General features: G+C 37.6%; 117 protein-coding genes and 1 riboswitch (2 of these 118 cut by a window edge). Of the genes, 98 read left to right on the top strand and 19 right to left on the bottom strand.

Annotation, left to right across the window (positions count from 1 at the left end; genetic code table 11):
- The 10 genes from AMD00_RS15850 to AMD00_RS15805 form a co-directional block, all read left to right on the top strand.
- On the top strand, positions 1-252 hold the end of the coding sequence (locus tag AMD00_RS15850) for an ABC transporter ATP-binding protein (protein ID WP_053417960.1). The gene continues 1,464 nt to the left of window position 1, outside the view; only the last 252 of its 1,716 coding nucleotides appear in the window; its start codon lies beyond the left edge, outside the window; the stop codon is at positions 250-252.
- A 70-nt stretch (positions 253-322) separates the two neighbouring features.
- Positions 323-1,348 (top strand): ABC transporter substrate-binding protein, encoded by a 1,026-nt coding sequence (locus tag AMD00_RS15845; protein ID WP_053417959.1) that lies wholly within the window; start codon positions 323-325, stop codon positions 1,346-1,348.
- Between the two features lie 29 nt (positions 1,349-1,377).
- Positions 1,378-2,352, top strand: coding sequence for an ABC transporter substrate-binding protein (locus AMD00_RS15840; RefSeq protein ID WP_245639539.1), 975 nt, complete (start codon positions 1,378-1,380; stop codon positions 2,350-2,352).
- 217 nt (positions 2,353-2,569) lie between these two features.
- Complete coding sequence (locus AMD00_RS15835) at positions 2,570-3,382, top strand: ABC transporter ATP-binding protein (RefSeq protein WP_053417958.1); 813 nt, start codon at positions 2,570-2,572, stop codon at positions 3,380-3,382.
- Positions 3,383-3,403: 21 nt separating this feature from the next.
- The gene (locus AMD00_RS15830) at positions 3,404-4,450 is read left to right on the top strand and encodes a FecCD family ABC transporter permease (protein WP_053417957.1); all 1,047 of its coding nucleotides are present in this window, start codon (positions 3,404-3,406) and stop codon (positions 4,448-4,450) included.
- Positions 4,451-4,500: 50 nt separating this feature from the next.
- On the top strand, positions 4,501-5,484 hold the full coding sequence (locus AMD00_RS15825; RefSeq protein ID WP_407701127.1) for a FecCD family ABC transporter permease: 984 nt from the start codon (positions 4,501-4,503) through the stop codon (positions 5,482-5,484).
- A gap of 49 nt (positions 5,485-5,533) precedes the next feature.
- The gene (locus tag AMD00_RS15820; protein ID WP_053417956.1) at positions 5,534-6,592 is read left to right on the top strand and encodes an NAD(P)/FAD-dependent oxidoreductase; all 1,059 of its coding nucleotides are present in this window, start codon (positions 5,534-5,536) and stop codon (positions 6,590-6,592) included.
- A 457-nt stretch (positions 6,593-7,049) separates the two neighbouring features.
- The gene (locus tag AMD00_RS15815) at positions 7,050-8,057 is read left to right on the top strand and encodes an ABC transporter substrate-binding protein (RefSeq protein ID WP_053417955.1); all 1,008 of its coding nucleotides are present in this window, start codon (positions 7,050-7,052) and stop codon (positions 8,055-8,057) included.
- A 17-nt stretch (positions 8,058-8,074) separates the two neighbouring features.
- Positions 8,075-9,097: an ABC transporter permease gene (locus tag AMD00_RS15810; RefSeq protein ID WP_053417954.1), complete on the top strand. Its 1,023-nt coding sequence runs from the start codon at positions 8,075-8,077 to the stop codon at positions 9,095-9,097.
- Positions 9,090-9,887: an ABC transporter ATP-binding protein gene (locus AMD00_RS15805; RefSeq protein WP_053417953.1), complete on the top strand. Its 798-nt coding sequence runs from the start codon at positions 9,090-9,092 to the stop codon at positions 9,885-9,887. The genes AMD00_RS15810 and AMD00_RS15805 overlap by 8 nt, the downstream gene beginning before the upstream one ends.
- Before the next feature lie 314 nt (positions 9,888-10,201).
- Here AMD00_RS15805 and ilvA read toward each other — a convergent pair whose 3' ends face one another.
- Positions 10,202-11,464 carry a threonine ammonia-lyase IlvA gene (gene ilvA / locus AMD00_RS15800; protein ID WP_053417952.1) on the bottom strand — a complete coding sequence of 421 codons (1,263 nt, stop codon included), beginning with the start codon at positions 11,462-11,464 and terminating at the stop codon, positions 10,202-10,204.
- Between the two features lie 168 nt (positions 11,465-11,632).
- On the opposite strand from ilvA, the gene AMD00_RS15795 reads away from it, so the two are divergent.
- A complete protein-coding gene (locus AMD00_RS15795; protein WP_245639537.1) occupies positions 11,633-13,828 on the top strand; it encodes an ATP-dependent helicase in 2,196 nt (731 codons plus the stop codon).
- Positions 13,829-14,012: 184 nt separating this feature from the next.
- Here the strand turns inward: AMD00_RS15795 and AMD00_RS15790 are convergent, their stop codons facing one another.
- The 5 genes from AMD00_RS15790 to AMD00_RS15770 all read right to left on the bottom strand — a co-directional run bounded on the left by AMD00_RS15790 (position 14,013) and on the right by AMD00_RS15770 (position 18,215).
- Positions 14,013-15,368 carry a YjiH family protein gene (locus AMD00_RS15790; protein ID WP_053417951.1) on the bottom strand — a complete coding sequence of 452 codons (1,356 nt, stop codon included), beginning with the start codon at positions 15,366-15,368 and terminating at the stop codon, positions 14,013-14,015.
- A 191-nt stretch (positions 15,369-15,559) separates the two neighbouring features.
- Positions 15,560-16,255, bottom strand: coding sequence for a bacillithiol biosynthesis deacetylase BshB2 (bshB2, locus tag AMD00_RS15785; RefSeq protein ID WP_053417950.1), 696 nt, complete (start codon positions 16,253-16,255; stop codon positions 15,560-15,562).
- 16 nt (positions 16,256-16,271) lie between these two features.
- Positions 16,272-16,622, bottom strand: coding sequence for a YojF family protein (locus AMD00_RS15780; protein ID WP_053417949.1), 351 nt, complete (start codon positions 16,620-16,622; stop codon positions 16,272-16,274).
- Between the two features lie 351 nt (positions 16,623-16,973).
- On the bottom strand, positions 16,974-17,807 hold the full coding sequence (thiD, locus tag AMD00_RS15775) for a bifunctional hydroxymethylpyrimidine kinase/phosphomethylpyrimidine kinase (protein ID WP_053417948.1): 834 nt from the start codon (positions 17,805-17,807) through the stop codon (positions 16,974-16,976).
- Positions 17,808-17,951: 144 nt separating this feature from the next.
- Positions 17,952-18,215, bottom strand: a complete 264-nt coding sequence (locus AMD00_RS15770) for a hypothetical protein (protein WP_053417947.1) — start codon at positions 18,213-18,215, stop codon at positions 17,952-17,954.
- Positions 18,216-18,405: 190 nt separating this feature from the next.
- Here AMD00_RS15770 and AMD00_RS15765 point away from each other — a divergent pair, with 190 nt between their 5' ends.
- From AMD00_RS15765 to AMD00_RS15740, 5 genes are all read left to right on the top strand, one after another.
- The gene (locus tag AMD00_RS15765; protein WP_053417946.1) at positions 18,406-19,167 is read left to right on the top strand and encodes a DUF4230 domain-containing protein; all 762 of its coding nucleotides are present in this window, start codon (positions 18,406-18,408) and stop codon (positions 19,165-19,167) included.
- A gap of 5 nt (positions 19,168-19,172) precedes the next feature.
- Positions 19,173-19,850: a uracil-DNA glycosylase gene (locus AMD00_RS15760; protein WP_053417945.1), complete on the top strand. Its 678-nt coding sequence runs from the start codon at positions 19,173-19,175 to the stop codon at positions 19,848-19,850.
- A 1,512-nt stretch (positions 19,851-21,362) separates the two neighbouring features.
- Complete coding sequence (locus AMD00_RS15750; RefSeq protein WP_053417943.1) at positions 21,363-21,677, top strand: YwdI family protein; 315 nt, start codon at positions 21,363-21,365, stop codon at positions 21,675-21,677.
- 21 nt (positions 21,678-21,698) lie between these two features.
- On the top strand, positions 21,699-22,076 hold the full coding sequence (locus AMD00_RS15745) for a DUF423 domain-containing protein (protein WP_038180164.1): 378 nt from the start codon (positions 21,699-21,701) through the stop codon (positions 22,074-22,076).
- Between the two features lie 115 nt (positions 22,077-22,191).
- Positions 22,192-23,250, top strand: coding sequence for a hypothetical protein (locus AMD00_RS15740; RefSeq protein ID WP_053417942.1), 1,059 nt, complete (start codon positions 22,192-22,194; stop codon positions 23,248-23,250).
- A gap of 42 nt (positions 23,251-23,292) precedes the next feature.
- Here the strand turns inward: AMD00_RS15740 and gerQ are convergent, their stop codons facing one another.
- Positions 23,293-23,640 carry a spore coat protein GerQ gene (gene gerQ, locus AMD00_RS15735; RefSeq protein WP_053417941.1) on the bottom strand — a complete coding sequence of 116 codons (348 nt, stop codon included), beginning with the start codon at positions 23,638-23,640 and terminating at the stop codon, positions 23,293-23,295.
- Positions 23,641-23,660: 20 nt separating this feature from the next.
- Positions 23,661-24,080 carry a cell wall hydrolase gene (locus tag AMD00_RS15730; RefSeq protein ID WP_053417940.1) on the bottom strand — a complete coding sequence of 140 codons (420 nt, stop codon included), beginning with the start codon at positions 24,078-24,080 and terminating at the stop codon, positions 23,661-23,663.
- 97 nt (positions 24,081-24,177) lie between these two features.
- Between AMD00_RS15730 and AMD00_RS15725 the strand changes: the two genes are divergently transcribed.
- The gene (locus AMD00_RS15725) at positions 24,178-24,645 is read left to right on the top strand and encodes a YbaK/EbsC family protein (protein WP_245639536.1); all 468 of its coding nucleotides are present in this window, start codon (positions 24,178-24,180) and stop codon (positions 24,643-24,645) included.
- A 46-nt stretch (positions 24,646-24,691) separates the two neighbouring features.
- A complete protein-coding gene (locus AMD00_RS15720) occupies positions 24,692-25,453 on the top strand; it encodes an HAD-IIB family hydrolase (RefSeq protein WP_053417938.1) in 762 nt (253 codons plus the stop codon).
- 209 nt (positions 25,454-25,662) lie between these two features.
- Here AMD00_RS15720 and hemQ read toward each other — a convergent pair whose 3' ends face one another.
- Complete coding sequence (gene hemQ / locus AMD00_RS15715) at positions 25,663-26,415, bottom strand: hydrogen peroxide-dependent heme synthase (protein ID WP_053417937.1); 753 nt, start codon at positions 26,413-26,415, stop codon at positions 25,663-25,665.
- 161 nt (positions 26,416-26,576) lie between these two features.
- Here hemQ and AMD00_RS15710 point away from each other — a divergent pair, with 161 nt between their 5' ends.
- The gene (locus AMD00_RS15710) at positions 26,577-27,407 is read left to right on the top strand and encodes a lipoate--protein ligase family protein (protein ID WP_053417936.1); all 831 of its coding nucleotides are present in this window, start codon (positions 26,577-26,579) and stop codon (positions 27,405-27,407) included.
- Positions 27,408-27,530: 123 nt separating this feature from the next.
- Here the strand turns inward: AMD00_RS15710 and AMD00_RS15705 are convergent, their stop codons facing one another.
- A complete protein-coding gene (locus AMD00_RS15705) occupies positions 27,531-28,184 on the bottom strand; it encodes an RsfA family transcriptional regulator (protein WP_053417935.1) in 654 nt (217 codons plus the stop codon).
- A gap of 226 nt (positions 28,185-28,410) precedes the next feature.
- Here AMD00_RS15705 and AMD00_RS15700 point away from each other — a divergent pair, with 226 nt between their 5' ends.
- From AMD00_RS15700 to AMD00_RS15690, 3 genes are all read left to right on the top strand, one after another.
- The gene (locus AMD00_RS15700) at positions 28,411-28,647 is read left to right on the top strand and encodes a DUF1450 domain-containing protein (protein WP_038180139.1); all 237 of its coding nucleotides are present in this window, start codon (positions 28,411-28,413) and stop codon (positions 28,645-28,647) included.
- A gap of 379 nt (positions 28,648-29,026) precedes the next feature.
- Complete coding sequence (locus AMD00_RS15695; RefSeq protein WP_053417934.1) at positions 29,027-30,325, top strand: HD domain-containing protein; 1,299 nt, start codon at positions 29,027-29,029, stop codon at positions 30,323-30,325.
- A gap of 25 nt (positions 30,326-30,350) precedes the next feature.
- Entirely contained in the window at positions 30,351-30,857 is a 507-nt protein-coding gene (locus tag AMD00_RS15690) for a YwgA family protein (RefSeq protein ID WP_053417933.1), read from the top strand.
- An 83-nt stretch (positions 30,858-30,940) separates the two neighbouring features.
- Here the strand turns inward: AMD00_RS15690 and AMD00_RS15685 are convergent, their stop codons facing one another.
- Positions 30,941-31,126, bottom strand: coding sequence for a 2-hydroxymuconate tautomerase (locus AMD00_RS15685; protein WP_053417932.1), 186 nt, complete (start codon positions 31,124-31,126; stop codon positions 30,941-30,943).
- A 68-nt stretch (positions 31,127-31,194) separates the two neighbouring features.
- On the opposite strand from AMD00_RS15685, the gene AMD00_RS15680 reads away from it, so the two are divergent.
- Complete coding sequence (locus AMD00_RS15680; RefSeq protein ID WP_053417931.1) at positions 31,195-31,710, top strand: YwhD family protein; 516 nt, start codon at positions 31,195-31,197, stop codon at positions 31,708-31,710.
- A 256-nt stretch (positions 31,711-31,966) separates the two neighbouring features.
- On the opposite strand, the gene AMD00_RS15675 is transcribed toward AMD00_RS15680, so the two are convergent.
- Positions 31,967-34,021, bottom strand: coding sequence for a transglycosylase domain-containing protein (locus tag AMD00_RS15675; protein WP_053417930.1), 2,055 nt, complete (start codon positions 34,019-34,021; stop codon positions 31,967-31,969).
- Positions 34,022-34,175: 154 nt separating this feature from the next.
- Entirely contained in the window at positions 34,176-35,261 is a 1,086-nt protein-coding gene (locus tag AMD00_RS15670) for a GGDEF domain-containing protein (RefSeq protein WP_053417929.1), read from the bottom strand.
- A gap of 221 nt (positions 35,262-35,482) precedes the next feature.
- Here AMD00_RS15670 and AMD00_RS15665 point away from each other — a divergent pair, with 221 nt between their 5' ends.
- From AMD00_RS15665 to AMD00_RS15555, 23 genes are all read left to right on the top strand, one after another.
- On the top strand, positions 35,483-35,920 hold the full coding sequence (locus AMD00_RS15665) for a DUF1934 domain-containing protein (protein ID WP_053417928.1): 438 nt from the start codon (positions 35,483-35,485) through the stop codon (positions 35,918-35,920).
- Positions 35,920-37,587 carry an arginine--tRNA ligase gene (gene argS / locus AMD00_RS15660; RefSeq protein WP_053417927.1) on the top strand — a complete coding sequence of 556 codons (1,668 nt, stop codon included), beginning with the start codon at positions 35,920-35,922 and terminating at the stop codon, positions 37,585-37,587. Before AMD00_RS15665 ends, argS begins: the two co-directional genes overlap by 1 nt.
- A gap of 280 nt (positions 37,588-37,867) precedes the next feature.
- Positions 37,868-38,057: riboswitch (cobalamin riboswitch) on the top strand.
- Between the two features lie 128 nt (positions 38,058-38,185).
- Positions 38,186-39,142: an ABC transporter substrate-binding protein gene (locus AMD00_RS15655; protein WP_053417926.1), complete on the top strand. Its 957-nt coding sequence runs from the start codon at positions 38,186-38,188 to the stop codon at positions 39,140-39,142.
- Positions 39,139-40,134 carry a FecCD family ABC transporter permease gene (locus AMD00_RS15650; protein WP_053417925.1) on the top strand — a complete coding sequence of 332 codons (996 nt, stop codon included), beginning with the start codon at positions 39,139-39,141 and terminating at the stop codon, positions 40,132-40,134. The genes AMD00_RS15655 and AMD00_RS15650 overlap by 4 nt, the downstream gene beginning before the upstream one ends.
- Before the next feature lie 2 nt (positions 40,135-40,136).
- Positions 40,137-41,609: an adenosylcobinamide amidohydrolase gene (locus tag AMD00_RS15645; RefSeq protein ID WP_053417924.1), complete on the top strand. Its 1,473-nt coding sequence runs from the start codon at positions 40,137-40,139 to the stop codon at positions 41,607-41,609.
- 1 nt (position 41,610) lies between these two features.
- Complete coding sequence (gene cbiB / locus AMD00_RS15640) at positions 41,611-42,567, top strand: adenosylcobinamide-phosphate synthase CbiB (RefSeq protein WP_053417923.1); 957 nt, start codon at positions 41,611-41,613, stop codon at positions 42,565-42,567.
- Complete coding sequence (cobD, locus tag AMD00_RS15635; protein ID WP_053417922.1) at positions 42,554-43,648, top strand: threonine-phosphate decarboxylase CobD; 1,095 nt, start codon at positions 42,554-42,556, stop codon at positions 43,646-43,648. The genes cbiB and cobD overlap by 14 nt, the downstream gene beginning before the upstream one ends.
- Positions 43,621-44,193, top strand: coding sequence for a bifunctional adenosylcobinamide kinase/adenosylcobinamide-phosphate guanylyltransferase (locus tag AMD00_RS15630; RefSeq protein WP_053417921.1), 573 nt, complete (start codon positions 43,621-43,623; stop codon positions 44,191-44,193). The genes cobD and AMD00_RS15630 overlap by 28 nt, the downstream gene beginning before the upstream one ends.
- Before the next feature lie 26 nt (positions 44,194-44,219).
- Entirely contained in the window at positions 44,220-44,996 is a 777-nt protein-coding gene (cobS, locus tag AMD00_RS15625) for an adenosylcobinamide-GDP ribazoletransferase (RefSeq protein ID WP_053417920.1), read from the top strand.
- Positions 44,969-45,568, top strand: a complete 600-nt coding sequence (locus AMD00_RS15620) for a histidine phosphatase family protein (RefSeq protein ID WP_053417919.1) — start codon at positions 44,969-44,971, stop codon at positions 45,566-45,568. Before cobS ends, AMD00_RS15620 begins: the two co-directional genes overlap by 28 nt.
- Positions 45,520-45,921, top strand: a complete 402-nt coding sequence (locus AMD00_RS15615) for a bifunctional adenosylcobinamide kinase/adenosylcobinamide-phosphate guanylyltransferase (protein WP_053417918.1) — start codon at positions 45,520-45,522, stop codon at positions 45,919-45,921. The genes AMD00_RS15620 and AMD00_RS15615 overlap by 49 nt, the downstream gene beginning before the upstream one ends.
- A gap of 21 nt (positions 45,922-45,942) precedes the next feature.
- Positions 45,943-46,539 (top strand): cob(I)yrinic acid a,c-diamide adenosyltransferase, encoded by a 597-nt coding sequence (locus AMD00_RS15610; protein WP_038180107.1) that lies wholly within the window; start codon positions 45,943-45,945, stop codon positions 46,537-46,539.
- Between the two features lie 10 nt (positions 46,540-46,549).
- A complete protein-coding gene (locus tag AMD00_RS15605) occupies positions 46,550-47,029 on the top strand; it encodes an ECF transporter S component (protein WP_053417917.1) in 480 nt (159 codons plus the stop codon).
- 3 nt (positions 47,030-47,032) lie between these two features.
- Positions 47,033-47,710, top strand: coding sequence for a hypothetical protein (locus tag AMD00_RS15600; protein ID WP_053417916.1), 678 nt, complete (start codon positions 47,033-47,035; stop codon positions 47,708-47,710).
- Positions 47,711-48,105: 395 nt separating this feature from the next.
- The gene (locus AMD00_RS15595) at positions 48,106-50,262 is read left to right on the top strand and encodes a (Fe-S)-binding protein (RefSeq protein WP_053417915.1); all 2,157 of its coding nucleotides are present in this window, start codon (positions 48,106-48,108) and stop codon (positions 50,260-50,262) included.
- Between the two features lie 183 nt (positions 50,263-50,445).
- Positions 50,446-51,651 (top strand): acetyl-CoA C-acetyltransferase, encoded by a 1,206-nt coding sequence (locus AMD00_RS15590; RefSeq protein ID WP_053417914.1) that lies wholly within the window; start codon positions 50,446-50,448, stop codon positions 51,649-51,651.
- Entirely contained in the window at positions 51,651-52,505 is an 855-nt protein-coding gene (locus tag AMD00_RS15585; RefSeq protein ID WP_053417913.1) for a 3-hydroxybutyryl-CoA dehydrogenase, read from the top strand. Before AMD00_RS15590 ends, AMD00_RS15585 begins: the two co-directional genes overlap by 1 nt.
- 15 nt (positions 52,506-52,520) lie before the next feature.
- A complete protein-coding gene (locus AMD00_RS15580; RefSeq protein WP_053417912.1) occupies positions 52,521-53,657 on the top strand; it encodes an acyl-CoA dehydrogenase in 1,137 nt (378 codons plus the stop codon).
- Between the two features lie 34 nt (positions 53,658-53,691).
- Positions 53,692-54,828, top strand: a complete 1,137-nt coding sequence (locus tag AMD00_RS15575; protein WP_053417911.1) for an acyl-CoA dehydrogenase — start codon at positions 53,692-53,694, stop codon at positions 54,826-54,828.
- 3 nt (positions 54,829-54,831) lie between these two features.
- A complete protein-coding gene (locus tag AMD00_RS15570; RefSeq protein WP_053417910.1) occupies positions 54,832-55,464 on the top strand; it encodes a TetR/AcrR family transcriptional regulator in 633 nt (210 codons plus the stop codon).
- A gap of 147 nt (positions 55,465-55,611) precedes the next feature.
- Positions 55,612-58,860, top strand: a complete 3,249-nt coding sequence (icmF, locus tag AMD00_RS15565) for a fused isobutyryl-CoA mutase/GTPase IcmF (protein WP_053417909.1) — start codon at positions 55,612-55,614, stop codon at positions 58,858-58,860.
- An 853-nt stretch (positions 58,861-59,713) separates the two neighbouring features.
- The gene (gene rpoE, locus AMD00_RS15560) at positions 59,714-60,265 is read left to right on the top strand and encodes a DNA-directed RNA polymerase subunit delta (protein ID WP_053417908.1); all 552 of its coding nucleotides are present in this window, start codon (positions 59,714-59,716) and stop codon (positions 60,263-60,265) included.
- Positions 60,266-60,418: 153 nt separating this feature from the next.
- Positions 60,419-62,011: a CTP synthase gene (locus tag AMD00_RS15555; RefSeq protein ID WP_053417907.1), complete on the top strand. Its 1,593-nt coding sequence runs from the start codon at positions 60,419-60,421 to the stop codon at positions 62,009-62,011.
- A 291-nt stretch (positions 62,012-62,302) separates the two neighbouring features.
- Here AMD00_RS15555 and AMD00_RS15550 read toward each other — a convergent pair whose 3' ends face one another.
- The gene (locus AMD00_RS15550; protein WP_053417906.1) at positions 62,303-62,821 is read right to left on the bottom strand and encodes a DUF2529 family protein; all 519 of its coding nucleotides are present in this window, start codon (positions 62,819-62,821) and stop codon (positions 62,303-62,305) included.
- Between the two features lie 139 nt (positions 62,822-62,960).
- Here AMD00_RS15550 and AMD00_RS15545 point away from each other — a divergent pair, with 139 nt between their 5' ends.
- The 42 genes from AMD00_RS15545 to AMD00_RS15345 all read left to right on the top strand — a co-directional run bounded on the left by AMD00_RS15545 (position 62,961) and on the right by AMD00_RS15345 (position 98,046).
- Complete coding sequence (locus tag AMD00_RS15545; RefSeq protein WP_038180081.1) at positions 62,961-63,320, top strand: response regulator; 360 nt, start codon at positions 62,961-62,963, stop codon at positions 63,318-63,320.
- A gap of 96 nt (positions 63,321-63,416) precedes the next feature.
- Positions 63,417-64,271, top strand: coding sequence for a class II fructose-bisphosphate aldolase (locus AMD00_RS15540; protein ID WP_038180079.1), 855 nt, complete (start codon positions 63,417-63,419; stop codon positions 64,269-64,271).
- Positions 64,272-64,353: 82 nt separating this feature from the next.
- A complete protein-coding gene (gene fsa, locus AMD00_RS15535) occupies positions 64,354-65,001 on the top strand; it encodes a fructose-6-phosphate aldolase (protein WP_053417905.1) in 648 nt (215 codons plus the stop codon).
- A 36-nt stretch (positions 65,002-65,037) separates the two neighbouring features.
- On the top strand, positions 65,038-66,324 hold the full coding sequence (locus AMD00_RS15530) for a UDP-N-acetylglucosamine 1-carboxyvinyltransferase (protein ID WP_053417904.1): 1,287 nt from the start codon (positions 65,038-65,040) through the stop codon (positions 66,322-66,324).
- A gap of 103 nt (positions 66,325-66,427) precedes the next feature.
- Positions 66,428-67,396 (top strand): class II fructose-bisphosphatase, encoded by a 969-nt coding sequence (gene glpX / locus AMD00_RS15525; protein ID WP_038180073.1) that lies wholly within the window; start codon positions 66,428-66,430, stop codon positions 67,394-67,396.
- A gap of 137 nt (positions 67,397-67,533) precedes the next feature.
- Positions 67,534-68,817 (top strand): transcription termination factor Rho, encoded by a 1,284-nt coding sequence (gene rho / locus AMD00_RS15520; protein ID WP_053418324.1) that lies wholly within the window; start codon positions 67,534-67,536, stop codon positions 68,815-68,817.
- A 192-nt stretch (positions 68,818-69,009) separates the two neighbouring features.
- Complete coding sequence (gene rpmE, locus AMD00_RS15515; protein ID WP_053417903.1) at positions 69,010-69,210, top strand: 50S ribosomal protein L31; 201 nt, start codon at positions 69,010-69,012, stop codon at positions 69,208-69,210.
- A gap of 220 nt (positions 69,211-69,430) precedes the next feature.
- Entirely contained in the window at positions 69,431-70,024 is a 594-nt protein-coding gene (locus AMD00_RS15510; RefSeq protein WP_053417902.1) for a thymidine kinase, read from the top strand.
- A 144-nt stretch (positions 70,025-70,168) separates the two neighbouring features.
- The gene (locus tag AMD00_RS15505) at positions 70,169-70,903 is read left to right on the top strand and encodes an N-acetylmuramoyl-L-alanine amidase family protein (protein ID WP_053417901.1); all 735 of its coding nucleotides are present in this window, start codon (positions 70,169-70,171) and stop codon (positions 70,901-70,903) included.
- Between the two features lie 129 nt (positions 70,904-71,032).
- Complete coding sequence (gene prfA / locus AMD00_RS15500) at positions 71,033-72,103, top strand: peptide chain release factor 1 (RefSeq protein ID WP_053417900.1); 1,071 nt, start codon at positions 71,033-71,035, stop codon at positions 72,101-72,103.
- Position 72,104: 1 nt separating this feature from the next.
- On the top strand, positions 72,105-72,962 hold the full coding sequence (prmC, locus tag AMD00_RS15495) for a peptide chain release factor N(5)-glutamine methyltransferase (RefSeq protein WP_053417899.1): 858 nt from the start codon (positions 72,105-72,107) through the stop codon (positions 72,960-72,962).
- A 43-nt stretch (positions 72,963-73,005) separates the two neighbouring features.
- Entirely contained in the window at positions 73,006-73,602 is a 597-nt protein-coding gene (locus AMD00_RS15490) for a stage II sporulation protein R (protein WP_053417898.1), read from the top strand.
- A 103-nt stretch (positions 73,603-73,705) separates the two neighbouring features.
- A complete protein-coding gene (locus AMD00_RS15485) occupies positions 73,706-74,752 on the top strand; it encodes an L-threonylcarbamoyladenylate synthase (RefSeq protein ID WP_053417897.1) in 1,047 nt (348 codons plus the stop codon).
- A 238-nt stretch (positions 74,753-74,990) separates the two neighbouring features.
- Positions 74,991-75,485 carry a manganese efflux pump gene (locus AMD00_RS15480; protein WP_053417896.1) on the top strand — a complete coding sequence of 165 codons (495 nt, stop codon included), beginning with the start codon at positions 74,991-74,993 and terminating at the stop codon, positions 75,483-75,485.
- Positions 75,486-75,541: 56 nt separating this feature from the next.
- Positions 75,542-75,982: a low molecular weight protein arginine phosphatase gene (locus tag AMD00_RS15475; RefSeq protein ID WP_053417895.1), complete on the top strand. Its 441-nt coding sequence runs from the start codon at positions 75,542-75,544 to the stop codon at positions 75,980-75,982.
- Between the two features lie 2 nt (positions 75,983-75,984).
- Positions 75,985-77,280 (top strand): methyl-accepting chemotaxis protein, encoded by a 1,296-nt coding sequence (locus AMD00_RS15470; protein ID WP_053417894.1) that lies wholly within the window; start codon positions 75,985-75,987, stop codon positions 77,278-77,280.
- A gap of 377 nt (positions 77,281-77,657) precedes the next feature.
- Positions 77,658-78,098: a ribose 5-phosphate isomerase B gene (gene rpiB, locus AMD00_RS15465; RefSeq protein WP_053417893.1), complete on the top strand. Its 441-nt coding sequence runs from the start codon at positions 77,658-77,660 to the stop codon at positions 78,096-78,098.
- 12 nt (positions 78,099-78,110) lie between these two features.
- Positions 78,111-78,659 carry a TIGR01440 family protein gene (locus tag AMD00_RS15460; protein ID WP_053417892.1) on the top strand — a complete coding sequence of 183 codons (549 nt, stop codon included), beginning with the start codon at positions 78,111-78,113 and terminating at the stop codon, positions 78,657-78,659.
- A 21-nt stretch (positions 78,660-78,680) separates the two neighbouring features.
- A complete protein-coding gene (glyA, locus tag AMD00_RS15455) occupies positions 78,681-79,916 on the top strand; it encodes a serine hydroxymethyltransferase (RefSeq protein ID WP_053417891.1) in 1,236 nt (411 codons plus the stop codon).
- Positions 79,917-80,132: 216 nt separating this feature from the next.
- Positions 80,133-80,300 (top strand): hypothetical protein, encoded by a 168-nt coding sequence (locus AMD00_RS23585; RefSeq protein ID WP_169786367.1) that lies wholly within the window; start codon positions 80,133-80,135, stop codon positions 80,298-80,300.
- Positions 80,301-80,319: 19 nt separating this feature from the next.
- Positions 80,320-80,949, top strand: coding sequence for a uracil phosphoribosyltransferase (gene upp / locus AMD00_RS15450; RefSeq protein WP_053417890.1), 630 nt, complete (start codon positions 80,320-80,322; stop codon positions 80,947-80,949).
- A 21-nt stretch (positions 80,950-80,970) separates the two neighbouring features.
- Positions 80,971-82,086 (top strand): non-hydrolyzing UDP-N-acetylglucosamine 2-epimerase, encoded by a 1,116-nt coding sequence (gene wecB, locus AMD00_RS15445; protein WP_053417889.1) that lies wholly within the window; start codon positions 80,971-80,973, stop codon positions 82,084-82,086.
- A 523-nt stretch (positions 82,087-82,609) separates the two neighbouring features.
- Positions 82,610-82,981: an ATP synthase subunit I gene (locus tag AMD00_RS15440; protein ID WP_053417888.1), complete on the top strand. Its 372-nt coding sequence runs from the start codon at positions 82,610-82,612 to the stop codon at positions 82,979-82,981.
- A 28-nt stretch (positions 82,982-83,009) separates the two neighbouring features.
- Entirely contained in the window at positions 83,010-83,723 is a 714-nt protein-coding gene (gene atpB, locus AMD00_RS15435) for a F0F1 ATP synthase subunit A (protein ID WP_053417887.1), read from the top strand.
- A 76-nt stretch (positions 83,724-83,799) separates the two neighbouring features.
- Entirely contained in the window at positions 83,800-84,024 is a 225-nt protein-coding gene (atpE, locus tag AMD00_RS15430) for a F0F1 ATP synthase subunit C (RefSeq protein WP_053417886.1), read from the top strand.
- A 168-nt stretch (positions 84,025-84,192) separates the two neighbouring features.
- Positions 84,193-84,714 (top strand): F0F1 ATP synthase subunit B, encoded by a 522-nt coding sequence (gene atpF, locus AMD00_RS15425; protein WP_053417885.1) that lies wholly within the window; start codon positions 84,193-84,195, stop codon positions 84,712-84,714.
- Positions 84,711-85,247, top strand: a complete 537-nt coding sequence (locus AMD00_RS15420; RefSeq protein ID WP_053417884.1) for a F0F1 ATP synthase subunit delta — start codon at positions 84,711-84,713, stop codon at positions 85,245-85,247. Before atpF ends, AMD00_RS15420 begins: the two co-directional genes overlap by 4 nt.
- A gap of 27 nt (positions 85,248-85,274) precedes the next feature.
- Positions 85,275-86,792, top strand: coding sequence for a F0F1 ATP synthase subunit alpha (gene atpA, locus AMD00_RS15415; RefSeq protein WP_053417883.1), 1,518 nt, complete (start codon positions 85,275-85,277; stop codon positions 86,790-86,792).
- Between the two features lie 53 nt (positions 86,793-86,845).
- Positions 86,846-87,703, top strand: a complete 858-nt coding sequence (atpG, locus tag AMD00_RS15410) for an ATP synthase F1 subunit gamma (RefSeq protein WP_038180030.1) — start codon at positions 86,846-86,848, stop codon at positions 87,701-87,703.
- A 46-nt stretch (positions 87,704-87,749) separates the two neighbouring features.
- Positions 87,750-89,165 carry a F0F1 ATP synthase subunit beta gene (gene atpD, locus AMD00_RS15405; RefSeq protein WP_053417882.1) on the top strand — a complete coding sequence of 472 codons (1,416 nt, stop codon included), beginning with the start codon at positions 87,750-87,752 and terminating at the stop codon, positions 89,163-89,165.
- Between the two features lie 24 nt (positions 89,166-89,189).
- Complete coding sequence (locus AMD00_RS15400) at positions 89,190-89,594, top strand: F0F1 ATP synthase subunit epsilon (RefSeq protein ID WP_053417881.1); 405 nt, start codon at positions 89,190-89,192, stop codon at positions 89,592-89,594.
- An 81-nt stretch (positions 89,595-89,675) separates the two neighbouring features.
- Complete coding sequence (locus tag AMD00_RS15395) at positions 89,676-89,912, top strand: DUF1146 family protein (protein ID WP_370588367.1); 237 nt, start codon at positions 89,676-89,678, stop codon at positions 89,910-89,912.
- A gap of 465 nt (positions 89,913-90,377) precedes the next feature.
- A complete protein-coding gene (gene murA, locus AMD00_RS15390; RefSeq protein ID WP_053418323.1) occupies positions 90,378-91,676 on the top strand; it encodes a UDP-N-acetylglucosamine 1-carboxyvinyltransferase in 1,299 nt (432 codons plus the stop codon).
- 87 nt (positions 91,677-91,763) lie between these two features.
- Positions 91,764-92,747, top strand: a complete 984-nt coding sequence (spoIID, locus tag AMD00_RS15385; protein WP_083446250.1) for a stage II sporulation protein D — start codon at positions 91,764-91,766, stop codon at positions 92,745-92,747.
- Positions 92,748-92,783: 36 nt separating this feature from the next.
- Positions 92,784-93,440, top strand: a complete 657-nt coding sequence (locus AMD00_RS15380; protein WP_053417879.1) for a M23 family metallopeptidase — start codon at positions 92,784-92,786, stop codon at positions 93,438-93,440.
- 111 nt (positions 93,441-93,551) lie between these two features.
- The gene (locus AMD00_RS15375) at positions 93,552-93,827 is read left to right on the top strand and encodes a sporulation transcriptional regulator SpoIIID (RefSeq protein ID WP_038180010.1); all 276 of its coding nucleotides are present in this window, start codon (positions 93,552-93,554) and stop codon (positions 93,825-93,827) included.
- Positions 93,828-94,033: 206 nt separating this feature from the next.
- The gene (gene mreB / locus AMD00_RS15370) at positions 94,034-95,029 is read left to right on the top strand and encodes a rod shape-determining protein (protein ID WP_053417878.1); all 996 of its coding nucleotides are present in this window, start codon (positions 94,034-94,036) and stop codon (positions 95,027-95,029) included.
- Between the two features lie 69 nt (positions 95,030-95,098).
- Positions 95,099-95,938: a flagellar hook-basal body protein gene (locus AMD00_RS15365; RefSeq protein ID WP_053417877.1), complete on the top strand. Its 840-nt coding sequence runs from the start codon at positions 95,099-95,101 to the stop codon at positions 95,936-95,938.
- Between the two features lie 39 nt (positions 95,939-95,977).
- Complete coding sequence (locus AMD00_RS15360; protein WP_053417876.1) at positions 95,978-96,817, top strand: flagellar hook-basal body protein; 840 nt, start codon at positions 95,978-95,980, stop codon at positions 96,815-96,817.
- A gap of 30 nt (positions 96,818-96,847) precedes the next feature.
- A complete protein-coding gene (locus AMD00_RS15355; RefSeq protein ID WP_053417875.1) occupies positions 96,848-97,147 on the top strand; it encodes a DNA-directed RNA polymerase subunit beta in 300 nt (99 codons plus the stop codon).
- A 40-nt stretch (positions 97,148-97,187) separates the two neighbouring features.
- Complete coding sequence (gene fabZ / locus AMD00_RS15350) at positions 97,188-97,625, top strand: 3-hydroxyacyl-ACP dehydratase FabZ (RefSeq protein WP_053417874.1); 438 nt, start codon at positions 97,188-97,190, stop codon at positions 97,623-97,625.
- 115 nt (positions 97,626-97,740) lie between these two features.
- Positions 97,741-98,046 (top strand): hypothetical protein, encoded by a 306-nt coding sequence (locus AMD00_RS15345; protein ID WP_053417873.1) that lies wholly within the window; start codon positions 97,741-97,743, stop codon positions 98,044-98,046.
- A gap of 55 nt (positions 98,047-98,101) precedes the next feature.
- On the opposite strand, the gene AMD00_RS15340 is transcribed toward AMD00_RS15345, so the two are convergent.
- Positions 98,102-98,524 (bottom strand): YwpF-like family protein, encoded by a 423-nt coding sequence (locus AMD00_RS15340; protein ID WP_053417872.1) that lies wholly within the window; start codon positions 98,522-98,524, stop codon positions 98,102-98,104.
- Positions 98,525-98,785: 261 nt separating this feature from the next.
- Here AMD00_RS15340 and AMD00_RS15335 point away from each other — a divergent pair, with 261 nt between their 5' ends.
- Positions 98,786-99,232 carry a single-stranded DNA-binding protein gene (locus tag AMD00_RS15335; RefSeq protein ID WP_083446249.1) on the top strand — a complete coding sequence of 149 codons (447 nt, stop codon included), beginning with the start codon at positions 98,786-98,788 and terminating at the stop codon, positions 99,230-99,232.
- Positions 99,233-99,530: 298 nt separating this feature from the next.
- Here AMD00_RS15335 and AMD00_RS15330 read toward each other — a convergent pair whose 3' ends face one another.
- Together AMD00_RS15330 and AMD00_RS15325 are read right to left on the bottom strand one after the other, a co-directional pair.
- Positions 99,531-102,308 (bottom strand): DEAD/DEAH box helicase, encoded by a 2,778-nt coding sequence (locus tag AMD00_RS15330; RefSeq protein ID WP_211258652.1) that lies wholly within the window; start codon positions 102,306-102,308, stop codon positions 99,531-99,533.
- Entirely contained in the window at positions 102,305-103,876 is a 1,572-nt protein-coding gene (locus tag AMD00_RS15325) for a hypothetical protein (RefSeq protein WP_053417871.1), read from the bottom strand. The genes AMD00_RS15330 and AMD00_RS15325 overlap by 4 nt, the downstream gene beginning before the upstream one ends.
- A gap of 328 nt (positions 103,877-104,204) precedes the next feature.
- Between AMD00_RS15325 and AMD00_RS15320 the strand changes: the two genes are divergently transcribed.
- The 9 genes from AMD00_RS15320 (at position 104,205) to AMD00_RS15280 (ending at position 114,212) form a co-directional block, all read left to right on the top strand.
- The gene (locus AMD00_RS15320) at positions 104,205-104,543 is read left to right on the top strand and encodes a hypothetical protein (RefSeq protein ID WP_053417870.1); all 339 of its coding nucleotides are present in this window, start codon (positions 104,205-104,207) and stop codon (positions 104,541-104,543) included.
- 109 nt (positions 104,544-104,652) lie between these two features.
- Positions 104,653-105,105, top strand: a complete 453-nt coding sequence (locus AMD00_RS15315) for an IDEAL domain-containing protein (RefSeq protein ID WP_053417869.1) — start codon at positions 104,653-104,655, stop codon at positions 105,103-105,105.
- A gap of 355 nt (positions 105,106-105,460) precedes the next feature.
- On the top strand, positions 105,461-106,300 hold the full coding sequence (locus AMD00_RS15310) for a flagellin N-terminal helical domain-containing protein (protein ID WP_053417868.1): 840 nt from the start codon (positions 105,461-105,463) through the stop codon (positions 106,298-106,300).
- Between the two features lie 1,029 nt (positions 106,301-107,329).
- Complete coding sequence (locus tag AMD00_RS15305; RefSeq protein ID WP_053417867.1) at positions 107,330-108,160, top strand: transporter substrate-binding domain-containing protein; 831 nt, start codon at positions 107,330-107,332, stop codon at positions 108,158-108,160.
- 137 nt (positions 108,161-108,297) lie between these two features.
- The gene (locus AMD00_RS15300) at positions 108,298-108,960 is read left to right on the top strand and encodes an amino acid ABC transporter permease (protein WP_053417866.1); all 663 of its coding nucleotides are present in this window, start codon (positions 108,298-108,300) and stop codon (positions 108,958-108,960) included.
- 17 nt (positions 108,961-108,977) lie between these two features.
- Positions 108,978-109,706: an amino acid ABC transporter ATP-binding protein gene (locus AMD00_RS15295; RefSeq protein ID WP_053417865.1), complete on the top strand. Its 729-nt coding sequence runs from the start codon at positions 108,978-108,980 to the stop codon at positions 109,704-109,706.
- Positions 109,707-109,909: 203 nt separating this feature from the next.
- Positions 109,910-110,800: a nuclease-related domain-containing protein gene (locus AMD00_RS15290; RefSeq protein WP_053417864.1), complete on the top strand. Its 891-nt coding sequence runs from the start codon at positions 109,910-109,912 to the stop codon at positions 110,798-110,800.
- 567 nt (positions 110,801-111,367) lie between these two features.
- A complete protein-coding gene (locus tag AMD00_RS15285) occupies positions 111,368-112,522 on the top strand; it encodes an aminotransferase class I/II-fold pyridoxal phosphate-dependent enzyme (RefSeq protein WP_053417863.1) in 1,155 nt (384 codons plus the stop codon).
- Positions 112,523-112,682: 160 nt separating this feature from the next.
- The gene (locus tag AMD00_RS15280; RefSeq protein WP_053417862.1) at positions 112,683-114,212 is read left to right on the top strand and encodes a glycosyltransferase; all 1,530 of its coding nucleotides are present in this window, start codon (positions 112,683-112,685) and stop codon (positions 114,210-114,212) included.
- Between the two features lie 92 nt (positions 114,213-114,304).
- Here AMD00_RS15280 and tagD read toward each other — a convergent pair whose 3' ends face one another.
- Together tagD and AMD00_RS15270 are read right to left on the bottom strand one after the other, a co-directional pair.
- A complete protein-coding gene (gene tagD / locus AMD00_RS15275; RefSeq protein WP_053417861.1) occupies positions 114,305-114,703 on the bottom strand; it encodes a glycerol-3-phosphate cytidylyltransferase in 399 nt (132 codons plus the stop codon).
- A gap of 157 nt (positions 114,704-114,860) precedes the next feature.
- Positions 114,861-115,343 carry the end of a CDP-glycerol glycerophosphotransferase family protein gene (locus AMD00_RS15270; RefSeq protein ID WP_053417860.1) on the bottom strand. 675 nt of this gene lie beyond the right edge of the window, so the window shows 483 of its 1,158 coding nt (coding positions 676-1,158); its start codon lies off the right edge, out of view; its stop codon occupies positions 114,861-114,863.

The following is a 115,343-nucleotide window of genomic DNA, read 5'->3' as shown; positions in this document are numbered from 1 at the left end:
TCTATTCTTATTTTGGATGAAGCCACTTCTGCACTTGATACAGAAACAGAAATTGCTATTCAGAAAGCTCTAGCCAATCTATCGAAAGGGCGTACAACGCTTGTTATTGCTCATCGTCTAGCAACGATAAAAAATGCTGATCGTATTATTGTTGTAACGGAAGAGGGTATCAAGGAACAAGGGAATCATAGTGAATTATTGGAGATGAAAGGTACATACAGCAGACTCCATGAAGCACAATTTGGATATTAAAATTGAAATAATATGTAAGCGAAATAGTAAATACAAACTTAGAATTACGCGGGTAGAGGGGAATATTATAATGTTCAATAAATTGAACTTGAAGGTAATTTTGCTGATGGTGCTTAGTTTGATGCTTATTTTAACAGGATGTGGAGCGACTAAGAGCAATAAAGCACAAGAAGAACAAAAAAATGAAAACGTACAAGCTGAAACGGGAACTCGTACGATTACTGACGATATCGGTCGTAAAGTTGAAGTGCCAGATAAGCCTGAACGAATAGTGACGGATTGGTATTTAGGACAATTGCTGGCACTTGATGTCACGCCAGTAGGAGCTGTTATGGCAAACCTGGATTATGCAGCATATTTGAAAGACTATTATAAAGAAGATGCAATTGAAAATATTGGTGATGGTGAAGCGTCTTTAGAAAAAGTTATGGAATTAAATCCTGATTTAATTATTACATGGGATAAAGAAGCAGTTGAAAAATACGAAAAAATAGCTCCAACGATTGTTTTTTCTGACACTAATTATAAATCTATTCACGAAGAAATCAAAGCGATGGGGGAATACCTTGGACGTACAGATAAAGCGGAGCAATTCCTTGAAGATTTTGATAAACGTATTGCAGTAGCGAAAAAAAAAATTAATAAAGTAGTCAGCAAAGATTCTACCTTTACTATTTTTGATTTAGGGAAAAAGAACCTTTCAGTTATTGCTCCGAACGGTGTTGTTGGAGGACGAGCATTATATGAAACATTAGGAATGACACCTCCACCAAAAGTAAAAGAGTTGTTTGATACGAAAGAAGCGGATGGTAGCCGTTACGAAATATCATATGAAGTTGTAAATGACTATGTAGGAGATTATGTAATAGAGATGAACTACTTTAATAAGGGCGGTTCATTACCAGCGACATGGACAAATCTTGATGCAGTTAAAAAGGGAGAAGTAATTAAATTAGCACCCGAATATTACTTTGCTTCTGATCCAGTTTCAGTACTGCACCAAGCAGAAGATTTAGCAACTAAAATTGAGGAACTAACTAAGGAAAAAAATAGTGTAGTAGTAAATAATCTAAATTATAAAAAGAAAATTAACTAACAGGATGTAATAGACAAGGGGATATTAATTTGTATATACAACAATATCGAAATTGGAAATTAGGAATAGTAGTAACGCTACTTGTATTCATGGTTTTAGCTCTATCTGCTTGTAGCAGTACAAATAATGATAAAACAGTAGAGGATACAACTAAGAGTTCAGATGTTAAAGAGAGTAAAAAAACAAAAACAATAAGTACAATAAATGGAGAAATAGAGATTCCTACACAACCCAAACGCATTGTAGCAGAAGAATATTTAGGTAGTCTAATCGCTCTAAATGTAATTCCAGTTGGAGCACCCGAATTGACACTTAAAAACTATTATTTCAAAGATAAATTAAAAGGTGTTTCTGATACAGGAGTTTATGGGAAACCGTCTGCAGAAAATATACTAGCAATGAATCCTGATCTAATTATTACGGGGAACAATGAAAGCTACAAGATTTTAAGCAAAATTGCCCCTACAATTGTTATTCCTTATGGTGATTTAAAAAATGCTCACGAGGAGTTAACTTATTTTGGGGAGCTATTAAATAAGGAAGATGAAGCAAAAGTTTGGTTAGAAAAATACGACCAACAGATTGCAGATGCTAAAGCCAAGGTAGACGCAGCTATTAAAGAAGAAAGCAGTTTCTCAATTATGGAAGACGCTGGAAAGGTGACATATGTATACGGTGACAATTTTGGTCGTGGCGGCCAGGCAGTCTATCAAGCTTTCGGAAGGAAACCTCCAAAGAGTATTGCTGAAGAAATTATGAAGAAGCAATGGGCAGAGCTTTCAGAGGAAATGATACCAGAATACGCTGGAGACTATATTATCATGACTTCCAACGGTCGAACAGTTGAAGATTTTAAGAAAGATCCAATTTGGGGCAGTTTGGAAGCGGTTAAGAACGACCGTCTATATATTTGGCCAGAAGAACGCTCTTGGTATTATGATCCCATTGCAACACTTGCACAAGTTGAAGAACTGACTACTTGGCTTACTAATCTTAAACAATAGAAAAGGGTGGTCCCTGCCTACTTAATGGTGAGGGAACATCTTTCTTTTTATAGAAAACTTTTAAAATGATCATTATTCAGTAGTAGTTCGACAGGAATGTTTAAGCTATCGGAAAAACGTTGTAAATATTTCCAATATACTTTATACTGAAATAAATGACAATGATAATCATTATCAATTGAATTGTCATAAGGCAAAGGAAGGATGATAAAAAAATATGTCAGTTCTTACTGTTGATCATGTGGCAGTTGGGTATACAAACACTGTAATTATAGAAGAGTTAAGTGCCGCAATTCCTGAAAAAAAAATTACGACCATTATTGGTCCAAATGGATGTGGTAAATCAACACTCTTAAAAGCAATTGCAAGGATTTTAAAGACACAAAATGGAGCAATTTTTCTTGACGGGCGTGCAATTCAACAAGTTTCCACAAAAGAAATTGCAAAGAAAATGGCAATCTTGCCACAAAGCGCTGAAGCACCATCAGGACTTACAATATTTGAATTAGTCTCATACGGCCGATTTCCACACCAAAGAGGCTTTGGTACATTGAAAAAAGAAGATTTACAACATATACATTGGGCAATTGAAGTCACTGGATTAGGTGAGCTAAGAGATCGCCCCGTAGAAGCGTTATCAGGTGGACAACGACAGCGCGTATGGATTGCAATGGCCCTTGCACAAGATACGGAAATTTTAATATTGGATGAACCAACAACGTATTTGGACTTAGCTCATCAACTTGATATTCTCTTATTGCTTAAAAAGTTAAACGAAGAGGAAGGGAAAACGATTGTAATGGTACTGCATGATTTGAATCATGCATCACGTTTCTCGCATTATATGATTGCGATGAAGGACGGTAAGATTATTACAGAAGGAAAACCAGAAAAAGTAATGAAAAGTGAAAATTTAAAAGCAGTTTTTGATATTAATGCAATATTAATGACATGTCCTTTTAGCCAGAATCCAATTTGCTTATCTTATCAATTGAATAAAGAAACGGAATGCTTATTGCAAACTTGTTGAATAAAAGTAAGGAGAAATAAGATGTCAGATTCAGTAGAAGAATCAATAGATTTAAAGAAAGTATATAAGGGCTCACGTCCAATTATTGCAACTGTCATATTACTGGGAGGAACGATAGGACTTTTATTCGCTATAGGATTATCAGTATCATTTGGTGCAGCAGATATTGATTTTGGAACTGTTTGGTCTGCTGTTTTTCAATTTAACCCCAATTTGACTACACACCAAATTATTCAAGATATAAGACTACCAAGAGTTCTTGGAGCAGGTTTAGTAGGAGCGTGTTTTGCTGTAGCAGGTTCTATTATGCAAGGAATGACACGAAACCCGTTAGCTGACTCAGGTCTATTGGGATTAAATGCAGGTGCTGCTTTCATGCTTGCTATCTGCTTTGCTTTCTTTCCTGGCTTACCTTATATGTATATAATTTTATTTTCATTTTTTGGAGCAGCTTTAGGTGCTGGCATTGTTTATGGAGTGGGTTCTTTAGCAAAGGGTGGTTTAACACCTATGCGTCTTGTATTAGCAGGAGCAGCAGTCAGTGCTTTACTCGGAGCGCTTAGTGAAGGAGTTGCAATTTATTTTCGCATTGGTCAAGATTTGGCGTTTTGGAATGCAGGTGGTGTTTCGGGTACAAAGTGGGAGCATCTTAAAGTTATGTCTCCTTGGATAATAGCAGCAATTATCGGTGCAATCATGCTATCAAAATCAATCACTTTGCTTAGTCTAGGAGACGAAGTGGCGATTGGACTGGGACAACGAACTGGGAGGATAAAATTCTTTGGATCAGTTGTCGTATTAGTGTTGGCGGGAGCAGCCGTTTCAGTTGTAGGTGCCGTTGGATTTGTTGGATTAATTGTTCCTCACTTAACGCGTTTTCTTGTAGGAAGCGATTATCGTTGGATTGTACCTTGTTCAGCAATTTTAGGGAGTCTATTAGTTATACTAGCTGATTTTGCTGCGAGAATGATAAATCCACCTTATGAAACACCTATAGGAGCATTGATTGCTTTGATTGGCGTTCCATTCTTTCTTTACCTTGCTCGTAAAGGAGGAAAAGAGTTGTGACTGAGGAAAATTACATATCTGCTTATCAACAAAAAAAACATCGGAAGAATATCTTTCTTATTCTCACTATTTGTCTACTCATCATTATTATGTTCATGATAAGTATGGGTACAGGTTTTATAAGGCTCACTCCAATTGAATTAGTTCGAACATTATTTGGAATGGGGACGGATAAACAGAATATAATCTTGTTTGATTTCAGATTACCACGAATTGTTATCTCCATTTTAGTAGGGATGGCATTAGCTGTATCGGGGAGCATATTACAAGGAGTTTCAAGGAACGCATTAGCTGATCCAGGAATTTTAGGTATAAATTCAGGAGCAGGTTTAGCAGTCATGTTATTTATTTCGTTCTTTCCAACTACAACAGCAGCGCCAGTTTTTTTTCTTCCTATATTAGCGTTTGTAGGTGCAGGAGCTACAGCTATTCTGATCTATGTACTTGCATATAAACGTGGTGAAGGAATTTCGCCTACAAGGCTATTGTTAACAGGTGTTGCAGTAGCGGCGGGTATTAGTGCGGCAATGATTGTATTGACATTAAGATTATCACCTGAAAACTACCAATTTGTTGCTATTTGGATGGCAGGTAGTATTTGGGGTTCTAACTGGAGCTTTGTATTGGCATTATTGCCTTGGATTCTAATTTTGTTACCAATCGCTTATTCGAAAGCACGTGTCTTAAATACATTTAATCTTGGAGAGATACCTGCTACGGGCCTTGGACTAGCTATAGAAAAAGAGCGATTAATTTTACTAGCAATTGCAGTTGGCTTAGCTGGTGCAAGCGTATCTGTTAGTGGAGGAATTGGCTTTATTGGTTTAATTGCACCACATTTAGCACGACAACTAGTGGGTGCAAAACATCAGTATCTCTTACCGACAGCTGCTTTAATAGGTAGCCTTTTGTTAATAACTGCGGACACGATAGGTAGATGGATATTACAACCATCTGAAATTCCAGCTGGTATTGTCGTTGCAGTTATTGGAGCGCCTTATTTCTTATATCTACTTGCAAGGTCAAAAACATAGAGTGTGAATTTTGAATATTAAAACAATAATTTAAATAGGAGGATACAAGATGAATTCAGAAGAATTATATGATGTAACAATTATTGGTGGTGGCCCAGCAGGACTTTTTTCAGCTTTCTATAGTGGTCTAAGAGAAATGAAAACAAAAATTATCGAATTCCAACCTTTTTTAGGAGGAAAAGTGCATGTGTATCCAGAGAAAATGATTTGGGATATTGGTGGACTGACACCTGTTACAGGTGAACGATTGATAGAACAATTGATTCAGCAGGGAATGACTTTCAATCCTAAGTTAGCATTAGGAGAAAAAGTTACGTCAATTAATAAAGGCGGAGATGGGAACTTTATTATTTCAACATCAGCGAACAATAAACACTTTTCAAAAACAGTTATTTTAGCTGTTGGGGGCGGTATTATAAATCCAACAAAACTGGATATCGAAGGCGCTGAACGATTTGAAATTTCAAATTTACATTATACTGTCAAATCTCTAGAACGCTTTAAAAACAAAACTGTATTGATTTCAGGTGGCGGAAATGCTGCAATAGACTGGGCAAATGAATTGGAGCCCATTGCCAAAAAAGTTTACTTAACCTACCGAAAAGATATGTTAAAAGGGCATGAGGCAGAGGTATCACGTCTATTCAATAGTTCTATTGAGTGTTTACTAAATACATCAATTGAAAAACTAATTGCCTCAAACGATCACGAACGTATTGAAAAAGTCGAGTTGTTGAGTATTGAAGATGGCAATATTATTCAACTACCTGTTGATGAAGTTATTATTAATCACGGTTATGATAGAGATAAAGAGCTGACAAGAAATAGTGGATTAAATATTGAAATGGCAAATGAATATAGTATTGCAGGAAGTCCTTTAAGTGAAACGTCTGTAGAAGGTCTATATGCTGCAGGTGATATTTTGAATCATGAAGGAAAATTACATTTAATTGCAGGTGCATTTCAAGATGCAGCAAATGCAGTAAATAAAGCAAAGCAATACGTAATACCAGATGCATATGAGTATGGAATGGTATCATCTCATAATGATATTTTCAAAGAAAAGAATAAGGAATTAGTAAAACATTTATACGTAGCGAAAAATTAGCTATAAATATAAGCGTTTATTACCAATGTATTTAAGTAACACTAGACTTTGAAACAATTTTTTGTTTTGGAGCCTAGTGCTTTTTTATTTTAATGTCGATTTTAAGATGAAATCCATCCCTATTTAAAGTTTTTTCTAGCCCTTTGAAAGTATATAAGGATATTTTTTTCTATTCTAATCTAATCCATTAATGAGCGGTTTAATTTTGAAATAGGATAAAATTAATTCTATTTCCTTTATTAATAAAAGTTCACAAAATGTTCACAATTTAGCGATTTACACTAAAACGTTGATGTTCAGCCGTTCAACGCGTTAAAGCGACAAAGGTACTATATTCATAATTGTCGAAAGATTCATAATGTTGTTGACGATTGACTTTTAGCCCTGTAATATAACACTAATTATAATCACACTAGTTCAATAGAAGTGATTACGATTCAAATAGGGGGGAATTCAAATGATGAAAGGTTACAAGAAGTTAGCATTTTTGTTATTTGCAGCAATGCTAGTATTAGCGGCGTGTGGAAGCAAAGATAAATCTGGCTCTGCGGGATCGAGTGATTCAGGATCTGAAAAATCAGATGAGAAAACATATAAAATTGGGATTTCTCAATATGTTGAACATCCATCTTTAAATGAAGCTACTGAAGGATTCAAAAAGGCAATTGAAGATAGCGGTCTTAAAGTAGATTTCAAAATTGAAAACGCACAAGGGGATCCAAGTATTAATACAACGGCAGCAAATAATTTAGTTGGTGAAGGTGTTGATTTAATATTCGCTAACGCAACGCCAAGTGCTCAAGCAGTTGCAGCTGCAACATCGGATATTCCGGTTCTCTTCACATCTGTAACAGATGCAGTAGGAGCAGAGCTTGTAAAATCAATGGAAGCTCCAGATGGAAATGTAACAGGTACTCTGGATACACATCCAGAAGCCATTCCAAGTACAGTGAAGTTTTTAGCTGAAGAACTAAAAGCTAAAAAAATAGGTATGGTTTTCAACTCAGGAGAGCAAAATTCGCGTGTACAAGTGGATATGGTAAAAGCAGAAGCTAAAAAATTAGGTGTGACAATTGTAGAAGCATCTGTTTCAACATCAGCAGAAGTAAAACAGGCAACTGAATCATTAGTAGGTAAAGTAGATTCAATCTATATCATTACGGATAACACAGTCGTAACAGCACTTGAATCAGTGTTGGATGTGGCAACTGATAAGAAAATTCCTGTGATGGTTGGAGAATTAGACTCTGTTAAACGAGGCGGTCTAGGTGCTTTCGGATTTGCATATTCAGATATAGGTTATGAAGCTGGAGAAATGGCAGTGAAAATTTTAAAAGATGGTGTAAAACCAGCAGATATTCCAGTGGCTTATCCTAAAAACTTAAAATTCGAGATTAACAAGAAAGCAGCTGAACAACTTGGTTTAGACATCAAAGACGAATGGAAAGCAGAAGTAGTCGAATAGATAGGAGATGATTCTACATGTTTACAGCAATCTTTGGCTCTGTTGAGCAAGGAATCATCTATGCAATTATGGCGCTCGGAGTGTATCTTACATTCCGAGTTTTAGATTTTCCTGATTTAACAGTGGATGGTAGTTTTGTGACAGGTGCTGCAACAGCAGCGACTTTAATTGTGCTTGGTTACCACCCAGCATTGGCAACAGCAGCGGCGACTGTCGCGGGGTTTTTAGCGGGATGTATGACAGGAATACTTCATACGAAGGCGAAAATCAATCCTTTGTTATCTGGGATATTAATGATGATTGCTCTTTATTCCATCAATTTACGTATTATGGGAGCAACGACAGAAACAGCAATTGGTCGTCCAAACGTACCGCTTTCGAACGTCGATTCGCTGTTCACCATCTTCTTTGGTTGGTGGGGTAATCTAGGTATTGATACAGCAATAAATAATGTTTTAATTAGCATAGGTATTGAAAATGTGCCAAAAACATGGGGTACATTCTTCATCATGATCATCGTAACTTTTGCGATTAAAATTATTTTCGATAGATTCTTAAAAACAGAAGTAGGTTTAGCTATTCGTGCAACGGGTGATAATGACAAAATGATTCGTAGTTTTTCTGCGAATACAGATACATTAATCATTTTAGGGCTGGGAATTTCAAATGCTTTAGTTGCACTATCAGGTGCCCTTATTGCACAGTATACGAAATTTGCAGATGTGAGTATGGGGATAGGGATGATTGTTATCGGCTTAGCTTCTGTTATTATCGGGGAAGCGATTTTAGGAACTAAAACAATTGTCCGTACAACTTTAGCTGTAATTGTCGGAGCGATTATCTACCGAATCGTCATTGCTATCGCACTTCGAGTTGAATTTTTAGATACAGGTGATATGAAGCTTATCACAGCATTAATTGTGGTCGTGGCGTTGATATTACCTAAATTCTTTGAAAAACGTAAAGAGCGTGCACGAAAAGCGAAACGTCGTGCAGAACGTACGCTTACTAGTGAACAGGAGGCGAAACAACTTGCTTAAACTAGAGGGAATTAACAGAATCTTCAACGAAACAACGCCTGATGAGAAAATTGCCTTAGATAATATTAATCTAGATTTAAAAACAGGTGATTTTGTCACTGTAATTGGTAGTAACGGTGCTGGAAAATCTACAATGATGAATATGATTTCGGGAGCTTTATCACCGGATTTTGGTACTGTTGAAATAGACAGAAAAAATGTAACCAAATATCCCGAATATAAACGCTCTCACTTAATTGGCCGTGTCTTCCAAGATCCAATGGCAGGTACAGCACCAACAATGACCGTAGAAGAGAACTTGGCAATTGCATATTCTCGCAATAAGCGTCGTGGCTTACGTATAGGAGTCGATAAAAAGAGACGTGAGTTTTTCCGTGAATCGTTGGAATCATTGCATCTCAATTTGGAGAACCGCTTAACAGCTAAAGTAGGCTTGCTATCTGGCGGAGAACGCCAAGCATTATCACTACTAATGGCAACATTTACAAAGCCATCAATTTTACTATTAGATGAACATACAGCTGCACTTGATCCTTCGCGTGCAGAGCTTATTACGAATTTAACAAAGCAGCTAGTTGAAAAGGATAATCTGACAACGTTAATGGTTACCCACAATATGCAACAAGCGCTTGATCTAGGTAACCGCCTCATAATGATGGATAAAGGCCAAATTATTTTGGAGGTTGACCCAGAAGCAAAGAAAGATTTAACAATCGCCGATTTAATGGATGCATTCCAACGTATTCGTGGAGAAAAGCTTGTATCAGATCGAACTTTACTAAGTGTTTAATAAGTAGAAACTTAAAGCAGGAGCCCTATTTATGGGTTCCTGTTTTTTGTTTACCTATATCAAAATCTGAAAGTAATATTAGATTAATTTTTTTGAAAAATCCCGTAAAACCGTTGCTTATCCAGTTGAAATATTGAAGGTATATTTACCAAATTTAAAAGTAATTTTAATCTTCAAAGGAGTGGTGATATTGCTTCTTTATAATGGGTTCGATCCCAGAAGTCATAAGAATTTCACCGTGGGATCAGACAAGATTGGAAAGCAGAGAAAGAAAAAAAGAACCTCCTGCAATCAGAAGATTCTGTTTATTAATATTAAACTAATAGAGCGAATAACGTACTATCATTGTTCACTTCTTTAAATGAGAAACCGTTAAGTTTCATACGGCCGAGCAAACCAGAATAATCTTCAGGGCGTTTTAATTCGATGCCTACAAGTGCTGGACCACTTTCTTTATTGTTTTTCTTCGTATATTCGAATGTTGTAATGTCATCATCTGGACCAAGTACTTCACCAAGGAACTGGCGAAGTGCACCTGCACGTTGAGGGAAATTGACGATGAAATAGTATAACAAACCCTCATGAATTAAGGATTTCTCTTTAATTTCTTGCATACGACCGATATCATTGTTACCGCCGCTAATAATACAGACTACGGATTTCCCCTTAATTTGGTTCTGATAAGCATCTAGTGCTGTAACTGGTAAAGCACCCGCTGGTTCAGCAATAATTGCATGCTTATTATACAAACTTAAAATGGTCGTACACACTTTACCTTCAGGAACGGCAATAATATCATCAACATACTTTTTGCAAAGTGCATATGTAGTGTCGCCAACACGTTGTACAGCAGCACCATCAACAAATTTATCGATATGATCTAAGGCAACAGGACCACCGTTAGCAAAAGCTGCTTTCATACTCGCAGCACCACCTGGCTCAACCCCGATAATTTTAGTCTGAGGGGAAAGGTTTTTAATATAGGCAGATACACCGGCAATTAAGCCACCCCCACCAATACTACCAAATACATAGTCAATTGGCTCTTCAATATCATTCATCACTTCAACGGCAACGGTGCCTTGTCCAGAGATTACATCTATATCATCGAATGGGTGAATGAAAATATGTTCCTCAGCCTTTGAAAATGCCTGTGCACTTCTAGCAGAATCATCAAAAGTATCCCCTGACAAAATAACTTCTACAAATTCACGTCCAAACATTTTCACTTGATCTATTTTTTGAGAAGGCGTAGTCGTTGGCATGAAGATATGTCCACGGATTCCTAAATTTGCACAAGCATATGCAACGCCTTGCGCATGGTTGCCTGCACTTGCACAAACAACACCTTTTTCACGTGCATCATTCTCGATACTTTTAATTTTATAATAGGCACCTCGTAGTTTAAAAGAACGTACATGTTGTAAATCTTCACGTTTTAAATAAACGGTACAACCATACTTTTCAGATAAATATTCATTTTTTTGTAATGGTGTGTGTGCAACAACATCTTTTAAAAATTGATAAGCAATTAGTACATTTTCCACCTGAACGGTCTTCACATCTGATACTGTCATAATTATTCGTCTAACCTCCGATTCCATAAAATGCATTTATTCATTTTAACATATTATTCAAGCTTACTGGACTAAATATTAAGTTAATTCTAAATGTTTCGTGACTTCTTGCTTAAGCGGGTAAAAAAGCGTTTCCAACTAGCTTTCAGTTATAATAGAAAGAACAGTATGAATGAATGGAAAGGATTACGAGTACAAATGAATTTCTTTGATAAAATGCAACAACATACGGGTGTTTCATTAAATGATGTACAAAAACAGGCAGTTCGATATTCCGATGGTCCATTGCTATTATTAGCATCACCCGGTTCAGGAAAAACGACGACTTTGAATATGAAAATTGGCTACCTATTATTAGTGAAGAAAATACCAGCACAAGCGATCTTAGCCATTACATTTAGTAAAGCATCTGCACAAGATATGGCACAGCGCTTCGACCAATTCTTTGGCAAACTTACGCATGAAAAGGTACATTTCTCTACAATTCATAGCTTTGCTTTTCAAGTAGTGCGAGAATACTTTGCAAAGCAACGCATAACTTTTCAACTAGTGGAAGGGGGTAACGACGTCCCACTTCATAAAAAAATAATTCTTCGAAATATATTTACGGAGATAAAGGATACAAATCCAACTGAAGATGAAATGGATGAGCTTCTTACCTATATCAGCTATGTAAAGAATCGTATGCTTTCAAATAAGCAGCTAAGTACCGTGAAATCCTCTATCTCAGGCATAGCCGATATGTATAAGGCGTATGAACAATTCAAAACGCAAAACCCGCAACATCCACTCCTAGATTTTGATGATATGCTCACGTACTGCTTACGCATTTTACAAGAGGATGAGCAAATTCGTACGAAATATCAGCGCCGCTTTGAATACATTTTAACGGATGAAAGTCAGGATAATTCCGTAATACAGCATGAAATTATCACAATATTAGCCAAACCACAAAACAATCTTTGTGTTGTAGCTGATGATGATCAATCTATTTTCATGTGGCGTGGATCGGATGTCCAAAAGTTATTAGAGTTTGAAAAGAATTATCCACAAGCTAAGATTTTAACAATGACTCAAAACTATCGCTCCACACCAGAAATTGTGAAAACAGCAAATGACTTCATTAAACGAAACCCAAAGCGCTATACGAAGGAAATGTTCACGGAAAATCCAACTGGTGAATCAATTGAAATCCACAATATGCAGCGCTATGAGTTACAACTGAACTATGTCATTCAAGAAATTGAGAAAAGTAATAATCCGCAAGATACGGCCATTTTATACCGTAATAATTCTTCAGCCATCCGATTAGTGGATAAGTTAAATAAAGCAGGTTTGCCATTCTATATGAAAGACGTAGATTTGAAATTTTTCCGACATTGGATTGTCGAAGATATTATCAATTTCATGCGCCTATCCTATAATGATTCACGTGTAGACATTCTTGAAAAAGTTCATACGAAAATGAATGCTTACATTACGAAAAAACAAATGATGTATTTAAAAAACAATAATGACAAAACTTCAGTTTTTGATCAGCTTCAAACGGTCCGACACGCAGATTATCAGGAGCAGGCATTGAATAAAACAAAGAAGTTAATTAAAAAGATAAATATATTAGATCCAGAAGAAGCGATTAAAATCATCCGTAAAAATCTAGGCTATGAAAAATCGATTCGTAGCACGGCTGAGCACCTTGGTTTCAATGAGGAAGGATTATTAGGTGTTCTAAATCAACTAGAGCATATTGCGATTGGTCTACCAAATCTTGAGGCATTTGCAAAACGCTTAAAAGAATTAGAAGAAATTATGAAAACGTCTTGGTCAAACAAAGGGCGTGACGTAGTTACTTTATCTACTTTGCATAGTGCAAAGGGGCTTGAGTATGATACCGTGTATATGATTGATCTAGTTGATGGCATTATTCCTTCAAAAGATGATTTAAAACGACAGGACGAGGGTAATAGCGAACCGATAGAAGAAGCAGTTCGTCTATTCTACGTAGGGATGACTCGTGCACGCAAGCATTTGGAGTTGCTTACTTACCATTTAAAAGATGATGAACATGTAGAGGAGTCTCAATTCTTAAAACAAGTACGCCGTTTAGTAAAAGGGAAGGAATTAGTGAAAAAGGAAGTTAGTTATCGAGAAAGTAAACCTGCTCGAGATATTCCCGTAAATGCCATTACTAAAAAGGACGATTTGCAGTTGAATAGTTATGTAGAGCATCATGTTTTTGGTAAAGGTGCAATAAAAGAGCTAAGTGGACAAGCAATTGGTGTTGAATTTGAATCAGTAGGTTATAAGAAATTTATGATTGATATATGTTTAAAACAAGGATTTCTTTGTAATATAGAGGAATAGGTATCTATTTGTGGTTACATTGTATTTTTAAAACAGCATGTGATATTAAAGATAAATTATCTATAAAATAAAGTGATGTACGAATTCGGAAATAATTACTTTAAAGTTACTTAATATATAAAATAGTAGTTGAATAAATAAAAAGCAGGACAGTCTTTTAAATAAGACTGTCCTGCTTTTGTTATTAAAAAATTAAATGACCGATACCTGCGATAATTGGTAAAGAAATCAAAGTACGTAATAAGAAAATAATCATTAACTCGAAAAAGTTAAGAGGAATCTTAGTACCAAGGATTAAGCCACCAACCTCTGACATGTAGATTAACTGTGAAACAGAAACACCGGCTATGACAAAACGTGTTAAGTCTGACTCAATACCAGAACCAAGAATAGTAGGTAAGAACATATCAGCAAAACCAACAACCATAGTTTGTGCAGCTTCAGCAGCTTCAGGTAAACCTAGAACTGTTAAAATCGGTTCGAATGGCTTCCCTAAGAAAGTAAATATGCCAGTGAACTCGGCAAGCATTAACGCTACAGTACCAAATGCCATAACGATCGGTGCAACACCGAACCACATATCTAAAACGTTTTTAAAACCATCGACGAAAAATTTACTAAAATTACGATTACGTTCAGCTGTATTTAATGCATTTTCTAAACCATGTGTAATCATATTATAACCTTCTGGCAATTTTTCGCGCTCAAGGTTAAGAGGTTGTCCATTAATATAAGTATTCTTTTTCTTAGAAAGGGGATAAATACGTGGCATGATTAATGCCAACACTAAACCACAAAGAACAACCGCACCGTAAAATGGAATGAAGTACTCACCTAAATGTACGGTATCAATTACAACGATACAAAATGTGATGGATACTATTGAAAACGAAGTCGCGATAATCGCTGATTCCTTTTGTGTATAGTTGCCCTCTTCATATTGACGACTAGTTAAAAGGACACCAATTGTACCATCGCCTATCCAAGAAGCTAATGCATCAATAGAAGAACGTCCAGGAATTTTGAATAATGGTCGCATAATTTTAACCATCATTGTACCGAAGAATTCAAGTAAACCGAATTCAGTTAAAAATGGAAGCAGTAGGCCTGCGAATAAGAAAATCGTGAATAGGAAAGTTACAAGACCACCGTCTGGATCCATTAACAGTCCACCTGTGTTTTCGTTACGGATTGCGCTCGGACCGAAATCTTGTACAACCATGAATGCAAAGACAAAACCAAGGACACGTGCGATTGTCCAAAACCAATTTACACGGAATATTCCATCAAACATTGTAGGTTTCTCAGGATTCTTTTGCGGAATAAAGTGATAAGCAACTGAACCTAATGCTGCGATGAAAAATACGATAACCGTGAACCAAGAGATGAATGAAACCAAAGATCCGGCAAGTAAATTCGCCAAAATCGCAATAGGAACCTTCCAGCCATCAGCTGTCTTAAGTGGCGTCATAAATAAGAATACGCCAATCAGTGACGGGATTATAAATAATAGCCAAGTAGATATAGGGAATTTTTTCATTTTATATTAAATACCTCGTTTTATAGTTGAATATTTATTCATCATAAAGAGTTTACATTCAGATGTAAATAGTTTGGGTAAAAGACGTACTTTTCAGACAATAACAAATGCGAATCCTTTTATTTACTTATGAAAAATAAAAAAAACCCTATCAATTTTTTACTAAAATTGATAGGGGAGGAGTAATTCATTTAAAATTGCTCTTCAAAATCTTCATGCCAGCGATAGCTGAAGAAACGTTCATAAGTTAACCAGTTCTCAGCCTCTGGTTCACCTGCTTCTAGACGCTTTTCATTTTCCTCAAGCATCCAAGCAGTTTGAGAAATATGAGCGCGCATTGAGCCAAGTTTTTGCTCGCGAACGTCACGAATATTATTTACAATATCTGGTTCTCCAAGACCTTCACCAGTATTATTCGCAAAAGCTACTGCATGTAACTTAGGACGTTGTTCAACAGGCATGCGACGTACAGCGCGTACCACAGCACGCGCAGTTGCTTCATGATCAGGGTGAACCGCGTAATTTGGATAGAATGTGATAATTAAAGATGGATTCAATTCATCGATTAAATCAGTCATCATCTGAACCATTTTCTCATCATCTTCAAATTCTACTGTTTTATCACGTAAGCCCATCATACGTAAATCTGTAACGCCCATTGCTTCGCATGAAGCGATTAATTCTTTTTTACGGACTAAAGGTAAAGTCTCACGTGTCGCGAATGGGGGATTTCCAAGATTACGTCCCATTTCGCCAAGTGTTAAGCATGCATATGTGACAGGTGTACCTTGATTGACATAAGTTGAGATGGTGCCAGAAACACCAAATGCTTCATCATCAGGATGCGGGAATACGACAAGTACGTGTCGTTCAGGTTGTAGTGCCATCTGAATCACTCCTTAGTTAATAAGTAAATGGTGTTTCGCTAATTTCAAGTGCAACTGCTAATTTGCCGTCATAGTCATGTCCAGCCATTAACAAACGATTTTGTTCATCTATTTCATAGTGAGTAATGCCTTGAGCATAAACCCAGCCATGAGCCATTTTCAAACCAACACGGTGAGGAACATCTGCTGTAACTTTACCCAATTCATATTGAAGTTTAACGTTACGGATAAATGCACCAGCGTTGAATACTTTTTCATTGAAATGAGAGGCATAAGCCCCGTTGGTTGTCTCTAAATGTATATAAACATCTTTATTCGCAAAGGAATTAAGAAGTTGTTGAAGCTTTTCTATTTGTACTATTTCCATTTAAATTCTCCTTCCAACAGCTAGCAATCTATTATCTAGTATAGAGAAAAATTCCTGCGAATGCGATTCGAAAGCTCAAAAAATATATTTTCTTTATATGCTTTGTAAGAATTAAGGTGAAAGTTGTTTTTATAGAAGCAGAGCGTGCAAAAATTAATTCTTTATTTAAAAGTGCATGATTTATTATTATGTTCATTTAAATAAGGACAACCTGTTTATATAAAAGAAATGCTTTTTTTGCATAAAGAACTGTTGTCCCATCATAAATTCTTAGACATCGTTTAAATTTGAAAAGATATACATAAAAAACCTCCGCAATAATTGAATTTGCGAAGGTTCCAATATTCGATATTAAACTTCAGTAGTAGTGATTTTCGGAGTACCGTAAACGCCTTTTGCACCGTGCATAACAGGTCCAACGAATTGATTTAATTTCCAGCCATGTTCAATAGCAGCAGCAACAAAAGCTTTTGATTCGAAAACAGCTTCTCTTACAGATAAACCGTTTGCTAGGTTAGCTGTAATAGCAGCTGCAAAAGTACAACCAGCACCATGGTTATATGTAGTATCTACTTTATCAGCTTCAAGCAGGATGAATTTTTCACCATCTGAGAATAGGTCGATAGCTTTTTCATGTTGCAACGCTTTACCGCCTTTGATAATAACATTTTTAGCGCCAAGTTCATGGATTTTTTGTGCTGCGACTTTCATTTCTTCAATAGTTTTTGGTGTACCTGTTCCAGCCAATTGTCCAGCTTCAAAAAGATTTGGTGTTGTAACAAGTGCTTGTGGTAGAAGGTATTTAATCATTGCTTCAACATTTCCTGGATTTAATACCTCATCTTCACCTTTACATACCATTACAGGATCAATAACAACGTTTGTTGTCCCAGAGTTTGCAATTGCTTCACCAGCTACTTGAATAGCTTCTTCAGTAGAAATCATCCCTGTTTTTACTGCATCAACGCCTGTAGAAAGAGTTGTTTTTAACTGAGCTTTAAGAACGTCGATTGGTAATGTATATACACCATGAGACCAGTTATTGTCTGGATCCATTGTTGCAACAACAGTCACTGCACACATACCGTATGTGCCATGCTCTTGGAAAGTTTTTAAATCAGCTTGTAAACCTGCACCACCAGAAGCATCTGTGCCGGCAATTGTTAGTGTTTTTTTTAGTGACATTGAAATAGACTCCTTTTATGAAAAACTTATTTTATTAAACTTTCCGAATATAAAAAATGTAATTGAATAGTCCTATTATAACGAAAAAACTGGCTAGAATGAAATGGTCAAAAACCAACTTTTTAATAAGGTCAGTTTGGATTTTTATTTAGGTAACTGATCTGCATTTATAATTCTTCGAATAATAATAATCCCACCTAAACAAAGTAAACCTACTATGCTAGCTGCTATGTAATGTCCTTTTTGTATAAATCCAATTAATAAAAATAGAAAAAGTAAAATAATTAAAACAAAAAATATATAGAAACAGCCCATGCCGAACGATTTTGCCTGCTCTGGCACGTGTTGGCCACTTTCAGCTACATTCGTAATTCTTTTCACCTTTTCTCGCCATTGTAAATCAGCCATTCCACCAACTCCTTTCCATTATATTACTCTAATACGGTTTTAAATAATATTGCCGTTAATCACCAAATTCAATCGATTGTATTAATAGAGCAGAAACTTTTATAATAGGAGTGAACATAGTAGAATAATGTCGAATTGAATATCGGGAATATTAATTTCCTTTTTAGATTAATAGAAGAGAGGGATTAAGGTGACTTCAAATAAGAAAATACGAGAGCTTGAGAAGATGTTAAAAGAATTAAAGTCAGAAGAACAATCTGCCACAGTTCTTGATTCTCCAGAGTCTCTTTACTATAGGAAAGATAGAAAAAAGGGCTTTATACGGAAATTTTTAATACCTAAGTTCTTTATGCAATGGTATGTATGGGCAACTATTATTGTCTTAGCGCTATTAATAATCATTCCGATTGCAACTATGAACCTTATTAAAGGTAGTACATTCACAGAAAATAAAGGTTCAATCATGGAACGTATTCAAAATTTAAATGAACTAACAACAGCTGAGGCATATACAAAAATCATGATTGAGCGCTCTGATAATAAACTTTTCGGTAAAGAGATTGGTGTAAACTTACCTGGAACTAAAAGAGAATTATTAGTTGTAATACCTGGTGGCGTTAAAGCAGGTGTAGACTTTTCAAAGATTACCGAAAAAGATATTGAATTAAATGAAGAGAAGAAAATAGCTACGATTACATTGCCAACTGCAAAGATCTTAGGGGAGCCGCAAATAGACTTTGATCATGTTCAAGTCTTTTCAAGTGAAGGCCTGTTCCGAGAAAAAGCAGATATTAGCGAAGCATATGAACTTGCTAAAGAAGCAAAAAAACTAATGATTGAAGAAGCAACCACTCAAGGGGTTATTGATACAGCAAAAAGTAACGCTCAAAGTTCTGTCGCTGATATGTTTGCACTTGTCGGATATGACGTGACAGTCGAATTTAAGGAGTAGAAAAGATGACAAAGCAAATTTTAGACAACGATTGGCAGCAAATACTCAGTACAGAATTTAATCAGCCGTATTTTTTTCATCTTCTAGATTTTTTGGAAAACGAATATGCCACGCAAACGATATATCCTCCCAAAGCGGAGGTGTGGAACGCTTTTCGATATACATCATACGATGATGTGAAGGTTGTCATTTTAGGGCAAGATCCATATCACGGAGAAGGTCAAGCACATGGCTTGAGCTTTTCTGTGAAACAAGGTGTGAAGCATCCACCAAGTTTACAAAATATGCTGAAGGAATTGGAGTCAGATTTAGGCCTTCCGATTCCAATAGACGGGACATTAACGAAATGGGCAGAGCAAGGCGTACTCATGTTAAACACCGTCTTAACGGTGCGTGAAGGACAAGCTCATTCACATAAAAAACAAGGCTGGGAGCAGTTTACAGACACAGTTATTCAAAAGCTATCTGACCGTGAACAACCTATCATATTCGTCCTATGGGGTAAACCAGCACAACAAAAAAAACGACTGATTGATACAAGTCGCCATGCTATTATCGAAGCACCTCATCCAAGTCCGCTTAGTTCATACAGAGGCTTTTTTGGTAGTAAACCATACTCTAAAATTAATGCACAGCTCCAAGAGTGGGGAGTATCGCCAATAGATTTTGATTTAACAAAATAACCATTCGGAAAACCGTTCTTCTAGTGGAGAACGGTTTTTATTTTTGAGTAAATGATTTGAGCGTACTCGGATTGTTATAAATATTGGAGAATCGCAGTTTTTAGGACATGAATATTCTGCTAAATAACAAAGAGACCAGTTAGCGCAACAAAGCCCCAAGTTAGCGCAACAAAGCCCCAAGATAGCGCAACAAACAACGCAGTTGGCGCAACAATCCAATCTCCATCAAAGGAGCTCCCCTAATGCTAGCCCGCTTCAGCATTAAATAAGCTATTGATAGGGGATAAGGTGAAACAATTATGTTGGAATGGATCTAATTGTGGGTAAAAAGAGGTTTTAGGACATGAATATTCTGCTAAATAACAAAGAGACCAGTTAGCGCAACAAAGAGCGGAGATAGTGCAACAAAGAGCGAAGTTAGCGCAACAAAGCCCCAAGATAGCGCAACAAACAACGCAGTTGGCGCAACAATCCAATCTCCATCAAAGGAGCTCCCCTAATGCTAGCCCGCTTCAGCATTAAATAAGCTATTGATAGGGGATAAGGTGAAACAATTATGTTGAAATGGATCTAATTGTGGGTAAAAAGAGGTTTTAGGACATGAATATTCTGCTAAATAACAAAGAGACCAGTTAGCGCAACAAAGAGCGGAGATAGTGCAACAAAGAGCGAAGTTAGCGCAACAAAGCCCCAAGATAGCGCAACAAACAACGCAGTTGGCGCAACAATCCAATCTCCATCAAAGGAGCTCCCCTAATGCTAGCCCGCTTCAGCATTAAATAAGCTATTGATAGGGGATAAGGTGAAACAATTATGTTGAAATGGATCTAATTGTGGGTAAAAAGAGGTTTTAGGACATGAATATTCTGCTAAATAACAAAGAGGCCAGTTAGCGCAACAAAGACCCAAGTTAGCGCAACAAAGCCCCAAGATACCGCAACAAACAACGCAGTTAGCGCAACAATCGAATTTCCATCAAAGGAGCTCCCCTAATGCTAGCCCGCTTCAGCATTAAATAAGCTATTGATAGGGGATAAGGTGAATCAATTATGTTGGAATGGATCTAATTGTCGGTGAAAAGAGGTTTTAGGACGTGAATATTCTGCTAAATAACAAAGAGGCCAGTTAGCGCAACAAAGAGCGAAGATAGCGCAACAAAGATCCAAGATAGCGCAACAAAGACCCAAGATACCGCAACAAACAACGCAGTTACCGCAACAATCACCCCACCAACTACTTTCCGCCTCTAAATAAACGTCTTCAACATTAAAGTCAAAAACCCGTCACTTTATGGTTTGATATAATCATGGTAAAGTGAAGTATGAAGAGGGGGAGCGTCATGCAAGAGAGTTGTTTTAAATGTAGGCATTTCTATGTGACTTGGGATCAAAGGAGTCCTAGAGGGTGTCGGGCATACCAATTCAAAAGTAGGGAGCTGCCTTCTGTAATCGTAAAAAAGTCCTCGGGTCTTGAGTGTTTAAAATTTGAGCCGAAGCAGGGAGGAAACGTCTAATGATTTCTCATGAATTAATTGTTACTGAAATTGACAAACATTTATTGCAGGCAAAAAAGGCAAAAAATGAGCAAGAAATTCGTGAAGCACTTTCTGCGGTTCGGGCATTATGCGATGTTGTGCTAGCTAAATCTTCAGAAACTATAGCGAGACCATCAAGACCACTTGACATGCAAATGCAAAATAGCCAAGTCGTTCAAGCACAAAATATACAACCATCACAACAGATGATGCAGACGCAGATACCGGCTTCTATTACTACAAACAAGCTTCACGAAGAGGATGCAAATGGTGACTCGATTTTTGATTTTTAGAAAAGGAAGTGTCTAAAGAAGATGAGGTTTTTTATTATTTCAGGAGCTGTGAACGCATTCATCGCAGTGGCACTGGGTGCTTTTGGAGCACATGCACTTGAAGGGAAATTATCCGATCACTATGCAGCCGTATGGGATACAGCAGTACAATATCAAATGTTCCATGCATTAGGATTAATCGCGATCGGTATATTAATGAGTTCTTCATTAATTGGGCCAGTTACTCAGCTTTCACGTGCTGGATATTTAATGCTAGCAGGAATCGTATTTTTTGCAGGTAGCTTATATGTTCTATGCTTAACAGGTGTAGGCGTTTTAGGGGCAATTACACCAATTGGTGGAGTTCTATTCTTAGCTGCTTGGGTAATGGTTATTCTAGCAACTCTTAAACATGTATAATTTTGAAAGAAATCCTACTTGCTAATTTATCAGGTAGGATTTTTTAGTAAAGGTCGGTACTTTATTAAAAATACGTATTACTTTTTTAATAAAATATAGAAGATGAGGTGATGAGATGGTAGTAAGCCAAAGAGATTTGAAAAGCTATATTTGGATGGCGTTACTTTTACTTGTTCTTGCGACGAACTTTGCATTATATCGGACGCCATTGACGGAAGTTTTTTTATCAGAGGAAACAAAAGGTGTTATACTAGGTAGTCTTTTTGATTTAGCAATTGTCACGCCATTATTAATCATCGCAATCGATCGAAAAAATAAATTTACTATAAAACGTTTCATAATGTTAATGGCGGGCGGATTAATTTTCGCAAAGCTTTTAATTCCAGCCCAGCATCTAGCGCCGTTCGTCGGGTTTTCCTATGTAGGTTTTGCCATAGAGGGCTCTATAATTTTATTTGAGCTCAGTTTGATTGGATTTCTATTTTTCCTCATGCCTGCGGTCATACGTGATGTACGTACGTATGATGAAGGTTTATTATTTGCCTTTCCAAAGGCCGTGCAGAAAAGGGTATCTAAGCACCGAATTGTACAAATGATTATCTCAGATTTACTTATGTTTTATTATGCTTTTGCTTCATGGAAAAGGCCAATTCCAGTAGTAACTAACACCTTCACTTTACACAAAAAATCTAGTCTACTTGCCTTTCAAATTATGCTAATACATGCGATAGTAATCGAAACATTAGGCATCCATTGGTGGCTTCACGAAAAATCAATGGTTATTTCCATTATCCTACTCATATTGAATGTATATAGCGTTGTTTTCTTTCTTGGGGATATACAAGCAGTACGTTTGAATCCAGTACGTCTGAAAGAGCAGAAATTATATTTATCATTAGGTCTTGTAAAACAGATGGAACTTTCATTAGACGACATTAAGTCGATTACAACTGATCAAGAAGAACTCAAGAAGAAGCTTAATGCTAAAACAACAATTGAATTTGTTGCAAGAGACTTTGAAGAAGTCCATCCACATATGATTTTAGAATTAAAAAAACCATGTACAGCATCTTTGTTGATAGGTTTTAAAAAGCAATATTCACGTGTCGCTATTCGTCTTGATGACCCAATAGCCTTCAAACAAGCATTACAACAGCATTTAAGTAATGAATAAAAAGACAAAAACCCTTCCTTTTATATGGAAGGGTTTTGCTATTTACTGAGATTGATTAAAATAAGCTAATTCCTCGTCAAATTCTGCATAATCGAAGTAAATCATAGGGAAGAGATATCGGTGATTCGTTCTGAGATCACGTAAAATGACATGATCGCGACCAGCCGCCTCCACGACACCGCGTACATTAATCGTATTTTTTCCAGCTTCTACTGCATGCTCAAACGAAAAGTGAAAATTCCCTGGCTTCCCACGATTTAGTCGTAAAATATTTTCAATATAAGATTCCTCACGTAATGGAAAACCTGATGGTCTACCAGTACTCGGAATTGTCACTTGGGGAGGAATCATCTGTTGTTGATAGTTAGGTGGCCAATAATATTGGACCATTCATTCATCCTTTCTAACTGTTAAATTTGCGGACAATCACTTTCACTTGGAGAGAAGAAGCAATGCGACTTAAAACGCCCAGAATTCCATTGGCCATACCATTGATCAGGGCAGCCACCCTCAGGTCTGAAAAACCATAGCGAGCGCGTCGCTGGGTGAAATCTTTCACCGTTAATTACTCTGCGCGCCAAACGTTTATCTAGTTCACGTGCCCGTTGATAAAAGTACCCTTTCTGCGTTGCTTCAAATCCACCTGGACTTTGAAAAACCATTTGTTCAATTGTTCGAATATCAGTAAAATCGAGACAGCTAGCAATTACCCTGTTCACACCAACATTGCCAACCATCAGCATACCAAGCTCTCCTTCGCCCTCTGCCTCGGCTCGCATCAATCTTGCTAGTAACTCTAGTTGTTTTTCCGTCGATTGTATGACAGGCATCGCAAGACCTCCTCATTAAAATATATGCAATATTATGAAAATAAGACCGCCTATTCGTGTATAATGAAAAAAATATCTATTTAGGGAGATGTATTTCATGAAGGAAAGTGCACTTGTCATTCAGACAAAATTACAATCGTTAGGTTTCGATAATCAAGTAGTAGAGTTACCTGACAGCGCACGTACAGCACAAGAAGCTGCAGATGCCATTGGATGTACGGTTGCACAAATTGCTAAATCAATCATTTTTCGACTGAAAAATACTAATACTCCACTTTTAGTTGTTGCAAGTGGTATTAATCGTATAAATGAGAAGCATATTGCCAAAGTTGTAGAAGACAAGCTTGGTAAAGCTGATGCAGAATTTGTTCGTGAACATACAGGATTTGTAATCGGGGGAGTAGCTCCCATCGGACATGTATCAGAAATTCAAACTTTAATTGATGAAGACCTTTTTCAATATGATACAATTTGGGCAGCAGCGGGTCATCCAAAAGCTGTGTTCCAGCTAACTGCAGATGAACTCTTACAGCTCACCGGCGGCAAAATTGTCGCAGTTAAATAATTAAGAGGACAAAACTCACGAAACCTCAGAGAAAGAAGTGTCATACATGCATTTTGTTTTCGATTTGGATGGTACGATTTGTTTTAAAGGCCAGCCAGTCACAGAACCTATACTACAAAGCTTAGAGCAACTTACAGCAAGTGGACATGAAGTCGTTTTTGCATCCGCACGTCCGATAAGAGATTTATTGCCTGTACTTCATAAAAGGTTTCACGGATATAAAATGATAGGTGGGAATGGCTCACTTTTATGTCAAAATGGAAACATTAAACAAGTAGCTCGATTTAGCCCAACAATATTAGTGAAGTTAAAGGCATTATTAGAAAAGTATCAAGCTACGTATTTAATTGATGGCGATTGGGATTATGCTTATACGGGACCTGCAGATCACCCTATTTTAAATAATCTTAATCCTCATAATTTAGCAGAAAAGAAACCGCTTGAAAAACTAAATTCGATTATTAAGATTCTTATTTTGACCTCTTGTAATATGGATGCCCTTCATGAAGATTTGAAACAACTAGATGTTATCATTCACTTACATAGAGATGAGGGAATATTGGATATTAGTCCAACAGGTATTCATAAATGGAGTGCATTGAAGCAACTTCATATTTCTTCAGGTAGCTATATTGCATTTGGGAATGATACCAATGATATCTCAATGTTCGAACATGCCCATCATGCAGTTATGATAGGCCATCACGAGATACTTGCACCATATTCTGATGAATCTATTACAAATGATATTAATGTTGAACAGCAGATTATTGAGAAATTAGCTGAATTTAATGTTCGATATGCATAAAACGCTTTCTGAAAAAATAATATCTATTAAGTAAAAATATACACAAAAACAGCAAACTCTTTGGATTTACTTTAAGAGTTTGCTGTTTTTATTTATTCTGTGGAAGCCTTTTGCTTTTTCGCATTTTAATCCAGTTAAAATAAAAGACACATATGAACATAAAAAAGAAAGCTCAATAAAATAAAGAGCTTTCATTTAAAGATGAAAAATTAAACAGTTAGAAGTTTCACTAATTTTTCGTTGTCTAAAATATTACCAACGAAGAATGCGCCGAACTCAGCATAACGAGCACTTACTTCATCAAAACGCATCTCATAAATTAGTTTTTTGAATTGCAATACGTCTTCAGCAAATAGAGTAACGCCCCATTCATGATCGTCAAAACCGACAGAACCTGAGATGATTTGTTTAACTTTACCTGCATAGCTACGGCCGATTAAACCGTGACTGCGCATTAATTCTTTACGCTCATCCATTGGTAGCATATACCAGTTGGCGCCTTCTTGACGACGTTTATCCATTGGATAGAAACAAATATGATTCCAACGAGGTAATTCAGGATATAAACGAGAGCGTACATGTGGATTTTGGTACGGATCTTCGTCAGAGTCTTTTCCAGCAAGGTAGTTTGAAAGCTCGACCACTGAAACGTAAGAGAAAGAAGGAATTGTGAAATCAGCAATTGCTAACTTGTTGAATTCGGTTTCAATCTCTTGTAATTCTTCCATTGTTTCACGTAATGTCATAAGTACGAAATCTGCTTTTTGACCTACGATTGAGTAGAAAGCATGGCTTCCTGTTTTCGCAATGTCAGCTTCGTTAATTTTTTCTAGATATTTAATAAACTCTTCAACTGCTGCTTGACGCTCTTCTTCAGAAACTAGTTTCCAAGAAGCCCAGTCAATTGAACGGAAATCATGTAGTACGTACCAACCATCTAGTGTTTGTGCTGCTTCGATCATTGTTTATGGACACTCCTTTTAGTGAGAATCATTCTGCATTAGTTTAGCATAAAACAGGAAAATAAGTCTCCCTATTGCTTGAAAGTCACGAATTTGACATGAGAAAATTGACTTATTCGTGTATGCTAGTGAAGAAAACATTATAGTCCAGGAGAATGAAAATGTTAACATACCTACAGCAAAAAACATGGCGTTTTTGGGATCAATCCGTGAGTGGTATTGGACACTCACCATTAGAATCATTTGCTGCTGATGATACATTGTGCCATTTAGTTGGCCAAGACATGTCACCAGCAACAGTCCGCACCTGGGTACATAACAATTCAGTTGTACTTGGTATTCAGGACCATCGCTTGCCACATATTGCAGATGGTATGAATTTTTTGGCGGTAAAAGGTTTCACACCAATTGTTCGTAACTCAGGTGGGCTTGCAGTTGTATTAGATTCAGGTGTTTTGAATATTTCCATTGTACTGTCTGAACATCATTCAAAAATCGATATTAATACAGGCTATGAAGTAATGTTAGAAATCATCAAAGCATTATTTCCAAAAGCTGCAGAACATATTGAAGCGTATGAAATCGTCGGTTCATACTGCCCAGGTTCTTATGATTTAAGTATAGGTGGCAAGAAGTTCGCAGGCATCTCACAACGTAGATTGCGTCAAGGTATCGCCGTGCAAATCTATCTATGCATAGAAGGCAGTGGAGCAGAGCGTGCAAGTTTAATAAGAGATTTTTATAAAATAGGTTTGCAGGGTGAGGAAACAAAATTTGAATATCCACAAGTACGTCCAGAAGTTATGGCTTCCTTATCTGAACTCTTAAATGAAAAATTGACAGTTCAACAAACCGTTATAGATTTACAAAAATTATTAATGGAACTAAGTGATGAACTAAAAATTGGTTCATTACAACAAGAAGAAATGGAACTTTATAGTTTCTATTTGAATCGCGTGTTTGAACGTAATAAAAAGATGTTAAGTAAATAACAGAGAAAAAAATAACCCGACGCGCAAGCGGGTCGGGTTTTAGTATTGGATTAAAAAATGAAATCAAGTGGCGGAAGAGGGAGGCAAAGTCTATTGAAGAAATGCTATCCTCTCTTAACCCTATTAATTCGTAGGCGGTTCTTTAACAACTAAATTCCCGTTGCGTTCCATAGTGAAAACGGGAGCGATATGCTCTTCCTCTTCATCTAGTGTTATCATTCGGCGTGCGCGATTCATAATTTGAGCAAATTGCTCGTAATCTTTGCGCATGTGGCGATTCTCCTTCTCTAGCTTGTTAAGTTCAGCTTCTAAGCGGGATACTTTATCATTAGCCACATTAGCCAAATGACGCCATCTTGAAGTCTCAGAATCATTGCCACTACCCATATGTTGTAGTCGCATTAAATAAGCTATGACAACATCAAGTGATAGCGATGATAGTGGAATAGAACGCTGTTGCTCAGGGGCACCATTACTCTCATTACTTCCATTAGTAGGTAGTACGTAGATTCCTGTATTTCGGCGACGCACGGTTTGTCCGAATACACGCATACGTTCCTTACGTTCTTTTTTAGCGCCCGCTAATTCATTTTCATAGATTTTACGAACGACAGCATTCCAACGAAAGCCACATGCAGCTGCGGTCCTATTCAGGGCATCTCCCGCTTCTTCAAAAGCATTTAATTGTGTACTTCCTTCTTTAACATGTCGAATAACAGCTTCTGCTAATAATTCATCGTTTTCTTTTAACCAAGCATCTTGTCTGACTTTTACCATTTTATAACCTCCTATAATGTTGATAGTCTCAGCGTGGTCACTTTCTCTATTTTTTATTCACAAACTTGCAAAATATTATGCTAGGTGTTGTTGTGGAGGCTTTTGTAGTGAAAAGAAAAGAGAATGCTATGAGAGAACGACCCATTATAAGCTTGAAGGAACGGCTATAAATACGATACAATGACTGTTAGACTTCAGATTCAAATATAGAAAGGGTTGTAGACAGATGGCAAACGAATTCAGAGTTTGCGATGAATGTCAGGCCGTTAATTTAAAAACATTAATCCCGAAATTAAAAGAAATCGATGCTGATGCTTCAGTCGATATCGCATGTCAGTCATATTGTGGTCCTGGACGAAAGAAAACATTCGCATTCGTAAATAATCGTCCTTGTGCTGCTTTAACAGAAGAGGAATTAATGGAAAAAGTACGTGCCAAATTAAAATCACAAAATCGTCTATAACAGACGATTAGTATGTTGATATGACAATCATTATAGTAATTAGAGCAACAAACTGTAGACTTCTTAGCGTAGGAGTTAGTTCATAAACTTACTAAGTTCCTAGCTTGAAGTCAGACTTTAGCCGCCTTTCCGAAAGGTGGTTTTTTCATTTATACTTGTAATTAAAGTTGTAGTAGAATGAGTAATTCGATAAGGAGTTGAGTGTAATTTACTACAATTATTTTTTTATTTAGTAAATAAACAATTTTCTTATCCCGAATCAAAGATGTCAATATCATTTAATAGATATAGTTAGTGTAATTTGTCCATTAGTTTAGTTGCCTCGTTAATAGGATATATATTCAACAAATCAATACAAACAGTGGAAGTGGGGTGCCTTATGAGTTATGCGACAGCAAAGTTAGAAGAAGAAAAAGTGTTTAAGGACCCAGTCCATCGCTATATACATGTGCGAGATCAGGTGATTTGGGATTTAATTGGAACAAGAGAATTTCAAAGATTACGCCGTATTAAGCAACTCGGTACGACTTATTTAGTGTTCCATGGTGCAGAGCATAGTCGATTTAATCATTCACTTGGTGTTTATGAAATTGTCCGTCGAATGGTCGATGATGTGTTCAAGGGTAGACCAGAATGGGATGAAAGTGAACGGCTTGTCGTACTTTGTGCTGCATTATTGCATGATTTGGGACATGGACCTTTTTCACATGCTTTTGAACATGTTTTTGACTTAGATCATGAGGAATTCACACGCCATATTATTATGGGAGATACAGAAGTCAATCAAGTACTCAGTCGTGTTGCGGCTAATTTCCCTTTAAAAGTATCGAATGTCATTGCAAAAACGTATGAAAATAAACAAGTTGTCAGTATGATTTCAAGTCAAATCGACGCTGATCGTATGGATTACTTACAACGGGATGCTTATTATACTGGTGTCAGTTATGGTCATTTTGATATGGAACGTATATTGCGCGTGATGCGTCCGCGAGAGGATCAAGTGGTCATCAAATCGAGTGGTATGCATGCAGTAGAAGATTATATTATGAGTCGTTATCAAATGTATTGGCAGGTTTATTTTCATCCTGTATCACGGAGTGCGGAAGTAATTTTGACAAAAATTTTACATCGTGCGAAAGCGTTAAGTGAAACAGGTTATAAATTCTTACACGAGCCTACGCATTTTCAAGCATTTTTTGATAAAAATATTGAACTTGAAGATTATTTAGCTTTGGACGAAAGTATTTTGCTGACATATTTCCAACTATGGATGCGTGAGGCGGATCCTATTTTGAGCGATTTAAGCAGACGTTTTGTGAACCGGAAATTGTTTAATTACGTGGAAATTGACCCTGCCAAAGATTATCAAAAGCTACGTGAACTTGAGAATCTATTCCGAAAAGCTGGTATTGACCCGCAGTACTATTTAGTTTTAGATTCGTCTTCAGATTTACCATACGATTTCTATCGTCCGGGTGAGGAAGAGGAGAGGTTACCGATTCATCTATTAATGCCGAATGACGAAATCCGTGAATTATCGAGATCATCTGATATCGTCGATTCCATATCCGGAAAACGCCGAACGGATCATAAATTATATTTTCCAGAAGATATTTTACTAGAGAACGGTAAGAAAAAAACACTTAGAAAACAAATATTAGAAATATTAAAAGGTTAATAACCTCCCGGAAGGAGATTTAAAAGTGCTAGAAGAACACGCAAAAGTCGTACAATTTGTGTCATTAGCAGGTCAAGTCACTGGTCGTAAAAAACTACAAAAGATGGTCTATATAGCAAAGAAAATGCGATTTCCATTCCAGGAAAAATACCAATTTCATATATATGGCCCTTACTCAGAAGAGTTGACGTTACGCGTAGAAGAGCTTTGTAATATGGGCTTTTTAACGGAAGAAAAAGAGGATAAGGGATCATATGTACAATACCGCTATGCAGTTACTGCTGAAGGGACAAGTTTCTCTACTATGCTAGGTAAGCAACATGACAAGCTACCAGAAGTGATCAATATGATGAATGATAGAAGTGCACGTTTTCTAGAGCTTGTTTCAACGCTACTATATTTTGATGAACTCACAAAAGAAGAGCAAATTGAAAAGGTACATGTGGTAAAAGGAAAACTGAACTTTACAGAAGATGAGCTGACAGATGCTTTTGAATTTATAGCACAACTTGCAACAGTATCGATTCAGTAAGAAAATCCCCAAAAGTGGGGGTTTTTTTATACAAAAAAAGCCATCCCTAAAAAGGGACAGCCCTACTTACGATAACTATATTATTAAAGGTCGCTCTTACGTACGCCACCAATAGCGTAGTGTGATTTTTGCATTTCTTCGATGATAATTGAGATGTTTTCTTTTGGTGCATCTACAGACTCGGAAATTGCAGCTGTTACCTTTTCAACCAAATCACGTTTTTGATCGTCTGTGCGACCTTCAAGCATTTTTATTGTTACTATAGGCATAAAGAGTCCTCCTCATTTAAAATATAGTGTATATTCGTTATAATAACAGAACGGAGGGATTTTGAGAAATGACTAATGAAGAAAAACCAAAACAAAAATTAGGATTTACGATTATTAAAAACGATCCAACAGACGGACATAAAGGATTTGGCGTAGGTTCTTTAACTCTTGAGAACGTATCACCGGTCATTATTGATATTGAAGAAAAAAAAGCCACTGTAGAAGTAGGGGCTATGCATGCACGTAGTGATGTTGAAAGAGGTATTAAATTTACAACGAATCGAGAAGATTCAGCAGGTGGTAAACCATATTGGCTAGTATGGGTGACAATCGATCATAAAGAAGGTGGAGCTTATTTTGCTGGTGTAACAGCTTGTGAAATGGTTGTCAATAGGGAAAAACGTCGTGGTTATAAAATTTTAGCAGACCATGTCAATAAAATGGATAAATCGATGAAACGTCATATCATTGTAGAGCATATGGACGAAGAGTCAAAACGAGTGCTAGGCGAGTTTTTACACGGCTTTAACGAGAAAATGTGGTCTTTAAGTTCAGAAGAATTACGTGAACAATTAGCCTTCTAAAATTTTGAAAATAATTGAACAAAGTGTGACAATTATAAACCGGTTTCAATACATGGTTGAAACTGTCATTGAAAGGCAGTACACTTTAACTACAACTTAAGAAAGTAAGCTAGGACATCTGGTAACCGATTTGATATGAGAGACATGCGACATTTTGACAAACCCAAGCCGGATGCCCCATGTAACTCATATTTTCGAGAACCAAAAAGCTGCATCTTCCTAAGGATAACGGACTCCTTAGGAGATGCAGCTTTTTTTATTCAAATAGTGAAAAAGGAAATAGATGCCAAGATGTTTCGTCTTTCTTCGTTAAATCACTAACAATACTTGGATCTGTACATAGCTTTTTCGGGATATCTTTCTTTTTCATATATACAAGTCGTTGTTGATCACAACTTGAAGTCGCGAGACCACCTGTTTTTACATCGACAATTACGCCTTCAATATTATCGGGTGCCAAAAATGGCTCACTAGGTAATCCTTCATGTGCCTTTTCCATAAAATCAATCCAAATTTGTTTTGTAGCTCGTGAATCTTCTGCACTGGTCATTTGTTTGCCTTTATCGTAACCATTCCAAACACCAGCAGTTAAAGAAGGGGTAAAACCAACCATCATTTGATCGGTTAAAGTTGTACCGGATTTTGCTGCATAAGGTCTAGTTTGTTTGTTACGAATTGAAATCCCAGTTGCCGGTGCGTAATCATTAAAGACTGGATCGAACATACCAGTCATCAACTGTGTGATTAAAAACGCATCATCTGAACTAATCACTTGTTTCTGTTTCTGTTTCTTTTCTGCTTTATAAATAACTTTGCCATTTGCATCTGTAATTGAAATAATTGTTGTTGGTTTCTTTTGAACACCTTTTGCCGCTAATGTGTTATAAGCGGAAGTTAAATTCATTAAGCTTACTTCAGAAGTACCAAGAGCTACCGCTGGTGAATTTTGTAATTTACTTTGGATGTTAAATCGATCCAGTACATTACTGAATGCTTTATAGCCGATTGTTTCAAACGTCTTCACTGCGTAGATATTATCCGATATAGCAATTGCTTGTGCCAAAGACATTGGATGATCCGCAAATTCGCCATTTACATTTTTGGGTTCGTACTTAGAGCGTCCATCATCATAAGTGAAAATGGTAGGGCTAGTATCCATAAACGTTAAAGGAGTATAACCTTTCTCCAGTGCAGCACTATACAAAAATGGCTTAATAGCAGATCCAGGTTGCCTTTTAGCTTGTGTCACCCTATTGAATGTACTTGTTAAATAATGTCGTCCTCCGACTAGAGCAGTAATATAACCTGTAGATGGATCCATACTAACGAAGCCAACTTCTAGTTCATCGTTTGGTAATGATTTCTCAACAGCTTCTTCAGCAGCTTTTTGATGGTAAGTATTCAATGTTGTTTTGATTACCCAACCACCTTCTTCAAAGCGACGGCCCTTTTCAGTCAGTATATCTTTTGCTTCCTGCCAAGCTGTATCTAAAAAGTATGGTGCTAGTGATTTCGAATTTTCCCATTCCTCATATTTAAAATCAAGAGTTTCGTTCTTAGCTCTCTCTGCTTGTTCTTCAGAAATAACATTTTGGTTAGACATTAAACTTAATATTAATTGTTGACGACCTATTGATTTTTCTTTATTAACTGCAGGGGAATAAATACCTGGTCCTTTTGGAATCCCAACTAGTAAAGCAGCTTCAGAAAGAGTTAAATCTTTTGCTGATTTCCCAAAATAAAATCTACTTGCAGCTTCTATACCATACATACCATGTCCAAAGTAAACAGTATTTAAGTAGCCTTCCAAAATCTTATCCTTATCATAAAAGATTTCTAAACGGTATGCATAGAGTGCTTCATTTGCTTTCCTTAACCACGATTTCTCATGCGATAAATATAAATTGCGAGCATATTGCTGCGTAATTGTACTCGCACCTTCAACTTTGCGCATTGCCTTAACATCTTTCAATAATGCGCCTGCAATACGGGTGTAATCAAAACCGTTATGCGAATAGAAATTTTTATCTTCCGTTGCAATAAGTGCTTGTGCAACAAAAGGAGAAATTTCATCTAGGTTTACCCAGTAGCGACGTTCCATAGAAAATTTATCGCCAGCTCGATGCCCATCCGCATCTAAAAAAACGGTTGCCTTCGGAACAGCGAGAGAAGGCGCACCCGCAATTTGTGCGTATATTCTGAGTGACAGCAATACTGTTAAAAAAGCTGAAATACCTACGACACTCCACATAAGAGTGCGTTTCCAGCGCTTATTCACCCTTCTTTTTCGCCAATAGTCTGCTCGATTCATAAGAACAGCTCCGTTCCACCAATTTAGCGATAGTATGTGATGATTCTATGTAAAATAAACGGACGAAAAAAATTTAAAAGGATTAATTTGGTAATTATTGGCGACAACAAAAAACGCTAAGGGTGAATTCTCTTAGCGTTTTAATATAATAATATTAATTATTCAATTGGTTAAAGTGAACGAGTTGGTTTGAACCTCTTGCTATTGCTTGCATGATGGCCTTATCCGCCGAAAATGCGAGTTCTTTTGAAGTATTGCCATTGTCAGGATATGAACAAATACCAATGGAAACAGTAATTGGAATTACATAGCCAGTAGACACAACAAGTGGTGTTTTGGCAATTTGTGATTGAATTAAATTTGCATAATGTATGCCATAGGCAGGCGCAGCCTCTTTACAAACAATATAAAATTCTTCGCCACTAATCCTAGCAGCTTCTGCATTAATCGTTTTCACATAGTTTTTTAACTGTGTACCAATTTGTTGTAAAATTTCATCACCAACAGGATGACCATACGTTTTATTAACTTTTTTAAAAGAGTCGATATCAATTAATATCAATGAAAAAGGGACGTTATTAGAGAGTAAATCATCTATTATTTGCTGGAAGCGTCGATTATTCGGCAGTCCAGTTAAGTAATCTGTTTCTGCCATTTTTTCGGTTTCTCGCATACGAATAAATTGATTTCGAATTGATTTTAATACAAGTAAAGTTATGTAAAATGACACGATATAAAAAAGTGCTGTTTGAATAACATTTTGTAAGCCATTTATCTTGGTATCTGAAAGAATATAGAAAACAATGCAAACTTGGAAAACGATATAAGTGAAATAGAAATAGATATTGCGGAAAGTAATTGGTCTTTTAATTGAAATTAATGCGATAACACCACCAATTACTAAAATATTTAATCCTCCAAAAATAGACGTTTCTGATAAGCCAAACACATAAATTCGAAAAACCCCAATGATGAGCGAGGACAAAGCAATAGCAATTGGGCCACCGAGCAATCCACTGAGTAAGATACTAATAAAACGACCATCACTAATAATATCATTTTGGTAATGTACAGCCGTGCCCATCAAAAGTAAACCAGTAAGTCCAGCTACAAGACCGACGATCCAAGGTTGCAGCTCAATAAAACTATCTTGATAAGGTTCTAAAGACTCGTATAACCAATATGAAAATATAACAAAAGTAAATAAAATCGAAAAATTAATGACTAATTCGAGCAACATATAGATTCTCTCCTACCATTTTATCCCTCCATTATAACATTCAATTTTACAAGGGAAATTAAAATAATTATGTTTTCCCTATAAAACGACATAAGGTAGTGAGAGGTAGTGATTATAAAGAACCCACTGTTTGTCCTAAATTTACTTGCACCTTGAAAAAACAAGCGAATCTAACCTATAATAAGAAGGTTATATAAAGAATGGAACGGAGGCCCATAAGTATGGCTAGTGAACTTAAAGCACCCGTAAAATTAAAGTTAAAAACGACAATTCGACAATCTGAAACAGAAGCTGAAACTTATGAGCTTTGGTCAGAAGGTACGATAGTTCAAAAAAGGGACCAAACGTACTTACAATATGAAGAAGTTCAAGAAGATAAACATATTCGTTCAACTTTAAAATTCGGTAATAATGAGGCAGTTATTCTTCGGAATGGTGATGTGAAAATGCGTATGCCATTTTTACTTAATCATGAACAAAACGGCCATTATGATAGTGAATTCGGTGCATTACCAATCGTGACGTATACGAAGGACATGCTATTCGAACCGCATGACAGTAAAACGAGCGGAAGATTTTATTTAAACTATGATCTAATCATTGGTGGACAATCAGTAGGCGATTATACTTTAGAAATTAATTACTCGGAGGGAAAATAATGAACGCAGTAGAACAAGTGCAACATGCGATTAAAGAAGCGCTTCTTGCAGCAGTATCAAAAGCAGGTCTTTTAGAAGATACATCAACATTGAATATACACTTAGAAACACCAAAGGATAAGACGAATGGCGACTATGCAACTAATATAGCTATGCAACTTACAAAATTAGCGAAGAAGCCACCACGTGCAATCGCGGAAGCTATTATAGAAAACCTTGATACTACAGGTACTGCTATTGAGAAGATCGATATCGCAGGTCCTGGTTTTATGAATATTGTGTTACGTAAAGACTATTTAGCGGAAGTAATCACAACTGTTTTAGCGCAAGGCGCTGAATATGGACGTTCACTAGCTGGCGCTAATGAAAAGGTGCAAGTTGAATTTGTATCAGCTAACCCAACTGGTGACCTTCATTTAGGACATGCTCGAGGAGCATCTGTAGGGGATTCATTATGTAACGTTTTAGACTTTGCAGGATATGATGTCTCACGTGAATACTACATCAATGATGCAGGTAATCAAATCAATAATTTAGCAGCATCTTTAGAAGCTCGCTACAAACAAGCGTTAGGTCTAGAAGCTACTATGCCTGAAGATGGTTATCATGGTCAAGATATCATCGACATCGCAGGTAAACTAGCTGCTGAGTTTGGTGATTCGATTTTAAGTAAGTCAGATGAAGAGCGCTTTGAATTTTTCCGTGAACATGGCTTGAAATTAGAGCTTGGTAAATTACAAAAAGACTTAGCAAACTTCCGTGTAGACTTTGATGTTTGGTATTCTGAGACATCACTATATAAATCGGGTAAAGTTGAAATGGCTCTAGAAAAACTTCGTGCGAATGGTCATGTATTTGAAGAAGAAGGCGCTACTTGGTTCCGCTCGACAACATTTGGCGACGACAAAGATCGCGTACTTATTAAAAATGACGGCTCTTACACATATTTAACACCAGATATTTCATACCATGAAGATAAAATTCAACGTGGTTTCACTAAACTTATCAACATTTGGGGAGCAGACCATCATGGCTATATCCCACGTATGAAAGCAGCAATCGAAGCACTTGGATACGATCGTGACACATTAGAAGTTGAAATCATTCAAATGGTGAACTTAATGAAAGACGGCGAAAAAGTGAAAATGAGTAAACGTACAGGTAACGCGGTTACTTTACGTGAACTTGTAGAAGAAGTCGGCTTAGATGCAGTACGTTACAACTTTGCAATGCGTGCTGGTGATTCACATATGGACTTTGACCTTGACTTAGCTGTTAAGCAATCAAATGAAAACCCTGTATACTATGCACAATATGCACATGCTCGTATTTCTTCAATCTTGCGCCAAGCAAAAGAACAAGGCTTTGCAGCATCTGAAGAACATTTAGATCTTCTTAATGCAGAGAAAGAAATTGATGTCTTGAAAAAAGTAGGGGACTTCCCACAAGTTGTTGCGGATGCTGCGAAGAATCGCACACCACACCGTATTACTAACTACATTCAAGAACTAGCAGCAACTTTCCACAGCTTCTACAATGCTGAAAAAGTATTAGATGCTGACAACAAAGATCGCTCAGAAGCACGTTTATCTCTAATTACAGCAGTTCGCACAACAATCGCCAACGCACTAAAACTAATTGGCGTATCAGCACCTGAGAAAATGTAATTATAAAAGGAACCTTTTTGTACTGATGCCGAATAGCTGATGAACCCAAGAGGTACCTACAAAAAAAAGACTATTTCGCACTGAATAAGTGTGGAGTAGTCTTTTTGTTTAGATAAAGAACAGATGAAATATAAATTTCGAGTATAGTTAAAGATAAAATGGCTAGTCTTTATCGATTTATATCACAAGGTGTTAGTATTAATAGTTTCACCAACCCTAGTAACAACTTGGACAAGTATTTAATTTTCTGTATAATTGTACAGGATGTAATAAAAAATTGCATATTGTGAGACATGTTGGTTCTTTACTTTGATTTGGTAAAGAGAAAAGGGAAGTCGGTGTAAATCCGACGCGGTCCCGCCACTGTATGTGTGAGTAAGTCGTAATTTGTCACTAAAGCTTAACGTTTTGGGAAGGCACGGCAAGCTGTGATCACGAGCCAGGATACCTACCAACATGGAGACCACCAATTAGAACTACGCGGATAGAGATGGTGTCAGTAAAAGTGCATTTTAAGTACTACTATGTATAAATTCACTGTCATCGTATCTCTCGTCGCAAAACGAGAGATTTTTTTATGAACAAGGAGGAAATGCAAATGAAGAAAATATGGCAATTTTGTTTAGTGATCGTTTTAGCACTAGGCGTATTAGTAGGCTGTGGCCAAACGGAAGATACAAAGAAAAAGGAAAGTAGTGAGCCAGCAACAGAGCAACAGGTAGCAGGATATCCATTAACAGAGACTGATGCACTTGGTAATGATGTAAAATTTACAGAAGCACCAAAGAGCATCATTACTTTAGTGCCAAGTAATACAGAGATTCTTTTCGCGTTAGGTTTAGAAAAAGATATTACTGCTGTATCGGATAATGATGATTATCCTGAAGCGGCAACGAAAAAAGAAAAAATCGGTGGCATGGAATTTGACGCCGAGAAAATTATTAGCTTAAATCCAGACGTTGTTTTCGCACACGAAACACTTCTAGGTACTTCAGAAGCAGGTCTCCAACAATTACGTGACGCAGGATTAAAAGTTTTCGTTGTAAAAAATGCTGGTAATTTTGAGGAAACGTATAAAACAATAGAACAAATAGGCCACATTACTGGTAAAGCGGATGAGGCTAAAAAGATTACTGCTGATATGAAAGCAAAAGTAAAAGAAGTACAAGCTAAAGTGAAAGATGTAAAACAAAAATCAGCATTCGTGGAAACATCAGACGAACCTGATATTTACACAGCAGGTAAAGATACATTTATGCAAGAAATGTTTGACCTAGCTAATATTAAAAACGTCACAGCAGATCAAACAGGTTGGTTCAAAATTGACGCTGAAGAAATTGTGAAACGAAATCCAGATACAATTATTGTGAAATATGACTATGTAAAAGATATTGTCGAGAAGGTGAAAAAACGCCAAGGATTCGATAGTATTACAGCTGTTAAAAATGATGCAGTTATTCAAGTTGATGCGAACTTAACAAGCCGTACAGGTCCTCGTCTTGCTGAAGGATTAGAGGTCATTGCAAAAGCAGTATATCCAGAGGCTTTTGAGTGAAGAAAACTATTTTAGGGTACATCATAGCCTTTGTGATTTTAATTGTTAGCATTTGGCTAGGTGTATCAATTGGTTCTGTAAAAGTACCAATTAGTACGTTATGGAATACGGCAGCGGATCCAACAGCGACGAATATATTGTGGAAAATACGCATGCCACGTGTTGTGCTTGCAGGGTTAGTAGGAGCCTCACTGGCAATTGCGGGTGCTGCTTTCCAAGGATTGCTGAAGAATCCTCTCGCCGATCCGTATACGTTAGGAGTGTCATCCGGTGCCTCGGTAGGTGCTGTGGTGACGCTCTTTTTCGGCATTTCGACCCCTATTTTTGGTATATACACATTACCAGCCTTCAGCATGCTAGGGGCCTTACTGGCGATGATGGGTGTAATGGCTTTTGCACGATTAGTTGATCGTACTATGAAAATGGAAACGCTAATTTTAACAGGGATTATCGTGAGTTCATTTTTAGGTGCATTAATTTCATTGTTAATTGCCTTAACAGGTGATGAGTTACGGCAAATCATTGGATGGCTTATGGGAAGTGTTTCAATGCGTGGATGGCCATATGTCAAGATGGTGTGGCCTTTTGTACTCATCGGATCATTTTTACTATGGTTAAACCGTCGTGAATTAAATGCGATGTTATTTGGAGAAGAACGTGCCAAGTATCTTGGTGTTGACGTAAAGAAAAGTAAAATTCTGATATTAATAGGTGGATCTATGTTAACAGGTGCTGCAGTTGCAGTCTCTGGAACAATTGGCTTTGTTGGACTCGTTGTACCCCATATGACACGACTTTTATTTGGGGCAGATCACCGTCATTTGTTGCCTTTATCGTTTTTAAATGGGGCATCATTATTAATTGTTTGTGATTTATTTGCTCGTACGATTATTTCGCCAACAGAGTTACCAATAGGTGTCATTACTGCACTTATTGGGGCACCAGTATTTTCATATATCTTTTTCCGACAAAGAAGAACGAAAGGTGCGTAAGTATGCTTACTGTAGAAAATATTACTGGAGGCTATGACGCCACCAGACCAATAATTCAAGAGGTTTCGTTTACCGTGAAAAAGGGCGAAATTCTTGGTGTATTAGGACCAAATGGTAGCGGCAAATCCACATTATTAAAAGTGATAAGTGGTATCTTGCCATCAACAAATGGTCAAGTACTTATCGAAGAACAAAATATTAAACATTTCTCACCGAAGGAATTCGCGCGTAAAATGGCAGTTTTACCACAGCTTCATGCTCATGCCTTTTCGCATACAGTACGTGAGACGGTAGCCTTAGGACGATATCCACATCAAAATAGTTGGTTTTCAACATGGTCAGAACAAGATGAAAATGCAGTGAAAACAGCTATGAAGCAAACTGGTGTGGATAGCTATGAACATACAAACCTCGAATTTTTATCAGGTGGGGAGCAACAACGTACATTTGTAGCACAAGCACTTGCTCAGCAAGCCGATATCTTACTTTTAGATGAACCTACGAATCATTTAGATATTGCACATCAACGACAACTACTAGATATGATTCGTCTCGAAGCAGTGCAAAATGGTTTAACTGTTATTTCTGTTTTCCATGATATGAATTTAGCTTCACTCTATTGCGATCGGCTATTGTTAATGGATAAGGGACATGTAAAAGCTATTGGGGAACCACATGAAGTGTTGAAAGAGAAGCAAATTTTAGAAGTATATAATACGCGTGTTTCAAGTTATCCGCATCCAGAATTGCCAAAGCCACAAGTAACACTAATGCCAACAGCTACGGATGAACGTGAATCCTATGTAGTGACAAAAGAACAATTCAAAATAAGAGATGAATTTGTTGAGCTTCGTACGGAATTTCCTTTAAAGACCGTTTCCTCAGCTGTTCACAATGCCGGTTTTGGATGGTTCCAATCATTTGTCAATCGTGCAGTTGATTTGAGTTATATGTGTTCGGATGCACATGAAGAATTAAAAAGTTATCTTGAACAACATGATTTTATGCCATCGAATACGGTGGCAATGATGACTGCAGTTGCAGCCAAGCATGTTGTTATTCGTGAATTTTCAAACACTACAGGAAGTATTATTGTTGCAGTTACAGCTGGCGTAGGTAATGCGGTAGATGTTTCAAGGGCACATGAGAGAGTGAGTAAACCGTATATTGGAACGATTAATACTTGGGTCATAATTAACGGGAAACTAACAGAAGAATCCTTTATGCAAGCAATGATAACGGCAACTGAAGCGAAGGTAAAAGCAATGCAACAAGAAGAAATCATGGATCCAATATCCAATACGATTGCAACAGGTACATCAACAGATAGTCTATTAATTGCTGCGACACAAAATGGAACGTTTATGGAATATGCCGGGCCTATCACAGATATAGGAAAGTTGATTGGTCAAGGGGTTTATGAAACGACAGTTACAGCACTACAAGATTACAAACGTGCCAAGGGAAGGTTATAAAATGTTAGCACATATAATTGCCTGTACCATTGGGGTAGCTTTAGATTGGTTAATAGGTGACCCGCCGAAAATGCCACATCCCGTACGTTGGATTGGCACATTAATTGCTAAACTAACAGAGCGTTTAAATAAAGGTAAGCATCGCAAATTAAAAGGGCTCTTACTTGTCCTAATTGTAGTTGGTTTAACAACTGTAATTACCTTTGCTGTAATTTATTTTGCATATTCTATCAATGTAATTCTAGGTATTTTTGTAGAATCAATATTAATAGCTATAGGTTTAGCAGGGAAAAGTCTCAAACAAGCAGCACTTGAAGTATACAATCCACTTGTATCAGAAGATTTGCAGGAAGCTCGTGTGAAGTTATCTTGGATTGTAGGGCGTGATACAGAGCATTTATGTGTACCTGAAGTAACGCGAGGTGTAGTAGAAACCGTGTCTGAAAATACGAGTGATGGTGTAACAGCACCACTCTTTTGGGCGTTTTTATTTGGCGGTGCTGGACTATGGATGTATAAGGCAGTTAATACGCTTGATTCAATGGTCGGTTACAAAAATGAACGTTTCGCAGATTTTGGATACGTAGCAGCACATGTGGATGATGTACTAAATTATGTACCAAGTAGAATGACAGGTTTATTACTTATGCTAGGTACAAAAAATGAAAGTGAAAAACCATTTGCATATCGCATGAAAGGATGGCTACGTGATGCAAAAAAACATCCAAGTCCAAATAGTGGTTGGCTCGAAGCGGCTACAGCATATCAATTAGGCATTCAGCTTGGTGGTGTGAATAGCTATAAGGGGATAACCTCAAATCGTGCGAAAATGGGTGAGTGCCATTTCGAACTAGGGCCTCAGCATATTATACGTTCTATTAAACAGATGCAAATTGTAACCATATTATTTTGGCTACTAATGGTCATTTTAGGAGGGGTTTTCGTTGTCATTACCTAATCATGGGGCAAATCCATATCGTTTATATACACAGCTCGGCATCAAACCGCCAACTGATATATTAGACTTTAGCGAAAATGTAAATCCAGCAGGAGCACCAGATTTTATCAAAAATGATTGGGCCGATTATTTGCAATTATTGCAACGTTATCCGGATCCAGAAGGTGAGCCATTTCTATCTGCTGTCGCTAAATATCACGACATTTCTACAGAAAACATCGTATTAGGCAATGGTGCGGCGGAAATCTTCTCATTACTTGCGACATATTTCCGGGGAAATAATGCAATTATTTTACATCCGACTTTTTCGGAGTATGAAGCGACATTAAAAGAAAATGATGTAGAAATACAGCGTGTAGTTTGTGAAGATATCGTTAATTGGAAGTTACCATTAGACGAACTTCAACAAGCAATGCAAAATGCAGATGTCCTATACCTATGTACCCCTAATAATCCAACAGGTGTATTACCTTCGAAAGAAGAACTTCAACAGCTTATTGAATCTGCAAAGGAATCGAATTGTAGTATTGTATTAGACGAAGCTTTTATAGATTTTGTTGATGAAAATGCATCATTTATACAATCAGTAAAAGAAAATCATCAGGTGATTATTGTACGTTCAATGACGAAAATGTACGCAATTGCAGGTATAAGGCTCGGTTATATGGTAGCCGCACCTGAGGTGGCAAGTGCAATACGGAAGCTCGCACCTCATTGGCATATTAATGGTATAGCAGCAGTAATTGGAGCACGATGTTTAAATAAGGAAGAAGATGCTTTTCGTCAGAAAGCTTGTGATTATGCTCTGCAAATGCGTACGAGTTTTCAAACGTTTTTACGACAAAATCATTGTCTTGTTACGAACAGTGTCACTAATTATATGAGCTTTCAATTGCCCGATCCTGTACAGTCACAAAGTTTCTTTACTTATATGCTTGAGCGGGGCATAGTACTTCGACATACCGAAAATTTCATTGGAATGGAAGGTGCATGGTTCCGCGTAGGTATGAAAGCACCGGAAGCAATGAATCGTTTAGAAGAGGAGATGATGCATTGGTTTCGAACGAACTCGTCTTTATAACAGGTGGGGTGCGAAGTGGAAAAAGCGCATATGCAGAAAAGTGTCTTATAAATTTAGTAGCTACATCGCCTAAGAAGCGACTTGTTTATGTTGCAACAGGTGTACCGTTTGATGAAGAAATGAAACAAAGAATCATCCGACACCAAAATGATCGAGCAGGGCAACGGTGGACGACAATTGAACAACCAACCGACTTTTCCAAGCTCCTCTCTAAAATAAAAGAAGGTGACGCGATATTATGGGATTGCGTGACCACTTGGCTAACGAATGAATTTTATGATGGTTATGAAACTGGTGTGAGCTGTTTTCAAAAAGAAGGTTGTATTGAGCGGAAATTTATAGAGATGCAAAATACGATTTATGCATTACGTGAAAGAAATATACCGATTGTTGTCGTTTCGAACGAAGTGCTAGATGAGCCCCTTTCTACTAGTTATGAAGTGAAACTTTATCAAAAATGGCTAGGTCGTATTCATCAATGGTTTGTAGCGGAAGCAACTACTGCAATCGAAATGGAATATGGACAAATGCATCAATGGAAATAATACAGATTTAAAAGAGGGGGATTCTTTTGCGTACGATTTTCCATAGTATTTTACTTGCTTTTCAATTTTTTACCGTCGTGCCAGTTCAAAAAGAATTACCACTTACAAAGCCGACGATAACGGGGATGTTCTCGCTCCTACCTTGGTTAGGTGCATGTATGGGCATAGTCATGGCTTCTGTTTTTTATAGTTTGCAACACTGGACGGATATCAGCCCGTTATTAACAGCCTTTTTACTTGTTGTTGGATTTATCATTTGTACAGGTGGATTGCATTTAGATGGCTGGGTTGATATGGGAGATGCGTTTTTTTCCTACCGTGATACTGAGAAGCGACTAGAGATTTTAGATGATCCCCGTATTGGCGCTTTTGGTGCAATGTCCTTATTGTTCTTAGTACTAACGAAGATTTTCTTTCTAGCTGAATTGATTGAAAAAGGCGAACTATCGATTATGTGGATTGTCGCGGTACCATTTTTAGCTCGGCTGGGAATGTCCTTATATTTTATCCAGACAAAATGTTCAAAGCAAAAAGGGTTAGCCTACTTTTTTAAAGAAAAACTATATGTACCTCAATTTCTTATTATGACGTGTGTATCAATGCTTATTGGCTTGTTTTTTATAATTTGGTGGAGTGGGGATTTCATCTTACCTCTTATATTACTTGTGGTTGTAGTCGTTGCATCAGGTCTGTATAAAATTTGGACTGTGCGTAATTTTCGCGGTAGCTCAGGTGATTTACTTGGTGCTTTTATTGAAGGAATGGAGGCCATTTTATGGATTACGCTATTACTATTGAGTTAATGCGCCATGCTAAAACTAAAAGTAATGTTGAAAGGAAGTACCTTGGCTGGACTGATGAGTCGATTATTCCTAATCAAAATTTGCCGATAATCGATGAGTTAGCTCCTGTAGTTTTCGGAAGTGATTTAGTACGTTGTAAGGAAACTGCTGCTTATTATTTTCCGAATGCTACTTACGTGAGTAATAAAGGATTTCGTGAAAGTCATTTTGGTGATTTTGAATGCAAAACTTATGACCAGTTAAAAGATATACAGGCGTATCGTAATTGGATAGACAATCCATATGAAATAGCACCACCAAATGGCGAGACATTACAGCAAGTCATGTTTCGCGTTACAGATACCGTCAAATCGTTGCCAAAAGATATGGTGAATTACAAAATAGTCGCTCATGGAGGTTCAATTAGAGTGTTGTTAATGCAATTCGCACCAGAGGAAAAAAACTTTTGGGAGTGGCAAGTTCCTCATAACGAAAGATATCTATTACACTGGTCTACGAAAAAACAATTCGAGGAGGGACAACGATGCACGTTTTTATCGGTGGAGCCTATAATGGTAAAAGGGACTATGTAAGAAACTGGCTAGAAGAACAAGGAAAAAAAGATGTTGCTTGGCTAGAAAGTGAGTTACCAATGGCTGTTCCTGAAGCTTCGACAATTGTTGTCTCAGGTCTTGAAAATTTCGTGGCAAAAAATTTGAATATCGATGAGGATACATTAGCTTCTCAACTATTGCAGCAACTGCAAGCATTAGGAACAGAGAAGGAACTTATCGTTATTGTGACAGAGATGGGCAGAGGTATTGTCCCAATTGATGCTAATACGCGTAAGCTCCGTGACATTTGTGGAAGATTTTATCAGAAATTATTTAAAATTAGCCCACAAATAACTCGTATTTGGTATGGTATAGCTGAAACAATAAAATAAATCAGGAAAGAAGGAAGAGAGATGAACCTATATACACGTACAGGTGATAAAGGGAAAACAAGTATTATCGGAGCGCGAGTTGATAAAGATAGTCAACGCGTTGAAACTTACGGCACAATTGATGAATTAAATTCATTTATCGGTAAAGCAATGACGGAATTAGATCCTGCTATTTTCAAAGATATATTAGAAGACTTAGAAGCAATGCAAAATGAATTATTCGATTGTGGTGGAGATCTTGCTAACGTCATGAAAGAACGCCATTATAAAATGACAGATGGACCGATAGAAATTATGGAAAAACGAATTGATGTACTAATGGATGAACCACCATTACTTGAAAGATTCATCTTACCTGGGGGCTCACCTGCAGCGGCTACTTTACACATTGCACGAACAATTACACGTCGAGCAGAGCGCCAAATGGTCACTCTACTAAAAGAGTCCGAAGAGGGCGACGTGCCATTAGTTGTACAACGTTATTTAAACCGTTTATCTGATTATTTATTTGCAGCTGCACGCGTAGTAAACGCTCGCTTAAATGTGCCAGATACTGAATACGTTCGAAGTGCCAAAGTATTTAAAGATGGTGGACGTTCAAAGAAAGCAAAGGAATGAATGATTAATTATGAAACTTAAAACCTTAACTTTAACAGCTATGATTGCAGCTCTATGTGCAGTAGGAGCAATGATTAAAGTGCCGGGTGGGCTCGGTTCTATGGCACTTGATTCGGCTCCTGCTTATCTAGGTGCAGTCTTTTTACCACCAGTAGCGGCAGGTGCAGCGGCAGCGATTGGTCATCTTATATCGGCAATGACAGGTGGTTCTTTCCTAGGTCCATTGCATATCTTGATTGCTGTAGAAATGTTCATCATATTATGGGGCTTTGCTAAGCTTCATAATGCGGGTAGAAAATATTTGAAATGGGTTTTTGCTATAATCGCTAACGGAATTTTAGCGCCGTTACCATTTTATTGGTTGAATTCACCGGAGTTTTTCTTTTCGATGGTACCAGTACTATTAATGACAACGCTTTTAAACGTCGTAATTGCAGCAGTTGTAATGCCCGTATTTTCTCGTGCCTTTCAACGAAAAGAGGCACATTAAAAAATGAGAAATGCTATGCAATTATCGAATGGCTTTATCGTTACTACAGATAATTCCGGAGCAATTGGAGAAAAAGAGCAAGATGTAGTTCAAGTGCCAGATGATGTAACAAGTTATTATTCTGCTAGAGTAACATTACTAGAACAATGGGCGGCTGGTGCAGAACCTGAAGCTATAGTTATGCATAATTTCAGTAGTGAATCGAGCTGGGGACGTTATGTGAAAGGTATTACGCAATTATTTGATGAATTAAGTCTGCCAGTACCACCGATCAAAGGCAGTTCTGAAACGAATATGCCTACTTTACAATCAGGTATTGCCATCACAATGATAGGGGCCCCAGTTCGAACTTTAACGGATGTCAAAAAGCTTCATTGGTTTACATATGGTAAACCGTTAGTAGGTAATGAATTACTGGAGCATCCAGAATATATTGCGAATTTATTATTCGTAAAAAAAGCGCTCGATTCAAATATTATAGGGCGTATTTGGCCTGTCGGGTCAAAGGGAATCCACTCTGAAGTTAGAAGTTTACTTGGAGACGTTTCTTTTTTAAGTTCATTAGACTGTAAAAAAACGGCTGGTCCTGCGACTGTAATTTTACTAGGTATTTCTGAAGAACAGGTAAAGTCGGCAGAACAACATTTTGGCCAATTATTAGAACCTATAGTTTTTTTATAAATTGAAGACTAACGAATTACTAAATAAGTAATTCGTTAGTCTTTTTTTAGAGCGTTTTTAATGAAATAGGTTGCAAGTTTATCTATAAAATTATGAGTTAATTATATTATTAAATATTCATATTAAGGAAAATTCAGAATTCACATGTAATTCAATCGAAATTATGCTAGAATTTTTAATAAACTTTGAGAAACATGTATAAGCAACAAGACAACGGAAATTTTGTATGAAATCATTGATAAACTTAAAATTATGAATTCTACAAATATTATTGACTGAATGCTCATTCATATTTTACAATGGTTACAACATATACATTTCATGGTAAATCACTTAGCGTGCGTTTTAACGAAATGTAACAATCGTATATCGAGCATCACAGAGGGGGAAATGTTATGAATCCATTGTTAATTGCAAACTGGATACTATTTTTAGTAGTAGTAGCTTATGGTTTATTTTTATTCGGTTACTTGTTAAAGACGCGTTATGAATTCGTCAAAATGGGGAAACAAGTAGAATTTGACAATGATGTTAAAGCACGTTTACACAAAATTTGGGTGTATGTATTTGGACAGAAGAAGTTATTAAAAGATAAAAAAAGTGGAATTATCCATGTTATGTTTTTCTATGGCTTCATACTAGTTCAACTGGGCGCAATTGATTTCATTTGGAAAGGATTAAAACCGGGCTCTCATTTACCTTTAGGACCCGTATATCCATATTTCACATTCATGCAGGAAATTGTGTCGTTAGTAATTTTAGTCGCTGTTGTTTGGGCGTTTTACCGCCGCTATATTGAGAAGCTTGTCCGCTTAAAGCGTGGCTTTAAATCAGGATTAGTATTAATTTTTATCGGTGGATTGATGGTTACAGTTCTAGCAGGTAATGGTATGGGTATGATTTGGCATGATCATGCTGCTACTTGGTCAGAGCCAATTGCATCATCTATAGCTACGGTATTTGGATTTTTACCACCTACAGCGGCAACTGTTGTGTTCTTTGTTATGTGGTGGATTCATTTATTAATTCTATTAACTTTTTTAGTATATGTACCACAATCAAAACACGCGCATCTAATAGCGGGTCCAGTGAATGTTTACTTCAACCGTTTAGATCATGTTGGTAAGCTAACGCCTATTAACTTTGAAGAGATGGAAGAAGAAGGGGAAGATGGAGAAGAAGAAATTCCATCGTTTGGTGTTGGGAAAATTACAGATTTCACACAACTACAACTAATTGATTTGTATGCTTGTGTAGAATGTGGCCGTTGTACGAATATGTGTCCAGCAAGTGGAACAGGAAAAATGTTGTCACCAATGGACTTAATTACAAAATTACGTGATCACTTAACATTTACAGGTGCCGTTGCAACACGTCAACAACCATGGGTACCATCATTCATGTTCAATAAAGCACAAGGAAATCAGTTAGCCCTTGCAGCTGGAGCAGAAGGTGCTGTTATAGAAGACATCTATAGTCCATCATTAATCGGGGATGTCATCACAGAAGAGGAAATTTGGGCTTGTACAACTTGCCGTAACTGTGAAGATCAATGTCCAGTAATGAATGAGCACGTTGATAAAATTATTGACCTTCGTCGATATTTAACAATGACAGAAGGACGTGTGAACCCAGACGCACAACGCGCAATGACTAACATTGAAAGACAAGGTAATCCATGGGGGATTAACCGTAAAGAAAAAGAAAACTGGCGCGATGTTCGACCGGATGTTCATATTCCAACGGTGAAAGAAGTATCAAAAGTTGGTGAAGAGTTCGAGTACCTATTCTGGGTTGGTTCAATGGGATCATTTGATAACCGCTCACAAAAAATTGCATTATCTTTTGCGAAGTTGATGAATGAAGCTGGAGTGAAATTTGCGATTTTAGGTAACAAAGAAAAGAATTCAGGAGACACACCACGTCGTCTTGGTAATGAATTCTTATTCCAAGAGTTAGCAACAGCTAATATTAGTGAATTTGAAAAAACAGGCATTACAAAATTAGTAACGATTGATCCACATGCATATAATATTTTTAAAAATGAATATAGTGATTTTGGCTGGACAGGTGAAGTATATCACCATACAGAATTACTTTATGACTTAGTAAAACAAGGTCGTCTAAAACCGCAATTTGCAATTGAAGAAACTATTACGTTCCATGATTCATGTTACTTAGGCCGATACAATGATGTTTATGATCCACCGCGTGAAATCTTAAAAGCCATTCCAGGTGTGAAGTTAGTTGAGATGGAACGTAATCGTGAAACCGGTATGTGTTGTGGAGCTGGTGGAGGCTTAATGTGGATGGAAGAACATGTTGGTAACCGAGTGAATGTAGCTAGAACTGAGCAAGCACTTGCAGTGAATCCAACTATGATTTCATCAGGTTGTCCGTATTGCTTAACGATGCTTTCGGATGGTACGAAAGCGAAAGAAGTGGAAGAACAGGTAGGCACATATGACATTGCTGAATTACTAGAAAAATCTGTATGTGGAGAATATAAACCACCTGTTGAAGAAGTTGTTGAAGAACCAATTACTCAGTAATTAATTGCGTTGGAATTGGTAATTATGTACAATATTACTAAGTAGAATAAGAGAGTGCTAGGCGCTCTCTTTTTTTCTAAAATTTTGTTGAGCGAGCGTTCAGTCGAGAGAATAAATGAATTCTCGTTTTCTTTAAAAAGAATAATGTAAGCGTATGCATAATAAAGACAAGGGGTGTCTGATTTGGCAAAAACAGTGATTTTAGATGGTGCGCGAACAGCATTTGGGAAATTTGGAGGAGCATTAAGTTCTCTTACTGCCAGCGATTTAGGAGGAGTTGCTATTCAAGCAGCTTTGCAAAGAGCAAACGTCCTACCACATCAAGTAGATGAAGTTATTATGGGGAGTGTATTACAAGCAGGGCAAGGGCAAATACCGTCTCGCCAAGCTGCTTCAAAAGCGGGAATTCCGTGGTCAGTGAAAACAGAAACAGTGAATAAGGTTTGCGCTTCGGGATTACGAAGTGTGACATTAGCCGATCAACTGATTCGTTTAGGGGACGAGGAAGTTATCGTAGCAGGTGGCATGGAGTCAATGTCAAATGCGCCTTACTATTTACCAAAAGGAAGGTTTGGCTTACGCATGGGAGATGCAACTATGGTAGACGGCATGGTCTATGACGGCTTATCTTGTGCATTCGATCCACAACATGTACATATGGGAACATACGGAGACAGCACAGCAGAAGAATTTTCACTCTCAAGAGAAGTGCAAGACGAATGGGCGTATCGTAGTCATAAAAGAGCATTAGATGCAATAGACACTGGTAAATTCGCAGAAGAAATAGTGTCAGTGACGATTCCACAGCGTAAAGGAGATCCGTTAGAAATAGATACAGATGAAGCGCCAAGAAGAGATACGTCACTTCAATCTTTAGCAAAGCTTAGAGCAGCGTTTACAACTGAGGGAACGATTACAGCTGGAAATGCACCGGGTATTAATGATGGAGCTTGTGCAGTAGTTCTTATGAATGAAGAACGTGCTAAAGCAGAAAACCATACACCACTTGCATACATTTTAGGGCATGCAGAAGTTGGGGTAGAACCACAGCACTTCCCACAAACGCCAGGTCTAGTCATCAACAAAATTTTAGAAAAGACAGGGAAAGCATTACAAGAAATTGATTTATTTGAAATTAACGAAGCGTTTGCAGCTGTTGCGCTAGCAAGTAATCAAATTGCAGCTTTAGATGAAGAAAAAGTTAATGTCAATGGTGGGGCAGTAGCATTAGGACATCCAATTGGGGCATCAGGTGCACGAATTATTCTGACGCTAGCATATGAATTAAAACGTCGTGGCGGAGGTATTGGTATTGCGGCTATTTGTTCTGGCGGAGGCCAAGGAGATGCCATCATGATTGAAGTACCAAAAACGGGGGGATTCGAGTAATGAGTATTCAAAAAATAATGGTAATTGGAGCCGGTCAAATGGGCTCTGGTATCGCACAAGTATGCGCACAAGCAGGATTTGACGTCAAACTAAATGATATGAAGGAAGAGTTTTTTGCAAGAGGTTTAGGAACGATTACAAAAAATCTTTCTCGTAATGTTGATAAAGGGCGTATGACGGAGAGTGAAAAAGAAGCCATTCTAGGTCGTCTAACAAAATCTCTCGATATTAATGATGCAAATGATGTTGATTTAGTTATCGAAGCAGCTGTTGAAAATATGGGAATTAAACAATCTATTTTCAAACAGCTGGATACTATCGCACCAGCACACGCTATTTTAGCTTCTAACACTTCATCATTACCGATTACAGAGTTGGCAGCTGTGACTAATCGTCCAGAGCAAGTTATTGGGATGCATTTTATGAATCCTGTACCAGTGATGAAGCTAGTTGAAATTATTCGTGGCTTAGCTACTACAGATGATGTCTACCAAACAATCGAAGACATGACTAAAAAGCTAGAAAAAGTGCCAGTGGAAGTAAATGATTTTCCGGGGTTTGTTGCAAACCGCATATTAATGCCGATGATCAACGAAGCTATCTATACACTTTACGAAGGTGTAGCGACGAAGGAAGCCATTGATGATGTTATGAAACTTGGTATGAACCATCCAATGGGACCATTAACATTAGCAGATTTCATTGGTTTAGATACGTGTCTCTATATTATGGAAACATTATATGAAGGCTTTGGTGATAGCAAATACCGACCATGCCCACTGCTACGTAAATACGTGAAAGCAGGCTGGTTAGGTAAGAAATCGGGACGCGGCTTCTACATCTACGAATCTTAAAAGGGGTGTTCCACTATGGAATTGATGTTCACAGAAGAACAACTAATGATGCGCAAGATGGTACGAGATTTTGCGCAAACAGAAATTGCACCAAAAGTTGAGAGCATGGAAAATGGGGAATTTCCGCGCGACATACTAGCTAAAATGGGAGAGCTAGGACTAATGGGCATTACAACACCAGAACAGTACGGTGGAGCAAATATGGATTTTACATCCTATATCATAGCTATAAATGAGTTATCAAGAGTAAGTGCGACAATCGGCGTGATTTTATCAGTCCATACATCGGTTGTGACAAATCTTATTCTTTATTTTGGTAATGAAGAACAAAAACAAAAGTATGTGCCAAAGCTCGCATCGGGACAATATTTAGGTGCTTTTTGTTTAACAGAACCATCTGCAGGATCTGACGCAGGTTCATTAAAATCTAAAGCAGTGAAAGACGGCAATAATTACATTATCAATGGTTCAAAAGTATTTATCACTAATGGTGGAGAGGCAGATGTATATATCGTTTTTGCTTCAACTGATCCAACCCTCGGTTCAAAAGGGATTTCCGCCTTTCTTGTCGAAAAAGAAACTGAAGGCTTAGTGATTGGTAAGGATGAACATAAAATGGGTTTACATGGCTCACGTACAGTTCAACTAAATTTCGATAACATGATTGTCCCTGCTGAAAATCTACTTGGCCAAATGGGGGACGGCTTTAAAATAGCCATGGCGAACTTAGACGTTGGTCGAATAGGTATAGCTTCACAGGCGCTTGGTATTGCTGAAGCTGCTTTAGAAGAAGCGATTACCTACGCACAACACCGTTACCAATTCGGGAAGCCAATCTCCAATAATCAGGGTGTAGGTTTTAAATTAGCGGATATGGCAACAGCAGTCGAGGCGTCCAGATTACTCGTGTACCGTGCAGCAGATTTACGTACCAAAGGATTAACCTGTGGCAAGGAAGCATCTATGGCAAAACTTTTCGCTTCTAAAACTGCTGTAGAAGTAACAACAGAGGCAATTCAGGTATTTGGAGGATATGGCTATACGATGGACTATCCGGTTGAACGTTTTTTCCGAGATGCCAAAGTAACGGAAATTTACGAAGGTACTAGCGAAATACAACGACTTGTTATAAGCAAACACTTAAACAAATAGGGGTAAAAAAACTAAAACAAAGGTGGAAAAAGAGATGAACTTTCAATTATCAGAAGAACATGAAATGATTCGTAAAATGGTACGTGATTTCGCTGAAAACGAAGTAGCACCAACAGCAGCAGAACGCGACGAAACAGAAACTTTTGATCGTGCAATATTCGATAAAATGGCAGAGTTAGGATTAACAGGTATTCCATGGCCAGAAGAATATGGTGGTATCGGTTCTGACTTTTTAGCCTATTGTATTGCAGTTGAAGAATTATCTCGTGTTTGTGCTTCGACTGGAGTAACGCTTTCTGCACATACATCTTTAGCGGGATGGCCGATTTATAAATTTGGTAATGAAGAACAAAAACAAAAATACTTACGACCAATGGCTGAAGGTACTAAAATTGGCGGATATGGCTTAACGGAGCCGAGCTCAGGCTCAGATGCAGGTGGTATGAAAACTACAGCAAAATTAGATGGTGATGATTACATTTTAAACGGCTCAAAAATCTTCATCACAAACGGTGGTATTGCTGAAATTTATGTTGTATTTGCTGTTACAGACCCAACAGTTAAGAACGGTACCAGTGCATTCATAGTAGAATCTGATTTTGAAGGTTTCTCTGTTGGTAAAAAAGAAAAGAAACTAGGAATTCGTTCATCACCTACAACTGAAATTATTTTCGATAATTGCCGTGTTCCAAAAGAAAACTTGTTAGGTGTGGAAGGCGATGGTTTTAAAATTGCCATGAAAACGTTAGATGGTGGTCGTAATGGTATTGCTGCTCAAGCAGTCGGTATTGCACAAGGGGCATTAGATGCATCTGTTGCATATGCAAAAGAACGCGTTCAATTTGGCAAACCAATTACAGCAAATCAAGGTGTATCTTTTAAACTAGCAGATATGGCTACATCAATTGAAGCTTCAAGATTATTAACATACCAAGCTGCATGGTTAGAATCGAACAATCTTCCTTATGGTAAAGCATCAGCTATGGCGAAATTAATGGCTGGAGATACAGCGATGAATGTAACAACTGAGGCTGTGCAAGTATTTGGTGGCTACGGCTATACAAAAGATTATCCAGTAGAACGATATATGCGTGATGCGAAAATCACACAAATTTACGAAGGAACTCAAGAGATTCAACGTCTAGTGATTTCTCGTATGTTAACGAAATAATATATGGTGAAAAGACAAAATAAGAGACAAGTAGAATCGTCGGTTAAAGATGAAAGCCTGATAGAGAAGCGCCGGAATGAGATGATTCATGGCGCGGTTAAATTGTTTAAGCTAAAAGGGTTTCACCGTACGACGACTCGAGAAATTGCTAAAGAAGCTGGCTTTAGTATAGGAACGCTTTATGAATATATTCGAACAAAAGAAGATGTACTATATCTAGTTTGTGACAATATTTATCGTGAAGTAAGTTTAAGGTTAGCAAGTTTACCGACGGAAGAAGGTACAATAGCAGGGTTAAAAGCATCTATACGCCAATACTTTTTACTTATAGATTCCATGTCAGATGAAATTCTTGTCATGTACCAGGAGTCTAAATCTTTACCAAAAGATGCTTTGCGTTACGTTTTAACAAAGGAACTTGAGATGGTGGGGTTATTTGAGAATCTATTAGCTGGTTGCGTACAGTCTGGGGAACTGTCTCTATCAGAAAAAGAAATCAACCTTTTAGCAAATGATATCGTTGTGCAAGGCCAAACGTGGGCATTTAGACGATGGGCTTTCAGAAGAAATTATACAATTGATGATTATATCGATATGCAAACGACTATTTTCTTAAATGGTATTTTGAAGAAGTAACTCTACGCTGAGTGCAAGGTGCGAAAACTCAAACTTTTCAAATAGTTTTAGTTTCTAGAGCCTTGCATATTTTTTGTTTCAATCATTTCAGGGAAATGGTAAGAAAAACAACTTAGTTTTTCGTTCATAACAAGGGGGAGCTTATATATGGTTCAAGCAACAGTGTATCGTCCAAAAAATCACGTAAGATTTGTCACGGCATCTAGTCTTTTTGACGGCCATGATGCATCGGTTAATATTATGCGTCGTATTTTACAATCAAGTGGCGTCGAAGTTATTCATCTCGGACATAACCGCTCAGTTGAAGAGGTAGTCAACGCAGCAATCCAAGAAGATGCGCAAGGGGTAGCGATTTCTTCTTATCAAGGGGGGCACGTTGAATATTTTAAATACATGCAAGATCTGTTTAGAGAAAAAGGTGCTCCACATATCGGTATTTTCGGCGGTGGTGGAGGAGTAATCTTACCGCGTGAAATTAAGGAACTACATGAGTATGGTATTGCAGGGCTATTTTCACCTGAAGATGGTCGTGAACTGGGATTACAAGGCATGATTAATAAAATGATTGAAAAAAGTGACTTTACTACGATTAAAGAGGACTTAATTAGTAAATTAGATACATTATCGACGGAACAACCTGAAGTAATAGCACAACTTATCACTGCAGCTGAAGAAGCAAAAGATGGTGAGCTGACAGACTTCCTAGAAAAAGCACGGAGTTTATCAAAAAATACACCTGTACTCGGTATTACTGGTACAGGTGGGGCCGGGAAAAGTTCATTAACTGATGAATTGATTCGTCGATTTTTGCAGGAATTCCCGGATAAAAAAGTTGCTATTCTATCAATTGATCCAACGAAGCAGAAAACGGGTGGGGCACTACTTGGAGACCGTATTCGTATGAATGCAATATTTAATAATCGCGTTTATATGCGTAGTCTTGCAACACGAGGATCCCACTCGGAGCTTTCAGATGCAATTGCTGACGTATTAGATGTTGTGAAGGTAGCGGGATATGATCTAATCGTTGTTGAAACAAGTGGTATCGGTCAAGGGGATGCTGCTATTACAAAAATTTCTGATTTGTCCATGTATGTTATGACAAGTGAATTTGGTGCACCGACGCAGCTTGAGAAAATTGATATGATTGACTTTGCTGATCTAATTGTCATTAACAAGTTCGAACGAAAAGGGTCAGAAGATGCGCTTCGACAAGTACAGAAACAATACCAACGTAGCCATGAACTATGGACAAAAAACCTAGAAGAAATGCCTGTATTTGGTACAATTGCTAGCCAGTTTAATGACAAAGGGACAAATTCTTTATTCGCAGAGCTAGTTCAAGTTATTAACGAAAAATGTGGTCTTGATTGGGTAACATCTTACGAACATTTTGTGAAAACTCAAAAGCAAGATGTCATCATTCCAAATGATCGACGTTACTACTTACGTGAAATTACAGATGCTATTCGTAATTACCATAAAAAGTCTGAACAGCAAGTTGAATTTGCCCGTATGCTATTCCAATTAGAAGGGGCAATTACAACTGTTCAGGAGAAAGCACCAGACGATGCATTAATTGCATCACTCACTTCATTAGTTGAGGATATTAAAAATCAATTAACAGCAGAATCAAAGAACATTCTAGCGAATTGGAAAATGCTTAAGGAAGCATACTCAGGAGATGAATTTGTTACAAAAGTACGTGATAAAGAAATCCGTACAATTTTGACAACTACTAGCCTAGCTGGTTTAAAAATTCCAAAAGTAGTGTTGCCGAAATTTGTAGATTACGGAGAGATATTACGTTGGGTATATAAAGAAAATGTACCTGGTTCATTCCCATATACGGCAGGAGTTTTCCCTTTCAAACGCGAAGGTGAAGATCCGAAACGCCAATTTGCTGGCGAAGGGACACCAGAACGTACAAATAGACGCTTCCATTACTTATCTAAAGATGATGATGCAAAACGCCTATCAACTGCATTTGACTCTGTAACGTTGTACGGTGAAGATCCAGATTACCGTCCAGATATTTACGGTAAAGTCGGCGAATCAGGAGTTAGTATTTGTACACTAGAAGATATGAAGAAGCTTTATGATGGCTTTGATCTATGTGCACCTTCTACATCTGTGTCGATGACAATTAATGGACCAGCTCCGATTATTTTAGCAATGTTCATGAACACAGCTGTTGATCAACAAGTGAAAATACAAGAAGGTAAATTAGGACGCTGTTTAACTGTAGAAGAATTCACTGATGTTCGTGAAAAAACCCTTCAAGTTGTGCGCGGTACAGTGCAGGCTGACATTTTAAAAGAAGATCAGGGACAAAATACTTGTATTTTCTCTACAGAATTCGCATTACGTATGATGGGGGATATTCAACAATATTTCATCGACCAAAAAGTACGTAACTATTATTCTGTATCGATTTCTGGATATCATATTGCAGAAGCAGGTGCGAACCCAATTTCACAACTAGCATTTACTTTGGCTAATGGTTTCACTTATGTGGAATACTATTTAAGTCGAGGAATGAATATTGATGATTTCGCACCGAATCTATCGTTCTTCTTCTCCAATGGTTTAGACCCAGAATATACAGTAATCGGTCGAGTAGCCCGTCGTATTTGGTCGATTGTTATGCGTGATAAATACGGCGCAAATGAACGTAGTCAGAAGCTAAAATACCATATCCAAACTTCTGGTCGTAGCTTACACGCTCAAGAAATCGACTTTAACGATATTCGTACAACATTACAAGCATTGATGGCATTGCATGATAACTGTAATTCATTACACACGAATGCATATGATGAAGCGATTACAACACCAACAGAAGAATCTGTTCGTCGAGCAATGGCTATTCAAATGATCATTACAAAAGAACACGGGCTAACAAAAAATGAAAACCCACTACAAGGTGCATTCATAATCGAAGAACTAACTGATCTTGTTGAAAATGCAGTATTGGAAGAATTCGATCGAATTAATGATAGAGGCGGAGTTCTTGGAGCGATGGAAACCCAATATCAACGTGGTAAGATTCAAGAAGAATCCATGTACTATGAAATGCTAAAACACTCAGGTGAATTACCAATCATTGGTGTTAACACATACTTGAACCCAAATCCACCTTCATCAGAAGCAATCGATAGTATGGAAATTGCCAGAGCATCACAAGAAGAAAAAGAAACACAAATTCAAAATCTACAAAAATTCCAAGCAAAACATGCAGATGAAGCTGAAGGCGCTATTCAAAAACTAAAAGAAGTAGCAGTAACAGGAGGCAACATATTTGCAGAACTAATGGAAACAGTAAAATACGCAAGTCTAGGCCAAATCACCAACGCCCTATACCAAGTAGGCGGACAATACAGAAGGAATATGTGATTAAATGCTGAAGCGGCCCGCTCAGCCCTGACAAGCACTGGAAGGCTCGAATCAAAAGCATCACTTCAGCTTTTGACCGAGAGACTGAAGTGACCTCGAGGGGCTGGCCGCTGAAGCTGGATACTTCACTTTAGGAAGGCAACCTAAGTACGCGACGTCCTGTCGCAAAGGTTGCCTGACTAACATCCTGTTAGCCCATGGCGCTCGTAAAGCTGTGAGGTCGTTGGAGGGCGGAAGCCAAAGTCGCTTTTTGACTTTGAGCGCCCGACCGAAACGACCCGAACAGCTATCGCCAGAAGCTGGATACAATTAAATGCTGAAGCGGCCCGCTCAGCCCTGACAAGCACTGGAAGGCTCGAATCAAAAGCATCACTTCAGCTTTTGACCGAGAGACTGAAGTGACCTCGAGGGGCTGGCCGCTGAAGCTGGATACTTCACTTTAGGAAGGCAACCTAAGTACGCGACGTCCTGTCGCAACGGTTGCCTGACTAACATCCTGTTAGCCCAAACTTCTAAGTGATAAAAATTAGTGGAAAATAAAAAATGAAGGAACTAATCATTTCATTAGCCCCTTCATTTTTATTTTTTGTATAATAAGTAGTAAAACAAATTTTAAGGAGTTCTTGTTTATATGAAAAGCCTACTACATTATCTATTTATTATAATTTGCCTGGTACTTATATTCTTTTTGTATAACAAGCAATTAGGGGCCATCCCCATCCTTATTTTTTCCATATATCTTTTTGCTATTGGGTATCGACAATTGAGAAATCAAAAAAAGAATAATTGATTGTGGCGTAATCAAAGAAAGATTGTATATAATGGATATTATGTTTATGTATTAAGAAGGGACGTGCACGATTTGAACTTTCGTGAAATGACAAAAGAACAACTATCAGAAGAATCGTTTATCGATTTAGCATACGGAATTTTAGATTCAAAAAAACAACCATTAACTTTCCCAGAACTGATGAAAGAAATCCAAACAATAAAAGGTTGTACTGATGCAGAAGTAAAAGAGCGCTTGCAACAATTTTATACAGACCTTAACATTGAAGGTCGCTTTATTGTACTAGGTGAAAACCGTTGGGGACTTCGCGAGTGGTATGCTATCGAACAAATCGAAGAAGAAACAGCACCAACAGTAAAAGTCCGCAAGAAAAAAGCTAAAGCTGTAGTTGACGATGAAGATGAACTTGAACTTGAAGAAGAAGAATTAGACTTCGATGAAAACTTCGATGAATTCGTTGAAGATCCAACAGAAGAAGATGAAGAAGAGGAAGAATTCGAAGATGTTGCAATCGATGATATCGATGAAGACCTTGATGAAGACTTGCTTGAAGAAGAAGATGAATTCGAAATTGACGAAGAAGATGATGAGTTAGAAGAAGAGGAAGAAGAATAATTTCTTGACTTCTAGCTGAGTTCCATATAATCTTTTACTTGGGCTCCTTAAAAGGAGAATGACCGTATAATTTATACGCTCCCCCTGCATATTATGCGGGAGGAGCGTTTTTTATTTTTTTTATAAGTGTTTAATTTAAAGGAGGAATTGGCTTTGACCAAATATATTTTCGTAACAGGTGGGGTTGTATCATCACTTGGTAAAGGTATTACAGCTGCATCACTTGGACGTTTATTGAAGAACCGTGGATTAGAAGTAACAATCCAAAAATTTGACCCATACATCAATCTTGACCCGGGTACAATGAGCCCGTATCAACACGGGGAAGTTTTCGTAACAGATGATGGCGCAGAGGCAGATTTAGATTTAGGTCACTATGAACGTTTCATCGATATTAACTTAGGAAAACACAGTACAGTAACTTCTGGACGTGTTTACTCTTCTGTTTTGAGAAAAGAACGTCGTGGAGATTATAACGGTGGAACTGTACAAGTTATTCCACATATTACAAACGAAATTAAAGAGCGTATCCAACGTGCAGGTCGTGAAACAAGCGCGGATGTGGTTATTACAGAAGTAGGCGGAACAGTAGGTGATATCGAATCACTACCATTCCTAGAAGCTATTCGACAAATGAAATCAGATCTTGGTGGGGAAAACGTAATGTACATTCACTGTACTTTAATTCCTTACATCAAAGCAGCTGGTGAATTAAAAACAAAACCAACACAACACTCTGTAAAAGAATTGCGTTCTCTAGGTATTCAACCAACTCTTCTTGTAGTACGTACAGAACAAGAAGTGCCACAAGAAATGAAAGAGAAATTAGCTCTATTCTGTGACGTAAAAGCAAGTAACGTTATTGAATGTCAAGATGCAAAACATTTATATGAAGTACCATTAAACCTACAAGCACAAGGTATGGATGATATCGTTCTTGAACACTTTGGTATCACTGCACCTCAAGCTGATATGGCTGAATGGACTGAGTTAGTAGATCGTGTATTAAACTTATCTAAAACAGTGAAAATTGCACTTGTTGGTAAATATGTTGAATTACAAGATGCTTATCTATCAGTAGTTGAAGCATTAAAACATGCTGGATACCCAGTAGATGCAGATATTGATGTAGACTGGATCAATTCTGAAGATGTTACAGCTGAAAATGTTGAAGAATTATTGAAAAATGCAGATGGTATCCTTGTACCAGGTGGCTTTGGTGACCGTGGTGTTGAAGGTAAAATCATTGCAACTCAATATGCACGTGAAAATGATGTACCGTTCTTAGGTATTTGCTTAGGTATGCAATTAGCAACTGTTGAATTTGCACGTAATGTTCTAAACTTAGAAGGCGCGCACTCATCAGAACTTGATGCAGATACTAAATACCCTATTATCGATCTTTTACCAGAACAAAAAGACGTGGAGGATTTAGGTGGAACACTTCGTTTAGGCCTTTTCCCATGTAAATTAAAATCAGATTCTAAAGCTATGGAAGCATATGGTGAAGAAATAGTTTATGAACGTCATCGTCATCGTTATGAGTTTAATAACGAATACCGTGAAGCATTCGAAGCAGCAGGATTCGTCTTCTCAGGTACAAGCCCAGATGGCCGTTTAGTTGAAATCGTTGAATTTCCAGAGAACAAATTCTTCGTGGCATCTCAATTCCACCCAGAATTTATCTCACGTCCGAACCGTCCACAACCACTATTTAGAGAATTCATCGCAGCAGCAGTAAAATAAATACTGATTTTGCGTAACCAGACTTGAATATCGTTGTAAGGATCGTATGAAACGGATTTTACAGATATAATTGAGTTACTAACATACAAAGTTCGCTAGCTCAAAATAAAAAGGTTTATACAAAGAGACTACTCCGCATGATTAAATGAAGAGTAGTCTCTTTTTTTGTAGAAAATAAATAAAATAGACCATACTATAATAGTAATGAAAAATCTATTCAGCTAACTAAAAAACATCAAAAAACCACTCCAAGAACCTATAGAGTGGTCTAAAAAAAGAGTTGGATTATTACTAATCATTTGATAGCATTTCGTCATAAGACATTTTCACAGCTTCATATACAAACATAGCGGCGAAACTATATGGCAGCACAATACGTTCACCCGCATCATTTGGCAGTAACCCTTTTTTGATGCCCAGAGATACATAGGTATAAGCTAAATCAGCCATCTCGCCAATATCTTCAGCTTTTTCACTTGCAACTACAGCAAATGGAATAAATAAATCGTATAATGAATGTGCCAATTCGAGAGCCTGTGGATCGTTTGCGTGACGAGTGAAAATACATACACGGTCTGTTGATACTAATTTTGTATCTTTAGACCAAGGTTTTAATTTTGTAAAAGGTTCTGCACTGTGCAAAGCATTATTTTCAATTGCTTGCATTTCATCAAAACAAGCAAAATATACCGTTCCTTCGGCGATACCTGCTTGCGCTAATAATCGAGCAGTTTCCTCTATTGCTTCTTCTTGACTAGTGGAAATTCTTTGTAAGAGACCGCCGAGCTGTGTCGATAACATTTTCAACATAATATTCACCTCACGGCTTTTATTATAATAATTGTTCATTTTAAATGCAAAATGAATTATTTTAATGTAATAAAAGGGAAAATGAGGTATATTATCGAATAATACGTACGGGGGAATAAAAAAAGGGAGTATGGTAAAGGTGAAAAAAATACTTATAGTAGACGACCAACAAGGAATTCGCTTGCTACTCAATGAAGTGTTCAAGAAAGAGGGCTATGAAACATATCTAGCGGCTAACGGTCTTGAAGCATTGCAATATATAGATAAAATAATGATGGATTGTGTCTTATTAGATATGAAAATTCCTGGTATGGATGGGATTGAAATACTAAAACGTATAAATAAGCAATTACCTGACCTACCTGTACTTATGATGACAGCATATGGAGAATTGGATTTGATTAAAGAAGCTGAGGCTCTTGGTGCTAAGCATTACTTTACAAAACCATTCGACATCTACGAAGTGCGAGACGTGGTCAATAAAATATTAAAAGATTGATGGTGAGCAGTGGTCAACGACGTATGTTTTTGATATTATGAGTTATGATATTAAGTAACCTTAATACCACGATTCATACTAGAGGAGGAATTTGTAATGGCTTTGGTTTCCATGAAAGAAATGTTGATTAAAGGTAAAAAAGAAGGTTATGCAGTTGGTCAATTCAACATCAATAACCTTGAATTCACTCAAGCTATTTTACTTGCTGCAGAAGAAGAAAAATCACCAGTAATTTTAGGTGTTTCTGAAGGTGCAGGGAAATACATGGGAGGATTTATTGCCGTAGTCCACATGGTAAAAGGCCTGATCGAAAGCTACAAGATCACAGTTCCAGTAGCAATTCACTTAGACCACGGTTCAAGCTTTGAAAAATGTAAGGAAGCAATTGATGCTGGTTTCACATCAGTTATGATTGATGCTTCACACCATTCGTTCGAAGAGAATGTTGAAATCACTTCTAAAGTGGTTGAATATGCACACGCTAGAGGTGTTTCTGTGGAAGCAGAACTCGGCACAGTTGGTGGCGATGAAGATGGAGTAATTGGTGGCATCATGTATGCAGATCCGCAAGAATGTAAAAAACTTGTAGAAGCAACAAACATTGATTGCCTAGCACCTGCATTAGGTTCAGTTCATGGTCCTTATCAAGGTGAGCCAAACTTAGGTTTTAAAGAAATGGAAGAAATCTCAAACTTAGCTGACTTACCATTAGTATTACATGGTGGTACGGGTATTCCTTTAAAAGATATTCAACGTTCAATCTCTTTAGGAACAGCTAAAATTAACGTTAATACTGAAAACCAAATCGCTGCTACAAAAGCGGTTCGTGAAGTATTAGCAAATGACACTAAAGTATATGATCCACGTAAATATTTAATTCCAGCTCGTGATGCTATTAAAGCGACAGTTATTGGCAAAATACGCGAATTCGGAAGTGCTCAAAAAGCATAATTAATCAGGTGAAATGAGGAGAAGTGTTCGGTTAAATTAATCGGCCCTTCTCCTATTTTCCATCATCCAGGGGGATATTATAATGAAATTTTTTATCGATACAGCTAACTTTGAAGAAATCAAAGAAGCGCATTCTTGGGGTATTATCTCAGGTGTAACAACAAATCCGTCACTAGTAGCAAAAGAACAAAATATCTCATTCCACGATCGTCTACGTGAAATTGCGGAATTAGTAGATGGTTCTATTAGTGGAGAAGTAATTTCATTAGATGCAGAAGGTATGATTAAAGAAGGTCTTGAACTTGCTGCAATTGCACCTAATATTACTGTGAAACTACCAATGACACCAGCTGGTTTAACAGCTTGTTCTACACTATCAAAACAAGGTATTAAAACAAACGTAACATTAATCTTTAGTGCGAACCAAGCACTATTAGCAGCTCGTGCAGGAGCAACTTACGTATCTCCATTCTTAGGGCGTTTAGATGATCTTGGTCAAGATGGTATTGAGTTAGTACGCCAGATCGCTGAAATCTTCGCTATTCATGAAATCCCTACGCAAATTATTGCGGCTTCAATTCGTCACCCACAACATATTACAGAAGCGGCTCTTGCTGGTGCACATATTTCTACAACTCCATTTAAAGTTTTAGCTCAATTATTCAAACATCCTTTAACTGATAAAGGAATTGAAGGTTTCTTAGCGGATTGGAATAAGAAAAACGGTTAATAATAATAGAAATATCCGAAGATGAAGGAGATTCACATGGACGTTTATAAAATTAACGGCGACAAGCGTTTGCAAGGGACGATCAAAGTAAACGGCGCTAAAAATAGTGCTGTAGCCTTAATTCCAGCATCCATATTGGCTAATTCACCCGTCACAATCGAAGGCTTACCAGAAATTCTAGACGTTACAACATTAAAAGCCTTACTTGAAGAAATTGGTGGAGAAGTACAATTTTCTGACGGTCATATGGTTATTGATCCTCGAGGAATGGTTGATATGCCTTTACCAAATGGCAATGTCAAAAAACTTCGCGCTTCGTACTATATGATGGGAGCGATGTTAGGACGGTTTAAAAAGGCTGTTATTGGATTACCAGGTGGTTGTCATTTAGGACCACGCCCAATTGATCAACATATTAAAGGCTTTGAAGCATTAGGCGCTAAAGTAACAAATGAGCATGGTGCAATCTATTTGCGAGCTGATGAATTAGTAGGTGCTAAAATCTATTTAGATGTTAGCAGTGTAGGGGCCACTATTAATATCATGCTTGCAGCAGTTAAAGCAAAAGGACGTACAGTCATTGAAAATGCTGCAAAAGAACCTGAGATTATTGATGTTGCCACGTTACTAACGAATATGGGAGCTAAAATTAAAGGTGCAGGTACGAACGTTATTCGTATTGATGGCGTTGAAGAGCTACACGGTACAAATCATACAATTATTCCAGACAGAATAGAAGCTGGTACATTTATGATAATGGCCGCAGCAATTGGTGATGGTATTATAATCGATAATGTAATTCCTTTACACGTAGAAGCTGTTACAGCGAAACTACGAGAAATGGGTGTTAAAATTATTGAGGAAGAAGAGAGAATCATTATTCCTAAAGTTGAAAAACTTCAGGCAGTTGATGTGAAAACTCTTGTATATCCAGGATTCCCAACAGATTTACAACAACCCTTTACTGTATTATTAACACAATCTCAAGGTTCATCAGTCGTGACAGATACAATTTATTCTGCCCGTTTTAAACATATTGATGAAATAGCTCGCATGGGAGCAAATGGTAAAGTAGAAGGACGAACAGCCATTATTAATGGTTCGACTAAACTAGAAGCTGCTACAGTTACTGCTACAGATTTAAGAGCAGGTGCAGCACTGGTCATTGCAGGCTTATTAGCTAAGGGCGAAACAGAAATCCATGACATTTACCACATAGAAAGAGGCTATAGTTCATTGGTTTCTAAGCTACGTGCTCTTGGTGCAGATATTCGCCGTGAGTCGCTACCCTCAGAACAAGAAAACATAGCCACAAATAGATAAAACTGAAAAAAAGTCGCACAGAATTATCTGTGTGCTACAATAGATTTAGTTTTAAAGGATTCCAACCATTTAATGTGTTGGAAAGCGGGAGGATAAGTTAAAAATGAAACGCAGTTTATCAATGGAAGTAGTACGTGTTACGGAAGCAGCAGCAATTGCCTCAGCAAGATGGATGGGCCGAGGATTGAAAATGGAAGCAGATGACGCAGCAACAACAGCCATGCGTCAAGTATTTGATTCCATTCCTATGCAAGGAACAGTCGTAATCGGTGAAGGTGAAATGGACGAAGCACCAATGTTATATATTGGTGAACAATTAGGTCATGATGAAAATGGACCTCATGTCGATATCGCCGTAGATCCTCTAGAAGGGACGAATATCGTAGCAGCTGGTAGTGGTAACGCACTAACTGTATTAGCAATAGCTGATCGCGGAAACTTACTTCATGCACCTGATATGTACATGGAAAAGATTGCAGTAGGTCCAGAAGCAGCAGGGAAAATTGATATTAATGCACCAGTAATTGATAACTTACGTGCAGTAGCTAAAGCAAAAAACAAAGATATTGAAGACGTAGTAGCGACTCTATTAAATCGTGATCGTCACCAACATATTGTTGATCAAATTCGTGATGCTGGTGCTCGTATTAAATTTATCTCTGATGGAGATGTAGCAGCAGCAATTAACACAGCATTTGATGAAACAGGCGTAGATATTCTATTCGGAATGGGTGGAGCTCCTGAAGGTGTAATTGCCGCAGTAGCATTAAAATGTCTTGGTGGAGAGTTCCAAGGTAAATTAATTCCATCAAATGATGAAGAGATTGAACGTTGCAAAAAGATGGGTATCGAAGTTAATAAAGTATTATATATGGATGACCTTGTTAAAGGTGACGATGCAATCTTCGCCGCAACAGGTGTTACAGATGGAGAGTTACTAAAAGGTGTTCAATTTAAAGGTGGGCACTGTACAACTGAATCAGTTGTTATGCGTGCTAAATCTGGTACTGTTCGTTTCATCGAAGGACGCCATAGCTTAACTAAAAAACCAAATCTATTTATGGAATATTAAACTTCAATATTAATTGCCCGGCAGATGCCGGGCATCTTCTTAAAGGACATTTCATTCATTTACTCGCAATTCTCACACATCTATGTTGACCAAATTCATCTATACAAAAAAACTTATATAAGAGTGGTGCTATGTCTATGACGACAATGACAATTTCTCAGCTTGAAGATATGAAACTAAAAGATTTGTATGCGCTTGCGAGAGATTATAAAATTTCATACTATAGTAAGCTGACAAAAAAAGAATTAATTTTTGCTATTTTAAAATCAAGAGCCGAACAAGAAGGCTACTTCTTCATGGAAGGTGTCCTTGAAATTATTCAACAAGAGGGCTTTGGCTTCTTAAGACCTATAAATTATTCACCAAGTTCTGAAGATATTTATATCTCAGCATCACAAATCCGTCGATTTAGTCTACGTAATGGTGATAAAGTAACGGGGAAAGTGCGCCCGCCAAAAGAAAATGAACGCTATTATGGTTTGTTACATGTTGAGGCAGTCAATGGGGAAGACCCTGAAACTGCAAAAGAACGTGTACATTTCCCAGCATTGACACCACTATACCCGGATCGTCATATTAAACTGGAAACAACTACAACAAAATTATCTACACGTATTATGGATTTAGTGGCACCAGTAGGCTTTGGTCAACGTGGACTTATTGTGGCTCCTCCAAAAGCGGGTAAAACATTACTTTTAAAAGAAGTTGCAAATGCAATTACGGAGAAATATCCTGAATCTGAACTTATTGTACTTTTAATAGATGAACGACCTGAGGAAGTAACGGATATTGAACGCTCAGTAGCAGCAGACGTTGTTAGCTCAACATTCGATGAATTACCAGAAAATCATGTTAAAGTGGCAGAGTTAGTGTTAGAACGTGCTATGCGATTAGTAGAGCATAAGCGTGATGTTATTATCTTAATGGACTCTATTACTCGACTTGCGCGTGCGTATAACCTTGTTATTCCTCCAAGTGGACGAACTTTATCAGGTGGTATTGATCCTGCTGCATTCCACCGTCCAAAACGCTTCTTTGGTGCGGCGCGTAATATTGAAGAAGGTGGTAGTTTAACAATATTAGCTACTGCATTAATCGATACAGGCTCTCGTATGGATGAAGTAATTTATGAAGAATTCAAAGGGACAGGTAACTTAGAGCTTCATTTAGACCGTAGTCTAGCAGAACGTCGTATCTTCCCAGCTATCGACATTCGTCGTTCAGGAACTCGTAAAGAAGAACTACTAATTCCAAAAGACCAACTTGATAAACTGTGGGCGATTCGTAAAACATTCTCAGATTCATCAGATTTTGCAGAACGATTCCTTAAAAAATTACGTCAAACAAAAACGAATGATGAGTTTTTTGAACAGCTAAATTCAGATATGAAAGCTGCTCGAAACGGTAAAGGATTACTGTAAAAGCAAAGTGATTTTCTACTAAAAATTAAATTCATATAATTTATTTACTTGCAACACTGTATAGTTTTTGATATACTTCATAAAGTATTGCAATAAACGTGTTGCATATGCGGCAAACTAATCTGGGTCGTGTAAGGCAACAGTTCGAAATACTCTGTTCCAGATGGTTCAGGGCGAAAGGAGATCATACACATGAAACAAGGTATTCATCCAGATCACAAAGAAGCAACAGTAAGCTGCTCTTGTGGTAACACTTTCACAACTGGTTCAGTAAAAGAAAAAATCGTAGTAGAATTCTGCAACGAATGTCACCCATTCTATACTGGCCGTCAAAAATTCGCGTCTGCTGACGGACGTGTTGATCGTTTCAACAAAAAATACGGTATTAAATAATTTAACCCGTATATACAAAATACCTGCCCGGCAAGTAATTGCTAGGCAGGTATTTTTCTTGCGCCAAAATGCTTTTTCGTGTAGTATAAAGCTCGTTCGTTTAAAATAAAAAGCTGTGTAAATGGATTACATAACATAGTTTTTATATAAAAAAAAGGGAAGTATTCTCTTTATTTTTTCGTTATGATGATGGATATAAGTGTTGAAAGGAGTCTAATTCATGTACGTAATGACTCAAAATGGTTGGATTGAAGTAATATGCGGAAGTATGTTTTCGGGAAAATCTGAAGAACTAATTCGCCGTGTTCGTAGATCTCAATTTGCAAAGCAGAAAATTGCAGTTTTTAAGCCTGAAATTGATAATCGTTATAGTGAAGAAGCAGTTGTAAGTCATAATGGCACAACGGTAATAGCAAGACCTATCAAATCACCTAAAGAAATATGGGATCATATTTCAGATGATTTCGATGTAATTGCGATCGATGAAGCACAATTTTTTGAAGATGATATTGTAGAAATCGTTCAGCAATTAGCTAATCACGGATTCCGCGTAATATTAGCGGGACTTGATCAGGATTTCAAAGGAGTTCCATTCGGTCCGATGCCGAAGTTAATGGCAATCGCAGAGCTTGTAACAAAATTACAAGCAGTATGTAGTGTATGTGGATCGCCATCGAGTCGTACACAGCGCTTAATTAATGGACAACCTGCAGGAATCGATGACCCGGTAATATTAGTAGGTGCATCTGAAGCGTATGAACCTCGCTGTAGACATCACCATGTAGTACCAGTAGGGAAATCAATTTCTCAGTAAGAGTAGCTTGAAGGCTGCTCTTTTTTTTATGTTTTAAATGGGATTTAATTAAATTTAATAATCATTTCACCTAAAATTGGATTCGATAATATTGAGGTATGCTAGTATTAAATCTAGTGAATCTATTATAGGGAAGGGGAACATATGAAAAAGATAATACTAATGTTGTTTTCGTTTTTCGCCTTAATTACTATTTTTTCAACAGTTTCAGTAACAGCAAAACCAGCATTAAAGAAATCTAGCAAGAAAATAATAGTCATCGATCCTGGCCATCAGCAATATGCAAATATTGATGTTGAACCAATTGGACCGGGTGCAATTAAAACAAAGTATAAAGTGACGGATGGTACGCACAGTCCCTATACAAACAAAAAAGAATCTATTCTTACTTTAGAAGCGTCTAAAATGCTTGGCAATACATTAAAAAAACGTGGTTACAAAGTAATTTATACACGTACAAAACAAAATGTGAATATAAGTAATCGTGAACGTGCCAATATTGCTAATAAAAGCAATGCGGACCTCTTTTTACGTATACACGCAGACGGGTCTATCAATAAAAAGGAAAAAGGATTTTCGATTTTAACTCCATCAACTAAAAATCCATACATATCAAAGAGTGTCAATAAAGCGAGTCTAGTAATCTCTAATGAAATTATACAAAAGATAGAAAAGAATAAAAAAGTAAATGATATAAAAGGAATTATTTATCGAGATGACTTATCAGGAGCGAATTGGTCAAAGGTACCTGGTGCGTTGATAGAATTGGGTTACATGACAAATAAAGAAGAGGACAAAAAATTAGCGGATCCATTATATTTAAAAAGTCTTACAAATAGTATAGCGGATGGCGTTGACCAATATATGAAGAAAAAATAACGTTCAATTCTCAAAAGAGTAGCGATAGCTGCTCTTTTTCATTATACTATTGAAGGAGCATATTTCGACATATAGCTAATCACAAGTTGATTTAAATAAATTTCCAAAAGAAAGGTCAAGGTGAAAAAAATGTTTGATCGCCTACAAGCCGTTGAAGATCGTTACGATCGATTAAATGAATTACTTAGCGACCCTGAGATAGTCAACGACTCAAAAAAACTAGCGAAGTTTTCAAAAGAGCAGTCTGATATTAGTGAAACAGTAGAAGTTTATAGAGAATATAAAGAAGTGAAACAACAGTATCAAGATGCAAAAGAAATGTTTGAGGATAAACTAGATCCTGAAATGCGTGAGTTAGTAAAAGAAGAAGTAAATGAATTAGAAGAACAAATTACAAAATTAGAAGACCATCTACGTCTTTTGTTAATTCCGAAAGATCCTAATGACAGTAAAAACGTTATTATGGAAATCCGCGGTGCTGCTGGCGGTGATGAAGCTGCTCTATTCGCAAATACATTATTCCGTATGTATAGTCGATATGCTGAAGCACAAGGCTGGAAAATTGAAGTTATGAATGCCAACCCGACAGAACTTGGTGGCTATAAAGAAATTGTCTTCATGATTAACGGACAAGGCGCATACTCAAAATTCAAATTCGAAAGTGGCGCACACCGTGTACAACGTGTACCAGAAACAGAATCACAAGGACGTGTGCATACGTCAACATCTACTGTAGTTGTAATGCCTGAAGCCGAAGAAGTAGAGTTAGATATAGCTGATAAAGATATCCGAGTTGATATTTATCACGCAAGTGGAGCAGGTGGACAGCACGTCAACAAAACGGCATCAGCTGTTCGTATGACACATATTCCAACAGGCGTAGTTGTTGCAATGCAAGATGAGCGTTCTCAATTAAAAAACCGTGATAAAGCAATGAAAGTATTACGTGCTCGTGTATATGATAAATTACAGCAAGAAGCGCAAGATGAATATAATGCGGAACGTAAATCTGCAGTTGGTACAGGTGACCGTTCAGAGCGTATCCGTACTTATAATTTCCCACAAAACCGAGTAACTGATCACCGTATCGGTTTAACAATTCAAAAGCTTGATCAAATCATTGAAGGTAAGATAGATGAAATCTTCGATGCACTAATCTTAGAAGAACAAGCAAACAAACTTGAAAGCCTAAACGATTAATATGACGAGACAAGTATATGAGGCCCTCAACCGGGCTTCTTCTTTTTTACAAGAAAATGGTCGAGAAGAAGGAGCTGCACGATTACTTTTACAGCATGCATTAAATACATCCTACACAGGATTAATGATCATCATGCGAGATGAAATGACGGATGCGCAGTGGGAAAACTATTTTGACATGATTGAGGAACATAAGAATGGCCGTCCTGTTCAGTATATTACAGGCTCAGAAGAGTTTTACGGTCGTACATTTAAAGTTGATGAATCAGTCCTTATTCCTCGTCCAGAAACAGAAGAATTAATCGTAGAAGCACTAAAACGCATAAAGAAACTATTTTCATCTACAGCTTCCATTCAAATAGCTGATATAGGAACAGGTAGTGGCGCGATTGCTATAACGATGAAAAAAGAAGTACCTCAAGCGACTGTAATCGCAACGGATATTTCTCCTGCAGCAATTGCGACAGCCAAGAATAACGCTAAGCAATTAGATGCCGAAATAATTTTCAGAGAGGGAGATTTAACAGCACCTCTAGTACAAGAACAATGGGATGTTGTGTTATCTAATCCTCCTTATATAGCATTTGATGAAGCGAAGGAAATGTCGGATATCGTTTTAGAACATGAGCCTCATAGTGCATTATTTGCAGAAGAAAGTGGACTAGTTCTGTACCGGAAGCTTGCTGAAAACTTACCACCTCTTATGAAAACACCAAGTTTTATTGGAGTAGAGATTGGTTATAAACAAGGGGAGGCAGTAGCGAAATTTTTCAAAGAAAAATTTCCACAAGCCAAAGTAGAAGTAGTAAAAGATATTAATCAAAAAGATAGAATGATTTTTTGCGAGATTAGTGAATAAAACATCTGAACCCTGTCTATCCTTGTGACAGGGAGGGATTAAGATGATACCAGATTACAAGAATATTAAAATGCCAAAACAAGAAACAAAAACAAAAATGATTCCAGTGCTACAATTTATTGCAGCTCTGCTTTTTATACAAACACTTTTATTTTTACTACCACAGTGGTTTACGCAGGGTACTTCACCAATTGCAGATGCCGATCAAATGCGATTCCGTATTGTTGCAAATAGCAACTCAACACAAGATCAGCTTATTAAACACGATATGTTAAAAGAAATAGAACCTATTATTAAACAGCTAGTTGTCCAAACAAATGGAACGGAAATGGAACAGAATCTAGCAGTAGTGGAGCAGGAAATTCAAAATAAATTATCAGCAAAATTCGGTCAGCAATCGATACAGGTTTCTAGAAAACAAGAATTATTCCCAGCTAAACGCTATGAAGGATTTTTATATCCACAAAACTACTATGATGCACTTGTCGTGACAATTGGTAGTGGTAAGGGGGATAATTGGTGGTGCGCGTTATTCCCAAAAGTATGCTATCGCGAAGAAGAACCAAAAAAACCAGAAGAAACAAAAGAGGAAACACAGAAGTTTTTCATATGGGAATGGTTAAAAGATATCTTCTCATAATAGGTTATGCACAATATTTGTAAAATTGTCCACAATATACACAAAGTTATCAACAAATTGTGTATAACTTTCTGAAAACTCTTGGTTGAAGGGAGATACAGAGATGGAAACTAAACGTCTAAATGTGGACATAAATGTGGATAATGGAAAAAGTTATGCACAAGCTGTGGATTTGTTAAATAATGGAGAGGTAGTCGCTTTTCCCACGGAAACTGTATATGGTTTAGGTGCAGTTGCTACGGATGAAGAAGCCGTAAAGAAAATTTTTGCGGCAAAAGGTCGGCCTTCCGATAATCCACTTATCGTTCATATTGGTACTTTCGAAGAACTAGAAAATTACGTCGACCATATTTCGCAAAAAGCAAAACTTTGTATGGAAGCGTTTTGGCCAGGTCCTCTAACGATGATTTTCAAAGCGAAACCAAATGTACTTGCTACTAGTGTTACAGCTAACTTGGATACAGTGGGGATTCGTATGCCTGATCATGCAGTTGCATTACAATTACTCCGACAATTAAGGAAGCCAGTAGCTGCTCCAAGCGCGAATAGGAGTGGTAAGCCTAGTCCGACAGAAGGTATCCATGTTGAAGAAGACTTAAATGGAAGTATCCCTCTGATTTTGGATGGAGGCATTACAGGAATTGGTGTTGAGTCAACTGTACTAGATCTTACATTAGACATGCCTGTTATTTTACGTCCAGGTGGCGTCACGAAAGAAATGTTAGAAGCTGTTGTTGGTCCGGTTTCCCAACCGTCGCATACAGAACAAAATAGTGGCAAAGCACCAAAAGCACCGGGCATGAAGTATACTCACTACGCTCCAAATGCTCCCGTCTATTTGATCGATAAGGAAGAAAAAACAATTGCTATGGCTCTTGAGACTCTACATCAAAAAGGACTTAAGGTGGCGTTACTAGCCCCAGAAAATTTAAGCCACCTAGCAGCTGATTGGTTTTTTACACTTGGTCAAAAGGATACAAATGAAGAGATGGCAGTTAATCTATATCATGCTTTACGCTCTTGCGATGCAACAACAGCGGATCTTGTTCTTGCTACAACTACTTCAACAGAAGGTGTCGGTGCAGCAATTATGAATCGCCTCGAGAAGTCAGCAGGAGGTAAATGGTATTCAGCAGATATTCAGATTTAACTGAGGGCGAATTTATCTAGTGGAAACTATTAAATAATTTCTGATATTAAGCTGTTCTTTCTATATAAAAGGGAGAACAGCTTTTTGTATATTGATGAACGAGAAAAAAGAGATATAAGTAATATTGGTATGGGACAGAATTACACTTTAAAAGTGAAGCAACACATCTGAAAGCTAGCATAAAGCTGAACATCCCTTGCATATCGTAAAGAGATATCCAAAAGCAAGGGGGAACAGCGTGCAGGAAATAATAGCAGGCGTAATTACAGCGTTAGATGTACTCGCCCTATTTCTTATTTTACCGAAGGTTCGTTTTCGATTTGCCCTTTCCTGTTGGACAGCCGGTCTCCATGTTTTATTTCCACTAATCGGTTTTTATGTAGGGGAATGGGCTGCCCAATATTTAATTACAATTGCCAAGATGCTCTCCGGTGCATTACTCAGTTTGATAGGTCTACAACTCCTATTATCAGCTAGAGTTAAAGAGCCACCCAATCTCTCTCCTATATTATTAGCGGTTACTGCAAGTCTTGATACCTTTTCAGTTAGCGTATCTTTTGGTATGCTTCAACTACAGAAGAGTTTATTTATTATGAGTACAGGTATAACAACTTTTATCTTTTCTTACATCGCTTTATCAATAAAAAGAAAAACACCAGCGAATTTAGGTATAATGTTACAGATAATAGCGGGCGTTGCATTACTTTTAATGGGGATATTATCTATATTTTAAGAATTATATGGAACATTATTACTACTATGATATATAATGAGGAATGAGGGTGCGTAATGAATATTTATTTTATATGTACTGGAAACACTTGTAGAAGTCCAATGGCAGAAGCAATTTTAAAAGCAAAGAAATTAGATAATTTTGAGGTTCGTTCAGCGGGTATTTTCGCAATGCCTGGTGGTGAAATTTCAGAGAATGCTAAAGTGGTGTTATCAGAGGCAAATATATTTACAGAACATGTTTCAAAACAAATTGAAGCAGAGGATTTAGAGTGGGCTAATCTAATTTTGACGATGACATCAGCTCATAAAGAAATGATTTTGCAGGCTTTTCCATCCATCTCTGATAAAACATTTACATTGAAAGAATACATTGTGCCATATGGCTCTTATGATGTTTCGGATCCATTTGGAGGAGATGTCCATTTGTATCGACAAACTTTCCAGGAGTTAAATAAATTAATTGATGCACTCGAAACGAAATTATCGGAGGGCTAACGATGAATAAACGAAGTGTGAAGCATTCTTTTGGATTGAGAAAGCAACTCGTATTATTTGTATCAATTTTAGCAATCATCACGTATTCAACTAGTTTAATTTTTATCGAATATATTCAACCACAATTTTTCCCAAATATTAATCGGTTAATATTTGAAATTATTACGTATGCATTAGGTATTTTATGGTCTGGTATTTTAGCGGCAGCGTTTAGTTCATTTATTATTAAGCCATTGCAAAATTTAGAGGCTGCTACAAACCGCGCAGCAGAAGGCTACATAGGAGAAGATGTAGATTTACCAAGATCAAATGACGAGATAAGAGCGCTGGCAGTAGCGTTTCAGTCTATGCTCGAAAATCTGCGTAAAATGGTAGATAGTATTGATCAAAATTTCCAATCGACTAACGAAACAGTTCTAAGTTTATCGAAGGAAACTGAAAATGCAGCAAGTCAAGCAGAGGCAGTTTCTCTTACAATTGCACAAATTTCTGAAGGTGCAGAAAACTCAGCGGTATCTATTCAGCAAACAGCAGAGGCGCTTGAAGATGTTCGGGTTATAGCTAAGGAAGTTAATGGCCGTGCAGAATTATCCTCGAAACATTCTGAGCGTATGATGAAAGAATTAACATTTACAACGAAGAAAATTGAAGAACTTGTTTCAGGTATAAAAAAAATTGTTTCAGGCAACAAAGACGCACTAGGAAATATCCATCAACTCGAAAGTAATGCAAAACAAGTTGAACGCATTATCCAATTGGTTGGAGATATTGCCGCACAAACAAATTTATTGGCATTAAATGCGTCAATTGAAGCTGCGCGTGCTGGCGAGCATGGTAAAGGCTTTGCGGTTGTTGCTGAAGAAGTACGTCAACTGGCAGACCAAAGTGCAGAAGCTGTACAAGGTATTACGGGATTAATCCAAACGATGCAATCAGATGTACATAATGTTGTGGAACAAATGACTTCTCAAGTAGCTTTTGCAGTAAAAGAAGTAGAGAGAGTGTCAGAAACAACAAATGCTGTAGAAGGAATGACATCAATCGTTCATGAAATGGCAGACTCGGTCGTTGAGATTTCTCGATTTGTGGAAAAACAATTGCATAATATTGAAACGACTGCTCATCAATCTCAAGAAGTAGCTGCTATAGCTCAACAAACATCTGCTGGTGCACAAGAAGTTCGAAGTGTAACTGAGGAGCAAGCTAGGTCAATTGAAGAAATTGATCAACTATCTAAGCATTTGAAAATGCAGTCAGAAGAGTTGTATAAAATGATACTGCAATTTGACCGCTCGTAATCATTGATTTGTACATAATGACTATCACGAAAGCCTTAATGGGGTTATTGTGATAGTTTTTTACTTTTAAAGAATGTATATTTTAGTTTAAAATAACACTTACTATGTTATAGCTCAATAATAGGTTGAACGAATTTTCAGATTTTGTATATCAAAAGAAATTTCAATGAGAAATCCATTGAAATCCGAATTTAATTCATGATAACAATGTTTTATATTCGGTAATTGGTGTATAAAGTCTGTGAAAAGAACTATAGAAAGAAGAATATTCGTGTTTATATTTAGTACTTTTATTTAAATACTGTGAAAAATATGTCTTTCTATAGCTAGAAGTGGTAAACTATTGTTGAATAAAATTATCGAAAAGAGGGAACCCATTGAAAATTGCGATTTCATCAGACCATGGTGGCAACAATTTACGAAAAGAGATTATGACACTGCTAGAAGAGCTAGGCATAAACTACGACGATTTTGGACCACAAACCTCTGATTCAGTTGATTATCCTGACTATGCACTACCAGTTGCAGAAGGCGTAGCAAGTGGAAAGTATGATCGAGGTATTTTAATTTGTGGAACAGGCATAGGTATGTCTATCGCAGCTAACAAAGTGAAAGGTATTCGATGTGCATTAGTTCATGATTTATTCAGTGCAAAAGCAACTAGATGCCATAACAATTCAAACGTGTTAGCAATGGGAGAACGTGTAATTGGCCCAGGACTTGCACTTGAAATTGTGCGAACTTGGTTATCTACAGAATTTGAAGGTGGTCGTCACGAACGCCGCGTTGAAAAACTTGCAGAGATTGAAAACGACTAAGAAGGTCATAAAGTGAACTTACAACAAATAACAGATCAACTACAACAGCTTCTAACTGAGTTAGAGCAACAAGTAACATTCCGTAAGGGACAACTCTTTGTTGTTGGTTGCTCAACTTCAGAAGTCAAAGGACAAAAAATCGGTACAGCTGGTGGTTTAGAAATAGCAGAAGCATTGTACAAACCATTACATGCATTTGCTGAAAATCACGGATTATCTTTAGTATTCCAAGGTTGCGAGCATCTCAACCGTGCTTTAACTTTAGAACGTAAAGTAGCAGAAGACTACCGACTTGAGCCGGTTTCAGTTATTCCTGCCCAAACAGCAGGGGGCTCTATGTCGACTTACGTATATAATCAGCTTGTAGATCCGGTCGTTGTGGAAGAAATACAAGCACATGCTGGTATAGATATTGGTCAAACATTAATTGGCATGCACTTAAAAAGAGTGGCAGTTCCTGTTCGTACTTCCGTAACCCATATAGGTGAGGCAGTTGTGACAGTTGCGATAACACGCCCCAAATTAATTGGTGGCGAAAGAGCAGTTTATAAAAAGGACTAGATTACAGGGGGAATATGTATAATGATCAAACTTGCAGCACTAGACACAGCAGTATTTGAAGCAATGGAAGCAGAAAAAGCACGTCAGCAAGCTAATATTGAATTGATTGCATCTGAAAATATCGTTTCAGAAGCTGTAATGGAAGCACAAGGTTCAGTATTAACAAACAAATATGCTGAAGGTTATCCTGGCAAACGTTATTACGGTGGATGTGAACACGTGGATGTTGTTGAAAACATCGCACGTGACCGTCTAAAAGAAATTTTCGGTGCAGAATATGCTAATGTTCAACCACACTCAGGTGCACAAGCGAACATGGCTGTATACTTCACAATCCTTGAGCAAGGCGACACGGTATTAGGTATGAACTTATCTCATGGTGGTCACTTAACTCACGGTAGCCCTGTAAACTTCTCAGGCGTACAATATAATTTCGTAGAGTATGGCGTTACAGAAGATACAAATGTAATTGACTATGAAGACGTTCGTCAAAAAGCGCTTGAGCATAAACCAAAATTAATCGTTGCAGGTGCATCTGCATACCCTCGCCAAATTGACTTTGCTAAATTCCGTGAAATTGCTGATGAAGTAGGCGCGTATTTCATGGTAGACATGGCGCACATCGCAGGTTTAGTTGCTGCTGGTGAACATCCAAACCCAGTACCATATGCTGATTTCGTAACGTCTACAACACACAAAACTTTACGTGGACCTCGTGGGGGACTTATTCTTTGTAAAGAAGAATTTGGCAAAAAAATCGATAAATCGATCTTCCCAGGAATCCAAGGTGGTCCTTTAATGCATGTCATCGCAGGTAAAGCAGTAGCCTTCGGTGAGGCACAACAACCAGAATTCAAAGAATACATTGGACAAGTTGTGAAAAACGCAAAAGTATTCGGTGAAGCACTTCAAGCAGAAGGCATTAAATTAGTATCAGGTGGAACAGATAACCACTTACTATTATTAGATGTTCGTTCTATGGGGTTAACTGGTAAAGTTGCAGAAGCATTGCTTGATGAAGTACAAATTACGGCAAACAAAAACACAATTCCTTACGAAACTGAAAGTCCATTCGTAACTTCAGGAGTTCGTGTTGGTACAGCTGCAGTTACTTCTCGTGGTTTCAAAGAAGATGATATGAAAGAAGTTGCTTCAATTATTGCATCTGTTCTTAAAAACCCAGAAGATGAAGTGATTAAAGCTGAAGCACAAAAACGTGTTGCAGCATTAACTACTAAACATCCACTTTACGTATAATTAAATAGATTACCAAATTATAATAATAGTCGAAGCTACTTTTGTTCATTCAAAAGTAGCTTTTTTAATACTTGATTTCTAAAACAGAATTCACCTTGTGAAGGTGAAGCATAATTGATAATATTAGTACCTTTTTCAATTGTCCGTTCGAATATTCTATTAGATGATGATTTCCCATGATATCGATCTAGGGAGATGTTGAAACATTCCCAAAAAGTGATTATAAAGCGGTTAAGTTATGTAATTGGACAAGGTTACTATTTTAATAAGCCATTAACACTAGAACGAGCAGATGAATCACACAACAAAATGTTACAAATTAAAAAAACGCAATGGACTCATAGTCAAACTGCGTTTTTCTGTTATAATAATCAAGATAAATAAAAGTAGGGAGAGGAACACATTGGGTAAAGTATACGTATTTGACCATCCACTAATTCAACATAAGCTAACATACATTCGTGACAAAAATACAGGAACGAAAGAATTCCGCGAGCTTGTAGACGAAGTAGCAACACTTATGGCATTTGAAATCACTCGTGATTTACCATTAGAAGAAATTGAAATTGATACACCAGTAACAACAGCTAAAACAAAAGTATTATCAGGTAAGAAGATGGCTATTGTTCCAATTCTACGCGCTGGTATCGGTATGGTAGATGGAGTATTAAAACTAATCCCTGCTGCAAAAGTAGGTCATATCGGATTATATCGTGATCCACAAACCTTAAAACCAATCGAGTATTATGCAAAACTTCCTGCTGATGTAGAAGAACGTGATTTCATCATCGTTGATCCAATGTTAGCAACTGGTGGTTCTGCAATTGAAGCAATTAACTCATTGAAAAAACGTGGCGCTAAAAGCATTAAATTCATGTGCTTGATCGCAGCTCCTGAAGGTGTACAAGCTATTCATGATGAGCATCCAGAAATCGATATTTATATCGCAGCACTTGACGAAAAATTAAACGACCATGGTTATATTATTCCTGGTTTAGGTGATGCTGGAGACCGTTTATTCGGTACAAAATAATGTGAAGGTGGTGCAAGGTCATTGCGTAAAAAATGGAAAGTGATGACTATTTTTGGAACAAGACCAGAGGCCATTAAAATGGCTCCCCTCGTTTTAGAATTACAAAAACATTCAGATCAAATCGAAACAATTGTGACAGTGACAGCTCAACATCGACAAATGCTCGACCAAGTGCTGGATACATTCAAAATTACGCCAGATTATGATTTGAACATCATGAAGGATCGCCAAACACTTGTTGATGTCACAACTAGAGGGCTAGAAGGTTTAGACCGAGTGATGAAAGAAGCTAAACCGGACATCGTATTAGTTCATGGGGATACGACCACAACATTTATCGCAAGCCTCGCAGCCTTTTATAACCAAATTGCAATAGGTCACGTTGAAGCTGGACTTCGAACAGGTGACAAATACTCCCCATATCCAGAAGAGATGAATCGTCAGCTTACGGGTATTATGGCAGATATTCATTTTGCACCAACTGAGCAGTCTAAACAAAACCTATTGAAAGAAAATAAAGCAAATAGCACGATTGTAGTTACAGGTAATACTGCAATTGATGCATTAAAAACAACTGTTAACACAACCTACAGTCATCCAGTGCTTGAACAAATTGGACAAGATCGTATGATTTTACTAACTGCACATCGCAGAGAGAATCTAGGCGAACCGATGCGCCATATGTTTAAAGCTATAAAAAGACTATTAGTAGAGCATAGTGATATACAAGTTGTTTATCCCGTTCATATGAACCCAGCTGTCCGCGAAATTGCCAATGAAATACTTGGAGACGAAGCGAAAGTTCATTTGATTGAACCACTTGAGGTTTTTGATTTTCATAATTTCGCTGCTAAATCATACATGATTTTAACAGACTCAGGTGGCGTGCAAGAAGAAGCGCCTTCCTTAGGGAAGCCGGTTCTTGTTCTTCGTAATACGACAGAACGTCCCGAAGGAATTGAAGCAGGTACTTTGAAATTAGCAGGTACGGAAGAAGAAACTATTTATAGCTTAGCAAAAGAGCTTTTAATAGAAGAAAATACGTATAATGCTATGGCACAAGCTTCAAATCCATATGGTGACGGATTTGCCTCAAAAAGAATTGTCGAAGCATTACTGACCTATTTGGAAAAGTGAAGTCAATAATTTATTGAAACTACCTTATAATTTGTTATAAGCAATTTGTAAGGTAGTTCTATTTCTGTCTATAAATAGATGATAATTTAATTTAAGTCAATATTGTTGTAAATTTGTCGACAATTTGACAAGGTTACTACCTTTGTGAAGTTTTTCACTCTAACCAATTGACATGAAATATTCACTATTGTATGCTAACTAAGGGTAAGAATGATAAGGGTTCCTTAACTGTAAAGAATCTACAATTACTTGAAATATCAAGTTTCTACTAGACTTACAGTTTGGGCATAATTTGTAAATTCGTACGGTATTGTGCATCATTTTTGGTGTCCTTATATGCGGTGGTTCTCCATTAAAAGCTTATCTCTCACATTTAATATGGATTCCGATTCATCTCTTTATGAGAGTAGATTACGGCTTCCGCCTCCGCTAGTAGTTTTAAATGACTACTTATCCGGCATCCAACCGGTGGTCAGCTATTACTTCCGTCATTCGAAAATAAGATTCAGGAGATCAAAGACCAATGCTAGAATTACATCAGATTTTTGCTAAGCAGAAAAGAATGCTATTTTTTTTGCTCGCATTTTGTGCGTTAGGATGGGCTTTTACGCCATATCAAACAGTATTCGCTGGTCTCGCATTAGGTGCGCTTTTTGGTCATTATAACTTTTGGATTCTAGTCCGAAGAATGGAACGATTTGATCGCTCTATTAACGAAGGAAAGAAAGTGGCATCACTAGGTTCGGCTTTTCGCTTTGCATCAGGTATTGCTGCAGTAGCGGTTGCTACCATGTTGCCAAAGTATTTTCATTTAATTAGCACGGTCATTGGGCTAATGATTCCGTACGTTCTGCTTTTAGTAGACAGGATCGTATTTCATGTAAAATACCAATAAACGCATTTGAAAGAGAGGTGAATGCAAAGTGCAACATGAAAATCCACATTTTGAATTGTGGGGACTAGGATTTAACCCAGGTAATGTTTTAATGTTAGTCGTAGCGGCGTTAATAGTTTTCTTAATTGCTTTTATTTCGACACGAAACTTAAAATTGAAACCAACAGGCATGCAAAACTTTATGGAGTGGGTTATGGACTTCGTAAAGAATATTATTGGCAGCAACATGGACTGGAAAACAGGTGGTAAGTTCCATATACTTGGAATCACGCTGATTATGTTCATCTTCGTTGCGAATATGCTTGGTCTTCCGTTCTCAGTCGTAATTCATGGAGAATTATGGTGGAAATCACCAACAGCAGATCCAATCGTTACTATGACACTTGCGGTTATGATAATTGTATTATCTAACTACTATGGTGTTAAAGCGAAAGGATTCAAAGGGTATCTTGGAAGTTTCGCTCAACCGATGGCTTTCTTATTCCCATTGAAAATTATTGAAGAGTTCGCAAATACGTTAACTCTTGGTCTACGTCTTTACGGTAACATCTATGCAGGTGAGATTCTTTTAGGATTACTTGCAAGTATGGGGACGCTTTGGGGAGGATTAGGTTTCTTCGCAGCAGTAGTTCCAACAATGATTTGGCAAGGTTTCTCGATCTTTATCGGTGCAATCCAATCATTTATTTTCGTTATGTTAACAATGGTTTACATGTCTCACAAAGTGAGCGAAGACCATTAAGTATAAAATGCTTAACTTAATAAGTTAAGTAGCTGACACACAAAAAACTTTATATTTCCAAGGAGGAAAAATTTCAATGGTAGGTTCAGTTGGTTTATTAGCAGCAGCAATCGCAATCGGTTTAGGTGCACTTGGTGCAGGTATTGGTAATGGTATGATCGTTTCAAAAACAGTAGAAGGTATCGCTCGCCAACCAGAAGCACGTGGCGTTCTTCAAACAGTAATGTTCATCGGGGTAGCATTAGTTGAGGCCCTTCCGATCATCGCTGTAGTAGTAGCTTTCATCGTAATGAACAAATAATCGTCTTTAATTGTTTTATAAAAAAATGGCGAAGAGACTTTTCGATAAAGGAAAACTTCGCCATTCCTTTATGTCTTTAAGGCATAATATTCCTTTAGACAATACATCTTACTAAGATTCAATCATATAAGATTTGAACTCTAAGCTCTTGAAGGGAGTGAAACAATCGTGTTTTTAGACTATCTAGTACTAGGAAATTCTTCTGAATTTATTAATGGTGGAGATATCCTTGTAACGTTAGCAGTTTTCATTATCCTAATGTTCGCTTTGAAAAAAGTGGCGTGGGGTCCATTGATGGGAATCATGCAACAACGTGAAGAATTAGTTGCTAGTGAAATCGAGTCAGCTGAAAAGAGCCGTCAAGAATCACAACAACTTTTAGAAGATCAACGCAGCCTTCTTAAAGAAGCGCGTGTAGAAGCACAAACGATTGTTGAAAACGCGAAGAAACAAGGCGACTTGCAAAAAGAAGAAATTATTTCTGCTGCTCGCGCTGAAGCATTGCGTTTGAAAGAATCAGCTGTGCGTGATATCGAGACTGAAAAAGAGAAAGCTATTGCTGCTGTTCGTGGAGAAGTGGTTTCACTATCTGTACTTGCTGCATCTAAAGTTCTTGAAAAACAAGTCTCAGTAGAAGAGAATCGTGCTCTAATTGAAGAAACGATTGCGAAGGCAGGGGAAACTCTATGAGTCAATCGACTGCAGCGAGTCGCTATGCCAAAGCATTGTTCCAATTGGCACAAGAAAAACAATTACTAACTGAAGTAAGTTCTGACTTACGTGAAGTGAAAGTTGTTTTCGAGGAGAACAAAGGGGTATTCCAACTTTTAGATTCTCCAAAATTAGAAGACAAAGAAAAGAAAGAACTTGTTTCTAAAGTATTTGCTTCTGTCCAACCAATCATTGTGAATGCAATTAAAGTCTTAATTGATAAAAAACGTATTCATGAAGTAGTAAGTGTGATTGAAGAGTTTATCCGTTTTGCTAATGATACGCAAGGTGTAGCAGATGCAATCGTATACACTACTCAACCTCTTACAGAAGATGAAACACAACGCATTTCTACGGCATTCGCTCGTAAAGTGGGTAAAAATACACTTAATATTACAAACGAAATCGATCCATCTTTAATTGGTGGAGTTCGACTTCAGATCGGTAACCAAATTTTTGACAGCAGTATTTCACACAAACTAGCTGGCTTAAAACGCACGTTAATCGGTTAATTATAAAGAATTTGAGAGGTGAGAAACATGGGCATCAAAGCTGAAGAAATCAGTGGACTTATTAAGCAGCAGATGGAGAATTACCAATCTGCAATGGAAGTTAGCGAGGTAGGTACAGTTATCACAGTTGGTGACGGTATCGCTCGTGCTCATGGCCTCGACAACGTCATGGCTGGAGAATTGCTTGAGTTCTCTACTGGTGTACTTGGTATGGCACAAAACTTGGAAGCGAACAACGTAGGTATCGTTATCCTTGGACCAACTAAAGGCATCAATGAAGGCGATGAAGTGCGTCGTACTGGCCGTATTATGGAAGTACCAGTTGGTGAAGAATTGATCGGTCGTGTTGTCAATTCACTAGGTCTTCCTGTTGATGGTTTAGGACCAATCAACACTACAAAATCTCGTCCAATCGAAAGCCCTGCTTTCGGAGTAATGGATCGTAAATCAGTACACGAACCATTACAAACAGGTATTAAAGCGATTGACGCATTAGTTCCAATCGGTCGTGGCCAACGTGAGTTAATCATCGGTGACCGTCAAACTGGTAAAACTGCTGTTGCAATCGATACAATTTTAAACCAAGCAGACCAAGATATGATTTGTATCTATGTTGCTATCGGTCAAAAAGAATCTACTGTTCGTGGCGTAGTTGAAACACTTCGTCAACACGGTGCACTAGATTACTCAATCGTTGTAACTGCATCTGCATCTCAACCATCTCCATTATTATACCTAGCTCCTTATGCTGGTATCTCAATGGCAGAAGAGTTCATGTTACAAGGTAAACATGTATTAATCGTATATGATGATTTATCTAAACAAGCATCTGCTTACCGTGAACTTTCATTACTTCTTCGCCGTCCGCCAGGTCGTGAAGCATATCCTGGGGATGTATTCTACTTACACAGCCGCTTATTAGAACGTGCTGCTAAGTTGAATGAAAAATATGACTGTGGTTCAATCACAGCACTTCCATTCGTTGAAACACAAGCAGGGGATATCTCAGCTTACATTCCAACAAACGTAATTTCTATTACGGATGGACAAATTTTCTTACAATCTGATCTATTCCACTCAGGTGTACGTCCAGCGATCAACGCAGGTCTTTCTGTATCACGTGTAGGTGGTTCAGCTCAAATTAAAGCAATGAAAAAAGTTGCGGGTACACTACGTCTTGACTTAGCTGCATTCCGTGAGCTTGAATCATTCGCTCAATTTGGTTCTGACCTAGATAAAGCTACTTCAGCTAAATTAGAACGTGGTAAACGTACTGTAGAAGTTCTAAAACAAGAACTTCACAAACCTATTAAAGTTGAAAAACAAGTTACAATTCTATATGCACTAACAAAAGGATACTTAGATGATATTCCTGTACAAGATATCGTTCGTTTCGAAAACGAATTATACGCTTGGTTAGATGCAAATGACGAAAGCCACAAAAACGTTTTAAATCATATCCGTACTACTCAAGGACTTCCATCTGATGAAGACATGGCAGAAACTTTAAATGCTTTCAAAAAAACTTTTGCTAAATCAGAATAAGATCTGATAGTTTTACGTCAATATAAAATAAACGGTAAGGTGGTGAAATACCAGTGGCATCATTACGCGACATAAAAAAACGTATCACATCGACTAAAAGCACAAGTCAAATCACGAAAGCGATGCAGATGGTTTCTTCTTCTAAAATGACACGTGCTGAAGCAAATGCTAAAGCTTACGTTCCATATATGGAGAAAATTCAGGATGTTGTAGCTGCAATTGCAGCAGGTACTCCAGACGGTTCACACCCGATGTTAGTATCTCGTCCAGTTAAGAAAACGGCTTATTTAGTTATTACTTCTGACCGTGGTCTTGCAGGTGGTTATAACAGTAACGTAATTCGTACTGCTAAAAACGCTATGGATGAACGACACAACTCTAAAGATGAGTTTGTTATCATCGCTATCGGCCGTATGGCAAGTGAATTCTTTGCGAAACGTGGATATAACGTAGTAGATGAAGAAATTGGTCTACCTGACCAACCTTTATTTGCTGACATTAAACAAATCGCTCGTAAGGCTGTTGGTATGTTCACTGATGGTACATATGATGAACTTTATATGTACTACAGCCACTTTGTCAGTGCCATTCAACATGAACCAACTGAGAAAAAGGTACTGCCAATTACAGACATCGCAGCATCAAGCACAACTGCATCTTATGAATTCGATCCATCTGGTGAAGCAATTCTTGAAGTATTGTTACCACAATACGCAGAGAGCTTAATTTATGGTGCGTTGCTCGACGGTAAAGCTAGTGAACATGCTTCACGTATGACAGCAATGAAGAGCGCAACCGATAATGCAAACGAACTTATTAGTTCATTAACACTTGTATATAACCGTGCACGACAAGCGGCTATTACACAAGAAATTACAGAAATCGTTGGTGGAGCTGCAGCCTTAGAATAGGTGCTCACCAGCTTCTGTAATGCAAGTACGATAGGAGGGGAAAAGTATGAAAACAGGACACGTTCTTCAAGTAATGGGTGCCGTTGTTGACGTTCAATTCGACAACTCATCATTACCGGAAATTTACAACGCGCTTACTGTAGAAATTAAACGCCCTGGTGAAGAGCCTCAAACACTTACTCTTGAAGTAGCACTTCACCTAGGAGACAATGCTGTCCGCACGATTGCTATGTCATCTTCAGATGGCTTACAACGTGGCGCAGTAGTAACAGACCTTGGTTCTCCAATCTCAGTTCCAGTTGGTGACATCACTCTTGGACGTGTATTCAACGTACTTGGTGAAACAATCGATTTAGCGGAAGAAATTCCAACAACTGAGCGCCGTGATCCAATTCACCGCGAAGCACCAACATTTGAAAACCTTTCAACTCAAGTTGAAATCCTTGAAACAGGTATCAAAGTAGTAGACTTATTAGCACCATATATTAAAGGTGGTAAAATTGGTCTATTCGGTGGTGCCGGTGTAGGTAAAACTGTATTAATCCAAGAACTTATTAACAACATCGCTCAAGGACACGGTGGTATCTCCGTATTCGCAGGTGTAGGTGAACGTACTCGTGAGGGTAACGATTTATTCTTCGAAATGAGCGACTCAGGCGTTATTAAGAAAACAGCAATGGTATTCGGTCAAATGAACGAGCCACCAGGCGCACGTATGCGTGTAGCTTTATCTGGTCTTACTATGGCTGAATATTTCCGTGATGAACAAGGTCAAGACGTACTTCTATTCATCGATAACATTTTCCGTTTCACTCAAGCAGGTTCTGAGGTTTCTGCGTTATTAGGTCGTATGCCTTCTGCCGTAGGTTATCAACCAACTCTTGCTACTGAAATGGGTCGTTTACAAGAACGTATTACGTCAACAAACAAAGGTTCTGTAACTTCTATCCAAGCGATCTATGTACCAGCCGATGACTATACTGACCCGGCTCCGGCTACAACTTTCGCCCACTTAGATGCAACTACTAACCTTGAGCGTAAACTTTCTGAAATGGGTATCTACCCAGCGGTTGATCCATTGGCTTCAACTTCTCGTGCACTATCACCAGATATCGTTGGTGTTGAACACTATGAAGTTGCTCGTCAAGTTCAACAAACTTTACAACGTTACAACGAATTACAAGATATCATCGCTATCTTAGGTATGGATGAATTATCTGATGAAGATAAATTAACAGTTGACCGCGCTCGTCGTATTCAATTCTTCTTATCTCAAAACTTCCACGTAGCGGAACAATTCACTGGTCAAAAAGGTTCTTATGTACCTGTTAAAGAAACTGTTAAAGGTTTCCGTGAAATTCTTGAAGGTAAATATGACAAATTACCAGAAGATGCATTCCGTCTAGTTGGTCGTATTGAAGAAGTTATCGAAAAAGCGAAAAGTATGGGTATTGAACTTTAATACTAGGGACGAGGAGGAAAAAATATGAAGACCATAAAAGTCAACATTGTCACTCCCGACGGCCCAGTATACGATTCAGAAGTCAACATGGTGATTGCTAAAACTGTAACGGGTGAGATGGGTATTTTACCTGGTCACATCCCTACAGTTGCGCCACTAGTAGTAGGTGCTGTACGTCTGGATTCAGACAAGCAAACTGAATTAGTAGCAGTTAGCGGCGGTTTTGTTGAAATTCGTCCTGATAAAGTAACGATTTTAACTCCTTCAGCTGAAACAGCAAGCTCAATCGATCTTGCTCGTGCAAAAGAAGCGTTAAATCGCGCTGAACAGCGACTACAAAGTAAACAAAGCGGCATTGATTTCAAGCGCGCTGAACTTGCACTTAAACGCGCTATGAACCGTATCAACGTTAAAGAGGGTAACATCTAATCTTTATAAATTAGAAATGCGGGCAGAATTTTTCTGCCCGCTTTTTTAAGATTTATTAAAAAGGAGATGAGAAGTGTGGATATAACAGCATCAATTGGTCAAAATGCACTAATTAGCATTATTTCACATATATTTTTTATAGGGATCTCATTCTATGCATTACAAGCAATTATGTTTGAAAAAGTATTTAAAAAGAACCACGTGTTTCAAATACAGTTGCTATTTATTTTATTAAGTATCGCAATTGGATCATCTGTTTCGAATTTTTTCTTAACATTTTCTGGATGGTCAAGTCAGCTTCCATATCTCTTTGAGTAACTTGTTGTATATGGAAAACCAATCATAATATAATATTTCTAGATTATCGGTCATTTTGACAAGATACGCTAAAAATTTTGAACTCTTACAGAGGGAACGCTTTCATTATTGCTGGTAATTTGTTATGGTTGACTTTGTGAGTGTATATTATTATTTTTCCATATAGAATAATCATTACCCAGGAAATATTTTGTGGAAATTTGTTTTATTTAGATAATAAATGGGTAAATAAAATGGGCGTCCAGTTTTCTAAAATCAGACACCATTTGCGCTAACTTTGCGTAAAGTATAATGTCTATAGTTAATTGTTATCACTTAATTAAATAGTTTGTTGGATACTTGCCATTAGGCAAAAAAACAGGTAACATGTTATATGCTTTGCTTACTAATTATTGACATCAAACAATAGAAATTTATCGACTGAAATATATAATAAATGGATACATGGGTTCGGAGGGACAAATGGTGGAGAAAATCATTGTTAAAGGCGGTAATACCTTAACTGGTAACGTTCGAGTTGAAGGGGCAAAAAATGCCGTATTACCTATATTGGCGGCTACATTACTTGCGTCAAAAGGAAAAAATATTATTAAAAATGTGCCAAATTTGGCCGATGTGTATACAATCGATGAAGTATTAAAAAGTTTAAATGTGGAATTATCATTTTCACCTGAAACAAACACAGTAGAAATTGATGCAACTAAACAATTATCATCTGAAGCACAATTTGAATATGTACGTAAAATGAGAGCTTCAATATTAGTAATGGGACCTCTATTAGCACGTAATGGCTTTGCCCGCGTAGCTATGCCGGGTGGTTGTGCAATCGGATCACGTCCAATTGATCAACATCTAAAAGGCTTTGAACTAATGGGTGCGAAAATCTCAATGGGACACGGCTATGTCGAAGCAACAACTGAAGGACGCTTACACGGAGCTAAAATTTATTTAGACTTCCCAAGCGTAGGTGCTACGGAGAATATCTTAACTGCTGCAGCTTTAGCAGATGGTACAACATTTATCGAAAATGCTGCTAAAGAGCCAGAAATAGTGGATTTAGCTAACTTTATTAATGAGATGGGTGGTAAAGTTGTTGGCGCTGGTACTGACACAATCCGTGTAGAGGGCGTTAAAGAACTATATGGTACAACTCATTATATTATTCCTGATCGTATTGAAGCTGGTACATTTATGGTAGCAGCGGCGATTACAGGTGGAGATGTACTAATTGAAAATGCCATTGCTGAACATATGACAGCACTTGTCGCGAAAATGCGTGAAATGGGTGTTGAAATTACTGAAGAAGGCGAAGGTTTACGTATTCGTTCAAACGGAACTTTAAAAGCTGTAGATATTAAAACAATGCCACATCCAGGTTTCCCAACAGATATGCAATCTCAATTAATGGCTTTAATGTTGAAAACAACTGGTACGGGTGTTATTACTGAAACAGTATTTGAAAATCGTTTTATGCACGTTGAAGAGTTCAGACGCATGAATGCTTCTGCAAAAATTGATGGTCGTTCTGTTATTATTGATGGCCCATGTGAGTTACAAGGTGCAGAAGTTGCTGCGACAGATTTACGAGCTGCAGCAGCACTTATTCTTGCAGGATTAGTAGCTGAAGGAATTACGCGTGTTTCTGAACTGCATCACTTAGATCGTGGATATGTTAATTTCCATAAAAAGCTTGCCGCTTTAGGCGCTGATATTGAAAGAGTATCGACGATTGAAAAAGCATCTGTAGAATTTCAAACAAATTAAACTAGCATAATACTAAACGTTTAAGAGCTTAATTGCTCTTGAACGTTTTTTTCGTATAACGACGAATGCCTCAGCATAGAATGGCATATGAAAAAAATCCTTCTAATACCCATCAGCCTTTTTATCGTCATCCTTTTGTTTGTGCTACCGATTGTTAGTATGCATTTTTATCCTAAAAATTTCACAAACGTATCTACTACGCAACAGACTCAGAAAAAACAACAAGAAAACGAGCCGCCTTGTGAAGTTTACATTACTGTGGAAGGAATTAAAGACCCCCTACCCCTGGAACAATATATCGCTGGAGTTATATCAGCTGAAATGCCCTCTAGCTTCCACTTAGAGGCGCTTGAGGCACAAGCTATAGCTTCACGCACATTTGTCCTTAAAGTCACGGAGAATGGCCAGAAAGCGATAAAACCGAGTGTTCTCCATCAAGTCTTTGAGTCAAAACAGCAAAGAAAGAAAAAATGGGGAGTAAATTTCAATAAGAACGAGAAAAAAATACAACAAGCTGTAGCTACTACAGCAGGTGAAATTCTCACTTATAATGGTGAATTAATCACGGCTATGTTCTTTTCAACAAGCAATGGTAAAACAGAAAGTGCAGAAGAATACAGTGGACAAGATATTCCGTATTTACAAACAGTTACTGTAGAAGGCGAAAAAGAATTGTCTCCAAATTACATTCAAAACACAGACTTTTCTCTACCACAGTGGAATACTGCCTTCAATTTTCAATGGTCAGCTGAACAACTAAACGCTATTAAACTAACGAGAAACAGTTCTAATCGTGTTCAAACGATGCAAGTAGGAAGTTACAGTTGGACAGGCCGGGAAATCCGAGAAAAGCTTAATATACCTTCTACGGACTTCACAATTTATTGGAAACCAGCTCAAAATAAAATAACTGTTACAACAGTAGGGTACGGCCACGGAGTAGGCATGAGCCAATACGGTGCGGAGGCTTTGGCGCGGGAGGGGGTCCAAGCAAAGGACATCTTAAAGCACTTTTATAAGAAAGCTTCTATTACTTCCATAAAAAATAATAAAAACATATGTTTAAACTGAAGCGTTATTGTCTAGAATGACGTTGAGGTGATGACAATGAGGGAAGAAAACAGACCAAACCCTTCTCCGAAAAAAGGTAGTGTCACAACAAAGCGTTGGTTTTGGCCTACTATTTATGCAAGTTTTTCAATTCTGTTAGTAGGGCTTGTTTGGGGATATAGTGCTTATACAAACTCAGACACTAACAACGCTACGAATTTAGCAAGTAAAGGCGAGACAGGTACATCAGTTGAAACAAATGCTAAGGCAGAGTCTATGAAATACCCATTCCAACAGGATCTTTTAGATGAAGTAGCAATCGTACAAGACTTTTACGATGTCGAAGCAGATGAAAAAACGAGAGAAGGCGCATTGCTTGTGTTCAATCAAACGTTCACAACAAGCAACGGTATCTCACTTTCAGTTGATGGGAAACCATTTGAAGTATTATCAGTTATGAGCGGTAATGTTGAGGAAGTGAAGATGGATCCATTCATCGGCAACGAAATCGTTATTGCACATCCAAATGGTACAACGACGAAATATAGCTCTTTAGGCGATATCAAAGTTAAAAAGGGCGACAAAGTTTCACAAGGACAAGTACTTGGTAAAACAATCGAAAATGAGTGGAATCCAACAGCGGGTAATCACTTATACTTCGAAGTTTTGGAAGAAGGGGTTAATGTTAACCCTAAAAAACTCTTAGCTTTTTAAATTTAGCTGAATAATGTCATTTATCAACGAAATAAGGAATGCTTAGTTCTTAAAAGCTCCAAGCAAACATAAGTTTAAGAAACGTTCGTACATTGTGGAAAGGAAGAGAATGTGCACGAACATATTCGCAACCGCTGTTTGAAACTTGGGTTTATGTTGAAAGAAACGAGGCAAACCGTAAGAGCGATGGCACAAATTACAGGCTATTCAAAAAGCACTATTCATAAAGACTTAACAGAACGTCTCAATGAAGTAAATGAAGAGTTGGCCAAGGAAGTTAGTGAAATTCTGGCGTACCATAAATCGGTACGTCACATACGAGGTGGAGAGGCTACAAGGAAAAAATGGTTAGCCCGACAATCGACTATGGAGAAGGCATCGAAGTAGGCAATATGCTTCGATGTCTTTTTACGTTATTAGGGAATGAAAAAGCGAATCTAGATTGAAAGAAATCCTTTAAAAAGCCGTTCAAATAAGCTATCCCCATAAAATATGTAGATGTAATTTCCCCCTTGATATGATAAAATATTCTAGATAATTACATATATAAATCGTACGATAAATGCTGTTATGTGAAGGAAGGGGAAAGTTCCATGTTTTCTAAGGATATTGGGATTGATTTAGGAACTGCTAATGTATTAATCCATGTTAAAGGTAAAGGGATCGTTTTAAATGAACCATCGGTTGTAGCGATAGATAAAAATACAAACAGAGTACTTGCTGTTGGGGAAGAAGCACGTAAGATGGTAGGGAGAACACCAGGCAATATTATTGCGATCCGACCATTAAAAGACGGTGTAATTGCTGATTTTGATATTACCGAAGCGATGTTAAGACATTTTATAAGTAAATTAGATGTTAAAGGATTTCTCTCAAAGCCTCGTATTTTAGTTTGTTGTCCAACTAATATTACAAGTGTAGAACAAAAGGCTATTCGTGAAGCAGCAGAGAAATCTGGTGGTCGTAATGTCTTCTTAGAAGAAGAGCCAAAAGTAGCTGCTATCGGAGCTGGGATGGATATTTTCCAACCAAGTGGGAATATGGTTGTTGATATTGGTGGAGGCACTACAGATGTTGCTGTGCTATCAATGGGGGATATCGTTACTTCTGAATCCATTAAGGTTGCAGGAGATGTATTCGATAATGATATCTTACAATATATTAAAAAAGAGTATAAGTTACTAATTGGGGAACGTACAGCCGAATCAATCAAAATGACGATCGGTACAGTTTATGCTGGTAGTCGAGAAGATGAGATGGACATTCGAGGACGAGACATGGTAACAGGTTTACCAAGAACAATTACAATTGGTTCTGCTGAAATTGAAAAGTCTTTACGTGAATCGATTTCAATGATTGTACAAGCAGCTAAAAATGTATTAGAAAAAACACCCCCTGAACTATCAGCAGATATTATTGACCGCGGTATTATGATTACTGGTGGTGGAGCATTATTGCACGGTCTTGACCAATTATTAACGGACGAATTGAAAGTACCAGTACTCTCTGCAGAGAATCCTATGAACTGTGTTGCTGAAGGAACAGGCATTATGCTCGACAATATGGACAAAGTATCAAAACATATTTGATTTGTAGCCGAAATAAAGAAAGTATAGAAATCGCATATACTTTAATTTATTGATGAAAGGGTGATTGCAATGTTTCGTGGGTTTTATACAGTAGCTACAGGAATGATTGCGCAACAGCGACGTACTGAATTACTGTCAAATAATATTACCAATGCCAACACACCAGGTTATAAAGCAGACCAATCTACAATTCGTTCTTTCCCAGATATGCTTATGTCGCGTATGACGAAGTCAGGTACGAATTTAGAGAGTGGACTAAATACAACAGCCAATAATCAGATTGGTGCATTAAATGCAGGCGTATATATGCAAGAAACATTACCAGACTATTCACAAGGTCAAATAACAGCCACTGATTTAACTACTGATGTTGCTTTAGTTGATAACCAATTACCGACAGATGCAGAAACAGGCGCTAAAGGTGCAATATTCTTCCGGTTAGAGCATCCTACAGAAGGCGAAACGTATACACGTAACGGTAATTTCACTTTAGATCCACAAGGCTACTTAACAAACGCACAAGGTCTTTATGTTTTATCGGATAGAGGTCAGCGTATACAGTTGCAAAATGATGATTATCAAATTATGGATGACGGTCGTATTATCGGCGCTGGAGAGCAAGAAGTAGCACGTATCGGCGTATCATACGCAGCACAGCCAGATACACTTCAAAAGCAAGATAACGGACTATATCGTACATACAACGGTGAAGATTTACCATCTGCATACACAGTAAATGGCGTTAGCTTTAATTTAAAACAAGGTTATATTGAACGCTCAAATGTTGATGCTAGTAAAACGATGACAGAAATGCTGACAGCTTACCGTGCATTCGAAGCAAATCAAAAGGTATTACAGGCCTATGATCGTAGTATGGACAAAGCCGTTAACGAAATTGGAAAAGTGTAACAGAAACAGTATTTTTGAAATACATAGGAGGGCTATGATATGCTACGTACAATGATTTCCGCTTCCAACACGATGACTCAATTGCAACAACAGCTTGATACAATTGGCAATAACCTAGCGAATAGTAATACGCATGGTTTCAAAGCTAAGGAAGCTAAGTTTGGCGAACTATTATATCAACAATTTAACAATGACAAGTCTGACAAGACAGAGCGCCAATCTCCAATAGGCATTCGCATTGGTGTTGGGGCACAACTGGCCCAAGCACAAACCGTTTGGAAGCAGGGGAGTATTCAATCGACAGAACGTTCTCTCGACTTTTCATTCACGAAGCCGAAGCAATACTTGAACATCATCATGCCAGATGGTGAAAATGGTGACCGTACAGTCTATACTCGTCAAGGGGATTTATATATATCAACCGATGATTATAACAATGCCATGCTAGTAAATGCAGATGGCTACCCAGTCGCTGGGGCTGATGGGAATCCAATTATTTTCCCTGAAAACGTAAAGGGATTTGGTATGAAAGACAATGGTGAGCTGAATATTACTTTTGATGACGGTTCACAACGTACAGTAGAACTTGCTGTTACAGAGCTTCAACGTCCCCAACTAATGGAACATATTTCGGGTACATACATCGGTCTTCCTACAAACTTAAATGAATTAGGTGTGACAGAAGCTGAAGTCCTACGAAATTTACAAGGTGCAGACCGAGCTGAGATTGGTTTACAAAATGGTTCTTTAGAAATGTCGAACGTTGATACGTCTAAAGAAATGACTGAGCTTATTAATACGCAAAGATCTTATCAATTTAATGCTAGAACGATTACTTTATCAGATCAAATGTTAGGTCTTGTTAACGGCATTCGATAAAGCAATCTGAACAGAGGAGAAAAACAAGTTATGACAAACAATTTGAAAAAAAACGTGACTGAGCCTAATACTTCAAAGCCAATGACTCGTAAAGAAGCAAAAATCGAGAGAGAGGTTAAAGAAGAAGTTAATATGAAATGGTGGTCAAATTTACGACTGTTCCCAATCGGGATGCGCATCCTTGTCGTACTCATTTTGCTTGTCATAGCAGCTGTGTCAGGTGCTATGATTGGTTATAGTGTTATTGGTGAAGGCGATGCATTAGATACACTGAAAGTCTCTACGTGGCGCCATATATTTGATATTATGAACGGCGTAGTGGACAAATAATCATTATTTCTACAGAACCTTTCATATTAGGAGGACTAAAATGTTAACTGCAGATCAAATTCAAGCGATTTTACCTCATCGTTATCCCTTTTTACTTGTAGACCGTATTCTTGAACTAGAAGAAGGAAAAAGAGCAGTAGGTTTAAAAAACGTTTCAATTAATGAGCAATTTTTCAATGGACATTTCCCAGGGTATCCTGTGATGCCAGGTGTTTTGATTATCGAAGCACTTGCACAAGTTGGTGGAGTCGCGCTATTGAAGTCTGAAGAGTTCAAAGGGCGATTAGCTTTCTTAACAGGAATTGATAATGCGCGTTTTAAACGTCAAGTAATTCCTGGTGATCAACTTCGTTTAGAAGTAGAATTTACTAAATTACGTGGTGTGATGGGTAAGGGACATGCTAAAGCAACAGTTGACGGTGAGCTAGTTTGCGAAGCAGACATTTTATTTGCAATTGGACCAGTTCAAAAAGTATAAAATAAAATTCAAATCATTTTTTTTAGGATAGTTTCCTTCTTTCGGGGCAAGATATGTTATATCGCACGTATAGTGTGTGATGGATATGACAATGCAGAAAGGAGGGAACTTTTTTATGTGGATTAAACCTGCAGCAGTACTATTGCTTGGTTCACTTTTACTCGTTGGTTGTAATAATAATAAAGCAAACGAGCCTCTAAAAAACGAAACGCCAATGGAGCGTGTCGAGGATGATGTTAATAGAGGAGTGGAAAACGTTACGCCAGATGTTCATGATGAACGTGTGAATGAAACGGTACCAGGTGAAAATAAAGTCATAGACGAGAAGACAACAGATGAGAAAATCATAGACGAAAACGTAACACCAAATGATGAAATCGTCGAGGATGATCTTAATAGAGATCATAGAGACAATAAATAATACAGATTAGCAAAAAACTCGGCATAGTATAAATATGCCGAGTTTTTATCGTTTCTTATGGTTTTATTCGTGGTCTTTTTTTCATATCTGTTTTAAATTGGCTTAAAAGTGCATCACCTTCAAGACCTTCATCAATTAGCTTATCCAGTAGTAGCTCCGCATATTGACGACGTACCGTTTTAAGTGTTCCTTTCAGTAATACGGAAACTTGATTGTCTATTTCCTTCACGGCATTTACAACAACCCTAAAGGCCGCTGGTTCATTGTCTGGATAAGAAATAACTGCGCGCACTTCTAATATTTCATCGGTCCCTAAATAAGGCTCAAAAAAAGCTTTATATTGACGATCCATATACATTTCCAAAACCCATGATTTATGGCTATTCTCTTGATTGATAATGATGCCATCTGTTAAAGGAAATGACTTCAACTGATCATCCTGTAACAATTCCAAAGAGAGCATTTTAAACGTTTTCACCTAAACCAACCACCATCCTTTATGTAATGTATTATGTCTATTATAACATATCCCTAAATGTTCCAAATTTAACTTTTGTACAGTCATTCTAAAATTGAGAACCTATATAAGACAATAGTTTACAGGAAAGAACTTAAATTGACACGTCTAAAAAGCTAATTATACATATCAAAAATAGCCCGAAATCTAATTTTAAGACTTTGCGTAAATACTCTTTCCAGAATAAGATGAACTTATATTCAAGCAAAAGGAGGTGAGACATTGAATCAAGTTTCGTTAGTAGGAAGGATTACAAAGGATCCTGAACTACGAAAGTTACATGAAGGGAAAGTTCAAACTAACTTTATTCTTGCTGTAAATCGAAACTACAGAAATCAAAACGGAGAAATAGAAGCTGATTTCGTCTTCTGTACAGCATGGGGAAGGCTGGCAGATAATGTTGTGAAGTATTGTGGCAAAGGATCACTAATAGGGGTTAGTGGCCGCGTACAATCACGCTCTTATCAAAAGGAGGATGGCAAAAGAACCTATATAACGGAAGTCGTTGGAGAGGACGTCCGTTTTCTCGTTTTGAAAGAAAGGGAAGGTAGACATGAACAAGTCGCTACAGAAGCTGGTCTAACGACACAACAAGCATCTGTAGCTGCAGAATTCACAAAAGAATTCCATCTACCTAATACTGAAAAAGAAAAATTACCGATTGTTTAATCCATATCCCTATTGGAAGACCGCACCAATAGGCTCATAATTTCTTCATTGAACTACCAAATAATCTACCACCTTAAAAGGAAAATGTTTCATAGATTATGGCATTAACATCGGATTAAGCAATTGGACTCGACCACAGATGAAGTAGTAAAAGTAATGATCTATCATTTCATTGAAATTTCATCTATCTAAAAAGGGGAAGCAAGAAGTAGAAATAACAATAGTATGTGAATACGATCTAACGGGAAAGATCAAAAAAATCCGGCTATGATCATAGCCGGATTTTATCGATAATAATTTAGTTAAAATTGAATGATAATAGATCAAGGATTTCTTCGTCTTTTAGTTCCGTAATCCACTGACTTGATTGGATGAGATCCTCTGATAATGCTTGTTTTTCAGTTAATAGTGTATCGATTTTCTCTTCAATAGTTCCTGTCGTGATGAATTTATGGACATGTACAAATTGAGTTTGCCCGATACGGTATGCACGGTCTGTAGCTTGGTTTTCAACTGCAGGATTCCACCAGCGGTCAGCATGTAGAACGTGATTGGCTGCCGTTAAATTTAGACCGGTTCCACCTGCTTTTAAAGACAAGATGAAAATAGGGAATTCACCTTTTTGGAATGATTCAACGAAATGATCGCGCTGTTGCTTAGGCATACTACCTGTTAAAAACGGCACGTCTATATCATAAAGTTCAGAGAAACAATGTTGTAGTAAGTGACCCATACCAATATACTGAGTGAAAATTAAGCATTGCTCATTATTACTGGCAATTTCAGAGCCAAGTGTTACAAGGCGGTCTAACTTTTCTGAACGCGGTAGCATATCCGCTGCATTATCAAACGGTTCTTTTAAATACAGAGCGGGGTGATTACATAACTGCTTTAACTTACTAAGCATTTTCAAAATCAAACCTTTACGTTCAAAGCCAGTTAATGTTTCAAGCTTATGCATTGTTTCTTGAATAAAGCTTTCGTAAAGCACAGCTTGCTCTTGTGTTAATGGACAGTATTCAAGCTGTTCAAGCTTATCAGGTAAGTTCAGCATAAGTGCAGGATCCTGCTTCGTTCTACGTAATAGGAATGGTTGGATTTTTTTACGTAATTTTTGCTTATGAGCTTCAGAATCATCACGCTCAATTGGAGCGATATAATCTTCTTGGAAGCGACGAATGCTTCCTAAGTAACCTTTGTATATAAAATCAAAAATAGCCCATAGCTCGGACAAGCGGTTTTCAACAGGTGTCCCTGTTAATGCAATATGATGCTCACCATGCAGCTTACGAATCGCTCTAGATTGCTTTGTTTGCATATTTTTTATATTTTGAGCTTCATCAAGTGCAATACAAGCCCAGTTCAATTTTTCAAGGCTATCGGCATCTTGTGTAACAGTTCCATATGTTGTCAACACAACTTGAGGGGATTGCTCTTTTAAATAACTAACTAGTGAGTCTTCCTTCAAACGACCTGCGCCATAATGTAAGTAAACCTCTAAAGAAGGAGCAAAACGTTCAAGTTCTTTTTGCCAGTTGCCTAATACAGAAGTTGGGCAAATGATTAGAGTCGGTGGCTTTTCTTCTTCATAGACATGACATAAATATGAGATAAGCTGAACCGTTTTGCCAAGTCCCATATCATCAGCCAAACAAGCTCCAAATTGCTGCTCACGCATGAATGTCAGCCAATCATAACCTTCCTGCTGATAAGGACGTAAAGAAGCATGTAGCTTGTCTGATACAGGCACAGATGGCAAACCTTTTTTATCTTGTAGCTTTTTCACATAGTCCTTCAATGATTTCTGAATTTCAAATTGGAAGAATGGATCATCCGCAGAATCATCCTCATCCTCTTCCACTGGTACAACAAGTTCTTCAGGCAACTCCTGGAATAGCAGATCACGAACGGTCCAATTTTCATTTTCAGCTTTATCCATTAGTTTACGGATCTCTTGCATCCAAGCCGCATCCACACGTACCCATTCTGTACCAGCACGTATAAATTCACGATTATCATTGACCATTTGTTGAAATTGCTCCATGGTTAGTTCTTGCCCGTTCAAGGACAATTTCCAATTAAAGGTCAGAATCTCTTGTAAACCAGCTGCTGATTTATAATTTGAAGCAGTGCTAGCACTAGCTCGTACTTTCACACGAGAATCTTTTATATCTTTTAACCAAGCCGGTAAAATGATTTCAAAACCAAGTGCTTGTAGGCGAATAAAATCTGCACGTAAAAACTGTCTAACATCAGCATCCGATAAAGTTAAGGATAAGAATAAACTGGTATCTGCATTATCCATATAGTCATGCATATGCAATAAACTAGACATTTGACCTTGTAGCTTTTCTATTCCGTCAGCATGTTGCTTCCACTTATCAGGCAGCGCGTTTTCGATTTTCAAAGCGCGCTTGCGCATAGGTGGTGCCCAATAAGTTGCACTTTTTTTCCCACGAATAACGGTCTCTAAAACCCAATCCTCAGATAATTCCTCTGGTTCACGTAATCGTAAAGCCACGAAAATTTCATCATGCACATTTTTGGTTGTAATTGGCCATCCACCATTTCGGAAGAACGGTAACAATGGTGGTAAATCTGTAAAACGTAAACCAGCCTCCACCATTTTTTGCATCAATGCATTTTCTAGTAAATTTGTAGCTGTTTCATCTAATGGAACCTTTAGCTCCAACTTTTCTTCTTCTTCGTCAAGTGAAATTGAATCCCATAGGCGAGGAGAGTACCAAAAACTAGATGCTTCATTTGCTGCAGCCAGCCACTTCGCTGATGCCATGTCGATTCCTTCATATTGAACAAATGGATGTTGCTCTTTTTCAGAAAATAATTCAACCATTTCAAGGGGTGTTAACGTAACATATTCCTCCGAATGATTAGCCGTTAAACCATAAAAAGTAGCTTCGTAGTGGAAAAAGAGAAAAGGAAGCCATTCATGTGTATACATTGGTTGTCCATCGGATTTAAAAGCTTGCAACGTGAACGACTGATTGGACTCGGTTTGAATGCCAAGCGTGATGGATTTCATGAAAGTAGATGGCACGTTTGAAATAGTTGTCATAGCTTCAGATTTCCTTTCTCGATTTCTTCTTGTAAAGCTCGTAATCGTTTATATTGTTGTCGAAGTGTTTCGACATATTGATTCCAATATTCATTTTTTGCGCTTTTCTTCGCCGCAGACTTCATTTTCTTCCAAACCCGGACGGCTTGTTTATAATGCTGTCTCGATTTTTGAGAAACTTCTTCTAATGCAAGGGCATGATAAAGAGGAAGAAGAACTTCAGGTTTATACTCCAATACATCCTTTACACCACATAATTCTAAATAAGCTAGTGAAGAAGGGAAGCGATGATGCAGAGCAGCCCATTCTAAATAACGTTCCTTTTCAATCAAATAATGTGAAAAAGGTTGCATGCCATACATACCAGAAGCTGTAAAGAGTACCTCTGCCTCTTCATCAGTTAAATTTATTTTCGAACAAAGACGATTGAAAGTATTGACGAAATTAGAACGATACCTCGTTGCGAGCCAATTATTGATGAATTCATCTAACATAGGAAGCATCGAACGTAAAATCATTTGTAACGCTTCTGAATCCTCATTGCGGTCTGCAAAATGAGCTAGATCAAGCCATACTAATAACTCATCGACTTTAATCTGAGTCAATGATTGTTGTAAATCATCATACTTTTTCAACATAAGGAAGAACATAGCTCGGATGCTTTCTACATTTACATCACTTGAAAAGTCTTTTTCTGCTCGGAGCATATCAAGTTCAAGCTCACGTCGCTTTTTCTCATTAAACATAGACTCCCAAAATAATGTGTAAATGTACAAACGCTCTTCAAAATAACCTTCCTGTTTTACAAGGAAATAATGTGTCATTTGTTGCAATGTATCATAAAATGGATCCGTTGCAAAAAGACGAGATTTACTAGCAGTTAAGCGTATATAATCTTTTAATGCTTGGCTCTCTTGCTCGATAAAATTGATCATATAGGAGCGCGCTGACTCATTAGCTGGATGTAGGTGCTTCCAAGTATGAGATAGAAGAGCCATATGTGTAAATAATTGATATAAACTGCGCCATTCACGTTCTAATGGCGTATGTTTTGCAATCTGAGACTGCATATCAGCGAAAATGCTCTCTATTAAATAAGGGTTTAATGATTGTTGATTATATAAATTTACTTTGTAAATATTCTCCACAAGCTTAAGCCAACTTTCAGGCGTACGCTCATCTTTAAATAAAGAAAGCTGATTTAACTTCTGAGAACGGAAATTCTCGAGCCAACCAGACAGTGAATCAACATATTGATATAACACGAACATCGCCGCTAATTTATGGCGACACCATTTCTTGTTACGACAATCACATGTAAATAGATCATCGTTTATATAAAACGTTGCAGTAGCAGGCGTAGCATCCTGCACAACAAAATGAAGTATATTAAGTACTTCACTATAAGAAGAAATTTTCACATAGTTATGGCGCGCTAAAAAAGCTGCTCTTCTGACAAGCTCTTCATCCTCGGGAACTGATGAATTCAGCTCTAGTTCAATTGCAGCCATATTATTGCGAATAGCATCTTCGTATTTTTTGGCAATTTCTGAAATATTTGTATTCATACATTCCGCTCCTGAAAAAAATCGTTCCTTTCATTATACGGCTATTTCAGGTCATCCGTAAATGCATAAGGACAGTCTTTATTTTTTTATATAATTAATCAAACAAGAATAATATTATTTTTACTGAAAATAAGCGGCTATAAGCATACAAAATGAATTGATAAATAGTGAAGAAAGTCTGATTTTATTGCAAAAATACATAAAAAGCATGTAGGAAATCGATAAAACAGGGTACTTTTTCATTAAGTTATTGAAATATTCAGAGAAAAATGTGAGAATGTATATAACTAAATATTGGAATAAATAATAATATTAGGGTGGTGATTAATTGGCACGCTATATGATTCGAATTCCTGATTTAAGATCATCCATACATTCAGTTAAATCTTTTAAATGGTATTTAGTATATGCACCTAAAAATCGATCTAAAAAGGTCATCATTTCTTCTGAGGGAAGTTATGAAGAACGTCATGACGTTTACATTGATAATCACTTTTTTGATACAGTTAGTGTAGACTTAACCCGGAACCATATTTTACTACATCAACGAAGTATGCCATACGAGCAAAGCGAGGAGAATTTAAAAGCTTTATTAACAACTATTTATGTAATCGCTGAGCCGAATACTTTTTACTTTTTTACATATGGAAGGAAGAAAAAAAGATGAATTCTAGAAAGCAAAAGAAATTTGTTCTTTTGCTTTTTATCTGCACTATATGAGCATATAATGATACCATATAAATAATCTGAAAATTCTATAAAAAGGAGTGGCTTACATGTTACATGTACGAAGAATGGAACCTTTTTATACTAAGAAAGAGGGGAATCGACTAAAACTAGTATTTGCGTATCAATATTTCTCCATTACAAAAGAAGATGAGCTATATCATTTTGTCCCAGTAGAGGGCAAGGAAATCATTATCAATCTAAATAATTTACAAATTGAAAACTTATCTGAAGTATTTGTTTTCCAGAAAGGTAGTCGTTTCATACGCTTACCGTTGTATCAATTGCTAACCATATCTAACATCCATGATCATCTGGAACTCATTTATGACTCCCTTGAGTTGAGTAAGGAAAAGGGCAAAACAGAGCAATTCACTAGTACTAATAAGGAAGTAGTAGACCTAATCACTCAACTTGAAAAGGACAACAAACTTCGCCTTATCGATCAAGCACTCGCTGTTCGAGATGAAAATTTATTTATCACACTAACACACAAACTATAGCATCGTACTAACGGAGGATTTTCAATTGAATAACAAAACCACATAGAAAGCACCTATCATTAGTAAAACGATAGGTGCTTTTAACATGCCCTCAATGTGTTAACACATATACAAAAATTATTAATAGTGCTATAAAAACCCCAAATGCATTAATTACAAAATCATAGAAATCCAATTTCACATTTTTTTTTGGTTCCAATTCACTACAGCTCCTTTCGATGAAAACCAATGATATTTATATAAAGCTTCTCCAAATCACTTAAACTTTAAACACATAAACTAGAATTCGAATTTCCTAATAAAGGAATTAATGTAAAAGCCGATATAAATGAAAAACACAAAAGGACTGAGGGGTATGAGAATAGGAGATTGGTATTCACAAGGACTATCTATATTAAAAAGTATGAATAACAACTGGAATATGGCGAGTAAAGCGCTCGAACGTCTTTCAACAGGCTACCGTATTAATCGAGCTGGTGATGATCCAGCAGGTCTAGCCATTTCAGAAAAAATGCGCGCCCAAATTCGTGGACTCAATATGGCCAGTAAGAATATTCAAGATGGTATTGGGATGGTCCAAACAGCCGAAGGAGCACTCAACGAAACACACGCTATGCTTCAACGTATGCGGGAACTCTCAACTCAAGCATCAAATGATACATTAACAGACGAAGATCGTCGTCAACTGGACCTGGAATTCCAAGAATTAAAAAAAGAGATTACAAGAACATCCACAGACACCGAATTCAACACAAAAAAGCTTCTCAACGGCAGTGTATCAAAAGATCCTTTGAAAATTCAAGCAGGTGCAAATTCAGGTCAGACTATCGACATGTACATTAACGATATGAGTGGCGGAAGCCTCGACATCGACGGACTATCTATCGATACCAGAGAGAATGCCGAATCTGCCCTCTCAAAACTCGACGCAGCTATCAACAAAGTCTCCAGCGAACGCTCACGCCTTGGAGCTTACCAAAATCGTCTCGAACATGCCTACAACAACTCAGTCAACATGGCAGAAAACTTAACCGCTGCCGAATCCCGCATCCGTGATGCAGACATGGCTCAAGAAATGATGAACTTCGTCAAAGCCAACATACTTCAACAAGCAGCCCAATACGCCTTAAGCCTACACATGCAACGAGCCCAATCCATCCTAGAACTACTACGCCCACCAAATTCAAAACGCTAAAGGGAGCCTGAGTAGAGCTAAAGGGAGTTTGAGTAGAGCTAAAGGGAGCTCGAGTAGAGCCAAAGGGAGCGAGTAGAGCTAAAGGGGTCTCGAGTAGAGCCAAAGGGGTCTCGAGTAGAGCTAAAGGGAGTCCGAGTAGAGCTAAAGGGAGCTCGAGTAGAGCCAAAGGGAGTTTGAGTAGAGCTAAAGGGAGCCCGAGTAGAGCCAAAGGGAGCGAGTAGGGCCAAAGGGAGCTCGAGTAGAGCTAAAGGGAGCTCGAGTAGAGCTAAAGGGAGCTCGAGTAGCGCTAAAGGGAGCGAGTAGAGCTAAAAGGGTCTCGAGTAGCGCTAAAGAGAGCTTGAGTAGGGCCAAAGGGAGTTTGAGTAGAGCTAAAGGGAGCCCGAGTAGAGCCAAAGGGAGCAAGTAGAGCTAAAGGGGTCACGAGTAGAGCCAAAGGGAGCTCGAGTAGAGCCAAAGGAAGTTCGAGTAGAGCCATAGGGAGCTCGAGTAGAGCCAAAGGGAGCTCGAGTAGAGCTAAAGAGAGCTCGAGTAGAGCCAAAGGAAGTTCGAGTAGAGCTAAAGGGGTCACGAGTAGCGCTAAAGGGAGCCCGAGTAGAGCCAAAGGGAGCAAGTAGAGCTAAAGGGGTCACGAGTAGAGCCAAAGGGAGCTCGAGTAGAGCCAAAGGAAGTTCGAGTAGAGCTAAAGGGAGCGAGTAGCGCTAAAGAGAGCTTGAGTAGAGCCAAAGGAAGTTCGAGTAGAACTAAAGGGGTCACGAGTAGCGCTAAAGAGAGCCCGAGTAAGGCCAAAGGGGTCTCCAGTAGCGCCAAAGAACCCACGATCAGTGCCTAATCCATCACAATCACTGCATAAAGAAATATACATAAACATTGAGTAAAAATGAATAAAAATACGATAAGGTTATTAAAATATGAATATAATCTCTATAAAACTAATATTATATTAATTTTTATGTAGACATATGCATAAAAATAAACTATACTTCAATTTATCAACTTATTCTAAAAATTAAATGAAATGAGGTATATATTATGAAGAAATGGTTAGCGGCATTATTAATGATTACCATGCTAGTAGTTGCAGGTTGTGGCAATGGTGGAGATTCAAATTCATCTGCAGGAAAGAGCAATAACAACTCAACTATCCAAAAAGTAATCAAAGCAAAAAAACTAGTAATTGGTACAAACCCTGGTTACTTCCCATTTGAAATGGTCGACTCAAAAGGAAAATTCATCGGTTATGATATAGACGTTGCTCAAGCAATTGCAGATAACTTAGGTGTTAAATTAGAAGTAAAACAATACGGATTTGACGGACTAGTTCCGGCTCTACAGACGGGTGAAATTGACATGATCTTCGCAGGTATGTCTATCACAGGTGAACGTGCACTAGCAGTCAGCTTTGCAAATCCTTACTACAAAACAGGACAAGCCATCATGCTTCAATCAAAAAATAACACTATAAAATCATATGAAGACCTAGATAAAAAAGGCACTAAAATTGCAGCTCAAATTGCAACAACAGGTTCATTAATTTCAAAAGACATGTTCAAAAATGCAGAAATTAAAGATTATGAAGACTTCCCAGCAGCAGCACTAGCACTACAATCTGGACAAGTTGATGCAGTAATCTATGACGAACCAGCTATCCAAGTTTACAACCTACAACAAGTAGGAAAAGTGAAGAAACTTGAAGGTGTCATCTCTGCAGACAACTTAGGTCTTGCAGTACAGAAAAATGATTTCGAATCAGTACAATGGTTAAATTCATTCTTACACTCATACATCGATAGCCCGGCTGAATTACAATCACGTGCAAAATGGTTCGAAAATAGCGATTGGTTAAAAACAGTTAAAGAATAATAGAACAAGCTGTACTTTGAAACATTACAAACGGCGTAGCTAAACATAAGGGGACTACTCCACTATGTTTGCTGACGTCGTTGTAGTCTTTCATCGAATAAAAACCGATCACAGAAATGATCGAGGAGGACATTTACATGGACATTCAACTAGACTGGAGCGTCATTCCAAATAATATGGACGTCTTTATCCAAGGCGCCTTACTAACATTAGAAATTTCAGCTATCTCACTATTATTAAGTATTCCATTGGGAGTTATTTTTGGAATCGGACGTATTTCACGTAACCCTGTTATTCGCTTTATATCAAGTGCTTACGTAGAAATCATGCGTGGCGTACCATTACTAGTATTGTTAATGTGGATTTACTTCGGGTTAGGTCAATTTTTCTCATTAGGATCTTATTGGGGTTCAATCGTTGGTTTAGCAACATTCTCAGGGGCATTCCTTGCTGAAATCGTTCGTTCGGGTATTCAAGCTGTTCCAAAAGGTCAAATGGAAGCGGCACGTTCAGCGGGTATGTCAAATTTCCAAGCAATGCGTTACATCATATTACCTCAAGCATTTAGAAGAATCTTACCACCAATGGCATCACAATTTATCATTCTTATCAAAGACTCATCGTTAATTTCTGTCATCGCAGGTGTAGATTTAACGTTAAAAGCAAAAAATTTAGCAGCAACATCATTCCGTTATATAGAAATTTGGACATTCGTTGCGCTCGTTTATTTCATCATGACATTCAGCTTATCTTTAATCATTCGTCAAATCGAAAAACGTATGCTGAAAAATGAACAATAAGAAGGGGAATACGAATTATGATTTCTATCAAAAATGTTAATAAAAGTTTCGGTAATCATCATGTATTAACCGACATCAACCTAGAAGTACCAAAATCAAATGTTGTCGCACTAATCGGACCAAGTGGAGCAGGTAAATCAACTCTGATCCGTACCATAAATGCACTAGAAGAAATCGACACGGGTGAAATAATCGTAGACGGTATTTCTATCCATGACAAAAAAACGGATATTAACAAGGCCCGCACGAACATCGGTTTCGTATTCCAAAGCTTTAACCTATATCCATTTCTATCAGCACTCGAAAATGTCACAATCGCCCCAATGAAAGTAAAAGGACTATCAAAAGCTGAAGCAGAAAAACGTGGTAAAGAACTACTGACATCTCTAGGTTTAGGTGACAAATTCGATGCCTACCCAGGACGCCTATCTGGAGGTCAACAACAACGTGTAGCGATTGCACGCGCACTTGCAATGGATCCACAAGTCATGCTTTTTGACGAACCAACATCAGCTCTTGACCCAGAAATGGTTAAAGAAGTACTCGATGCCATCCGTCAGCTTGCGAACGACGGCATGACAATGGTAGTCGTTACTCACGAAATGGGCTTCGCAAAAGAAATCTGCGACCAAATCGTTTTCATGGCGGAAGGTAAAATTGTCGAAGTCGCACCACCAGAAAAATTCTTCACAAACCCAGACTCAAAACGTGCACAAGACTTCCTATCAGTTGTCTTAAATCACTAATAACGAGCCAGCCGCATAAGCAGCTGGCTTTTTTGTTTAAAATAATAAATTGTAATATATTCCATATAAAGATATAATAGTATGTAAAATTAAGTTGGAAAGGAGCGATAATAATTTTCGAACCAAGACCAAAACCAGTAATATTGTCAGCATATCCAAGACTACTGATGAGACTCTCCCCAACATTCTCAAAATCCATTGATTTGCAAAAAGAATTGGAAAACATCCAAGCAGGATACAATGGAGAATGTAGAGTCGATCAATTGATCCAAGAAACGCATTTTACTCTGCCATTTCAAACTCTCCCAAATGTTGAAATTCAAGCATCCCCAAATAGACTCATTCAAATAGATGCATTAATAATCACACCAAGCTATATTTGCATCCTTGAAGTAAAGCATCTAAGAGGAACATTAAAATTCTTAGAAAACCCCTACCAACTAATCCAAACAATCGATGGCAACAACACAACATACGTATGTCCTCAACAACAAATTTTACGAACCGTAGACAGCTTAGAATACTGGTTGCAACACGAAGTCGGTATCCAATTACCAATTTTCAAAGCAATCGTATTGCCAAACAAACGCACACACATCGAGATCCCACCAACACAAATTAAATTACTAGGACCAAAAGAAGTACCACTCTACCTACAAAAATTAAATAAACACCGAGCCATTATCTCAACAAGTCAATTGCAACATATAATTTATAAAATAAAGAACAGCAACAAACCATACAACGCCTTCCCATTAACAAAAAAACATAGCATTCCTTTAGACCAACTTAAAACTGGCATCATCTGTTGCTGTGGGGGACAAGGCAGACGTTATTCCCAGCGTACATGGACATGCCAAACCTGCGGAAAAAATATCGATAACGCAATCAAAATAGCAATGCAAGACTGGTTCTGGCTCTTCAAATCAACCATAACCCATAAAGAATGTAGTCAATACCTACAAATCAATAACAAAAACCGAATAACAAAACTACTAAAACAAATGAACCTAACCCCCACCGGTCACACTAGATCAAGAACATATCACTATAACTATAAAAAGCCATTGTTTAAAGAGACTCAATCTAATTAACAAACAAGAATAGCTAAAGCCAGAGTGAGAAGCGCCAAAGCCGGCGAGTAGCACCAAAACCAGAGCGAGTAGCGCCAAAGCCAGGCCGAGAAGCGCTAAAGCCAGAGTGAGAAGCGCTAAAGCTAGAGTGAGTAGCGCCAAAGCCCGAGCGAGAAGCGCTAAAGCCAGTGAGTAGAGCTAAAACCAGGTCGAGCAGCGCCAAAGCCAGGTCGAGTAGCGCTAAAGCTAGAGTGAGTAGCGCCAAAGCCCGAGCGAGAAGCGCTAAAGCCAGTGAGTAGAGCTAAAACCAGGTCGAGCAGCGCCAAAGCCAGGTCGAGTAGCGCTAAAGCTAGAGTGAGTAGCGCCAAAGCCCGCTCGAGAAGCGCTAAAGCCGGCGAGTAGCGCCAAAGCTCGGCCGAGCAGAGCCAAAGCCCACTCGAGTAGCGCCAAAGCCAAAGTGAGTAGCACCCCAACCCAAAACCAAAAAATCTCTTAAATATGAAATAAAATATTTAAGTTTTCAGAATATGGGAGTATAATAAAGAGCAAGAAATAATAATGCTAATCATACGAAAGAAGGAACACCAAATGTCTTTATCCCTTAACCCGAAAGCTCTAAAGGGTGGTTTACCCGGTATACGCCAATTCGCAAATCAACTAATCAATTACCCTGATGCCATCAACTTAACGATTGGCCAACCAGACTTCCCAACTCCTGAATCAATCAAACAAGCAGGTATCTGTTCAATCGAACAAAACCTTACAACATACTCACATAACGCTGGTGTCATCGAACTTCGCGAAGCGGCTGTAGCGTTCTTTAAAGAAAAATACGATTGCCATTATAATGCTGTAGACGAAATTATCGTCACGAACGGAGCAAGTCAGGCCATTGATTCTGTATTCCGTACAATCTTTGAAGAAGGGGATGAAATCATCCTCCCAGCACCAATTTACTCAGGATACGAACCAATTATCCAATTCTGCGGTGCAAAAGTAGTTTATTTAGACACGACAGACACTAACTTCCAACCGTCTGCGGAACGTCTAGAAAAACTGATCACACCTAAAACGAAAGCCGTACTATTTAACTTCCCATCTAATCCAACTGGAGCTACGATCTCCCATGAACAAATGGATGAGTTAGCAAAAGTACTAGCAAACCAAGATGTCTATATCATTTCAGACGAAATTTATAGTGAAAACACATTCGAAGGAGAACACCGCTCATTCGGTGCATATCCTGAGCTAAAAGATAAATTATTCTTAATTCACGGTTTATCAAAATCACACTCAATGACTGGATGGCGTATTGGATTCCTTATGACATCTGCTAAGCTTTTGGCAGAAGTCGTGAAAATCCATGCATACAATGCAATCTGTGCAGCGCTTCCTAGCCAATATGCTGCTATCGAAGCACTTACAAACTGCAAAGACATTCCATCGGAGATGAACAAACAATATATTGACCGTCGTGATTATGTTTACGATCGCCTAATTGCAATGGGAATTGAAGTTCAAAAACCAACAGGTGCATTTTACATTTTCCCATCGATCAAAAAGTTTGGATTATCATCTCAAGAATTTGCAATCCGTCTTATGAAAGAGGGGGGCGTTGGTGCCATCCCGGGATCTGTATTCACTCCATATGGTGAAGGCTACCTTCGCATCACTTACGCATATGCACCATCAAAATTAAAAGAAGGCCTTGATCGTCTAGAAGCCTTCATTCAAACACTATAAAATTAAAAATATACCCAAAATGCCAAGTGAAACTATCTCACTTGGCATTTATCATGAATAATGCAAAACATACGGCTAACTTGAAAATAATTGAATTCAGGGCTAAAAACAGAGTATAGTAGACCTTAACAAACACACCCAAAAAGAAAGTAGTGAAATAATGAAAAAAATATTCATGGTCATTTGGGACATTGACGTAGATAAATATGGCGTTAATAGTGTCATGTACAAACGAGCAGGCCTATTAAATAACGCTGACTATTGCTCTGAACTAATCACACTAGACTATAAAAATAATTATTCTGAAATAGAATTACGATTAAAAAAAGAAGGCAGACTTGCCGAAAACGTCAAAATCACGAACATTTATGACTATTATAAAAAAAGCTATACAACAAGTGAACAAACAGTCGAAAGTATTGAAAACTACCGCTTAGCTAGCGAAAAATTCGAACCTGGATATCAAGTAGAAGATAGCGGAGAACAGACGCATTACTTCCAAAATGGTACATATGTAAAATGCAAAACTTGGGACAAGCATCAAAAACTGAGATACATCGACTATTACACACCCGAACAAATTCACATTAAACGCGATGAATTCCATAACGATGGTTATATTAATCGTACGCTCAACTATCATTTGTCTAACAATGAGCTAATTCAAGAACTATACTATACACCAGACAGCTTTTGTTATCTTTCGAAATGGTACAACCATAAAACGGGTAAGCAACAGAAAATTTTCCTATTTCATCCAGAGTCAAAGGAAGTCGTAAGTTTTGCCAATAACAGAGAGTTCCATGTTAATTGGTTTAATGAATTATGCAAAAACGAACCTGAAAAGCCAATTGTCATCTGCGACGGAGCAGGCACAGCAAGCAAAATCCGCAATATGGAATCCGGCTTGGCACACCGTATCTATACTATTCATACAAACCATTTTGAAGCACCTTACACATACGGTAGCGAGCTCAAAGAATATCACAAAGGCATGCTAGAAAACTTGGAGAATGGCGATCCTATTGTTGTCCTAACGGAAAAGCAAAAAGAAGATATCATTAAGCAATTTGGTGAACACGACAACATTTATGTCATTCCAAATGCAATCGAAGTGAAAAATGTGGATATCACTCAAAAAGATCCACTTCTAGTAACAGTCGTAGCAAGGTTAGATGAGGGGAAAGCTGTTGGTGAAGCAGTTCGTGCATTTGCTAAAGTTATTCAAGACGTTCCTGACGCTAAACTTCATATTTACGGTGAAGGACCTAGAAAACGTGCATTAACTTCGCTTATTCGAAAATTAAAACTGAGAAAAAATGTTGAATTAAAAGGCTACACAAACAAAGTAGATGAAGTATTAGCAAAAGCTACCGTAACAGTCCTAACATCAAAATACGAAGGCTTTAGCTTGGTAGCATTAGAATCATTTGCAAATAAAACGCCAGTCATTATATACGACAACAACTACTATATAGACGAATTTGAACCAGCTGGACAGAATGGCTATGCTATTCCAAATAGGGATCGTGAGCAATTAGCAGAAAAGATCATCTACCTGCTAGAAAATGAAGACGAGGCAAAAAGAATGGGCGAAAATGCATACCGTACCGTTCAAACGAAATACTCTCCTGAACTTCAATACAAATTATGGACTAGCCTTTTTAATAAAATCACAACACAAGATTAACAGGTCGCCTAGGCGACCTTTTTTTCGTTTCTTTACACAACAAAAAACCACCTCTCCAATATAGGAGCAGGTGGTTAGTTAAAGCGAAATACTTATTTAGTTACTTGAGTATTTAAATCTTTTTTAATCTTAGTTGTAGAAATACCTTCAGTACGAGGTAAGTAAATTACTTCGCAATGATCTTTTAGGAAATCGAATTTACCTTCCCAGTCGTGACCCATAACAAATGTGTCGATATTATGTTCTTTCACGTCTAGAACTTTTTGTTCCCAATTATCTTCCGGAATTACTTCATCTACATACTTGATTGCCTCAAGTATTGTCTTACGGTCCTCAAAACTATAGTAAGCTTTTTTCCCTTTTAAAGCATTAAATTCATCAGAAGAAATAGCAACAACAAGGTAATCGCCTAAAGCTTTTGCACGTCGAAGAATATTAACATGTCCCACATGAAGTAAATCAAATGTACCATACGTAATTACTTTTTTCATAGTGTGCCTCCATACATAATACTAAATGGTATTATATTATATTTAACTAGAAATGCCAAATTCATTTCTGTAGAAAATCTCCATAAAAAGTCTTAATAGAATTAGAAACGACTAGAACTGATATAAGGTTCCCAAGAATAAGTTCAGAACCATTTACCTAATCCATCAAATACGCTGCCAATCTTTCACTAGCATGCCCATCAGAATAGGTATTCCAATCATTTGAAAAAGCCTCTACTTGCTCCTGGTTAAATTCATGATGCAATAGAACATAAACTAATTCTTCATCATTTGAAACAACCGGACCGGGTACTAGCTGTTCATAATCCGTCCAAAAACCACGCTCCATCTCATATGCTTCTAGATCATAAGGATAGAAAATCTGAGGTTTCCCGAGTAAAGCAAATTCAAATGGGATTGAAGAGTAATCACTGATTAAATAATCCGTTACAAACAGCAATTTGGAAACAGGCACATCATTAGCAACGGAAACAATGGCAGGATGAGCAATAGACTCAACATTATGAGCTACAGCAGGGTGTAACTTAATCACCATTGCAAAATCTTCTCCAAGTGAATCCATGATTTCTACAAAATTCAAAGGAATCTTCTGTTCTAACAATTGTTGATCACGGAAAGT

It is taken from the genome of Viridibacillus arvi (assembly GCF_001274945.1).
GTDB lineage: Bacteria > Bacillota > Bacilli > Bacillales_A > Planococcaceae > Viridibacillus > Viridibacillus arvi.
The sequence above is the reverse complement of the archived record's forward strand: the minus strand, read 5'-3'. Positions and strand labels throughout refer to the sequence as shown.

Bases quoted from the DNA above. Each gene is read 5' to 3' on its own strand.
- AMD00_RS15845 (WP_053417959.1), top strand. From the start codon at position 323: ATGTTCAATAAATTGAACTTGAAGGTAATTTTGCTGATGGTGCTTAGT.
- AMD00_RS15835 (WP_053417958.1), top strand. From the start codon at position 2,570: ATGTCAGTTCTTACTGTTGATCATGTGGCAGTTGGGTATACAAACACT.
- AMD00_RS15830 (WP_053417957.1), top strand. From the start codon at position 3,404: ATGTCAGATTCAGTAGAAGAATCAATAGATTTAAAGAAAGTATATAAG.
- AMD00_RS15820 (WP_053417956.1), top strand. From the start codon at position 5,534: ATGAATTCAGAAGAATTATATGATGTAACAATTATTGGTGGTGGCCCA.
- AMD00_RS15815 (WP_053417955.1), top strand. From the start codon at position 7,050: ATGATGAAAGGTTACAAGAAGTTAGCATTTTTGTTATTTGCAGCAATG.
- AMD00_RS15810 (WP_053417954.1), top strand. From the start codon at position 8,075: ATGTTTACAGCAATCTTTGGCTCTGTTGAGCAAGGAATCATCTATGCA.
- ilvA (WP_053417952.1), bottom strand. From the start codon at position 11,464: ATGACAGTATCAGATGTGAAGACCGTTCAGGTGGAAAATGTACTAATT.
- AMD00_RS15795 (WP_245639537.1), top strand. From the start codon at position 11,633: ATGAATGAATGGAAAGGATTACGAGTACAAATGAATTTCTTTGATAAA.
- AMD00_RS15790 (WP_053417951.1), bottom strand. From the start codon at position 15,368: ATGAAAAAATTCCCTATATCTACTTGGCTATTATTTATAATCCCGTCA.
- bshB2 (WP_053417950.1), bottom strand. From the start codon at position 16,255: ATGGCACTACAACCTGAACGACACGTACTTGTCGTATTCCCGCATCCT.
- AMD00_RS15780 (WP_053417949.1), bottom strand. From the start codon at position 16,622: ATGGAAATAGTACAAATAGAAAAGCTTCAACAACTTCTTAATTCCTTT.
- thiD (WP_053417948.1), bottom strand. From the start codon at position 17,807: ATGTCACTAAAAAAAACACTAACAATTGCCGGCACAGATGCTTCTGGT.
- AMD00_RS15770 (WP_053417947.1), bottom strand. From the start codon at position 18,215: ATGGCTGATTTACAATGGCGAGAAAAGGTGAAAAGAATTACGAATGTA.
- AMD00_RS15760 (WP_053417945.1), top strand. From the start codon at position 19,173: ATGACAAAGCAAATTTTAGACAACGATTGGCAGCAAATACTCAGTACA.
- AMD00_RS15750 (WP_053417943.1), top strand. From the start codon at position 21,363: ATGATTTCTCATGAATTAATTGTTACTGAAATTGACAAACATTTATTG.
- AMD00_RS15745 (WP_038180164.1), top strand. From the start codon at position 21,699: ATGAGGTTTTTTATTATTTCAGGAGCTGTGAACGCATTCATCGCAGTG.
- AMD00_RS15740 (WP_053417942.1), top strand. From the start codon at position 22,192: ATGGTAGTAAGCCAAAGAGATTTGAAAAGCTATATTTGGATGGCGTTA.
- gerQ (WP_053417941.1), bottom strand. From the start codon at position 23,640: ATGGTCCAATATTATTGGCCACCTAACTATCAACAACAGATGATTCCT.
- AMD00_RS15730 (WP_053417940.1), bottom strand. From the start codon at position 24,080: ATGCCTGTCATACAATCGACGGAAAAACAACTAGAGTTACTAGCAAGA.
- AMD00_RS15725 (WP_245639536.1), top strand. From the start codon at position 24,178: ATGAAGGAAAGTGCACTTGTCATTCAGACAAAATTACAATCGTTAGGT.
- AMD00_RS15720 (WP_053417938.1), top strand. From the start codon at position 24,692: ATGCATTTTGTTTTCGATTTGGATGGTACGATTTGTTTTAAAGGCCAG.
- hemQ (WP_053417937.1), bottom strand. From the start codon at position 26,415: ATGATCGAAGCAGCACAAACACTAGATGGTTGGTACGTACTACATGAT.
- AMD00_RS15710 (WP_053417936.1), top strand. From the start codon at position 26,577: ATGTTAACATACCTACAGCAAAAAACATGGCGTTTTTGGGATCAATCC.
- AMD00_RS15705 (WP_053417935.1), bottom strand. From the start codon at position 28,184: ATGGTAAAAGTCAGACAAGATGCTTGGTTAAAAGAAAACGATGAATTA.
- AMD00_RS15700 (WP_038180139.1), top strand. From the start codon at position 28,411: ATGGCAAACGAATTCAGAGTTTGCGATGAATGTCAGGCCGTTAATTTA.
- AMD00_RS15695 (WP_053417934.1), top strand. From the start codon at position 29,027: ATGAGTTATGCGACAGCAAAGTTAGAAGAAGAAAAAGTGTTTAAGGAC.
- AMD00_RS15685 (WP_053417932.1), bottom strand. From the start codon at position 31,126: ATGCCTATAGTAACAATAAAAATGCTTGAAGGTCGCACAGACGATCAA.
- AMD00_RS15680 (WP_053417931.1), top strand. From the start codon at position 31,195: ATGACTAATGAAGAAAAACCAAAACAAAAATTAGGATTTACGATTATT.
- AMD00_RS15675 (WP_053417930.1), bottom strand. From the start codon at position 34,021: ATGAATCGAGCAGACTATTGGCGAAAAAGAAGGGTGAATAAGCGCTGG.
- AMD00_RS15670 (WP_053417929.1), bottom strand. From the start codon at position 35,261: ATGTTGCTCGAATTAGTCATTAATTTTTCGATTTTATTTACTTTTGTT.
- AMD00_RS15665 (WP_053417928.1), top strand. From the start codon at position 35,483: ATGGCTAGTGAACTTAAAGCACCCGTAAAATTAAAGTTAAAAACGACA.
- argS (WP_053417927.1), top strand. From the start codon at position 35,920: ATGAACGCAGTAGAACAAGTGCAACATGCGATTAAAGAAGCGCTTCTT.
- AMD00_RS15655 (WP_053417926.1), top strand. From the start codon at position 38,186: ATGAAGAAAATATGGCAATTTTGTTTAGTGATCGTTTTAGCACTAGGC.
- AMD00_RS15645 (WP_053417924.1), top strand. From the start codon at position 40,137: ATGCTTACTGTAGAAAATATTACTGGAGGCTATGACGCCACCAGACCA.
- cbiB (WP_053417923.1), top strand. From the start codon at position 41,611: ATGTTAGCACATATAATTGCCTGTACCATTGGGGTAGCTTTAGATTGG.
- AMD00_RS15620 (WP_053417919.1), top strand. From the start codon at position 44,969: ATGGATTACGCTATTACTATTGAGTTAATGCGCCATGCTAAAACTAAA.
- AMD00_RS15615 (WP_053417918.1), top strand. From the start codon at position 45,520: ATGCACGTTTTTATCGGTGGAGCCTATAATGGTAAAAGGGACTATGTA.
- AMD00_RS15610 (WP_038180107.1), top strand. From the start codon at position 45,943: ATGAACCTATATACACGTACAGGTGATAAAGGGAAAACAAGTATTATC.
- AMD00_RS15605 (WP_053417917.1), top strand. From the start codon at position 46,550: ATGAAACTTAAAACCTTAACTTTAACAGCTATGATTGCAGCTCTATGT.
- AMD00_RS15600 (WP_053417916.1), top strand. From the start codon at position 47,033: ATGAGAAATGCTATGCAATTATCGAATGGCTTTATCGTTACTACAGAT.
- AMD00_RS15595 (WP_053417915.1), top strand. From the start codon at position 48,106: ATGAATCCATTGTTAATTGCAAACTGGATACTATTTTTAGTAGTAGTA.
- AMD00_RS15585 (WP_053417913.1), top strand. From the start codon at position 51,651: ATGAGTATTCAAAAAATAATGGTAATTGGAGCCGGTCAAATGGGCTCT.
- AMD00_RS15580 (WP_053417912.1), top strand. From the start codon at position 52,521: ATGGAATTGATGTTCACAGAAGAACAACTAATGATGCGCAAGATGGTA.
- AMD00_RS15575 (WP_053417911.1), top strand. From the start codon at position 53,692: ATGAACTTTCAATTATCAGAAGAACATGAAATGATTCGTAAAATGGTA.
- AMD00_RS15570 (WP_053417910.1), top strand. From the start codon at position 54,832: ATGGTGAAAAGACAAAATAAGAGACAAGTAGAATCGTCGGTTAAAGAT.
- icmF (WP_053417909.1), top strand. From the start codon at position 55,612: ATGGTTCAAGCAACAGTGTATCGTCCAAAAAATCACGTAAGATTTGTC.
- AMD00_RS15550 (WP_053417906.1), bottom strand. From the start codon at position 62,821: ATGTTGAAAATGTTATCGACACAGCTCGGCGGTCTCTTACAAAGAATT.
- AMD00_RS15540 (WP_038180079.1), top strand. From the start codon at position 63,417: ATGGCTTTGGTTTCCATGAAAGAAATGTTGATTAAAGGTAAAAAAGAA.
- fsa (WP_053417905.1), top strand. From the start codon at position 64,354: ATGAAATTTTTTATCGATACAGCTAACTTTGAAGAAATCAAAGAAGCG.
- AMD00_RS15530 (WP_053417904.1), top strand. From the start codon at position 65,038: ATGGACGTTTATAAAATTAACGGCGACAAGCGTTTGCAAGGGACGATC.
- glpX (WP_038180073.1), top strand. From the start codon at position 66,428: ATGAAACGCAGTTTATCAATGGAAGTAGTACGTGTTACGGAAGCAGCA.
- rho (WP_053418324.1), top strand. From the start codon at position 67,534: ATGACGACAATGACAATTTCTCAGCTTGAAGATATGAAACTAAAAGAT.
- rpmE (WP_053417903.1), top strand. From the start codon at position 69,010: ATGAAACAAGGTATTCATCCAGATCACAAAGAAGCAACAGTAAGCTGC.
- AMD00_RS15510 (WP_053417902.1), top strand. From the start codon at position 69,431: ATGTACGTAATGACTCAAAATGGTTGGATTGAAGTAATATGCGGAAGT.
- AMD00_RS15505 (WP_053417901.1), top strand. From the start codon at position 70,169: ATGAAAAAGATAATACTAATGTTGTTTTCGTTTTTCGCCTTAATTACT.
- prfA (WP_053417900.1), top strand. From the start codon at position 71,033: ATGTTTGATCGCCTACAAGCCGTTGAAGATCGTTACGATCGATTAAAT.
- prmC (WP_053417899.1), top strand. From the start codon at position 72,105: ATGACGAGACAAGTATATGAGGCCCTCAACCGGGCTTCTTCTTTTTTA.
- AMD00_RS15490 (WP_053417898.1), top strand. From the start codon at position 73,006: ATGATACCAGATTACAAGAATATTAAAATGCCAAAACAAGAAACAAAA.
- AMD00_RS15485 (WP_053417897.1), top strand. From the start codon at position 73,706: ATGGAAACTAAACGTCTAAATGTGGACATAAATGTGGATAATGGAAAA.
- AMD00_RS15475 (WP_053417895.1), top strand. From the start codon at position 75,542: ATGAATATTTATTTTATATGTACTGGAAACACTTGTAGAAGTCCAATG.
- AMD00_RS15470 (WP_053417894.1), top strand. From the start codon at position 75,985: ATGAATAAACGAAGTGTGAAGCATTCTTTTGGATTGAGAAAGCAACTC.
- glyA (WP_053417891.1), top strand. From the start codon at position 78,681: ATGATCAAACTTGCAGCACTAGACACAGCAGTATTTGAAGCAATGGAA.
- AMD00_RS15440 (WP_053417888.1), top strand. From the start codon at position 82,610: ATGCTAGAATTACATCAGATTTTTGCTAAGCAGAAAAGAATGCTATTT.
- atpE (WP_053417886.1), top strand. From the start codon at position 83,800: ATGGTAGGTTCAGTTGGTTTATTAGCAGCAGCAATCGCAATCGGTTTA.
- AMD00_RS15420 (WP_053417884.1), top strand. From the start codon at position 84,711: ATGAGTCAATCGACTGCAGCGAGTCGCTATGCCAAAGCATTGTTCCAA.
- atpA (WP_053417883.1), top strand. From the start codon at position 85,275: ATGGGCATCAAAGCTGAAGAAATCAGTGGACTTATTAAGCAGCAGATG.
- atpD (WP_053417882.1), top strand. From the start codon at position 87,750: ATGAAAACAGGACACGTTCTTCAAGTAATGGGTGCCGTTGTTGACGTT.
- AMD00_RS15400 (WP_053417881.1), top strand. From the start codon at position 89,190: ATGAAGACCATAAAAGTCAACATTGTCACTCCCGACGGCCCAGTATAC.
- spoIID (WP_083446250.1), top strand. From the start codon at position 91,764: ATGAAAAAAATCCTTCTAATACCCATCAGCCTTTTTATCGTCATCCTT.
- AMD00_RS15380 (WP_053417879.1), top strand. From the start codon at position 92,784: ATGAGGGAAGAAAACAGACCAAACCCTTCTCCGAAAAAAGGTAGTGTC.
- mreB (WP_053417878.1), top strand. From the start codon at position 94,034: ATGTTTTCTAAGGATATTGGGATTGATTTAGGAACTGCTAATGTATTA.
- AMD00_RS15365 (WP_053417877.1), top strand. From the start codon at position 95,099: ATGTTTCGTGGGTTTTATACAGTAGCTACAGGAATGATTGCGCAACAG.
- AMD00_RS15360 (WP_053417876.1), top strand. From the start codon at position 95,978: ATGCTACGTACAATGATTTCCGCTTCCAACACGATGACTCAATTGCAA.
- AMD00_RS15355 (WP_053417875.1), top strand. From the start codon at position 96,848: ATGACAAACAATTTGAAAAAAAACGTGACTGAGCCTAATACTTCAAAG.
- fabZ (WP_053417874.1), top strand. From the start codon at position 97,188: ATGTTAACTGCAGATCAAATTCAAGCGATTTTACCTCATCGTTATCCC.
- AMD00_RS15345 (WP_053417873.1), top strand. From the start codon at position 97,741: ATGTGGATTAAACCTGCAGCAGTACTATTGCTTGGTTCACTTTTACTC.
- AMD00_RS15330 (WP_211258652.1), bottom strand. From the start codon at position 102,308: ATGACAACTATTTCAAACGTGCCATCTACTTTCATGAAATCCATCACG.
- AMD00_RS15325 (WP_053417871.1), bottom strand. From the start codon at position 103,876: ATGAATACAAATATTTCAGAAATTGCCAAAAAATACGAAGATGCTATT.
- AMD00_RS15315 (WP_053417869.1), top strand. From the start codon at position 104,653: ATGTTACATGTACGAAGAATGGAACCTTTTTATACTAAGAAAGAGGGG.
- AMD00_RS15310 (WP_053417868.1), top strand. From the start codon at position 105,461: ATGAGAATAGGAGATTGGTATTCACAAGGACTATCTATATTAAAAAGT.
- AMD00_RS15305 (WP_053417867.1), top strand. From the start codon at position 107,330: ATGAAGAAATGGTTAGCGGCATTATTAATGATTACCATGCTAGTAGTT.
- AMD00_RS15300 (WP_053417866.1), top strand. From the start codon at position 108,298: ATGGACATTCAACTAGACTGGAGCGTCATTCCAAATAATATGGACGTC.
- AMD00_RS15295 (WP_053417865.1), top strand. From the start codon at position 108,978: ATGATTTCTATCAAAAATGTTAATAAAAGTTTCGGTAATCATCATGTA.
- AMD00_RS15285 (WP_053417863.1), top strand. From the start codon at position 111,368: ATGTCTTTATCCCTTAACCCGAAAGCTCTAAAGGGTGGTTTACCCGGT.
- AMD00_RS15280 (WP_053417862.1), top strand. From the start codon at position 112,683: ATGAAAAAAATATTCATGGTCATTTGGGACATTGACGTAGATAAATAT.
- tagD (WP_053417861.1), bottom strand. From the start codon at position 114,703: ATGAAAAAAGTAATTACGTATGGTACATTTGATTTACTTCATGTGGGA.